Source organism: Desulfobaculum xiamenense (assembly GCF_011927665.1).
GTDB lineage: Bacteria > Desulfobacterota > Desulfovibrionia > Desulfovibrionales > Desulfovibrionaceae > Desulfobaculum > Desulfobaculum xiamenense.
This window is the reverse complement of sequence record NZ_JAATJA010000001.1, coordinates 1,364,972-1,477,386: the sequence shown is the minus strand read 5'-3', so window position 1 is coordinate 1,477,386 and position 112,415 is coordinate 1,364,972. Positions and strand designations below refer to the sequence as shown.

The 112,415-nt window shown below is 63.9% G+C and carries 104 protein-coding genes (2 of these 104 running past the window's edge); 44 read left to right on the top strand and 60 right to left on the bottom strand.

Annotated elements, in window-relative coordinates:
- The 7 genes from GGQ74_RS06760 to GGQ74_RS06730 form a co-directional block, all read right to left on the bottom strand.
- A protein-coding gene (locus tag GGQ74_RS06760) for a motility protein A (protein ID WP_167940732.1) crosses the window boundary here: on the bottom strand, positions 1 to 303 show its start. It extends 702 nt beyond the left edge of the window; 303 of the gene's 1,005 nt are visible here — the first part of the coding sequence; its start codon is at positions 301 to 303; its stop codon lies beyond the left edge, outside the window.
- A complete protein-coding gene (locus tag GGQ74_RS06755) occupies positions 300 to 1,169 on the bottom strand; it encodes an OmpA/MotB family protein (RefSeq protein WP_167940731.1) in 870 nt (289 codons plus the stop codon). Before GGQ74_RS06755 ends, GGQ74_RS06760 begins: the two co-directional genes overlap by 4 nt.
- Before the next feature lie 144 nt (positions 1,170 to 1,313).
- Positions 1,314 to 3,563 carry a GGDEF/EAL domain-containing response regulator gene (locus tag GGQ74_RS06750; protein WP_167940730.1) on the bottom strand — a complete coding sequence of 750 codons (2,250 nt, stop codon included), beginning with the start codon at positions 3,561 to 3,563 and terminating at the stop codon, positions 1,314 to 1,316.
- 116 nt (positions 3,564 to 3,679) lie between these two features.
- Positions 3,680 to 4,483: a DUF3108 domain-containing protein gene (locus GGQ74_RS06745; RefSeq protein WP_167940729.1), complete on the bottom strand. Its 804-nt coding sequence runs from the start codon at positions 4,481 to 4,483 to the stop codon at positions 3,680 to 3,682.
- Positions 4,484 to 4,630: 147 nt separating this feature from the next.
- Positions 4,631 to 6,718, bottom strand: coding sequence for a molybdopterin-containing oxidoreductase family protein (locus GGQ74_RS06740; protein ID WP_167940728.1), 2,088 nt, complete (start codon positions 6,716 to 6,718; stop codon positions 4,631 to 4,633).
- A gap of 282 nt (positions 6,719 to 7,000) precedes the next feature.
- Positions 7,001 to 7,519 carry a DinB family protein gene (locus GGQ74_RS06735; protein ID WP_167940727.1) on the bottom strand — a complete coding sequence of 173 codons (519 nt, stop codon included), beginning with the start codon at positions 7,517 to 7,519 and terminating at the stop codon, positions 7,001 to 7,003.
- Positions 7,520 to 7,640: 121 nt separating this feature from the next.
- Positions 7,641 to 8,936 carry a (Fe-S)-binding protein gene (locus GGQ74_RS06730; protein WP_167940726.1) on the bottom strand — a complete coding sequence of 432 codons (1,296 nt, stop codon included), beginning with the start codon at positions 8,934 to 8,936 and terminating at the stop codon, positions 7,641 to 7,643.
- Positions 8,937 to 9,463: 527 nt separating this feature from the next.
- Here GGQ74_RS06730 and GGQ74_RS06725 point away from each other — a divergent pair.
- The 17 genes from GGQ74_RS06725 to GGQ74_RS06645 all read left to right on the top strand — a co-directional run bounded on the left by GGQ74_RS06725 (position 9,464) and on the right by GGQ74_RS06645 (position 25,060).
- Positions 9,464 to 9,847, top strand: coding sequence for an NADH-quinone oxidoreductase subunit A (locus tag GGQ74_RS06725; RefSeq protein WP_167940725.1), 384 nt, complete (start codon positions 9,464 to 9,466; stop codon positions 9,845 to 9,847).
- Positions 9,823 to 10,356 carry an NADH-quinone oxidoreductase subunit B gene (locus GGQ74_RS06720; protein ID WP_167940724.1) on the top strand — a complete coding sequence of 178 codons (534 nt, stop codon included), beginning with the start codon at positions 9,823 to 9,825 and terminating at the stop codon, positions 10,354 to 10,356. Before GGQ74_RS06725 ends, GGQ74_RS06720 begins: the two co-directional genes overlap by 25 nt.
- A 2-nt stretch (positions 10,357 to 10,358) precedes the next feature.
- Entirely contained in the window at positions 10,359 to 10,955 is a 597-nt protein-coding gene (locus GGQ74_RS06715) for an NADH-quinone oxidoreductase subunit C (RefSeq protein WP_167940723.1), read from the top strand.
- Between the two features lie 71 nt (positions 10,956 to 11,026).
- Positions 11,027 to 12,193, top strand: a complete 1,167-nt coding sequence (locus tag GGQ74_RS06710) for an NADH-quinone oxidoreductase subunit D (protein WP_167940722.1) — start codon at positions 11,027 to 11,029, stop codon at positions 12,191 to 12,193.
- A complete protein-coding gene (gene nuoH / locus GGQ74_RS06705; protein WP_245168135.1) occupies positions 12,190 to 13,197 on the top strand; it encodes an NADH-quinone oxidoreductase subunit NuoH in 1,008 nt (335 codons plus the stop codon). Before GGQ74_RS06710 ends, nuoH begins: the two co-directional genes overlap by 4 nt.
- A 55-nt stretch (positions 13,198 to 13,252) precedes the next feature.
- A complete protein-coding gene (locus GGQ74_RS06700; protein WP_167940721.1) occupies positions 13,253 to 13,810 on the top strand; it encodes a 4Fe-4S dicluster domain-containing protein in 558 nt (185 codons plus the stop codon).
- 78 nt (positions 13,811 to 13,888) lie between these two features.
- Positions 13,889 to 14,404 carry an NADH-quinone oxidoreductase subunit J family protein gene (locus GGQ74_RS06695; RefSeq protein WP_167940720.1) on the top strand — a complete coding sequence of 172 codons (516 nt, stop codon included), beginning with the start codon at positions 13,889 to 13,891 and terminating at the stop codon, positions 14,402 to 14,404.
- Positions 14,401 to 14,709, top strand: a complete 309-nt coding sequence (locus GGQ74_RS06690; RefSeq protein WP_167940719.1) for an NADH-quinone oxidoreductase subunit NuoK — start codon at positions 14,401 to 14,403, stop codon at positions 14,707 to 14,709. The genes GGQ74_RS06695 and GGQ74_RS06690 overlap by 4 nt, the downstream gene beginning before the upstream one ends.
- A gap of 4 nt (positions 14,710 to 14,713) precedes the next feature.
- Positions 14,714 to 16,207 (top strand): monovalent cation/H+ antiporter subunit D family protein, encoded by a 1,494-nt coding sequence (locus GGQ74_RS06685; protein ID WP_167940718.1) that lies wholly within the window; start codon positions 14,714 to 14,716, stop codon positions 16,205 to 16,207.
- 3 nt (positions 16,208 to 16,210) lie between these two features.
- A complete protein-coding gene (locus GGQ74_RS06680; RefSeq protein WP_167940717.1) occupies positions 16,211 to 16,477 on the top strand; it encodes a PIN domain-containing protein in 267 nt (88 codons plus the stop codon).
- Positions 16,461 to 18,305: a Na(+)/H(+) antiporter subunit D gene (locus tag GGQ74_RS06675; protein ID WP_167940716.1), complete on the top strand. Its 1,845-nt coding sequence runs from the start codon at positions 16,461 to 16,463 to the stop codon at positions 18,303 to 18,305. Before GGQ74_RS06680 ends, GGQ74_RS06675 begins: the two co-directional genes overlap by 17 nt.
- A 25-nt stretch (positions 18,306 to 18,330) precedes the next feature.
- Positions 18,331 to 19,872, top strand: coding sequence for a complex I subunit 4 family protein (locus GGQ74_RS06670; protein ID WP_167940715.1), 1,542 nt, complete (start codon positions 18,331 to 18,333; stop codon positions 19,870 to 19,872).
- Positions 19,873 to 19,946: 74 nt separating this feature from the next.
- Positions 19,947 to 21,377: an NADH-quinone oxidoreductase subunit NuoN gene (locus GGQ74_RS06665; RefSeq protein WP_167940714.1), complete on the top strand. Its 1,431-nt coding sequence runs from the start codon at positions 19,947 to 19,949 to the stop codon at positions 21,375 to 21,377.
- A 549-nt stretch (positions 21,378 to 21,926) separates the two neighbouring features.
- The gene (locus tag GGQ74_RS06660) at positions 21,927 to 22,436 is read left to right on the top strand and encodes a 4Fe-4S dicluster domain-containing protein (RefSeq protein ID WP_167940713.1); all 510 of its coding nucleotides are present in this window, start codon (positions 21,927 to 21,929) and stop codon (positions 22,434 to 22,436) included.
- A 51-nt stretch (positions 22,437 to 22,487) separates the two neighbouring features.
- Positions 22,488 to 23,612, top strand: a complete 1,125-nt coding sequence (locus tag GGQ74_RS06655; protein ID WP_167941026.1) for a sulfite exporter TauE/SafE family protein — start codon at positions 22,488 to 22,490, stop codon at positions 23,610 to 23,612.
- 158 nt (positions 23,613 to 23,770) lie between these two features.
- Entirely contained in the window at positions 23,771 to 24,436 is a 666-nt protein-coding gene (locus GGQ74_RS06650; RefSeq protein WP_209280079.1) for a hypothetical protein, read from the top strand.
- 36 nt (positions 24,437 to 24,472) lie between these two features.
- The gene (locus GGQ74_RS06645; RefSeq protein WP_167940712.1) at positions 24,473 to 25,060 is read left to right on the top strand and encodes a type I restriction enzyme HsdR N-terminal domain-containing protein; all 588 of its coding nucleotides are present in this window, start codon (positions 24,473 to 24,475) and stop codon (positions 25,058 to 25,060) included.
- Between the two features lie 87 nt (positions 25,061 to 25,147).
- Here GGQ74_RS06645 and GGQ74_RS06640 read toward each other — a convergent pair whose 3' ends face one another.
- Both GGQ74_RS06640 and GGQ74_RS06635 read right to left on the bottom strand, forming a co-directional pair.
- Entirely contained in the window at positions 25,148 to 25,390 is a 243-nt protein-coding gene (locus GGQ74_RS06640) for a ferredoxin (RefSeq protein ID WP_167940711.1), read from the bottom strand.
- A gap of 54 nt (positions 25,391 to 25,444) precedes the next feature.
- Positions 25,445 to 25,816, bottom strand: coding sequence for an Hpt domain-containing protein (locus GGQ74_RS06635; protein ID WP_167940710.1), 372 nt, complete (start codon positions 25,814 to 25,816; stop codon positions 25,445 to 25,447).
- Between the two features lie 407 nt (positions 25,817 to 26,223).
- On the opposite strand from GGQ74_RS06635, the gene GGQ74_RS06630 reads away from it, so the two are divergent.
- The 3 genes from GGQ74_RS06630 to GGQ74_RS06620 all read left to right on the top strand — a co-directional run bounded on the left by GGQ74_RS06630 (position 26,224) and on the right by GGQ74_RS06620 (position 28,099).
- Positions 26,224 to 26,982, top strand: coding sequence for an MBL fold metallo-hydrolase (locus tag GGQ74_RS06630; protein WP_245168134.1), 759 nt, complete (start codon positions 26,224 to 26,226; stop codon positions 26,980 to 26,982).
- Positions 26,983 to 27,176: 194 nt separating this feature from the next.
- Positions 27,177 to 27,917 carry a hypothetical protein gene (locus GGQ74_RS06625; RefSeq protein ID WP_209280078.1) on the top strand — a complete coding sequence of 247 codons (741 nt, stop codon included), beginning with the start codon at positions 27,177 to 27,179 and terminating at the stop codon, positions 27,915 to 27,917.
- 5 nt (positions 27,918 to 27,922) lie between these two features.
- Positions 27,923 to 28,099 carry a hypothetical protein gene (locus GGQ74_RS06620; RefSeq protein WP_167940707.1) on the top strand — a complete coding sequence of 59 codons (177 nt, stop codon included), beginning with the start codon at positions 27,923 to 27,925 and terminating at the stop codon, positions 28,097 to 28,099.
- Positions 28,100 to 28,143: 44 nt separating this feature from the next.
- Here GGQ74_RS06620 and GGQ74_RS06615 read toward each other — a convergent pair whose 3' ends face one another.
- Positions 28,144 to 28,884: a tetratricopeptide repeat protein gene (locus GGQ74_RS06615; RefSeq protein ID WP_167940706.1), complete on the bottom strand. Its 741-nt coding sequence runs from the start codon at positions 28,882 to 28,884 to the stop codon at positions 28,144 to 28,146.
- Between the two features lie 80 nt (positions 28,885 to 28,964).
- A complete protein-coding gene (locus GGQ74_RS06610) occupies positions 28,965 to 30,407 on the bottom strand; it encodes a response regulator (protein WP_167940705.1) in 1,443 nt (480 codons plus the stop codon).
- A gap of 108 nt (positions 30,408 to 30,515) precedes the next feature.
- Here GGQ74_RS06610 and GGQ74_RS06605 point away from each other — a divergent pair, with 108 nt between their 5' ends.
- Together GGQ74_RS06605 and GGQ74_RS06600 are read left to right on the top strand one after the other, a co-directional pair.
- Complete coding sequence (locus GGQ74_RS06605; RefSeq protein ID WP_167940704.1) at positions 30,516 to 31,451, top strand: NAD(P)-dependent oxidoreductase; 936 nt, start codon at positions 30,516 to 30,518, stop codon at positions 31,449 to 31,451.
- Between the two features lie 28 nt (positions 31,452 to 31,479).
- Positions 31,480 to 32,424, top strand: a complete 945-nt coding sequence (locus tag GGQ74_RS06600) for a hypothetical protein (protein ID WP_167940703.1) — start codon at positions 31,480 to 31,482, stop codon at positions 32,422 to 32,424.
- A gap of 25 nt (positions 32,425 to 32,449) precedes the next feature.
- Here GGQ74_RS06600 and GGQ74_RS06595 read toward each other — a convergent pair whose 3' ends face one another.
- The 3 genes from GGQ74_RS06595 to GGQ74_RS06585 form a co-directional block, all read right to left on the bottom strand.
- A complete protein-coding gene (locus GGQ74_RS06595) occupies positions 32,450 to 33,451 on the bottom strand; it encodes a diguanylate cyclase (protein ID WP_167940702.1) in 1,002 nt (333 codons plus the stop codon).
- Between the two features lie 94 nt (positions 33,452 to 33,545).
- A complete protein-coding gene (locus GGQ74_RS06590) occupies positions 33,546 to 34,826 on the bottom strand; it encodes a TRAP transporter large permease (protein ID WP_167940701.1) in 1,281 nt (426 codons plus the stop codon).
- Positions 34,823 to 35,317: a TRAP transporter small permease gene (locus GGQ74_RS06585; protein WP_167940700.1), complete on the bottom strand. Its 495-nt coding sequence runs from the start codon at positions 35,315 to 35,317 to the stop codon at positions 34,823 to 34,825. The genes GGQ74_RS06590 and GGQ74_RS06585 overlap by 4 nt, the downstream gene beginning before the upstream one ends.
- A 436-nt stretch (positions 35,318 to 35,753) precedes the next feature.
- Between GGQ74_RS06585 and GGQ74_RS06580 the strand changes: the two genes are divergently transcribed.
- The 3 genes from GGQ74_RS06580 (at position 35,754) to GGQ74_RS06570 (ending at position 37,738) form a co-directional block, all read left to right on the top strand.
- On the top strand, positions 35,754 to 36,815 hold the full coding sequence (locus tag GGQ74_RS06580; RefSeq protein WP_167940699.1) for an FAD-dependent oxidoreductase: 1,062 nt from the start codon (positions 35,754 to 35,756) through the stop codon (positions 36,813 to 36,815).
- Positions 36,816 to 36,848: 33 nt separating this feature from the next.
- Positions 36,849 to 37,364: a 4Fe-4S dicluster domain-containing protein gene (locus tag GGQ74_RS06575; protein ID WP_167940698.1), complete on the top strand. Its 516-nt coding sequence runs from the start codon at positions 36,849 to 36,851 to the stop codon at positions 37,362 to 37,364.
- Between the two features lie 74 nt (positions 37,365 to 37,438).
- The gene (locus tag GGQ74_RS06570) at positions 37,439 to 37,738 is read left to right on the top strand and encodes an MTH1187 family thiamine-binding protein (protein WP_167940697.1); all 300 of its coding nucleotides are present in this window, start codon (positions 37,439 to 37,441) and stop codon (positions 37,736 to 37,738) included.
- Here the strand turns inward: GGQ74_RS06570 and GGQ74_RS06565 are convergent.
- The gene (locus tag GGQ74_RS06565) at positions 37,735 to 38,118 is read right to left on the bottom strand and encodes a hypothetical protein (protein WP_167940696.1); all 384 of its coding nucleotides are present in this window, start codon (positions 38,116 to 38,118) and stop codon (positions 37,735 to 37,737) included. The two genes, GGQ74_RS06570 and GGQ74_RS06565, sit on opposite strands and share 4 nt — an antisense overlap.
- Positions 38,119 to 38,867: 749 nt before the next feature.
- On the opposite strand from GGQ74_RS06565, the gene GGQ74_RS06560 reads away from it, so the two are divergent.
- The 3 genes from GGQ74_RS06560 to GGQ74_RS06550 all read left to right on the top strand — a co-directional run bounded on the left by GGQ74_RS06560 (position 38,868) and on the right by GGQ74_RS06550 (position 41,634).
- On the top strand, positions 38,868 to 39,137 hold the full coding sequence (locus GGQ74_RS06560) for an RNA recognition motif domain-containing protein (protein ID WP_167940695.1): 270 nt from the start codon (positions 38,868 to 38,870) through the stop codon (positions 39,135 to 39,137).
- Positions 39,138 to 39,304: 167 nt separating this feature from the next.
- A complete protein-coding gene (locus GGQ74_RS06555) occupies positions 39,305 to 40,294 on the top strand; it encodes a TRAP transporter substrate-binding protein (protein WP_245168132.1) in 990 nt (329 codons plus the stop codon).
- Between the two features lie 152 nt (positions 40,295 to 40,446).
- Complete coding sequence (locus GGQ74_RS06550) at positions 40,447 to 41,634, top strand: MFS transporter (protein ID WP_167940693.1); 1,188 nt, start codon at positions 40,447 to 40,449, stop codon at positions 41,632 to 41,634.
- On the opposite strand, the gene GGQ74_RS06545 is transcribed toward GGQ74_RS06550, so the two are convergent.
- Both GGQ74_RS06545 and GGQ74_RS06540 read right to left on the bottom strand, forming a co-directional pair.
- Positions 41,535 to 43,421: a sensor histidine kinase gene (locus GGQ74_RS06545; protein ID WP_167940692.1), complete on the bottom strand. Its 1,887-nt coding sequence runs from the start codon at positions 43,419 to 43,421 to the stop codon at positions 41,535 to 41,537. The genes GGQ74_RS06550 and GGQ74_RS06545 overlap by 100 nt on opposite strands.
- 155 nt (positions 43,422 to 43,576) lie before the next feature.
- Positions 43,577 to 44,365, bottom strand: coding sequence for a hypothetical protein (locus GGQ74_RS06540; RefSeq protein WP_167940691.1), 789 nt, complete (start codon positions 44,363 to 44,365; stop codon positions 43,577 to 43,579).
- Positions 44,366 to 44,526: 161 nt separating this feature from the next.
- On the opposite strand from GGQ74_RS06540, the gene GGQ74_RS06535 reads away from it, so the two are divergent.
- Complete coding sequence (locus GGQ74_RS06535) at positions 44,527 to 44,709, top strand: hypothetical protein (RefSeq protein WP_167940690.1); 183 nt, start codon at positions 44,527 to 44,529, stop codon at positions 44,707 to 44,709.
- A 31-nt stretch (positions 44,710 to 44,740) separates the two neighbouring features.
- Here GGQ74_RS06535 and GGQ74_RS06530 read toward each other — a convergent pair whose 3' ends face one another.
- The 12 genes from GGQ74_RS06530 to GGQ74_RS06475 form a co-directional block, all read right to left on the bottom strand.
- A complete protein-coding gene (locus GGQ74_RS06530; RefSeq protein ID WP_167940689.1) occupies positions 44,741 to 45,505 on the bottom strand; it encodes an SPOR domain-containing protein in 765 nt (254 codons plus the stop codon).
- Positions 45,502 to 46,719 carry a hypothetical protein gene (locus GGQ74_RS06525; RefSeq protein ID WP_167940688.1) on the bottom strand — a complete coding sequence of 406 codons (1,218 nt, stop codon included), beginning with the start codon at positions 46,717 to 46,719 and terminating at the stop codon, positions 45,502 to 45,504. The genes GGQ74_RS06530 and GGQ74_RS06525 overlap by 4 nt, the downstream gene beginning before the upstream one ends.
- Positions 46,716 to 47,669 (bottom strand): glycosyltransferase family 2 protein, encoded by a 954-nt coding sequence (locus GGQ74_RS06520; protein ID WP_167940687.1) that lies wholly within the window; start codon positions 47,667 to 47,669, stop codon positions 46,716 to 46,718. The genes GGQ74_RS06525 and GGQ74_RS06520 overlap by 4 nt, the downstream gene beginning before the upstream one ends.
- Complete coding sequence (locus tag GGQ74_RS06515; RefSeq protein WP_167940686.1) at positions 47,666 to 48,796, bottom strand: hypothetical protein; 1,131 nt, start codon at positions 48,794 to 48,796, stop codon at positions 47,666 to 47,668. Before GGQ74_RS06515 ends, GGQ74_RS06520 begins: the two co-directional genes overlap by 4 nt.
- Positions 48,774 to 50,282 (bottom strand): lipopolysaccharide biosynthesis protein, encoded by a 1,509-nt coding sequence (locus tag GGQ74_RS06510; RefSeq protein WP_167940685.1) that lies wholly within the window; start codon positions 50,280 to 50,282, stop codon positions 48,774 to 48,776. Before GGQ74_RS06510 ends, GGQ74_RS06515 begins: the two co-directional genes overlap by 23 nt.
- Positions 50,279 to 52,768 carry a glycosyltransferase gene (locus GGQ74_RS06505; RefSeq protein ID WP_167940684.1) on the bottom strand — a complete coding sequence of 830 codons (2,490 nt, stop codon included), beginning with the start codon at positions 52,766 to 52,768 and terminating at the stop codon, positions 50,279 to 50,281. The genes GGQ74_RS06510 and GGQ74_RS06505 overlap by 4 nt, the downstream gene beginning before the upstream one ends.
- Positions 52,765 to 54,162 (bottom strand): O-antigen ligase family protein, encoded by a 1,398-nt coding sequence (locus GGQ74_RS06500; protein ID WP_167940683.1) that lies wholly within the window; start codon positions 54,160 to 54,162, stop codon positions 52,765 to 52,767. Before GGQ74_RS06500 ends, GGQ74_RS06505 begins: the two co-directional genes overlap by 4 nt.
- 20 nt (positions 54,163 to 54,182) lie before the next feature.
- Entirely contained in the window at positions 54,183 to 55,274 is a 1,092-nt protein-coding gene (locus tag GGQ74_RS06495) for a sugar transferase (RefSeq protein ID WP_167940682.1), read from the bottom strand.
- Between the two features lie 17 nt (positions 55,275 to 55,291).
- On the bottom strand, positions 55,292 to 56,683 hold the full coding sequence (locus GGQ74_RS06490) for a GumC family protein (RefSeq protein ID WP_167940681.1): 1,392 nt from the start codon (positions 56,681 to 56,683) through the stop codon (positions 55,292 to 55,294).
- A 10-nt stretch (positions 56,684 to 56,693) separates the two neighbouring features.
- A complete protein-coding gene (locus GGQ74_RS06485) occupies positions 56,694 to 57,734 on the bottom strand; it encodes a polysaccharide biosynthesis/export family protein (protein WP_167940680.1) in 1,041 nt (346 codons plus the stop codon).
- The gene (locus tag GGQ74_RS06480) at positions 57,731 to 59,203 is read right to left on the bottom strand and encodes an SPOR domain-containing protein (protein WP_167940679.1); all 1,473 of its coding nucleotides are present in this window, start codon (positions 59,201 to 59,203) and stop codon (positions 57,731 to 57,733) included. The genes GGQ74_RS06485 and GGQ74_RS06480 overlap by 4 nt, the downstream gene beginning before the upstream one ends.
- 215 nt (positions 59,204 to 59,418) lie before the next feature.
- On the bottom strand, positions 59,419 to 59,901 hold the full coding sequence (locus tag GGQ74_RS06475) for a hypothetical protein (protein ID WP_167940678.1): 483 nt from the start codon (positions 59,899 to 59,901) through the stop codon (positions 59,419 to 59,421).
- A 536-nt stretch (positions 59,902 to 60,437) separates the two neighbouring features.
- On the opposite strand from GGQ74_RS06475, the gene GGQ74_RS06470 reads away from it, so the two are divergent.
- Positions 60,438 to 61,073, top strand: a complete 636-nt coding sequence (locus tag GGQ74_RS06470; protein ID WP_167940677.1) for a hypothetical protein — start codon at positions 60,438 to 60,440, stop codon at positions 61,071 to 61,073.
- Between the two features lie 85 nt (positions 61,074 to 61,158).
- On the opposite strand, the gene GGQ74_RS06465 is transcribed toward GGQ74_RS06470, so the two are convergent.
- Together GGQ74_RS06465 and GGQ74_RS06460 are read right to left on the bottom strand one after the other, a co-directional pair.
- The gene (locus GGQ74_RS06465; RefSeq protein WP_167940676.1) at positions 61,159 to 61,698 is read right to left on the bottom strand and encodes a rhodanese-like domain-containing protein; all 540 of its coding nucleotides are present in this window, start codon (positions 61,696 to 61,698) and stop codon (positions 61,159 to 61,161) included.
- Complete coding sequence (locus tag GGQ74_RS06460) at positions 61,698 to 62,222, bottom strand: MauE/DoxX family redox-associated membrane protein (RefSeq protein ID WP_167940675.1); 525 nt, start codon at positions 62,220 to 62,222, stop codon at positions 61,698 to 61,700. The genes GGQ74_RS06465 and GGQ74_RS06460 overlap by 1 nt, the downstream gene beginning before the upstream one ends.
- 411 nt (positions 62,223 to 62,633) lie before the next feature.
- On the opposite strand from GGQ74_RS06460, the gene GGQ74_RS06455 reads away from it, so the two are divergent.
- The gene (locus GGQ74_RS06455; RefSeq protein WP_167940674.1) at positions 62,634 to 63,011 is read left to right on the top strand and encodes a hypothetical protein; all 378 of its coding nucleotides are present in this window, start codon (positions 62,634 to 62,636) and stop codon (positions 63,009 to 63,011) included.
- Between the two features lie 101 nt (positions 63,012 to 63,112).
- Here the strand turns inward: GGQ74_RS06455 and GGQ74_RS06450 are convergent, their stop codons facing one another.
- Positions 63,113 to 63,955, bottom strand: a complete 843-nt coding sequence (locus GGQ74_RS06450; RefSeq protein WP_167940673.1) for a hypothetical protein — start codon at positions 63,953 to 63,955, stop codon at positions 63,113 to 63,115.
- Positions 63,956 to 64,284: 329 nt separating this feature from the next.
- Here GGQ74_RS06450 and GGQ74_RS06445 point away from each other — a divergent pair, with 329 nt between their 5' ends.
- Positions 64,285 to 65,160 (top strand): hypothetical protein, encoded by an 876-nt coding sequence (locus tag GGQ74_RS06445; RefSeq protein ID WP_245168131.1) that lies wholly within the window; start codon positions 64,285 to 64,287, stop codon positions 65,158 to 65,160.
- A 106-nt stretch (positions 65,161 to 65,266) separates the two neighbouring features.
- Here GGQ74_RS06445 and GGQ74_RS06440 read toward each other — a convergent pair whose 3' ends face one another.
- The 7 genes from GGQ74_RS06440 to GGQ74_RS16265 form a co-directional block, all read right to left on the bottom strand.
- Positions 65,267 to 66,757, bottom strand: a complete 1,491-nt coding sequence (locus GGQ74_RS06440) for an alkaline phosphatase (RefSeq protein ID WP_167940672.1) — start codon at positions 66,755 to 66,757, stop codon at positions 65,267 to 65,269.
- 24 nt (positions 66,758 to 66,781) lie between these two features.
- The gene (locus GGQ74_RS06435) at positions 66,782 to 67,687 is read right to left on the bottom strand and encodes an AEC family transporter (protein WP_167940671.1); all 906 of its coding nucleotides are present in this window, start codon (positions 67,685 to 67,687) and stop codon (positions 66,782 to 66,784) included.
- A gap of 114 nt (positions 67,688 to 67,801) precedes the next feature.
- On the bottom strand, positions 67,802 to 70,966 hold the full coding sequence (locus GGQ74_RS06430) for an EAL domain-containing protein (RefSeq protein WP_167940670.1): 3,165 nt from the start codon (positions 70,964 to 70,966) through the stop codon (positions 67,802 to 67,804).
- 48 nt (positions 70,967 to 71,014) lie between these two features.
- Positions 71,015 to 71,611, bottom strand: coding sequence for a tetratricopeptide repeat protein (locus GGQ74_RS06425; protein WP_342448584.1), 597 nt, complete (start codon positions 71,609 to 71,611; stop codon positions 71,015 to 71,017).
- Between the two features lie 51 nt (positions 71,612 to 71,662).
- A complete protein-coding gene (locus GGQ74_RS06420) occupies positions 71,663 to 74,743 on the bottom strand; it encodes an EAL domain-containing protein (protein ID WP_167940669.1) in 3,081 nt (1,026 codons plus the stop codon).
- Complete coding sequence (locus GGQ74_RS06415) at positions 74,740 to 76,659, bottom strand: diguanylate cyclase domain-containing protein (RefSeq protein WP_167940668.1); 1,920 nt, start codon at positions 76,657 to 76,659, stop codon at positions 74,740 to 74,742. The genes GGQ74_RS06420 and GGQ74_RS06415 overlap by 4 nt, the downstream gene beginning before the upstream one ends.
- On the bottom strand, positions 76,656 to 77,078 hold the full coding sequence (locus GGQ74_RS16265) for a GNAT family N-acetyltransferase (RefSeq protein ID WP_342448583.1): 423 nt from the start codon (positions 77,076 to 77,078) through the stop codon (positions 76,656 to 76,658). The genes GGQ74_RS06415 and GGQ74_RS16265 overlap by 4 nt, the downstream gene beginning before the upstream one ends.
- A gap of 147 nt (positions 77,079 to 77,225) precedes the next feature.
- Between GGQ74_RS16265 and GGQ74_RS16260 the strand changes: the two genes are divergently transcribed.
- A complete protein-coding gene (locus tag GGQ74_RS16260; protein ID WP_245168217.1) occupies positions 77,226 to 77,444 on the top strand; it encodes a hypothetical protein in 219 nt (72 codons plus the stop codon).
- 205 nt (positions 77,445 to 77,649) lie between these two features.
- Positions 77,650 to 79,368: an FAD-dependent oxidoreductase gene (locus tag GGQ74_RS06405; protein WP_167940666.1), complete on the top strand. Its 1,719-nt coding sequence runs from the start codon at positions 77,650 to 77,652 to the stop codon at positions 79,366 to 79,368.
- 90 nt (positions 79,369 to 79,458) lie between these two features.
- Here the strand turns inward: GGQ74_RS06405 and GGQ74_RS06400 are convergent, their stop codons facing one another.
- Together GGQ74_RS06400 and GGQ74_RS06395 are read right to left on the bottom strand one after the other, a co-directional pair.
- Positions 79,459 to 80,424 (bottom strand): rhomboid family intramembrane serine protease, encoded by a 966-nt coding sequence (locus GGQ74_RS06400; RefSeq protein ID WP_167940665.1) that lies wholly within the window; start codon positions 80,422 to 80,424, stop codon positions 79,459 to 79,461.
- A 10-nt stretch (positions 80,425 to 80,434) separates the two neighbouring features.
- The gene (locus tag GGQ74_RS06395; RefSeq protein WP_167940664.1) at positions 80,435 to 80,830 is read right to left on the bottom strand and encodes an FxsA family protein; all 396 of its coding nucleotides are present in this window, start codon (positions 80,828 to 80,830) and stop codon (positions 80,435 to 80,437) included.
- A gap of 170 nt (positions 80,831 to 81,000) precedes the next feature.
- Here GGQ74_RS06395 and GGQ74_RS06390 point away from each other — a divergent pair, with 170 nt between their 5' ends.
- Positions 81,001 to 81,732 (top strand): LexA family transcriptional regulator, encoded by a 732-nt coding sequence (locus tag GGQ74_RS06390; protein ID WP_167940663.1) that lies wholly within the window; start codon positions 81,001 to 81,003, stop codon positions 81,730 to 81,732.
- Positions 81,733 to 81,855: 123 nt separating this feature from the next.
- On the opposite strand, the gene GGQ74_RS06385 is transcribed toward GGQ74_RS06390, so the two are convergent.
- From GGQ74_RS06385 to GGQ74_RS06375, 3 genes are all read right to left on the bottom strand, one after another.
- Entirely contained in the window at positions 81,856 to 82,239 is a 384-nt protein-coding gene (locus GGQ74_RS06385) for a hypothetical protein (RefSeq protein ID WP_167940662.1), read from the bottom strand.
- Positions 82,240 to 82,453: 214 nt separating this feature from the next.
- A complete protein-coding gene (locus GGQ74_RS06380; protein WP_167940661.1) occupies positions 82,454 to 83,974 on the bottom strand; it encodes a carboxypeptidase M32 in 1,521 nt (506 codons plus the stop codon).
- Positions 83,975 to 84,096: 122 nt separating this feature from the next.
- Positions 84,097 to 84,705: a MarC family protein gene (locus GGQ74_RS06375; protein WP_167940660.1), complete on the bottom strand. Its 609-nt coding sequence runs from the start codon at positions 84,703 to 84,705 to the stop codon at positions 84,097 to 84,099.
- A gap of 233 nt (positions 84,706 to 84,938) precedes the next feature.
- Between GGQ74_RS06375 and GGQ74_RS06370 the strand changes: the two genes are divergently transcribed.
- Both GGQ74_RS06370 and GGQ74_RS06365 read left to right on the top strand, forming a co-directional pair.
- A complete protein-coding gene (locus GGQ74_RS06370; protein WP_167940659.1) occupies positions 84,939 to 89,825 on the top strand; it encodes a nidogen-like domain-containing protein in 4,887 nt (1,628 codons plus the stop codon).
- Between the two features lie 104 nt (positions 89,826 to 89,929).
- A complete protein-coding gene (locus tag GGQ74_RS06365) occupies positions 89,930 to 91,324 on the top strand; it encodes a tetratricopeptide repeat protein (RefSeq protein ID WP_167940658.1) in 1,395 nt (464 codons plus the stop codon).
- On the opposite strand, the gene GGQ74_RS06360 is transcribed toward GGQ74_RS06365, so the two are convergent.
- On the bottom strand, positions 91,316 to 95,251 hold the full coding sequence (locus GGQ74_RS06360) for a PAS domain S-box protein (RefSeq protein WP_167940657.1): 3,936 nt from the start codon (positions 95,249 to 95,251) through the stop codon (positions 91,316 to 91,318). The genes GGQ74_RS06365 and GGQ74_RS06360 overlap by 9 nt on opposite strands.
- A 157-nt stretch (positions 95,252 to 95,408) precedes the next feature.
- On the opposite strand from GGQ74_RS06360, the gene GGQ74_RS06355 reads away from it, so the two are divergent.
- The 7 genes from GGQ74_RS06355 to GGQ74_RS06330 all read left to right on the top strand — a co-directional run bounded on the left by GGQ74_RS06355 (position 95,409) and on the right by GGQ74_RS06330 (position 98,382).
- Positions 95,409 to 95,660, top strand: a complete 252-nt coding sequence (locus GGQ74_RS06355; protein WP_167940656.1) for a hypothetical protein — start codon at positions 95,409 to 95,411, stop codon at positions 95,658 to 95,660.
- Positions 95,661 to 95,684: 24 nt separating this feature from the next.
- Positions 95,685 to 96,314: a LysE family translocator gene (locus GGQ74_RS06350; RefSeq protein WP_167940655.1), complete on the top strand. Its 630-nt coding sequence runs from the start codon at positions 95,685 to 95,687 to the stop codon at positions 96,312 to 96,314.
- Positions 96,315 to 96,332: 18 nt separating this feature from the next.
- A complete protein-coding gene (locus tag GGQ74_RS06345) occupies positions 96,333 to 97,145 on the top strand; it encodes a hypothetical protein (RefSeq protein WP_167940654.1) in 813 nt (270 codons plus the stop codon).
- 79 nt (positions 97,146 to 97,224) lie between these two features.
- Positions 97,225 to 97,356: a hypothetical protein gene (locus GGQ74_RS16400; RefSeq protein WP_280712728.1), complete on the top strand. Its 132-nt coding sequence runs from the start codon at positions 97,225 to 97,227 to the stop codon at positions 97,354 to 97,356.
- Between the two features lie 121 nt (positions 97,357 to 97,477).
- A complete protein-coding gene (locus GGQ74_RS06340; protein ID WP_167940653.1) occupies positions 97,478 to 97,699 on the top strand; it encodes a hypothetical protein in 222 nt (73 codons plus the stop codon).
- Positions 97,696 to 97,920 carry a hypothetical protein gene (locus GGQ74_RS06335; protein ID WP_167940652.1) on the top strand — a complete coding sequence of 75 codons (225 nt, stop codon included), beginning with the start codon at positions 97,696 to 97,698 and terminating at the stop codon, positions 97,918 to 97,920. The genes GGQ74_RS06340 and GGQ74_RS06335 overlap by 4 nt, the downstream gene beginning before the upstream one ends.
- A 75-nt stretch (positions 97,921 to 97,995) precedes the next feature.
- Positions 97,996 to 98,382 carry a PilZ domain-containing protein gene (locus tag GGQ74_RS06330; protein WP_167940651.1) on the top strand — a complete coding sequence of 129 codons (387 nt, stop codon included), beginning with the start codon at positions 97,996 to 97,998 and terminating at the stop codon, positions 98,380 to 98,382.
- 158 nt (positions 98,383 to 98,540) lie between these two features.
- On the opposite strand, the gene rpe is transcribed toward GGQ74_RS06330, so the two are convergent.
- The 15 genes from rpe to GGQ74_RS06255 form a co-directional block, all read right to left on the bottom strand.
- The gene (gene rpe / locus GGQ74_RS06325; RefSeq protein ID WP_167940650.1) at positions 98,541 to 99,209 is read right to left on the bottom strand and encodes a ribulose-phosphate 3-epimerase; all 669 of its coding nucleotides are present in this window, start codon (positions 99,207 to 99,209) and stop codon (positions 98,541 to 98,543) included.
- A gap of 17 nt (positions 99,210 to 99,226) precedes the next feature.
- A complete protein-coding gene (gene ahbA / locus GGQ74_RS06320; protein WP_167940649.1) occupies positions 99,227 to 99,691 on the bottom strand; it encodes a siroheme decarboxylase subunit alpha in 465 nt (154 codons plus the stop codon).
- Positions 99,691 to 100,875 carry a heme b synthase gene (ahbD, locus tag GGQ74_RS06315; protein WP_167940648.1) on the bottom strand — a complete coding sequence of 395 codons (1,185 nt, stop codon included), beginning with the start codon at positions 100,873 to 100,875 and terminating at the stop codon, positions 99,691 to 99,693. Before ahbD ends, ahbA begins: the two co-directional genes overlap by 1 nt.
- 1 nt (position 100,876) lies before the next feature.
- The gene (gene hemB, locus GGQ74_RS06310) at positions 100,877 to 101,866 is read right to left on the bottom strand and encodes a porphobilinogen synthase (RefSeq protein ID WP_167941023.1); all 990 of its coding nucleotides are present in this window, start codon (positions 101,864 to 101,866) and stop codon (positions 100,877 to 100,879) included.
- Positions 101,867 to 101,933: 67 nt separating this feature from the next.
- Positions 101,934 to 102,185 carry a hypothetical protein gene (locus tag GGQ74_RS06305; protein ID WP_167940647.1) on the bottom strand — a complete coding sequence of 84 codons (252 nt, stop codon included), beginning with the start codon at positions 102,183 to 102,185 and terminating at the stop codon, positions 101,934 to 101,936.
- Positions 102,152 to 103,333: a 12,18-didecarboxysiroheme deacetylase gene (gene ahbC, locus GGQ74_RS06300; protein WP_167940646.1), complete on the bottom strand. Its 1,182-nt coding sequence runs from the start codon at positions 103,331 to 103,333 to the stop codon at positions 102,152 to 102,154. Before ahbC ends, GGQ74_RS06305 begins: the two co-directional genes overlap by 34 nt.
- Before the next feature lie 261 nt (positions 103,334 to 103,594).
- Positions 103,595 to 104,308 (bottom strand): 4Fe-4S binding protein, encoded by a 714-nt coding sequence (locus tag GGQ74_RS06295; protein WP_167940645.1) that lies wholly within the window; start codon positions 104,306 to 104,308, stop codon positions 103,595 to 103,597.
- A 157-nt stretch (positions 104,309 to 104,465) separates the two neighbouring features.
- Positions 104,466 to 105,152: a hypothetical protein gene (locus GGQ74_RS06290; protein ID WP_167940644.1), complete on the bottom strand. Its 687-nt coding sequence runs from the start codon at positions 105,150 to 105,152 to the stop codon at positions 104,466 to 104,468.
- A 94-nt stretch (positions 105,153 to 105,246) separates the two neighbouring features.
- Positions 105,247 to 105,582, bottom strand: a complete 336-nt coding sequence (locus tag GGQ74_RS06285) for an HAD-IG family 5'-nucleotidase (RefSeq protein WP_167940643.1) — start codon at positions 105,580 to 105,582, stop codon at positions 105,247 to 105,249.
- 20 nt (positions 105,583 to 105,602) lie between these two features.
- Positions 105,603 to 106,799: a YIP1 family protein gene (locus GGQ74_RS06280; protein ID WP_167941022.1), complete on the bottom strand. Its 1,197-nt coding sequence runs from the start codon at positions 106,797 to 106,799 to the stop codon at positions 105,603 to 105,605.
- A gap of 73 nt (positions 106,800 to 106,872) precedes the next feature.
- Positions 106,873 to 108,102 carry a glycosyltransferase family protein gene (locus tag GGQ74_RS06275; RefSeq protein ID WP_167940642.1) on the bottom strand — a complete coding sequence of 410 codons (1,230 nt, stop codon included), beginning with the start codon at positions 108,100 to 108,102 and terminating at the stop codon, positions 106,873 to 106,875.
- On the bottom strand, positions 108,050 to 109,162 hold the full coding sequence (locus GGQ74_RS06270) for a glycosyltransferase family 4 protein (protein WP_167940641.1): 1,113 nt from the start codon (positions 109,160 to 109,162) through the stop codon (positions 108,050 to 108,052). The genes GGQ74_RS06275 and GGQ74_RS06270 overlap by 53 nt, the downstream gene beginning before the upstream one ends.
- Before the next feature lie 12 nt (positions 109,163 to 109,174).
- Positions 109,175 to 109,978 carry a flagellar export chaperone FliS gene (fliS, locus tag GGQ74_RS16165; RefSeq protein WP_209280077.1) on the bottom strand — a complete coding sequence of 268 codons (804 nt, stop codon included), beginning with the start codon at positions 109,976 to 109,978 and terminating at the stop codon, positions 109,175 to 109,177.
- A 21-nt stretch (positions 109,979 to 109,999) separates the two neighbouring features.
- Positions 110,000 to 111,694 (bottom strand): flagellar filament capping protein FliD, encoded by a 1,695-nt coding sequence (gene fliD / locus GGQ74_RS06260; protein WP_167940640.1) that lies wholly within the window; start codon positions 111,692 to 111,694, stop codon positions 110,000 to 110,002.
- 153 nt (positions 111,695 to 111,847) lie between these two features.
- Positions 111,848 to 112,415: the 3' portion of a flagellin N-terminal helical domain-containing protein gene (locus GGQ74_RS06255; protein ID WP_167940639.1), read on the bottom strand. The gene runs 323 nt beyond the window's last position; 568 of the gene's 891 nt are visible here — the last part of the coding sequence; its start codon lies beyond the right edge, outside the window; its stop codon occupies positions 111,848 to 111,850.

Sequence of the window (112,415 nt, the reverse complement as noted above, 5' to 3'; positions counted from 1 at the left end):
TTCGCCCTCCATCTTTTCGAGGCTGGTCAGGCCGTCCATGCGGGACTTGATGGCCATGTCGAGCAGCATGCGGATGACCTCGTCGGGGTCTGCACCGCCAGAGCGGTACGCCCCGCGTGCAACGAACCACGCATTGCGGATTTCGACGAAGGGGAAGGAAAGCATGGTCGCGCCGAAGGTGCCGGAGAGCACCACGAGCAGCGCCTCGATGTTCAGGTAGGCGCTGACGTTGCCGGTGATGAAGAACGCGCCGAGGAAAATGATCACGCACAGCGTGACGCCGATGACGTTGGTTCGGTTCATCTGGTCTCCTGCTCTTCCGGCTTCGGGCGGGTGAGGGCTATTTCGACCCGGCGGTTTCTGGATTTGCCTTCCGGCGACAGGTTCGGGGCGGAAGGACGGTACATGGAATGCCCGCAGACGGTGACGCTCTCCGGCGGGACGCCGTGGCGCTCGATGAGATAGCGTGCCACGTTGGTGGCGCGGGCCGTGGAGAGTTCCCAGTTGGTGTCGTAGCGTTCGGTATGCACGGGGAAGTTGTCGGTGTGTCCGTGGACGCCAACATCATAACGCGCCTTGGCGATGACGCGGGCGACCATGTCGAGGAAGCGCAGGCCATCGGGCTTGATGTCGGCCTGCGTGCGTTCGAAGAGCAGCGGACCATGCATGCTGAGGCGGATGGTCTCGCCCTCCAGTTCCACGCTGACGTCCCTGAGGCCCGATTCCTCCACCGTTGCCTTGCACATCTCGAAGAGCTGATGCGGACCGGGGCTTGGGCTGATGCCCGTCTTCGGAAATTCGTAGACCGGGACCTCGCCCTCGTGGCGGCCCACCTGCGAGGCTTCCTCCACGCGCTCCTGCTGGACGTGGCCACGGAAGGCGAGCAGGAAGTCGCGCTTGGCGCTGGCGTACACGAAGAGGACCGTGAACATGACGAACATGGTCATCATCAGGTCTGCCCATGGCACGGACCAGTGGAAGGTGGGCATGTCGTCCTCGAAGGCGAAGACGTCCTCTGCGCGGGGCGCGGTGGTGCGCGGCGGACCTTTGCGCATTGATACGGAAGTCCCGTTGCCGTCGGTTCCGGGCGCGTCGAGGACGTCCCGTGCCGCGTCGGCGGGGCGGGGTTGGCTGGGGGCGGGGTGATCCGTGTCGCGCTGGTTGGGCATGGGGCCGCCTTGCCGGAGGTTGACCGAAGGGCGAGCGTGCTCTGCGCGCCATTCGGCGGGAATCACTCCATTATCTTTGGCAAAGGCGCAATGATGTCAAGACGACAGAAGGCGGCAAAGGAGGTGGAATGCGGCGAAAAGGGGCTAACGTCCGAACTTCTCGAACGGAACCGGCTGCGAGAAGAAATAGCCCTGCCCGTATTCGCATTGCAGGTCGTCGAGCATGCTGATCTGTTCGGCGGCCTCGACACCCTCGGCGATGATGTTCAGCCCGAGGACGTGCCCGAGGGTGACCACCGTGCGCACGATTTCGATGTTGTCGTTGCCGGAGGCCATGCGGCTCACGAAGGAGCGGTCGATCTTCAGCGTGTCGATGGGGAAGCGGTGGAGTTGTGAGAGTGAGGAGTAGCCCGTGCCGAAGTCGTCGATGGCGATGGTGACGCCGAGCTTGCGCAGGCGTTCGAGCATTTCGATGGCGGCCTCGGGGTTCTGCATGGCCGCCGTCTCAGTGATTTCGAGCTTCAGGCTGCCTGCGGGCACGCCGGTTTCGGCGAGAATCTGTTCGACCTCATTGACGAAGTTCGGACGCCCGAGCTGCGCGCCTGCAAGGTTGACGCTCATGGTGAAGGGCTTGCCGTTGGTGGTTCTGGCCTTGAGCGCGTGAAACTGCTCGCAGGCCCTGCGCAGGACGAAGCGCCCAAGCGGCACGATGATGCCGGTGTCCTCGGCGATGGGGATGAACTCCTGCGGGGCGATGAGGCCGCGGGTGGGGTGGTTCCAGCGTACCAGCGCCTCCGCGCCGCGGATGGTGCCGGTGCGCAGTTCGACCATGGGCTGATAGTGGACCACCAGCTCGTCGCGTTCCAGCGCGCGGCGCAGGGCGGCGGCGGTGCGCATGAAATTTTTGGCGCTGTCGTGCATGGCGGAGGAGAAGACGGCCCGCTGTCCCGGGCCCTTGCGCTTGGCCATGTGCAGGGCCGTGTCCGCATCGCGGATGAGGGTTTCGCCAGTGTGGGTGCCGTCGCCAAGGGCGATGCCCGTGCTGCACGCGAGGTAGATGTCCTGCCCGGCAGTGACGAAGGGGCGCGACAGCACGCGCTGGATGACGCGGGCGAAGGCCAGCGCCTGGGTCGAGTCGTTGGCGTCGGGCACAAGCGCGGCGAAGACGTCGCCACCCACGCGGGCCATGAAGCATTTTCCGTCCGCGCATTCGCGTAGGCGCGCGGCGGCCACGCGCAGGACCGCATCGCCCACGGAGTGGCCCATGCTCTCGTTTATAATTTTGAAGCGGACGAGGTCGAACATGCACAGCGCGGGGCGGGATGCGCCCTGCGCGTCGGCGGCGAGGGCGGCGTCGATTTCCTCGACCAGCCGCGTCCTGTTCGGCAGGCCGGTGAGCGTGTCGTAGTAGGCCTGAAAATGGAGCTGGGCCTCGGCCTGCTTGTGGCGGATGATGCTACCGAGTGTTGCGGCCGTGGCCATGAGGAACGCGCAGTCGCGTTCGGTGAGGCTGCGCGGCGTCTGCGTCACGAAGTTCAGGGTGCCGAGAAGCTCGTCCTCCTGCATGAGTGGAACGCAGACCTGACTGTAGATGCGCTCCGGCTTCAGGCCATCTTCGGGCATGCCGGGGACGATGTGCAGGATGTCCGCGGCGCGTTGGCAGGGGAGGTTCGGCGCGATGGCGTGCCCTCGGTGGGGGCAGTCGAGAATTGACGGATCAGTCACGCCGCGTGAGGCGGCGAGCCGGAATCCGGCGTCCGGCGTGGCGAGGAAGACCCCCGCTCCGTCGCCCTCGCGTGCGACGGACAGCGAAAGCAGCTGGGCCAGCGCCATGTCGAGGGTGTCGTCGAGGGGGAGGGTGCGTAGGGACAACTCCAGCAGCCCCTTGAGCGCGCCCTGAAATTCGTAGTCCCGCCGGAGTTGGGCTTCTGCGTCCGAGAGCTTTCTGGTGCGCTGGTCCACCATCTCTTCGAGGTGGTCGGCATAGAGGCTGATGAGCCGTGCCTGATTCTGGACGGTCAGATGCATCCGGATGCGGGCCAGCAGTTCCAGCGGCTGGAAGGGCGTGGTGATATAGTCCACTGCTCCGCATTCCAGCGCCTGGGCCTTGAATGCCGCGTCATTCGCGGGGGAAACGAAGATCACCGGGATGGCGCTCGTTTCCCGATCGGCCTTCAGGCGGTTGCAGACGTCGATGCTGTCGGCGTCGGTACCGTTCGTGTCGAGGATGATGAGGTCCGGGCAGGTTGCGGCGGTGGCGCGCGGGATGTCCTCGCCGAGGGTGGCCGTCTCGACGGCGTAGCCCTCGCGGTCGAGGTGACTCCCGAGGTGGGAGGATTCGGCTCCGTGGCTGTGGAGGATGAGAATTGTTTCGTTAGGGGCGTTCATGTCCATGCTACGTCATTGCGCGTGCGTCAGTGCCGACTGTCGGGGCGATCCCGAACGGGTGAGAACGCCTACCGGTAGGATGAATTATTTCGTGACGGAAAGCAATGATTGCGCTGGTGAGATCAGCCGTCGGTCCGGGGGCGGGAATTGTCGACGGTGACGGGCGCACCATGGTCGATGTCGTTCAGCACGGCGAAGAATCGGCCGACCACGACTTTGCTGGAAATCATGACGGGAATTTTCTTCTCATCGGCGGTGACCCATATCCGCAGGCTCGCATCGGGGCTTTTCTTGAACACGCCGCCGATGTGGCGCAGCTCCGGTTCCACGACCCACGTGTCGAACTCGCCTGCGGGGACGCGGATCGTTTCGCGGCCGACCACGCGGGCCTGACCGATGACGCACTTCACGCCGTCGGTGACCGGGGCGTCGATGCTTGCGCCTTCGTCGAGTTCCATGGAGCGGAAGGCGTAGAAGACCGAGAGCGGATCGTAGGTTCCGGGCAGGATGAGGATGGGGTCCTTGGGGCCGTTCTTGGTGTTCTCGTAGCGGGCCTGCCCACGATCCCACAGGAAGTTGACGGTGATGTCACGCTTGTAGCTGCCCTCGCGCTGCTTCTGGCGGTAGTGCGTGGAGCGTGAGAGGTCCATATCAGCATAGGAATCCACCTGATCGCGGACTTTGTAGAAGACGTCGGCGAAGGAGTTGGTGCGGGCCGTCATCCTGAAGTGGTGCATGGGCTTGCCGTCGATGACGGCCTCGGGCAGCACTTCTATGCTGGCCGTTCCTGCTGGAATCGCTTCCCATTTGAGAGCGTAGGTGAGCTTTTCTCCTGCATTGAACGGAAGGCTGGATGCGAATGTTGTCGAGATGAAAATGAACTGGATGCAGAAGAGGAGTGTGGCGATGCGTGCAAGTGCTGTCACTGCATTCCTCCGAAAAAGAATTGATGCCGTGTAATGTCAGACTTGCGACGTTTTGTCAAACAGTGCAAAAAGATGAGCCGCTACGCCCTGTTGCGGGCGTGCGGCTCATCGTCGATTGTGTAACTCTCGGCGGAGTGCGTGGAAGCGTTAGGCCGAGGGCTTGGCGATGGTGATGAAGTGCTCCTGCATGGCCACGCCGCCGCCCGCCGGATCGACCTTGGACAGGCCGCCCTCCATCAGTTCCTGATCGGCGATGCCCCGGCGCGAGCGGGTCTCCGGCGGGAGCTTGTGGCCGAAGCCGTGGACCAGGAAGGCCGCGTCGGGGTGGATGAAGTTGGTGACGAAGGCCGTGGTCCGCGCGCTGTAGGAGCCGTTGGACAGTTCAACCTCGTCGCCGTCGGCGATGCCGAGCGCCTTGGCGCGTTCGGTGTTGATCCACACGGGGTTGATGGGCATCTGCTCGTTGAGCACCGGATTGTTCACGGTGTGCCCCTGCGTGTGCAGGGCGCAACGGCCGAAGGCTATGCGGAAGCGGCCGTCCGGCGGCGAGGCCGGGCTTTCGTACGGCTTGAGCGAGGGGAGGCCCATCTCTTCCAGCTTGTCGCAGATCATTTCCAGCTTGCCCGATGGCGTAGTGAAGGAGAGTTCCTCCACGCTGCGGTACTTGGGCTTGTCCGTCAGCCAGACCTGCCCGGTGGCGTCGAAGTCCTCGACGCTCACGCCGGTGTCCTGCAACTGGTAGTTCCACATGTCCTCGGCGGTCTCGAAGGCCAGTGCCGGGAAGCCGAGGCGCTTGGCGAGTCCGCCCAGAATCTCCCAGTCCGCGCGGGTGTCGTAGCGCGGGGATACCGAGCGGGAGCGCCGGAAGAAGAAGGACTTCAGCCCGTTCTTGGTGGCGATGGGCGATTCGCGTTCGAGATAGGTGGACATGGGCAGCACCACGTCCGCGTGCCACGAGGAGTCGGACCAGCTGAAGGTGGTGGCCACGATGAGGTCCAGATTCTCCCAGATCTTCTTGACGCGGGCCTGATCGGGCAGGGCGTGCAGCGGATCGTGGCGATGGATGAAGTAGGCCTTCACGGGGTAGGGATCGCCGGATTCGATGGCCTCGTATGCCTTGTTGATGAGGCCCGGACCGGCGTCGATGTGCTTGAGCTTCCAGCCAGCGCCGTCGGCGCGCTTGTCTTCCGGCTTGGGGAACAGGTCCGCGAAGGCCTTGAGGCCCTTGCGGCCGAAGTCCTTGGGCTTATTGACGATGGGCAGCCCGCCCTTGGCCCCGATGGAGCCGAGCAGGGCGTTGATGATGTACGCCGTGCGCGAGACGTAGAAGGAATTCATGTAGCGGGAGACCATCCAGCCCGGATGCCAGATGACGGCGGGGGCGGCCTTGGCCAGCTCCTTGACGAACTTTTCGATGTCGGCAGCCTTGACCCCGGTTTCCGCTTCGGCCCATTCGAGGGTGTACGGCTCGACGAACTGCTCAAGCCGGTCGAGATCCTTGATGTGACGCTCGGCGTAGGCCTTGTCGTACAGGCCGTTCGCCAGCAGGCAGCGGATGACGGCGAGGTTGAAGCCGTAGTCCGTACCCGGACGGATCATGAAGAAATTGTCGGCCTTGGAGGCCGAAACCGTGGCGCGGATGTCGATGACGGTGAGCTTGCCACCATTGGCGAGGCTGTCCAGCGCGCCGTTGACTTCCTTGACGTTGATGGCCTCGAAGAGGTTGCGCGTCTGCAGGACGATGTGCTTGGCGTTCTTGAGGTCGTAGGCGACGCCCTTGCGCCCGAGACCCATCACGGATTTTGCGGCGTGGAGCACGTTGCGCGCACAGGATGCGTCATGGTTGCAGTAGTTCGGGGAGCCGATGCCGCGCATGAAGGCCTTGTGCAGGTCCGCGAACGGTCCGCCACGGTCCGACCACAGCACGGAACGTCCGCCGTGTTCGGCGATGATGCCTTTGAGTTTGTCGGCCACGTAGTCCAGCGCCTCGTCCCACGTTGCGCGTCGCCATTTGCCCTCGCCACGCGCCCCTTCGCGGATCATGGGGTACTGTGGGCGCTCGTGGTCCTCCAGCAGGGCATAGCCAGCGCCGCCGCGCGGACACAGCCCCCCGGCCATGCCGGGATCGTGCGGGTTGCCTTGGATGAAGCGGACCTTGTCGTCCTCGACCTCGACCATGATGGGGCAGCGCACGCTGCACATGCCGCAGACGCTGTACACCGTTTTTGTGGGCATTGTTCGTTCTCCTGACGCTGTGCGGGCGGTATGCGACGCGCCGCGGGTCGGTGTCCGGAAGCGGAAGGCCTGCATGACGTTCTGCAATTATCGCCTATCCCTTTCTTCTACCTGTGCAGAGTGAAACTCCGCAAGTGGTCCATCAGTTTTTGTGAAAACATTCACGATTAGTATGCGCAACATGCCGGAAAAAAACCATTTCCACGCCTCGCCGAGCGTATTTGCGGCGGGAATGCGGTCGGAGTCGTGACGTTGGCCTGCGGGACAGGCTCTCCGACCTGATCACGTGGGGTGGTGGGGCGCCTTCTCCAGTTCGAGGTGCGAATCCGCATCGAGCAGGGCATCCACCTTGATTTGAATGCAACCGAGGTGGAACGCGGTGTGCGCCAGCGCACCTAGAGCGCCCCACAAGGCCTTTGCGTCCGCTGGCGCGTGGGCGGCGATGGCCGCTTCAAGTTGACTGGCCTGTATGGCGATGCGGGAGCGCAGGGTTTTCCACTCTTCCTCTGTGACGGCGGATTGCGCCCAACTCGCCGTCCAGTCGGGGGTGATGGCGTTGTTGCCGCGAATCCATGCGAGGAACACGTCGAGGCTGAAGGCGACATGCAGTGCATGTGTGGCGACGGATGCTCCAGCGGACGGACGGGATGCCTGTTCGGCGTCGATGGCGTCGAGAACATGCAGAAGGCCGTGCGGACCGGGTTCGAGGAACGCTCCGGATTCTTCAGCGCCGCCAATGCACTCGTGCAGTACGGAGATGATCGACGAGCAGGCATCATGGATGGAGAGTTCGTTTTGCATGGTGCGCCTCCATCGTGCAGGCATAGCATGCGCGCAAAGCGGGAGCAAGGCCGCAACGTATCGGGATGCAATGAAAACGGGGCGGAAGGTTGTCCTTCCGCCCCGTGGATGGCGTGCTCGATCAGTCGTTCGATCGCCAATCGGCAAGTTCGTCGAGGTCGGGACCAAGGTAGTTCCGTTCGTCCTCGCCGAGGATGCCAAGCGAGAGGCAGATGAGGGTCCAGAGATGGACGGTCTTGTACCCACCCTTGAAGTGGTGGGAAAGGTCCTCGATCTGCGAGTGGCAGTTGTGGCAGGGGGTGATGCAGTACTTCGCCCCCGTGGCCATGATCTGGTCGAACTTCTTTCTGCCGTAGGCGTGTCGCGCCTCGGTGTAGCCTGACTGGAGGAATCCTCCGCCGCCGCCGCAGCAATAGTTGTTGGCCCTGTTGGGCCACATCTCGATGAGATTCTCCTCACCCACCACGGACTTGACCACGAAGCGCAGGTCGTCGGCGAGCGGGTCGCCGAGGGTCTTGCGCACCATCTGGCAGGGGTCCTGAAGGGTGAAGGTGACCTTCGCGTCCTTGTTCCATTCCGAGCTGACGGGCAGCTTACCCTCGCGGATCCACCGCGCATACCAGGGGATGATGCTGCTCAGCTCGAAGTTGGCTTTGATGCCGAATTTTTTCAGTCCAGACCGGACTGCATAGTATTCGTGTCCTCACTCCGTGTTGAGCCAGACCTTGCAGCCCAGCCCATGTACGGCGTCCACCTTGGTGCGGACGTTCTGTTCCCACGCGGCGTCGTTGGCGGCGAACATGCAGTAGTTCTCGGCCGCCCAGCCGGTGTCGGAGTAGGTCCAGTCCGCGCCGACGAGGTTGAGGATCTTCCACAGGGGAACCATCTCCTCGGGCTCGGTGACGGGCTCGCGCGAATTCTGGTTGACGAAGAAGTAGGCACCCTTGCGATTGATCGGGGCTTCGAGCTTCTCCTGCCCAGGCTGGCTTTCGCGGACTTCCTCCAGCACATCCTCGACCACGAAGCGGAAGTCCTCGGGCGTGGTGCCCATGGCGCTCATGGTGGGGGTGGAGAGCGCCATCTGGCAGGAACGGACGATGCCCTTGGGGCGCTTGTCCACGGGCCAGGCGGCGCGGGCGTGATACACCAGCTGCGGGATGTCGATCTGCATGGGGCAGACGCTCATGCAACGCTGGCACATGGTGCACATCCACACCCACGCAGTGGATGTGACTTCCTCGTCCAGACCAAGGGAGGCCATGCGCAGGAACTTGCGCGGGTCCATTCCTTCGAGTCCGGAGGCCGGACAGCCCGCAGAACACAGCCCGCAGGTGAGGCACATGTTCAGATGCCCACCTTCGGGAAGCAGTTCTGCGACCTTGTCTTTCAGTGAAATGCTGTTTTGCGATTCATTCATGGCGTTTTGGTTGGTTATGCTGCGTGCGGCTGTCAGCGCAGGAATAGGTATAGGCTCCTGCGGTCGGATGCAAGGATTTCCTGACCGTGTGGGGTTGGCGGGCTCGCTGGAAAAAAAGTGATGAAAAAATCCAGAAATTTTCAAAAGTCCGGATTTCTGCGGACGGGGCCAGCCACATCGAACCGGGCAGGCGCTGCGCTGATTGGCCGTGCGAATTGCGATGACTGCGGTGGAATGCCAAAAAACGATGAATTCATATGGATGTGCTATGAGGTAATGCAGTAGGTATCATAAGATGGCGCAAACCATGAAACGTAGGTTACCGGAATCGTGTTGTAAAGGGGTTTGTTTGTTTGTGAAGGGAGTGTCAATGTTCGGGAACTTGACAGTTGGAGTGCAATTGTGGTTTCGACATATCAACCTGGAGAAAAAATATTCGATTTCGGAGTGTTCCGGGTGAGACGCGCGTGGTGCGTGTGCGTCGAGTTCCTTTCCAGAGAGGTTACAGCCACAAGGAGTAGCGGCCTATGGTCTTTACATGGTTGAACCTGGCAATTCTTCTGGCCATTCTTTTCGGCCTCGTCTTCGCAGCCGGTCCGGTGCTCGGCTCGCTCATCCTCGCCCCAAAGGTGAAGGAGGGCGCCATCGGACTGCCGTACGAATGCGGCATGCAGCCGTACGGCTCGCCCAACTGGATACGCTTCGGCATCAACTACTACGTCTACGCGCTGCTCTTCCTCGCCTTTGACGTGGACGTCCTCTACCTGTTCCCCGTCGCCGCTCACTATCCATTCAGCTTCGGATGGTGGCCCTTCATCAAGGTCACCATATTCATCGTCGTTCTGGCGCTTGGCTGCGTCTACTTCTGGAAGAAAGGGGTGTTCGAATGGCCGCGGAAGATTTCGTTCTGACGAAGGCGCAGACGGCAGTGGAGCCGCCACTGGTCAATCTGCAGCTTTCCAACAAGATTCTGGACGTCTGTCGGGCCATGTCGTTGTGGCCCATGACCTTCGGACTGGCCTGCTGCGCCATCGAGATGATGGCCGTGGGCATGGCGCGATTCGACATCTCGCGCTTCGGCGCGGAGGTCTTCCGGCCATCGCCGCGCCAGTCGGATTTGATGATCGTGGCGGGCACGGTGTCCCTGAAGATGGCCCCGGCAGTGGTCCGGCTCTACGAGCAGATGCCCGCGCCCAAGTACGTCATCGCCATGGGCAACTGCGCCATTTCCGGCGGTCCGTTCAAGTTCAAGGGGCAGTACGGCATCGTCGAGGGCGTGGACAAGCTCATTCCCGTGGATGTGTACGTCCCGGGTTGTCCGCCGCGGCCCGAGGGCCTGCTGGAAGGGCTCTTCGAGTTGCAGGAGAAGATTACCGGTCGCCGCTGGTGGCCTGAACCGCAGTCCGGCAAGGGGGTCTAGGCATGCAGTGGCTCAACGACCTCACGAGCGTGTGCAACGCGGCGTGTGACCCCGTGCGCACCGGTCAGCACTGGCGCATCCTGCTGGAGCCGACCATGCTGCGCCCGGCGGTGCGTCGCATCCTCGCCGAAGGGTACTTCCTCGAAGACGTGACCTGTATGGACATGCAGGAAGGTTACGTCGTCCTCTATCATTTCGATCACTACGAGCGCCACGGGCGCATCACGCTCAAGCTCGTCGTCCCGCACGACGCGCCGGAGCTGCCCTCCATCGCGGGTATCTATCAGGGCGCGGAGTGGCACGAGCGCGAATGCATGGATTTCTACCCGGTGGTTTTCCGGGGCAATCCCAATCCGAGCCGTCTGCTGCTGCCCGACGACATGCAGGAGAAGCCGCTGGTCAAGGACGCTACCAAGCGGGTGTCCATGCTCGACGTGTTCAGCTTCACGGACCTCGTGCACTGCGCGGCGGATCATCCCGTGGTGCGGGCCATGGAGGAGCACCGCGAGGCCGCCCGGCTCGCCGCTGAACAGGCTGCGGAAAAGGCCGCCGAGTCCGACGCCGAAGGGGCCGCCGGAGAGGACGGCGAGGAGGCCTAGGGCCGGACCTGCGAAGGAGCGTTCCGAAACCTTGGCGGGCCGCACGGCGCGCCGAAAGAGGATGACGCCATATGCTCAAGCTTGACGAAAGACTTCAGGGGGATTCCTACTGCCGGCACTTCGAGCAGGGGCCGGACAGCGGGACCATGATCATCAACATGGGACCGCAGCATCCCTCCACCCACGGCGTTTTGCGCATCATCTGCGAACTGGAGGGCGAGTACATCCGCAGGGCGGAGCCGGTACTCGGCTACATCCATCGCATGCACGAGAAGATGGGCGAAACAAAGAGCTGGTGGCAGTTCCTGCCCAACATGGGCCGGACGGACTACCTGCACGCCATGGGCTGGGGGCACACCTACGTGCTCGCCGTGGAGCGGCTGGCGGAGATCGAGGTGCCCGAGCGCGCCGAGTATCTGCGCGTCATCGCCACGGAACTCAACCGCATTTCCTCGCATCTCTTGTGGTGGGGGGCCTATCTCCTCGACCTCGGCGCGTTTACCCCCATCATGTACGCCTTCGCGGATCGTGAGATCATCCTGGACCTGCTTCAGGAACCCACCGGCTCGCGGCTGACCTACTGCTATCACCGTTTCGGCGGGGTGAAGGCGGACGTGAGCGAAGCCTTCGTACAGGGCGTGCGGGACTTCATTCGCTACGAGCGCGAGCGTTTCCCCATGTACCGCGATCTCGTCACCGAAAACATCATCCTGCGCAAGCGCGTCGAGGGCATCGGCATCATCGACAAGGACATGTGCAGGCGCTACGGCGCGACCGGTCCTGTGTGCCGTGGGTCCGGCATCGACTACGACTGCCGCCGCGACGAGCCGTACTCTATCTACGACCGCTTCGATTTCCGCATTCCCGTGGAGCACGGTTGCGACGCCATGGCCCGCTATCTGGTGCGCATGGAGGAGATGGAGCAGAGCATGCGCATCATCGAGCAGGCTCTGGATCAACTGCCCGGCGCGGACGGCAAGCATATCTCCAAGAAGGCCCCAAAGCCCAACTTCAAGGCCCCCGCTGGCGAATGCTACGCCGCCACCGAGGGCGCACGCGGAAAGATCGGCATCTACGTCGCGAGCGATGGCAGCAAGACGCCCTACCGCATCAAGCTGCGCGCCCCCGGCTACTGCAATCTGAGCCTGTTCGCGGAGTTGGCTACGGGCACGATGCTCGCGGACGCCGTGTCCATTCTCGGAAGTCTTGACCTCGTCATCCCGGAGATCGACAGATGAGTACCGCCAACATGATCTACGGCGTGCCCCTCCAGCTTTTCCAGATCGTGGTGGGGTTGGTGTGTCTGGCCGCATTCGTCGGCGTGAACGCCGTCCTGCTGGTGTGGATGGAGCGCAAGGTGGCGGGCCATTTCCAGCGGCGTCCCGGCCCGTTCGAGGTCGGCCCGTACGGACTGCTCCAGACCGTGGCCGACGCGGTGAAGCTCATCGCCAAGCAGATCTTCGTGCCCGAGGGCGCGGACAAGATGCTCTACTGGACCGCGCCGTTTCTGGCCTTCCTGCCCGTGTTCGTGACGCTTCTGCCCATTCCGTGGGGCGACATCCTTGTGGTGCAGAAGCTGGACCTCGGCATCCTGCTTATCCTCGCCTTCTCCGGCATCGGCGTGCTGTCGCTGTGTCTGGCTGGATGGGCATCCAACAACAAGTGGTCGATCCTCGGCGCGGCGCGTGCCGTGTCCCAGAGCGTGGCCTATGAGATTCCGCTCCTGATTTCGGTGCTTACCGTGGTGTTTATGACCGGCACCCTGAACCTGTCCACCGTGGTGGAAGCGCAGGGCAGCTGGCCGTGGGAGTGGCTCGGCGCATCGCAGCCGCTGGCGTTCATCATCTACTTCACCTGCGCCGTGGCGGAAACCAACCGCGCACCCTTCGACCTGCCCGAGGCGGAGTCGGAACTGACGGCTGGCTTCCACACGGAATACTCGGGTATGGGCTTCGGCCTGTTCTTCCTCGCCGAGTACGCGAACATGATCGTGGTGTGCGGCGTGGCCGCCGCCTTGTTCCTCGGCGGTTGGCGGGGACCGGTGGCGGACGGCTGGTGGTGGTTCCTCCTCAAGGTCTACGCCCTCATCTTCGTGATGATGTGGTTCCGGTGGACCTACCCCCGCGTGCGCTTCGACCAGCTTCTGAACATCGCGTGGAAGTGGCTCATTCCGTTGGCCATCCTGAACCTGCTGGTCACGGCCGCGTTGGTGAAGCTCTTTTCCATCAATTACTACGTCTAGTCGCAACACCCGCCGCCCCTTCGGACGGCGAAGACAGAGCGAGGGTGCCTAGCCAATGAACGCGTGCAAGACCGTGAAGGCCGTAAGCGACACCGTGAAGGGACTGTGGAGTCTGGTGGTCGGTCTGAAGGTGACGGGGAAGAACTACGTCAGCCCGCAGCTGACTATCCACTACCCCCGTAAGACCGTGGACAACATTGAGACCTATCACGGACACATCGAACTGGTGGGCAAGCCCAAGGAGCCTGCGGTTCCGCGCTGCATCTGCTGCATGCTGTGCGTGACGAGCTGCCCCTCGGGCTGCATCACGGTGGTCAAGCAGAAGGAACCCAAGGAGCCCGCCCGCGCGAGCGCGGACGCACCCAAGGAGATGCTCGGCGAGGTGGGGGAAAAGAAGGCCCCGCCCATGGCCAAACCGGCCAAGACGCCGTCGCGCTGGAAGCTGAACTACAACCTGTGCAGCCTGTGCGGCACCTGCGTCGAGGTCTGTCCCGTCAAGTCCATCCGTTTTTCGAATGACGTGTACATCGCAGGATACAGTCAGGACGACTTCGTCTACGACCTGCTGGCGCGCCTGCGCGAGCAGGCCGGAGAGGGCGAGGGCGACAGATAGGTCCGGATGCCCGGCGTTCCGGCAACGAGTCAACCAACGCGCGCGCCGCGCGCACAACAGAGGAAGGCCTGACACTCGATGGAAACGGTTATCTTAGCCAAGCTTCTCTTCGCCCTGTACGTACTGGTCATTCTGGCCGGGGCCTTCATGGCGGTCCTGGCGCGGAATCTGGTTCGGGCCATGGTTGGGCTGGTGCTGACCATGTTCGGCGTGGCCGGCCTCTATTTGGTCCTCAACGCGCCATTCATCGCGCTTATGCAGTTGCTCATCTATGTGGGCGCGGTGGTCATCCTTATCTTCTTCGCCATCATGCTCACCCGCGCACCGGTCGGGGGCGAGGAATACGAGAGCCGCGGGCCACGGCAGGCCGGTCTGGCCTTCCTTGCCGGAATAGCCCCGGCGGCGATTCTCGCCTTCATCTGCGTAAAGGCGCCGCAGGTCTCCATCGGCATGCCGAAGGAAGTGGGCATTCAGGAACTGGGGCGGGCGCTCATGGAGGACTACGTTCTGGCGTTCGAACTCATCTCGGCGGTGCTGCTGGTTGCCATGGCCGGCGCGGTGCTGCTGGCGTGGGAGAGGAGGAGAGGCAGATGACCCCGCTCGTTCTGTATCAGTTGGTGGCACTCGCGCTTCTGGGCATCGGCCTTTTCGGCATCATCCATCGCAGGAGCCTCGTCGGGATGCTCATCTGCGTGGAACTCATGCTCAATGGCGCGGGGCTGTCCATCGTCGCCGCGGGGCAGCTGACCCCCGCGTCCGCGACGCTGGCGCAGCTGTCCACACTGCTCGTCATGGGACTGGCCGCCGCGGAGGCGACCCTCGTGCTGGCCATCATCCTGGTGGTGGCCAAGCGCTTCGGCACCGAAGGCAGCCAGGAAATCTCCGATCTGAAGGGGTAGTCACATGCCAGAGTACATTGAAAGCTATCGCCTTCTGATACCGCTCGCGGCCACGTTCGTCGCGCCGTTCCTGATCTGGTTCATGCGTAGCGACGAGAACGCGCGCGAGGGCGTGAGTTTCGTCGCGGCGATCGTGGCCTTCGTCAGCATGTTGAGCTTCATCCCGGCTGTCATGGCGGGCAAGATATGGACGCTCACCATGTTCACGCTGCTCGACGGCATCTACGTGAAGTTCTGCGTGGACGGGCTGACGCTCATCTTCGGACTCGTCGCCACATTCCTGTGGTTCTGGGTCACGAGCTACAACATCGGCTACATGCGCTCGCTCAACGAGCACGCGCAGACGCGCTACTACTTCTGCTTCGCCATCGCCATCTTCGGCGCGGTGGGCGTGGCCATGAGCGCCAACGTATTCACCCTGTATCTCTTTTACGAGATCATCTCGGTGTTCACCTACCCGCTGGTCGCCCATCATCAGGATGACGAGGCCTTCGAGGGCGCGCGCAAGTACTTCGTGTACCTCATCGGCACTTCGAAGCTCTTCTTCCTGCCCGCCATGGTCATGACCTACGTGCTGTGTGGAACGCTGGACTTCCACCTCGGCGACGTGGTGCAGGGCATGTTCCCGGCGCAGGTGGTGGCCGAGCATCCGGTGGCGGTCACCGTGACCTATGTCCTCTACATAGCCGGTCTGGCCAAGGCGGCGCTCATGCCGTTCCACAACTGGCTGCCCTCGGCGATGGTCGCACCCACACCGGTCTCGGCATTGCTGCACGCGGTGGCGGTGGTCAAGGCGGGCGTGTTCTCCGTGTCGCGCGTGGTGCTCTCGGGCTTCGGCGTGGATGTCATGGACAAGCTGTTCCTCGGCATCCCCACGGCCTACCTCGCGGCGTTCACCATCGTGGCCGCCTCGCTCATCGCGCTGACCAAGGACGACATCAAGGCCCGGCTGGCCTACTCCACGGTGAGCCAGTTGTCCTACATCGTCATCGGCGTGTGCATGCTGACTCCGCTGGCCGTGCAGGGCGGATTGGCCCACATCGCCCACCACGCCTTTTCCAAGATCACGCTCTTCATGGGGGCTGGCGCTATCTACGTGGTCAGCCACACCAAGAAGATCAGCGAGATGGGCGGCTTCGGACGGCGCATGCCGTGGACCTACGGAGCGTTTGCAGTCGCCTCGCTGTCCATGATCGGCGTGCCGCCGGTCTGCGGATTCGTGAGCAAGTGGTACATGATCAACGGTGCCGTGGACATCAACCGCATGGTGCTGCTGTGTGCGCTGCTCGCCTCGACGCTGCTGAACGCGGGCTACTTCGCGCCCATCACCTTCAAGGCCTTCTTCGGCAAGCCGAAGGATGCCGCAGCGGTGGCGCAACTGACCGAGGCCCCGCCGACGATGGTCGTGCCTCTGTGCCTGACCGCCGCCATCAGCGTGTTTCTCGGCCTGTATCCCGAGACGTTTCTGAACTTCATCATGGTCTTCGGAGGGTATTAGCCCATGCTCGGGGAACGCATAGGCAACTGGCTGTCCTGGCAGAGGCTGCGCGCTGCGGCGTGGAAGAAGGCACTGTTCGTGGTGCTCGGCATTCTCGTCGCCCTCAACGTGTTCATCCACCCGCACGAGCCGCATTTCGGCCTGGACGCCTATCCCGGCTTCTGGGCGGCGTTCGGCTGCGGCTTCGCGGTGGTGATGACCGTTATCCTCAAGAAGATCGTCTTCCCAATCTTAGGCAAGCCCGAGGACTACTATGACAGAGACGAGTAGCTTCCTGCATCCGGCGATCTGGTTCTTCGGCGTTGCGGCGCTACTCCCGGTGTGGCCCCGCAAGGGCTGGAAGTGGATGCTTATCGCCGCGCCCGTGCTGGCTATCGCCAGCGTGCTGATGATGACGCCGGGCGAGTTCATGCCCATCCACTACCTGTGGGGCGACGAGCCGCTGGTGCTTGGGCGCGTGGACAAGCTCTCGGTGGTGTTTGCGCACGTGTTCGCGGTGCAGGCGCTTCTGGGCTTCACCTTCGCTTTGCACCTGAAGGAGAAGTACCAGCACATCGCGGCGGCCTCGTACGTGGGCGGCGCGTTCGGCTGCGTGTTCGCGGGCGACTATCTGACCCTGTTCCTGTTCTGGGAAATCATGTCCGTGGCCTCGACCTTCCTCGTCTGGCTCAACAATACGGACACCTCCACCCGGGCGGGTTTCCGGTACTTCCTGTTCCACACGCTGGGCGGGCTGTTCCTGCTGGCGGGGCTGCTTTTGCGCTACGGCGACATCGGCACCTTCGCCTTCACGCACATCGATCCGTCCGCGGCCAAGTATTATGACTGGCTGATCCTGCTCGGATTCTGCGTCAACGCCGCCGTGGTGCCTCTGCACGCATGGCTGCCCGACGCCTATCCCGAAGGCACGGTGACCGGCTCCGTGTTCATGAGCGCCTACACCACGAAGACGGCGGTGTACGTGCTGGCGCGGGCCTTCGCCTCGTGGGAGATCCTCGCGGTGATGGGCGTGGTGATGACGCTCTACGGCGTCTTCTACGCGACCATCGAGAACAACGCCCGGCGCATCCTGTCCTACCACATCGTCTCGCAGGTGGGGTACATGGTCGCGGGCATCGGCATCGGCACCGCCATGACCATGAACGGCGCGTGCGCCCACGCCTATGCCCACATCCTGTACAAGGGCCTGCTGTTCATGAGTGCGGGCACCATTCTCTACGCCACGGGCACGGCCAAGCTCTCCGAACTGGGCGGGCTGGCCTCGCGCATGCCGCTGGTCATGATCTGCTACGTGGTGGCGGGGCTGTCGATCTCGGGCATGCCGTTCTTCAACGGCTTCGTGTCCAAGACCATGACCATCGCCGGAGCGGCCGAGGCGCACCACACATGGCTGGCGCTGGGCATGGAGGTGGCCGCCGTGGGTACGTTCCTCTCGGTGGGCATCAAGCTGCCGTACTTCGCCTTCTGGGGCGGCAAGCCCGAGGACAAGACCCGCGTGCTCAAGCCCATTCCGATCAACATGTACATCGCCATGTTCGGCGGCGGCACGCTGTGCTTCCTCATGGGCGTGTACCCTGAGATGCTCTACAGGCTGCTTCCCTTCCCGCTGACCGGCGGGCACGGGCACGGCATTCCCGAGGTGGCGCATACGCTGGCCGCCTTCGACGTGGGCTATGTGCCCTACACCGCGTGGAACCTGTTGCAGGCCTTCATGCTGCTCGGCTTCACCGGTCTTGGCTTCTACCTCATGCGCAACATCATCAAGCCTCACCCCTCGCGCAATCTCGATTTCGACTGGGTGTACCGCCTTGCCGGGAAGCTCGTGATGTGGGTGATCTGCATTCCGCTGGCCGCCATTGACGGCCTGTGGACCAATGTCTACCGGGCGATCGGCCTGCGCGGACTGATGGCCTTCGCCGCGAGCGCTGGCTGGTTCGACGTGAAGGCCATCGACGGCGTGGTGGACGGCACCGCCTACACCGTGCGCGGCATAGGGCGCACCACGGCCAAGGCGCAGACGGGACGATTGCAGGACTATCTGGCCCTTGCTGCACTGTTGGGCCTCGGCATCTTCGCCGTGGTCTGGTTCTGGGCCTAGGCCCCAAGAAACGGAGCGGACACGTATGATCGAAGCAGGCTATCCGGTTCTCACGTATCTGATCTTCTTTCCGCTGGCGGCGGCGTTGCTTCTGGCGTTCTTCCGCACGGAGAGCATGGTCCGCTGGTTCACGCTGGTGGTGGGCCTGTGCGAGATGATGCTCGCCACGCCGCTTCTGGGCTTTCGCCTCGGCCTGCCCGGAATGCAGTTCGAGGAGCTTTCGCCGTGGGTTGCCCACTGGAACCTCAACTACCATCTGGGCGTGGACGGCATAAGCCTGTTCATGGTCCTTCTGACCATCCTGCTTCTGCCGCTGTGCACACTGTGCTCGTGGACCTACATCTCGAAGCGGGTGAAGGAATTCCACGTGTGCCTGCTCATGATGACGGCGGCATGCGTGGGCGTGTTCGTGGCGCTGGACTTCGTGCTCTTCTACCTCTTCTGGGAGGCGATGCTCGTTCCCATGTACCTGCTCATCGCGGTGTGGGGCGGACCTCGCAGGCGCTATGCGTCCATCAAGTTCTTCCTGTACACGCTGGCGGGGTCCACGCTGCTTCTGGTGGCCATCGTGGCCTTCTACTACCAGACCGGCACCTTCTCCATCCCCGAGCTGATGAACGGCCAGTACTCGTTCACCTTCCAGTTCTGGGCCTTCCTCGCCATGGCGCTGGCCTTCGCGATCAAGTGCCCCATGTTCCCGTTCCACACCTGGCTTCCTGCCGCGCACGTCGAGGCTCCGGCCGCCGGGTCCGTGTATCTGGCCTCGGTGCTGCTGAAGATGGGCACCTACGGCTTCCTGCGCTTCTGCCTGCCGCTGACCCCGGCGGCGAGCGAGTACTTCGCGCCCATGATGATCGCCATTTCGCTGGCGAGCATCCTCTACGGCGGTCTGGCGGCGCTGGGCCAGCACGACATGAAGAAGCTGATCGCCTATTCGTCCGTGGGCCACATGGGCTTCGTGACGCTCGGCATCTTCCTGTTCAACGCGCGGGGCATCGAGGGCGCGCTGATGCAGATGCTCAATCACGGCATCACCACCGGCGCACTCTTCATGCTCGTCGGCGCGGTGTATGAGCGCAGCCACAGCCGCGAGATTTCCGACAACCTCGGCCTTGGCAAGTACCTGCCCATCTACATGGGTTTCTTCGGCCTCTTCACGCTGTCGAGCTTCGGATTCCCGGGGACCAACAGTTTCGTGGGCGAGGCGCTGGTGCTGTTCGGGGCCTTCGAGGCCAACTACTGGGTGGGCGGCATCGCCATCCCCGGCGCGCTTATCGCCGCGGCGTACATGCTGCGCCTCGGCCTCAAGCTGGCGTGGGGACGGCCCACGTCCGTTCCGGGCGGGCACTTCTGGGATCTCGGAGTGCGCGAGTGGGTGTACCTCGCTCCGCTGGCGGTGCTGGTGCTGTACATCGGCCTCGCTCCCGGGCTGTGCATGAAGGTTATCGACCCGTCCATCGACAAGCTGCTTTCGGACTTCCGCGTCCGCGCGGCGGCCATACCGGCCGAGGCGAGGACGCTTGCGGACCACGCGCCGGAACTGCCGGTCACGCTGGCCGAACGTTAGACGACAGGCGTTTGCCATGACGCGGCCCTGCCAGCAGGGTGGGGCCGCAGTATCCGCAAACAGGAGAAAAGCCAGTGCCCATCCGCCCCGATCTGTTTCTGCCGGAACTGTATCAGATAGTGCTGCTCGTCGTGCTGTTCGCCCTGAGCATCAGCCGTCATCCGACACTGCGCAACGACGCCTCGTGGGTGCCGTGGGGCGCGGCCGTCGGCATCGCGGTGTCCCTCGCCAGCATGGGGGCCGAGGGGATGCTCTTCCATGGCGCGTATCGAGTGGACATGATGTCCCAGTTCTTCAAGCTCGCCGTGGCGGTGGGCTTCTTCATCGGCACGCTCAACGCCACACGGCAGGTTACGCTGGAGCAGGACAAGCAGAGTGACTACTTCATGTTCCTTGCCTTCTCCGCCCTCGGACTCATGTTCCTCGCCTCGGCAGCCGAGTTGATCACCATTTACGTGGCTCTCGAAATCTCGTCCTATGCGCTGTACGCCATCATCCCCGTGCGGGCCTCGGAGCGCTCGGCGGCGGAGGCGGGCATCAAGTACATCCTGTTCGGCGCGGTGGCTACGGCCATTTCGCTCTACGGTTTGTCCTACATCCTCGCCGGGCAGCATTCGAGCTACCTCGCCGACCTCGCGCAGGCCGACTGGTCGTGGGCCGGAAATCCCATGGGCGTCGTCGGGTTGTCCATGTTCCTCGCGGGCATGTTCTACAAGCTGGCGCTGTTCCCGTTCCACTTCTGGTGTCCGGACGTGTACGAGGGCGCAAGCAACGAGACGGCGGCCTACGTGGCCACGCTGCCCAAGCTCGGTGCCGTGGTGGTGTTGGTGCGGCTGGCAGCGCTGCTCAAGCCCGGCATGGAGGTGACCATGATCTTCGCCGTGCTCGGTGCGGCGTCCATGACCATCGGCAACCTCGCGGCACTGGCCCAGCGTGACGTGAAGCGCATGCTGGGCTACTCCAGCGTGTCGCACGCGGGCTACGTGATGCTTGGCCTTGTCGCCGGGACGGCGGACGGCCTCGCGGCTGCGGCGTTCTACAGCCTCGTCTACATCCTGATGAACCTCACCTGCTTCTGGGTGATCTGCAAGACCGCCGAGAACGGGCGAAACGTCTCTCTGGACGACCTGAACGGCCTGTATCGGCGTTCGCCCTACATGGCGCTGGTCCTCGCCGTGGCGGCCTTCGCTCTTGTTGGCCTGCCGCCCACCGCCGGATTCATCGGCAAGTTCTTCCTGCTGACCAGCGCGTGGAATCACGGCTACAACTGGTTCGTCATCGTGGCCGCAGTCAATACGGCCATCGCCATCTACTACTATCTCGGTCTGGTGCGTCACGCCTACACGGTGGAGCCGGAGGATGCCTCGCGGCTGCGGCCCGTGGATGTCGGCATCATGAACCGGGTGTGGGGAACGGTGCTTGCGGCGGCGATTCTGCTGCTGGGCGCCGTGCCGGGTCCCGTTTTCGAGATGGCGGCCGCAGCAGGCCGTCAGCTTATGCGCTAGGGGGTGACGGGCTGGACACCCGTCGAGGGCCGGTCCTGTGGGCCGGCCCTTTCTTTGTGAGAGCGGCATGGGACGGCATCGGTGTGCTGTGGACCGATGCGGAGCACCTCAATGGTGCGTGAAAATTCACGAAGGTCGGTGCCTTTCGAAGGGCGTGGAGGCGTGTCGGAACGCTCCGGTCTGTCGCGGACGTGGGGAGGAGCGGGGAGCGGGATGCTTCGCCGTGCCCCGCAAGGTGTACCTTTTTCGGGGTTCCGAGCGAAAAGTGCTGAATGTTGGTCAGGGAAATAGTATAGAATGGGGTTGTCGGCCTTCTGTCGTCGGCAGGCGGACGGCAGGGAGGGGGAGGCAAAAGCCGTAAAGCCTTTTGTATTTCATGTGAAAGAAATCACATATTGTGCGGGGTCGATTGACGGTGTCTTCTCCAACTGATTTAAACGGATAAAGTCATGCGAACGCCAAAACGTCGGCGCGGGGACGCTCGGGACGACGTCGCGGATCGCACATGATTGTCTTCGGTTCTTTTACCAGAGACGGGAGGAATGCGCAGTGAGCAAGTACATGATCAAGACCAACCAGGATCGGTGCATCAGCTGCAACGCGTGCGAAGTGCACTGCAAGCAGAAGAATCTGGTGCCACCGGGGGCACGCCTGGGGCAGATGGTGACGGTCGGCCCGCTTGAAAGGGCGGGGCGTCCGAAGATCATGAATCTGTTCATGCCATGCTTCCACTGCGAACAGCCATGGTGTGTGGCGGCATGCCCCACCGAGGCCATGAAGCGGCGGGAGGACGGCATCGTGTATGTCGATCAGGAGCTGTGCGTCGGCTGCAAGGCGTGCATCATCGCCTGTCCCTGGAACATCCCCCAGTGGGACGAGACGGCGGGCAAGGTCATGAAGTGCGATCTCTGCATGGACAGGATCGACCGGGGCCTCAAGCCCGCCTGTGTGACGGCATGCACGACGCATGCGCTGGAGTTCGTGTCGCCCAACGAGACGTCCCGCACGACGCGGGAGCGGCACGGACAAAAGATGCTACTCAAGCGCGCATTGCGCTAGGTGGCTGTTATTTCGTAAACCTTCAAGGAGGGTGGCACTGTGAAATTTAAGATGAACCCTGCACTGCTGGCGCTCTTTGCGGTGGCCGTGGTGCTCTGCACGCAGGAGGCGGCGTGGGCCGATAGGCTCTCCGACGCCGTTGCCCAGGCCATCGAGGCCCAGAAAATCGATCCCACTGCCCCGGCCGGATACCTCGGCATTCCCGGCGCGCCGGATCTGAACGTTCTGGTCGGTCTGGTATGGGCGATCTGGGTGGGCTGGATCTTCTCCACCGTCGGCGCGTTCGGCGGCATCATGGCCGGTGTGGGCCATATCACCATCTACGGCCTCGGCGACTACGCCAAGGGCCTTGGCAAGCAGATGGCCCTCAACAAGGTCGTGACCGACTCCATCCGCGTGTCCAACCAGTGGCTTGTGGGCTGCTCCGCCGCGCTGTCGACCTTCAACTACTACCGCGCCGGACGTCTGGTGGCTCCGCTGGGCCTCGCCCTGGCCATCGGTTCCGTGGCCGGTTCCTGGCTGGTGCCGTGGCTGACCGCGGGTAAGATCAGCCTGAAGGCCTACCTCGGCTACTTCGGCCTGTTCGTGCTCTTCCTTGGCTGCTACCTCTTCTACGAGACCACGCCCAAGGCGCAGAACAAGAAGAAGGAAGCCAAGGCTGCCGCCAAGGCCTTCGAGGCCAGCGTGAAGTCCGGCAACGTGGACATGGAAGCGCAGGGCGTCAAGGTGAAGACCTTCACCCCCACCCGCTGCGAGTTCACCTTCTTCGGCGTGGAGTTCCACTTCAATCCGCTGGTTCCGATCTGCGGTGGCTTCGTCATCGCGGCGCTGGCGTCCTTCCTCGGCGTTGGCGGCGGCTTCCTGCTCGTGCCCTTCCTGACCTCCGTGGCCGGTCTGCCCATGTACCTCGTGGCAGGCACCTCCGCCATGGCCGTCTTCGTGGGCATGGTCAACTCCATCGCTTCCTACATGCTCCTCAAGGGCACCTCCGTGGAATGGGGCCTCATCGGCGCCGAGCTTGTCGGCATCGTCATCGGCTCCACCATCGGACCGCGTACCTCCAAGTACATCCCCGACATCTGGCTGAAGCGCCTCTTCATCGTGCTGGCCGTGTACGTGGGCGTGCGCTACAGCTCGCAGGGCTTCCTCGGCTACAGCCTGCTGCCCCCGTTCTAAGGAACGCGCAGGCATAATGACGTAATGCAGGGCCGGCCGGACCTCCCCGGCTGGCCCTTTTCAACAGCGGCAGGGACTGCCTGCGCAGAACACTGCCCGCATGGTGTCGAATTCCGCCCCTCGCGGCGCGGACGTCGCGGCACCGCAGAGGAAATGACGTGATAGAATCCTTCCAGAGGCTGAACTACCTTTTCGACCCGGTGCTCATCGTGCTGTTCCGGTTGCCCGTTGATCCGCTGGTGGCCTATTTCATGGGCATGGTCCTGCTGGTGATCGGATGTACGGTCGTGGGCGAGTTGTCGCTCGCCGGAGCCTATCACCTCAACCGCCGGCACTTCGCGGCCATCAACATGGAGATGGTCCATCAGCACAACCTGTCCGTTCAGGCCATCGGCATGAAGGACAAGGCGAGCTACAAGGCTTGCAACTCGCTGGCGAACGAGGCCTTCGGTCGGAATTTCTTTTCGCATATCGCGCTGTTCGCCTCTAGCCTGTGGCCCGTGCCCTTTGTGCTCGGGTGGATGAGCTTCCGCTTTTCGGAGGTGGAATTCCCGCTGCCCTTCACGGTGCCCGCGGTGGGCGATACCGTCGGCAATAGCTTCTTTTTCATCCCGCTCTACATAGTGGCGCGCGTGGCCTTCGCCAAGGCTCGTCCGCATTTGCCGCTGTTCTCCCGCCTGCACAAGGCCATGAAGGACAACGAAAATCAGGAGCGGCTTATCTCGTGGGCGGAACTTGGCAAGCCCGGTGCCATGCCCGGCGTCGCGTCCGACGTGACGTGTGGCGTCATGCCCGGCGACGCCGCGCGCATACAGCGTTCGTAGTTTCGCGGACACGGGGGCGCGCTATCGGAGGCTGGCATGCATGAGACGAGCCTCGGACGGGTGGTGAGGGACTATCTCTCGGGCGAGAATGTCGAGGAAACCTCGTACGAGGAATTCCGGCAGGCCATGGCCCGCATGCTCGTCGAGGAACTCGGCTACCCGCGTGAGCGTCTCGGGGCCAAGGTCGGCATCGAGTTTTCCGTGGATGGCACTCCCTATTGCCGAGTCGTGGACATCGTGGTCCATGACGAGGCAGATCGTCCGCTCATGCTCGTGTTTTTCGTGCCCGGCCAGCCCGGCAGTTACGAGCGCGAGGTCGTTGCCGCGGCGCGGCTGTATCCGGGGGGCGCGGTCCCCCTCGCAGTCGTGACCGACACCCGCGAAGCACTGCTGATCGAGTCCCATGGCGGCACGGTCATCGAGACGGGCGTCCGTGCCATTGCGCGGTACGATGCGTTGCCCGCACTGGTGCGCGAGCATCCCGCGCGGGAACTCGACGAAGCCCATCTGGAGCGCGAGCGCCGTATCCTCTACGCCTATAGTGAATTCATCTACGGCAGTTGTTGTCACACCTGCACGCCGAAGCCGACTCCGCCGCGCGGAGGCGATGGCGACGCCACGTAGCGGACGACGGTGCGACGAGTGGAGCGCAACGCGAAAGCCCCCGATCATCATGTGATGGTCGGGGGCTTTCGCGTTGGTGGAGCCGGATCAGTCGTTGGTCGGGTCGGGCAGGAGGCAGGGCGAGTCGGCCGAGGGGTCCGAGAGCTCGATGCAGTCGCGCGGGCACAGGGCCATGGCTTCCGAAACCTCGTTCTGCGTGACGCACTGCCTGCGCAGGACGATTTCCTCATCGTGCTCGTTCCATGCGAAGATTTCCGGGCACATTTCCACGCAGCCCATGCATTTGGAGCATGCGACCCGGTTGATGGAGAGTTCCTTGATGTCGTTCATGGCGGAATCCGTTTGCGTTGCGTGTTGTGCGGCGCTTTTCGCCGTGGGGGACGTCTAGCGCAGGGCAAGCGCCTTTGCAATGGATTCGAGGGTGGTGTCGCTCATGGCGAGGACGTCGTGCACCAGGGGGAGCGCCGCATCGATGCCGCCTTCGCGCAGTGAACGTTCGAGATTCTCGGCATGCTGGCGCAGGGCGAGTGCGCCCACCGTGGCTGCGGCTCCGCGCAGGGAGTGGGCGGAGCGGCTCATGCCAGAGAAGTCGCGTGTGCGGGTGGCTTCGCGGAGTTCTCGTGCGCGGCGCGGCATGTCTTCGAGGAAGATTTCATAGAGCGAAGCGAGAAACTCGCGGTCGCCCCGCAGACGCCGGAGTGTTGCCTCTCGTTCGAGAATCGGTGGCGCGTCAATGGATGCATCGAGCTTGTGCATGGCGTGTGCTCCGCTTTGCGGAAGATTGGTGGCCATCTGTGGTGTATTAAACCAATGATAATGAAGGACGTGAGATGCGCAAGAGATTTTGCGTATGCAGTATCCAGTGCGTTTTGTTGATTTCGGATATTTTCTGGTGCTGGCGGCCTTTTTGCGGATTGCCATGAAATGATGAGGGGCGGTTGCCACCTGAAATGCGCAAACGCATTGTAATGCCCGTGTATTTCGTCTAGAGTCAAGCGAGGCAGGTTGTGTTTGGTTTCGGCCGACAGCCATGAATGTTCGTTCATCCGTGCCGCGGCGTGAATCCGGGGTGGAGGGCGATGTACATACGATGCTGGGGATCCAGAGGGTCGATACCCGTCTCCGGTCCGGAGTACGTCCGGTATGGCGGAGATACGACCTGCATGGAGGTTCGCTCGTCCCGGGATGACATCATCATTGTCGATGCCGGTTCCGGGATGCGCCGTCTCGGCAATCGCATGCTCGCCGAAGGACGCTTCGAGTATACGCTGCTGTTCACGCACCTGCACTGGGATCACGTGCAGGGGCTGCCATTCTTTAAGCCTGTCTATTCCCCGAAGACGAAGATGGCTATCTACGGATGTCCGTTTGGCATGGGCACCATGGCCAGCCTGCTGGAAGGTGTCATGTGCGCGCCGTATTTTCCGGTGCCGTACAAGGCGCTTTTGTCTTCGCTTACGCATGTGGACGCGTGCGATTTGGACATCCGCATCTCGGACATGCGCATCACCTCTATTCCCGTTAATCATCCGAACAAGGGGCTTGGGTACCGCTTCGAGGAAAAGGGGCGGTCCTTTGTCTTCCTGACGGACAACGAGCTGGATTTCGCTCATGACGGCGGCCTCGCGTTCGACGACTATGTGGAGTTCGCGCGTGGTGCGGACCTGCTCGTGCATGATGCGGAGTATTCCCTTGAGCAGTACGAGGCCCTGACCCGCGGGTGGGGGCATTCCGTGTATCACCACGCCCTGGACCTCGCCATTCGCGCCGGGGTCAAGCGCTTCGGATTGTTCCACATCAATCAGGAACGATCGGACGACGCAGTCGATGAGCTTGTCGCCGATTGCCGACGCATTCTTGATGAGAAAGGTGTGGATATGGAATGCTTCGCCATGGCGCAGGATATGGAAATCACGCTGTGAGCCGTCGTGCTATTCGTGTTGGTTCCGGACCGTGTCTTGCATGCCGTACTGGCATGAATCACCACAAGCGTACAGAATGGCTGAAATGGATTGGTATGCATTGCGTATTGCTCGTGATGTTTGCATTCGTGTCGCCATGTTTCGGCGCTGGGACCGTGGGGCCGGAGCTACTGGAAGCGGAGCATATTTACGTGATGGGCGACAACGACACCCGCGCGGAGGCGCTCCGCATCGCTTTTCTGGAGGCCAAGCGCAAGGTGGCGGAGCGGGTGGGCACGCATGTTGAGGTGATGACGGGCATGAGCGAATTTGCCCTGACCCGCGACGAGGTGCGTACCTATGCCGCGGCGACCATGCGCGTGGAGATTGTGGAGGAAGAATTCCTGCTGCGCGACGGAGCGTTTGCCGTGCGGGTGAAGGTACGGGCCGAGGTGAATCCGGAAGACCTTTCGCGCGGATTGGAACGTGCCGCGCGCGAGCGCAGCGCCCTTGAGGAGGTGACCCGCCGGGCCGACGCCGCACGGGCTCTCGAAGACCGGGCCATCGACCTTCAGCGCCGCATTGGCGAGGCTCAGCCCGAGGAACTCCCCGAGTTTCGGCGGGAACAGGCGCAGGTGCTGCGCAGTCTTGAGGAGGTGCAGGCCGAACATGACCGTCGCGTGGAGGATGCCGCACTCCTCGGCGAGCAGGCCATGCGCTTCGTCGAGGCGGGGATGACGCGCGACGACGTGGTTTCCCTGCTTGGCACGGCCCGCGCGAGCCGTCAGAACCGTGCGGGCGGGAGCCTGTATGAATGCTGGTATTACGGCGGCATCTGGATCGTGTTGCGCGATGGGGTGGTGACCTGCAAGCGCACGCGGCTTGGCTACAGTCAGCGTTACGGCGGGGATTGCAACTGCGCAGGCATTGTCGGGACGGGCGAGGTGTTTCGGTAGGGCGGATGGAATTGAAATCAGGGCGAACCTGCGAAGATGCCGGAGCGTTCATCGGACGCTCCGGCATCTTCGCGTGGGCGGCTGGTTTGCGAATTGAAGAGGCGGCCTGGTTGGGGGACCGGGCCGCCTGCATCAAGGAGGAAAAAGCTGCCACATTGCAAACAGCTTTTGGGGAATACTAGCATTATATGTGCCACGGTGGAAGCAGTAATGGCGTAGATGGTGTCTATTTGTTTGTAATGCCGCGTTTTTCGACGTAGCGCAGGAATTTTGCGGCTGGTTCCATGTCTGGGGCGATGGTTAGGGCTGCCTTGATATGGGTGATGCACTCATCCTTGCGTCCTGTATCGAAATAGGCGCGTGCGATGTTGAAGTGTAAGTTCTCATCCTTATCGTTGTATTCCAGTGCCTTGCTGTAGTAGCGCAACGCCTCTTCGTGCATGCCCTGTTTGCGCAGGCTCATGCCGAAGCGGTTGAAGCGCACGCGCTGTTCCTCCACGAAGCTGGCGTCCTGATTGAGCAGGATGTCCAGAACCTTGCTGACCTTCTGGAATTCTCCCTTGTCTGCATACACCGAGCCGATGCCCATGTTCGCCTCGACGTTGAGCTCGTCGATCATGAGCGCCTTGAGGAATTCGCGTTCGGCGTCGTCGAGCTTGCCCTGCGCGTAGTGCTCCTCGCCCTTTTGGATTTTGTCCCGCAAGGATTTGAGGGCCGGGATGGTGCGCTGCTCGTAGAAGCGTGGCTCCGGCGCGTAGACGGTGATGAAGTCACCTTTGGACAGGGCGTTGCGAAGCCCGGACGGGACGTGTCGGGCGTTGAGCGGCTGCACCTCGTAGGTGTCGTCGTCGAGCCTGCGGACGTACCAGTAGGTGGTCTGGGTGTGATGGCCTTGCGTGGTTCCGTGGCCGACATCCGTTGACTTGGTCATGGAGTACACGCCAAGTATCTGCGGATAGAGTGTCATGGGACGCTCCGTCGTTGCGGTGGAATGCTGATTTTCCCTGATGGTACAGTGGAAGGGGCGGGTTTGTCACCCGGTACGGTTCAGACGGCGGGTGGGAGGCGGTTGAGGTTGATGGTGAAGGCCGCGCTACCGTTTTCCCGCGTCATGGTCATGAGTCCGCCCATCTGTTTGACGAGGCGGTAGCACAGCGGCAGGCCCAGACCGCCATCCTCGAAGGGCAGGTCCAGTCGCTCGGGGTTCATGTCGCGCTGGTCGGCGAGGGCGTAGCTGACTCTGATGAACACGGATTTTGGCGTGTAGAGGGCGCGGATGGTCAGCTCCCGACCGTGCGCGAGCGTCTTGGCCGCATCGCCGAGCAGGATGCCGAGCACGCGGCACAGGGCATCCGGATCGGCCAGCGCCTGTGGCAGAACCTCCGCGATATCGACCACCACCTCGACGCCGGACTGTTCGAGTACGGGTAGATGTGTGCCAATGCAGCCCGTCAGGATATCGTGGATGTTGGCGGGTTGCGTCGTGATCGGCATGGGGTCGAGGTAGCCTCGGATGCGGTCGAGGAGTTTTTCGAGGCGCAGGGATTCGCGCAGAATGATTTCCGTCTCTGGCATATCGGGGGCCTTGGCGTGCAGCCTGCGGGCGAATCCGCCAATGGCCATCAGCGGGTTTCTGATTTCGTGGGCCACCTCGTCGGAGATCGCGCCAATGGTCGAGAGCCGCGCGTCCTGTGCGGTGAGGCGTTCGAGATGCACGCGTTCGGTGATGTCCATGAAGATGCCGTCGAGATGCCGGGTGCCCGCTTCGTCAGTGGCGGATTGCGTGGCGGGCATGGTTTTCACGTAGCCGTGCACGTCGAAACCCTGGCGGTGGGTCAGCCGACATTCCACGGAAAGGGGTTCGTGGCTGGCAAAGGCGTGTCGGAGCGTCTCGCTCACGCGGGGGCGGTCCTGCTGGCTGACGCGTTCGATAAACCAGTTCGGAGTGCTCATGGCCTCTTCCGGGGTGAAGCCGAGAACGAGCCGTGCCGCGTGGTTGATGAAGCTTAGCGAGAGATCCTCGCGCAGGCTGTAGATGACGAGGGGGATGCTGTGCAGCAGCGTGGTGTGGCGCTGTTCTGCAAGTTCAAGACGGCGCTTGAGGGCGCGACGTTCGCGATAGCGTTCGAGGGTGAGGCGCAGACTGTCGGGCGTGAAGGGCTTGAGGATGTAGTCGAAGGCCCCGGTTTGCATGGCGCGGATGAGGTCGTTGGTGGTTCCTGCCGCACTGATGAACACGAGTTCGAGGGCGGGGAGCAGCTCGCGAAGCTTTACCGCCAGCTCCATGCCGCTCATGCCCGGAAGGCGCACGTCCACAAAGGCGAGGGCGAAGTCCGCCCCCCGCGCGGCGGTCAGCGCTTCCTGCACGCCGAAGCGGGGCGTGGCGTCGAAGCCCTCATCCGTGAGGGCCATGGCCAGCGCCTCGCAGATCACGGGATTGTCGTCCACCACGAGGACGCGTTCTGCCGTCTTGCCGATTGCCGTATCCACCGTGTACCTCTCCCTGCCGGTTGTGGTATCCCCGATGAAACCCCAACTCGTTACAAAAGGCAATGCCCGGGATGCGCTCCGGGCTGGTCAAGGGGGCGGCGGCAGGGTATGCACACCGGGTACGCCGCCGGAAAATGGCAATATCGAGAGGATGACATGAAGAAGCGAATCGGGTTCATGGGCCTTGGCACGATGGGCCGTCCCATGGCCGAGAACATATTGAGGAATGGCTATCCGCTGACGGTCTACAACCGGACGCGGGAGAAGTGCGCCATGCTGCGCGAACTGGGGGCATTCGTTGCCGCCACGCCGCGCGAGCTCGCCGAGCGCTCCGACGTGGTGGTGACCATGGTGCCGGGACCGGAGGCCGTGCTGGCGTTGCTGACGGGTGAGGACGGCTGCGCGCGCGGCATGGGACCGCACTCGGTCTTCGTGAATATGGGCACCATGGCCCCGGCCTACGCTCGTGAGATCGCGGCGAGCCTGCGCCCACTTGGCGTGGCCTGTGTGGATGCGCCGGTGTCCGGCTCGCGGAGACCCGCCGAGGAGGGGCGGCTGGTGGTGCTGGCGGGCGGTCCTGCCGAAGTGGTCGACGCCCTGCGGCCGCTTTTCCTGACCATGGGGCGCAAGGTCATCCACTGCGGAGCACAAGGGCAGGGAGCCATGGCCAAGATGGTCGTGAATCTGCTTCTGGGCGTGATGATGGAGGGTGTGGGCGAGATGCTGAACTTTGGGCGACGCGGCGGGCTGGATGACGCCACGCTCTTCGACGTGCTCGATTCCGGGCCGCTGGCTTGCGACCTCTTCGCCGCGAAGCAGGACATGCTGCGCACCGGGGCCTATCCGGCGCAGTTCGCCCTGCGCAACATGGACCGCGACATGCGGGCCATCCTCGACACCGCCGCAGCAGCGGGCGCGGCAACACCCGCTGCCAACGCCGTGTCGCAACTCTACCGTGCCGCATGCGCGCGCGGTCGGTCGGACATGGACGTCGCCGCCGTCATGGGCGTGCTGGAGGCACTGTCCGGGGATGGGACGCGATGAGCCGCGTGGAAGCGATGGAGGGCCGGGCATGAACCTGTCGAGAAACGCCGTGGCCGTCGTCGTGCTGGCGATCTCGCTGGCGGTATTCTGCTCTGCCGCCGCAGGCATGAGTTTTCGCATGGAGCCGTTCCATACGCATTTCTTCCTGTTCGCGTGGTGGCCCTATATCTTCGGGATGGAATCGCTGTTGACGCTTATGGGCGGGTTCTCCACGCTCTATGAGCGCCCGCGCAGCTTCTGGCTGTCCCTGCCGCTGTCGCTGACGCTGTGGCTGGCCTTCGAGGCCGTGAATTTCCGGCTGGGCAACTGGCACTACATCGGCGTTCCCGCATCGCTTCCCGTGCGCTGGACGGGGTACGTTCTCGCCTATGCCACGGTGCTTCCCGCATTGTCCGTCACCGGGCGTTTTCTGGAGTACTTCGGGCTGTGGGAGGATGTGACGTGGAAGGAGCTTGGCAACGCTTCGCGCCTGCGTTGGCCGATGGTCGCCCTTGGGGTGGCGTGTCTGGTCCTGCCGCTTGCGTGGCCGAGGTACTTCTTTCCCCTCGTGTGGGGTGCGCCGATATTCCTGCTGGAACCGTGGCTGTACGCGTGCGGGGCGCGCTCGCACCTGCGGCTTCTGGCCACGGGGCGTCCGCGCAGGCTGCTCTTGGCGCTCGCTGCGGGGCTGATCTGCGGCGGGCTGTGGGAATGCTGGAATTTCCGGGCCGGGGCCAAGTGGTACTACACCGTGCCCTTCGTGGACGTGCTGCATGTCTTCGAGATGCCCATTCTGGGCTTTCTCGGTTTTCCGCCTTTTGCCGTGGCGTGCGACGTGGTCGCGGCGGCCTTTCGCCATCTGCGTCGTCACATGGCCTTTCGGCCGGAGCGTGTGCGGCGCGTCGGCTGGGGCGTCATTGCGCTTGCCGCCGTCCTTTTCGATGTCGCCGTCATGATCGGCATCGACACCTTCACTGTGGATCTGTTTCGTTAGCGGGGTTCCCCGCCTCGTCGTGCGTTCAGCGCGAGAGGGGCGGGGAGTCTACGCCGAAGACGAGGTTGCGGCCCGATTTCTTGGCGCGTGCGAGGGCCTGCCTGCATGCGGCGATCAGGTCGTCCAGCTCGTGCCCGTGGTCCGGGAATGTGGCCACCCCTGCCGAAATGCCCATTGCGCCGATTTTCCGCCCCAGATGTGTGATGTCCAGCCGTTCCACGGCGTGGCGTAGTTCCTCGGCCCTGTTCAGTGTGTCGTTGTGGGAACTGTCGATGACCAAGAGCAGGAACGCGCCGCCCTCGTCGCGGCAGGGGAGGTCCGACCCGCGCACCGAAGCGCCGAGCAGCACCCCCACCTCGCGCACGACTGTGTCCCCCGCAGACGGGCCGAAGCGTTCGTTGATTTCGCCCAGCCGGTCGATGTCCGTGAGCACGACACCGATGCAGCGTTGCGCTCGTTGCGCGCGGCTGCGCTCGCGGGAGAAGGTTTCTTCGAGGTAGCGGCGGGTGAAGAGGCCGGTGAGTGGATCGGTCATGGCTTCCGTACGCAGGCGGCCGCGCAGGGTGTGGATCGTCAGTCCCATGGCGAGCAGTCCCGATGCTGTGAGGCTGCGGTGGTGCATGATGTCCTTATCGGGCAGTGCATCGCCGATACGTAGGAGTCCGTGGATGTCTGTCCCGCAGACGAGGGGCACGCAGTAGTGGGCTTGCGTCGCGTCCGGGCAGATGTGCGCGCAGGCCGGGGTGCTGCGGCTGTCGCACCCGACGGGGTGGGCCACGGTCAGCGCGGGGCAGCCCGTCGGCGGGATGTGCCATTCGGCCGGAGCTTGTCCCCAGCGGCATGCCGTCTGCAATGGGCCGCCCGGTTCGGCGTTCAGGTGGAGGTCTCCGTGGGAGTCGGCGAGAAGCCTCGGTAGAACCCACGTTGCGGAGTCGACGAGGTCCTGACGCGATGCGCTGGTCTGCGTCATGCGTGCGAGGTCGGCCAGCAGCTTCAGCTCCTGAACGTCCGCGGTGGTGGTGTGCATGTCCGGACCTCCGTTTTGCGGGCGGGGATTCTCGGACGATTGAACTGCACGCGGGCTGTCATGTCAACCGTCGTGCGTCTGATGTTTCGATATCTCAACCTATCAGGCGCGGAAGCAGTGTCGTGAGCGGCGACCAGAACGTGACCAGCGCGAGGTCCGCCAACAGAACCAGCAGGAAGGGCATTACGCGCAGGCTGATGTCCGCCAGACGCGTCCCCGCGATGCCGCATGAGACGATGAGACAGATGCCGAGCGGCGGGGTGAGCATGCCGATGGCGAGGTTGACCACCACGATGGTGCCGAGGTGCACGAGGTCGATGCCCAGCGCCGGGAGCATGGGCACGATGACCGGCACGAGCAGGATGAGCGCGGCGGTGGTTTCCACGAAGGTGCCAGCCACCAGCAGGACGAGGTTCACCAGCAGAAGCAGCGCCACCGGGTTGTTCGTGACGGAGAGAATGGCCGCCGACAGCGTCTGGGGTATCTGCTCAATGGTCAACAGCCATGAGAAGGCAGTGGCCTGCGCGATGATGAACATGGTCACGCCAGCGGTGATGGAGGCGTGGATGAACAGGCGCGGCAGCGCGGATGGGCGCAGTTCTCGGTAAACGAACATGCCCACGAGCAGCGCGTAGATCACTGCGATGGCCGCCGATTCCGTGGCCGTGAACACGCCGCCGAGAATGCCGCCAAGGATGATGGTTGGCGCGCCGAGCGCCCACAGCGCGGAGCGTGCGCTGCGCAGCATGTTTCTGATGGAGAAGCTCCTGCGCTCGCGAAGCCCGATGCCCTCGCGTCGCGACAGATAGACGGCCATGCCCACCAGCGATACGCCCATGAGCAGGCCCGGCAGAATGCCCGCCGCGAAGAGCTTGCCGATGCTCGCCCCGGTCAGGAAGCCGAAGACGATCATCGGGATGCTCGGGGGGATGATGACGCCGATGGAGCCGCCAGCCGCCTGCACTGCACCGGCGAATCCGCGCGGGTAGCCGTTTCGGGCCATGGCCGGGATGAGCATGCCGCCCACGGCGGCGGTGTCCGCCGCAGCGGAGCCGGAGATGCCGCCAAAGAACATGGCGGAAACGATGGACACGGCGGCCAGTCCGCCAGGCAGCCAGCCCACCAGCGACTCGGCGAAGGCGACGATGCGCCGCGAGATGCCGCCAGCTTCCATGATCTGACCGGCGATCATGAATAGCGGCACGGCCATGAGCGGAAAGGAGTCCGCCCCGGCATACATGCGGCTGACGGCCACCATGAGGCTCGCGTCGCCGCGCAGGGCGAAGACGCCCACCGTCGCTGCGCCGATGGCCATGGCGATGGGTACGTTGAGCAGGAAGAGGACCAGCAGGATGGCGAACAGTGCGAGGCTCATCGGTCATCACCGCCGATCAGGTCTTCAAGCAGGAAGGCCAGCCCGTGCAGGAACATGAGCGCCGCCCCCACTGGGACCATGATGAACGGCACCTGCCTGCTTACGCCGAGGCTCGTAGTGCTCTGGAATTTCAGCAGATCGAGGAATCTGAATCCGTGGTAGGCGACCAGCGCGAAGAAGGCGAGGCACACCAGATGCGAGATGACGCCCACCACGCGCCGTGGCGTGCGGGGCAGGCTGGCGGAGAGGATGTCCACGCCGATGTGCGCGCCGCGCCTGTAGGCAACGCTGGCACCGAGAAAGGTCAGCCATACGAGGAGCATCCGGCCCAATTCCTCGGACCAGAACAGGGAATCGTTCAGGACGTAGCGGAAGAAGACCTGAAGGCCGATGACGGCGACCATGCCCATGCCGCAAAGCATGAGCGCCCATTGCGCAAGTGCGTTGAGCGCATGGCTCAGGCGGGAGACGAGGCGGAGAAGTGTGTGCATGATTCGGTCGGCTTGGCGCTGCTGCGAATGATTGGGCAGATGTTGCGTGCGCCGCGTCCTGCGGCGCATGACCAGTGTAGCAGTCCCGCAAGCAGGGCGGCAAGCCCATGGCTTCGGGGCGAACACCCGTACAGGCTCAATAGTGAAAAGGCAAGCCCGGCGGGCATATTGGAGCCGATTCGGTGTCCACCTTCCCGGCGGGCCGAACGGGTGGACGTCCGGGCGCGGCAGCGTGGTCCGTTTCCCGAGTCGTCAGGACTGGCGGCCAGTTGCGGGGAAAAACGCGGTGGACAGGCCCTGCGAAATATGTGAATCACAATCCCCCCTGCGGCGCCATTCATTGTGCGTGCGCAGCAAATCCGGTAATCTGTACGACGAACTCCCTTGCAGAGTGGACTCCCACGGCGGTACCGTGGAAATCGAAAAGGGGAACCTCATGAGTAAAGGCATGAATTACGGCCTGTTCCGCGATACTCCCGGCGAGCCCAACGGCCGCAGTGTTGCCGTGGTCGGTGCCGGGCCATCCGGGATGGCCGCGTCGGGATATTTGGCCTGCCAAGGCTACCGCGTGGAAATGTTCGACAAGATGCCCAAGCCGGGCGGCTTGCTGTATTTCGGCATTCCGGACGTCCGGCTACCCATGGATCGCATCGAGGCCGCGGCCCGGCGGCTGGTCGAGCACTACGGCGTGGTGTTTCACCCTCGGGTCAAGGTTGTTGGCGAGGGCGAGGATGTCCACGACGAGGGTGACGAGCTGGTGCAGGAAACCGTCGTTCTTGAGGACCTTCGCCGCCGCTTCGATGCCGTTCTGCTGTGCACCGGGTCGTGGCGCTCGCGGCGCATGGGCATTCCCGGCGAAGACCTGCCCGGCGTACTCTCCGGCCTCGAATATCTCTTTCCGCTACGCGGTGCGGCGTGCACCAAGGACATTTGCGTTGCCGACGCGGCGGGCAAGCGCGTGGCCATCGTCGGCGGCGGCCTCTCCGCCGTGGACGCGGCGGACTGCGCCCTGCGCAGTAACGCCGAGAAGGTCTACATGCTTTATCGCCGCACCAGCAACGAGGCACCGGCCGGTCCCTATGAGGTCGCGCTCCTGCACGACCGTGGCATGGTCTGGAAGGAACTGACGCTGCCTGTGCGCATTCTCGGACAGGACAGGGTGGAGGCGCTGGAGTACATCCAGTGCTCCCTTGGTGAGCCGGACGAGAGCGGCAGACGCTGCCCCATCCCCGAGTCCGGTTCCAACAAGGTGATTGAGGTGGACATGGTTATCACCGCCGTCGGCGAGATGCCCACCGTGCCCGCCGCGGATCGGGTGGAACTGGCCAAGGTGCGCAAGCAGGCTACCGGCTGGCCGCGCATGACGCCCATGGAAGGCGTGTTTCTCGCTGGCGACGCGCTGAACGGTCCCAGCAAGATCGGCTGGGCCGTGACCAGCGGCCTTGAAGCCGCACGGTCCATGGAAGAGTGGCTCGACTGGTCGGCCAATCGCGTCTAGCCCCGAAAACGAAAGCGTTCATCGGAGAAGAACATGCCCGAGGACAAGGACGTTTGTCTGAAAACGAAATTCGTTGACTATTCCAAGTGCATCGGTTGCGAGTCGTGCGAGGCGATCTGTAAGTTCCTGCATGGCATCCCGCGCATCCAGATGACCCAGACCGACGAGGGAATGGCCTTTCCGCTCTATTGCCACCACTGCGAAAGCCCGCAGTGCATCAAGGCCTGCCCCGTTGGAGCCATCAGCAAGGACGCCAAGGGCGTCGTGCTGCACAACCCCTCGCTGTGTCGTGGCTGTAGGGCCATGAAGTGCAAGGAGGCCTGCCCGTTCATGGCCATCTACCATGCGGGCGGCGTGGTGCCGGTCACCAAGTGCGACCTGTGCGCGGAGCGCAGGCGGCGCGGCATGGGACCGGCCTGTGTCGAGATTTGTCCGGCGGAAGCCATCTACTACGTTGACCGCGAGGAACTCAAGGAACTGCGGACCAAGCAGGCCCTTGCCTCACAGAAGCTGGTCATGAAGCAGATACGGCAGATGCGGGGTAAGTAGCAGTCGAAATGCAAGGCCGCGGAGCGAACTCCGCGGCCTTTTTCTTTGTGGCGCGTCAGCGCCGGGAGGGCATCATGAGCGTCATCGTCGATCTGACGGTTTTTCCGGTTGGCGTGGGGGAGAGCCTCAGCCCCTACGTGGCCCGCGTGCTGCGGGTGATTCGCGACAGCGGCCTGCCGTACGAACTCGGCCCCATGAGCACCAGCATCGAGGGCGAATGGGGTGAGGTGATGGCCGTGGTCACCGCGTGCTTCGAGGAACTGCGCAGCGACTGTGGACGCATCTCCATGACCATGCGCGTGGACTGGCGCGAGGGCGAGGGGCGCATGCGGTCCAAGCCCGAATCCGTCCTCTCCAAGCTACCCGCCGTCTAGACTTTTCTGTCCAGTATGGAGCTCGGTCCGTCCTCGGACGGGCCGATGCCCGGTCCCAGTTGCGCAAGCCCCGTTTCCGGTAGCGCCAGCGTCCTGCGGTTGCGGATGCTGTCGATGCCTTTCGCGTTGGAATCCTGCGTTCCCTGCCAGACCACTATCTCATAGTCCGGTTCCCATCCTGACGATGGCGTACGCTGGCCTTCTCGCCATGCGGTGCGTTGTCGGGTGGACGTGTCGCCGCGTCCGTGCGCCACGTCGATGATGTCGCCCTCGTTGACGGAATAGGAGCCTTCCTCCGTGGTCACCAACAGCTCAAGGAGCTTGCGGCGTCCGCAGGTGCCACTACAGAGCAATCGTTTGTAGCTTATGTTGAGTCCCACGTCGTGCTCCTTCACAACGTTTCGGGGCCGTAGCCCGTCATCGCATGAATCCCGCCGTCGTGCTCCTCACAACAAGGCGGCCCATGGGCCGTGGAATGATTCCGTTCGGTCGTGTTCTCGATCAGTGCGGGGAGATGGACGGCGTGTATCCGAGCATGCGTGGAAGGCTGGCGGTGCCTGCCATGCGTTGGAATCCAGTTGGAACGCCGGAGATGTCCATACTCAAGAGAATACGGCCGAACACGTTGGCGCGTCAACGCCAAAGAGGCAAAATGCCCGTGGCGTGCGGCTTTTTGGTCGCAACCTGCCGTGATGCCACTTCATTTCATGGCGGGTTTGTATGGGTTTGTAATGGTTGCGTAAAACGCGTGAAAAGTCCGCATCTGGCAGGCATTTCAGACAGATGTCCCTTCGTGGCGTGTGAGTGCTTGGTACGTGTGGCAGCATCCGTCGGAAGGCTGAAGGTGTCGGGCGCAGAGTGGTTCCTTGATGCCGGGAGCCTGGATGCACATGGGCGGGATGCCAATGCGAAATAGATGCTGGATGGCTGAAATTCCGCCAATGGCGGTGTGAAATGCTCGGCGTTTGGCTATTGGTGGAATGCTTTCGTGACGGAAATGTGCGAAAAGACATGCAAGATTTTGCAAACCCTCTTGATTTTTGATGCATCCATGGCATATTGAGCACAGTGAATCCTTTTCAAGCGCATCAATTGGTGATGTGAGCAAAATTCATTGAGGAGCGGTTGTATGTCGACGAAGAACATCTATGTCGGAAACCTCCCATTCAGTGCCTCTGAGGAAGAGGTGCGGACCCTGTTCGAAGAGCACGGTACCGTCACGTCCGTGCGAATCATCGAGGATCGGTTCACGGGCAGACCTCGCGGTTTCGGTTTCGTGGAAATGGACCAAGGCGGAGAAGCCGCCATAGAGGCGCTGGATGGCGCCATGTTCGGCGGCAGGCCGCTTCGCGTGAATATCGCCAAGGAGCGCTCCGGTCGCGAGCGCATGCCCTGGTAGCCCACCCCTTGTCAGCGCCTTCGGGTGCGAATGGCCCCCGGACCGATTGCCGGGGGCTTTTCTTTTTGGCCCTGCACGTGTAGGCAGCGCGAGCCTCGCTTGCGCACGCACGGTTTTTGTGTTTCTCATTGCGTAAGCAACAACATTTAGCGAAAGGGATGACGCACATGATCAGAAAGACCTTCGTTCCGCTGCTGCTCGTGCTGTGCCTCGCGGTCCTGTGGCCGGGGCAGGCTTCGGCGCGGACCGTCATCAAGCTCGGCATTGTCATGCCTCCCGGTTCGGGGCAGCACGTCACGGCTGAGAAGTTCGGCCAACTGTTGGAAGAGCGCAGCGGTGGCGAATACGCGGTGGACATCTTCCACAGCGGCTCCCTCGGCACGGAGACGGCGATTCTGCAACAGGTGCAGATGGGCGCGGTGGAGATGGCCATCATCACCCTCGGTCCCTTCGATACCTTCGTGCCCGAGGTGAAGGTGGTCAGCTTCCCGTTCATGTTCCGCGACTACGAGCAGGTGGACGAGGTGCTCGATGGTCCGCTGGGGCAGGAGGTGCTGGCGAGCCTCGAACGAGCGGGTTTCAAGGGTATCGCCTTCTCGGAGAACGGCTTTCGCAATCTCACCAACAACGTGCGCCCCGTGCACTCCGTGGATGACGCCAAGGGCCTCAAGATCCGGGTCATGGAGTCCACGTTGCACAAGGAGTTGTGGCGCACGCTGGGGGCGAATCCCACGCCCATGGGCTGGCCCATCTATTCGGAGTTGCAGCAGGGCACCATCGACGGGCAGGAGAACCCCCTGTGGGTGGTGTGGACCTCGCGCCTGTTCGAGGTGCAGAAGTATCTGAGCCTGACGGGCCATGTGTATTCCGCGCATGTGGACATCGCCAATCTCGGGTGGTTCAACTCCCTGCCCGAGGAAACGCGCACCCTGATCGCAACCTGCATGCGCGACGCTGCCCGCTACCAGCGGGCGTGGAACCGCACTAATGTCGCGGACTTCCTTGCCAAGCTCAAGGACGCCGGAATGATCGTCGACGAGAATCCGGACCTCGCCTCCTTCAAGGCGCGGGCGGCATCGCTACGGAATATGGACATCTATTCCGATCCCGCGACGCGCGAATTGCTCGACAAGTTTCTCGACGCCACAAGCCGTTAGTCGCAGTCGGCCCGGTCGCATTGCGCGGCCGGGCCGTCATATCTTCGTCCACATGCGCGCAGAACCGGCGGATGGTGCGTCCGCTGTCTGACAAGCCCGTCCCGCCATGAAAAATGCAGACAATGCAGTCCCCTGTGTGTAGGGTGCTGCGCATGCACAACTCCCCTCCGGACGAGATCGGCAGGCTGTACCTGCATCGCAATCTCCAGATACTCTTCGGCGTGACGCTCATGGCCGTGATGGGCGTTTCGAGCATTGCCCCGGCCTTGCCCGTCATGCTCGACGCGCTGTCCATCACCCCCGCGCAGGCCTGGTGGCTCATATCTGCCTTCACGCTGCCGGGCGTCCTGTTCACGCCGGTGTTCGGCGTGCTGGCGGACCGCTTCGGGCGAAAGCGTGTGCTCGTGCCCGCGCTGGCCTGTTTCGGCGTGTTCGGCGGGTTGTGCGCCATGACCACGAAGCTGTGGGTGCTGCTGCTCCTGCGTTTCATGCAGGGGGTTGGTGCGTCGTCGCTCGGCGCGCTCAACGCCACCATCATAAGCGACATGTATTCGGGGCGGGAACGCTTGCAGGCCATGGGCTACAACGCGAGCGTCCTCTCCATAGGTACGACGATCTTTCCGCTTCTGGGCGGAGCGCTGGCCGCGTTCGGCTGGCGATGCCCTTTTCTGTTGCCGCTTCTGGCCCTGCCGCTGGCCGTGGTGGTCTGGCGCTGGCTTGACGCGCCGGAGCCGCGCAGCAACGGCGCGTTCATGGAATACATGCGAAGCGCCGCGCGCATGGCGGCCACCCCTCGCGTGCTGGCCCTGTTCCTGACCACGGCAGCGACCTTCATCATCCTCTACGGCGTCATCATCGCCTACCTGCCCATCCATCTGGCCCGGAATTTCCACGCCGACCCGACGTCCATAGGCATTGTCATCGCCGCGTCGAGCTTCACCTCCGCCACGGTCGCCACGCAACTCGGCACGCTATCCCGGCGCTTCCGGTCGTTTTCGCTACTCGTGGTCGCGTTCATGCTCTATGCGGCGTCCGCGCTACTCCTTCCGCTCATGCCCGATATGTGGGCCGTGATTCTGCCCGTACTGCTGTTCGGTGTCGCGCAGGCTTTGAACATCCCCAACGTGCAGGCCATGCTGGCCGGGCTTGCGCCCATGGAACAGCGCGGAGCCTTCATGGCCCTGAACGGCATGGTGCTGCGGGTGGGGCAGACGCTTGGGCCGCTGGTGATGGGCGGAGCCTACGCCCTGTGGGGGCTCGACGGCGTCTTCGCCACCGGAGCGGGATTGGCCGTCTGCGTGTGTGTCATGCTGCTGGCGCTGGTGCGCGGCGGCCGGTAGGCGTCGCTCGGTTCTTGAGCCTCGGGCTGTTCTGGCTTTGCGGGAAGCGGGAAGGCGATGCGGACGGCGGTTCCGTTTTCGGTTGTCATGTCGAGGGAGCCGCGGAGTTGGAAAGTGACGATGTTCGCCACCAGCCGCATGCCCATGCCGGATGCCCCTGCGGGAACGAAGCCCTGCGGGAGGCCCGGTCCGTCGTCGCGCACCGTCAGAATGGCGGTGCCGTCGCAGGTGTGGATGCCGACGTGGAGGGTGCCCGCTCTCTCGGCGTGGAAGGCATGCTTGAAGCTGTTGCTGACGAGTTCGTTCAGCACCATGCCGCAGGGGCTTGCCATGCCGATGGGCAGCCGTAGGGGGGCGGTGTCGAAGTCGAGACGCACGCGATGCATGCCGAAGACGTGCCGCAGGTGCGTGCAGAGGTCGTGCGCGTAGCGGACGAAATCAATGTTGTCGAGGTTTTCGCTCTGGTAAAGCTGGGTGTGGACGAGGCTGATGCTGTGTATCTTCGCGCCGATATCCTCGGCGAGTGTACGCATCTCCGGTGTCGTGGCCCGGCGTCCCGCCATGTCTACAAGCCCTGATATGACCTGAAGATTGTTCATCACACGGTGGTGGACTTCGTGCAGCAGGACTTCCTTGTCCGAAATGGACTGCTGCATCATCTTCTGTATGGCCTTGCGCTCGTTCACTTCGCGCAGGAGTCTCGTGTTTGTCCTTTCCAATTCCAGTGTGCGCTCCGCGACCAATTCCTCCAGTCTGTCCCTGTGTCGCCGCAGTTCCGCCTCCATGGCCTTGCGTTCGGTGATGTCGATGCCAACGCCGAGCACTGCGGGACGTCCTGCCGTGGTGAACGGAATCTTGCTGGCCACGAGAACCAGCCGTTTGCCGTCCGCCGTGTCGATTTCCTGTTCGAAGCCGAGCTTCGGGCGGCCAGAGCGGATGACCCGCCTGTCGTCCATCATGTAGCGCACCGTCTGCTCCGGGGTGGGCGAGGTCAGTTCGTCCTGCCGTCTGCCGATGAGTTGGGAGGGGTGCAGCCCGTGGATGGCCGCTACGGTCGTGTTGGCGAGGATGTAGCGGCTGTTTTCGTCCTTGGCGAAGATGAGGTGCGGGACGAGGTCGATGATCTGCCGGAGTTGGGCCTCGGTGCGTTTGCGGCGTTCGAGCTCCCGATGCGTCTTGCGCTGCTGGCGGTGGAGCAGCACGGCCACGAGCATGAACAGGAAGGCCGTGACGCCCGAATAGAGCCAGACCACGGATGTGTTGCTGGCGTGGGGCGTGATGAAGGTCAAGACCGCCGCAGTGCGGCCCGTGGCATCCTTGAGCGGGTGATGGATGCACAGGGCGGGAAGCCCGAGATGCAGACAGCTTCCGAATTCGCGTAGCCCCGTGCGTAGCACGCGGCTTTGGCGCTCGCTGGCAGGTCCGCCGATGGCCTTGTGATCGGTCGAGGCGACGATGGTTGGCACGCCTGTGGTGTCGGGGGCCGTGACGTTGGCTGTGAAGCCGCTGCGAATCGCCATGGCGTCGAAGGTGCGCTGGATTTGCGCCGCGGGGGCGGGGGCCTCAAGATTGCTTTCGAACAGCGGAACCATGGCCGTCAGCGTGAGGTCCATGGCCCGGCTGTGATTCTGGTCCGCATGTTCGATGGTCGTGGCGATGGTCAGGATGGTCAGCGAGATGAACAGCCCGAGATAGACGATGAGCGGAATGCCGGGGTTCTGGGGCGGCGTGTCCGCAGGCGGATCGTAGGCGTTCGGCAGTGGCTGGGGTGTTTCCTTGGCGGCCATTGGTCGGCTCCCGGACGGATGCGCACGGAAGGTGGTGCCCGCCCGGTGGGTCCGTGCATGGATGGAATTGGACGGGACGAACCATCCATAGAACAGTTCCGCGCCCGGTGCAATGGGCGCGGAGAATTTCAGCGGGTGGAGACGGATGCCGGAGGCTAGACGGCGATGTCGAGCAGTGCCCCTGTTGCCGGGGCGTTTTGCTGTGCGCTCGGCGCGGTTTCTCCGCCATCGAGGAGCGAGTTGGCAAAGTCGGAGAATTTCGCTGCCGCGCCTTTGCCGTGGTGGCGTGCGATGAGGGACACGATTCGCCCAAGCCCCTTGCGTAGCGAGGACGGGGAGAGGTTCTGATCGAGGCTGTCGCGCAGGATGGATGCGGCCCCCTCGGCGGTTTTTTCGCCAAAGGACTCCAGCACCTTGTCGACGACGGCCGGGACGGCGCGGGCAACGGGGTTCGACTGCCCAGCCGCGTAGAACTTCTCCATGAGGCCGTTGTCGAAGTGCGCGTTTACGGCGTCGTTGAGCTCGCCGTTGAACTGGCTCATGAGCCGGTCGCCCTCCGCGAAGCCGTAGTTGCGGTCCACGAGGCGCAGGACGTCGAGCAGGCCCTGACCGAGGGCGTCCTCGTTCGCGTCGCCGGAGCCGATGCGCTTGAGCACGGTGGCCATGGAGGCCTGCGCGGCCGTATCGCCATAGTTGGCGCGGATGAAGTCCATGGACTGGGCGAGGGCGGCGGCGAGGGGCGTCGCGGTGTCGGCGGTCTCGGTCGTTTCCCCGGAAGGGCTGGCGAGCAGGCGCTTGACCACGTCGTCGGCGAAGGCCTTGGTGGCGTCGGTTCCCGCCGACGTGCGGGGGACGGGCTGCACGGCGGACGGGCCGCGCCGGAAGGCCCCCTGTACGGGGGGCATTATGGCGTTCGGACCGTATGTGATGCTCGTAATGTCCATGTGTGCCTCCGACCTTTGACCGATTGAGCGCTACAAGTCTTATCGGTCGGGATGGCTTCGGACTTTAGGGCGAGTGTGTGTCGCGATGGGTTCGTGCGGGCTATGCACGGGGGGGGCGCTTTGCTATCATGCTGTCATCAATCCGGAAAAGGAGGTCTTCCATGATGCTTCCACAGGATGAGGCGAAACTCAGGACTTGCCCGTTTTTGACTAGCAGCGATGGGAAGTTCAGGTTCTGTCTGGGGGCGCAGTGCATGATGTGGCGCTTCCGGTATTCGGACAGGCAGGGCGAGGAAGACGAGGGCTACTGCGGGGTGGCCGGAAAGCCTGCCGGAGCGATGTAGCCGCGCGGGCCGTCGGAGTGGTGCCGCAGGCCTAGCGCAGTCTGTGGACGAGTAGTCCGCCCGCCATGGCCGCCCCGAAGCCGAGGAGGATGAGCAGCGGATTGCCGGGATTCCATCGGGACGACGGTGCGCTCTGTGTGGCGGGCCGTACCGTTCGGGGCGTTTCGATTCGTTCCGGCCGGGAGGCTGTGTCCTGCTCTGGCGCTTGCGGCGCGACGGCGGCGGGCGGTTGCCTCTGTGCGGCGGGCCGTGCGGCGTGGGGTTGATCGATGAGCTTTCGCGTCTTGGGGGCTGGCGCTGATGGGGTTGTACCGTTCGTTGGGCGGTCTGTCGGCGTGGCCGCCGACGTTGCGGGTTTCGGTTCGGCTCGGGCGGCGCGGCCCTGACCGGCGTTGGGAGCGGCATCGGGCTTCGGGAGGATGATCCCTGCAGGGTTCACCGTGGTGTGGATGACATAGGCACCCGGCAACGCCCCTGCGAGGCGCTTGAGCGTGTCTGTCGCCTCGGCGCGTGTGGCGAAGCTGCCGAGGCGGAGCATGTGCAGGTTGCCGGACGTCTCGATGCGCAATTGTGCGAAGGCTGTGGCGTCGAGGGTCCGCGAAAGGATGGCGTATTGCTTCAGCGCGTTCTCGCGGGATTTGTACCCGGCGATCTGGATGGAATAGACCGCCTCGTTGGCGTGCGCGGCGGTCGGCGCGACGAGCGTCCACGCCGCGACGGCCAGCGCGAAGCCTAGCAGCGCCCAAATCGCGCAGCGACGCGTTGTCCTCGTGTTCAGGATTTGCCTTCCGGTCATGGCGCGTCGGCCCCTTCGCCGACGATCACCCGCACGCGGCGCGAGGTGCGGCTTGCGCCGTTGTGGCTCATGGCCTGCACGACATAGGCGTATTTCAGGCCGTGGTGCACCGTGGAATCCGTGTAGCTCGTATTCGTGACCCATTCGTCGAGCGGTGTGTAGTCCCTATCGCCCGGCGCGCGGCGCAGGATGCGATAGCGCGTGGCGGAGACCGACGAATCCCACGTCAGGCTGACGCTGGTCGCGTCGGTTGTTGCGGCGAGATTCGTGGGCGGGGGCGGGGACGACGGTGCGGAAAGCTTGAGCACCCTGAAGGCCGAGTAGGGGATGGCGCGGACGGTGTCCTTGTGGACGAGGCCGTTCCAGTGCGCAGTTCCCTCGTATTCGGCGTAGAGCTTGGGGTGCCCGCTGGAGTCGATGACGATCATCCCGAATTCCTGCAATGCGCGCGCGATGATTTTTCCCGGTTCGTCCAGTCCCCAGCGCTCGAAGTCCGCGTCCGTGAGTGTGGGATCGAGTTGCAGGCGCGCCCCCGAGGGCAACGAGGGCGGCAGGCCCTTTCCATCGCTCTTGGTGGCGGGGTAGACGTACAGGCGGCTTGGGTAGTTCACCCCGAGGGCGATGGCGTGGGCGATGCGCCCGCGTTCGATTTCAAAGCGTCGCACCAGTCCCACCAGATAGGGCGTGCCCGCGCCTCGGCTCAGGAAGCCAAAGGGGCACACGCCGTTCCAGTTCGTGTTGTAACTGTAGCCGTTGACGGCTTCGTAGTCCTCGCCATTGCGCTTCACCCGCCAAAATCCCCATTCCTCGCCCGTGTCCGGGTTCCAGACGATGATCTGCGCGTCGCTTCCGGCGGCGGGTTCTGCATCGGACGGCAGCGGTACGCTGACCGGTTCCCCCTTGCGCTTAATGAGCATGCGTCCGTCGCGCGAGACCTCCGAATAGACGCCGGACAGGCGGATGCTGCGCCGTGGCGTGTCTGCGGAGACGACATATACCGGCATGGTGAAGCGCGTGGGGTCGATGCCGAACACGCCGCTCAACGCTTGTGTGAAGACCTCGCTGTTCGGGTCGTATTCGGGGGTGGGACCTATGGGCAGGTTCCATGGGCTGTCGGCCGAGTAGGGCACTACCTCGTCGCGTTCCTGCGCGATGGCGGGCATGGCGCAGGCGAGGGCGAGCGCGATGGTCATGACGATGCGCGGGATGCTCATGCTCCGTCCTCCCTGTTGTCGGCTTTGGAAAGGCTGATGCGCCCGAGCGCGATGTCACGCGCTGCGCCGAGTATTCCGGCCACGCGGCGGAATTCATCGCGCCGCAGGGACAGCGCCGCGATGATGGTCCGCGCCAGCAGGTATCCGGCGAGGGCCCATGCGAAGGCGAGCCAGCTCCACCATTTCGTCCTAACATGATCGCGGAAGAAGAGGTACCGCCCCAGAACGAATTTGCGGCCCCACAGCCGCTTGTCCGGGCGCATCTTCGGCGATTCGTGATGCAGCAGGCGGGCGTTGGGCGTCACGGCGAGGCCGTACCGGCGAGCCACGCGGATGGAGAAGTCCTTGTCCTCGCCGAGGCCGAACTCGCGGTAGCGCTCGGTGAAGCGCATGTCCGCGAATATTTCGCGCCGGAAGGAACTGACCCCGCCGTCTACGAAATCCGCCTCGCGCGTTTCGCGCACGGGAAACCATGTGGTGCCGAAGTCCGTGCAGAACCCGGACGGCAGCACGCGCCCCTCGCGTAGGCCCCGGTTGAGGAAGACGAGGTCGTAGAGGTAGCGGATGTGGTGCGGCAGGCGCATCGGTTTGGGATTGTCGATGATGCCGCCCACGCCGCCGACGTCGCGGTGCTCGTACACGGCGAGGAGCTGCTCCACGTAATCCGCGAAGAGCACGGTGTCGTCGTCGAGGTAGAGGATCACATCGCCCCGCGCCAGCGTCGCGCCGACATTGCGGGACTCCGTGAGGCCGGGCCGGTCCTTGCGGTGCAGGACGAGCCGGATGCCCCGCGTTTCAAAATCGGGCGCGAGGGGAACCTGCGCAAGATTGCCGTCGTCCACCACGATGACTTCGAGCGGAGCGACGCTCTGCCCGAGGATGGAGCGCAGGCATGCCTCCAGTTCCGCCGGGCGGTTGTAGGTGGGGATGACGATGCTCGCGCTCTTCATGGCGTGGTGGCCTCCGGTGCGGGATGCGCGTGTAGGACGGTGGCGATGTCGTTTCCGATGCGGGCGTGGAGTTCGCGAATGGGGACGTTTCGCGGCAACTCGGCCAAGCGGAATTCCCCGGTGAGATTGGCGGGAAGCACAGGGGCGCACCCGGCCTCGCGTCGTCTGCCGAGTAGCCCGAGCTGATGGGTCAGCGCCTCGCGGTCGGGATGGGTCAGCGCCTGTATGGCCTCCATGCGGACGATGGCTTCCTCCCGGTCGAGCGGCCTGAAGGCGTAGTGGTCCGCGTGGGAGAGGATGACCCACAGCGAGGGGCGGGCGCGTTGGTGTATCTTGCAGTCTGGAAAGAGCTGATGCGGTTCTGCCGTGAGGTAGGGGTCCGTGACGCGTCGGACCTTGTGGCTGCGGGTGATGGCGGGCGGCATGCACCGCAGGAGCAGGCCGTGCAGCAGCGAGCGCAGGCGGCGTAGCGGCACGTTCACCGCCTGCGCAGCCGCGTGCTCGAAGACCCACGGCATGTGGGTGAGGTGGTGGATGTTGTACACCGCGTAGCTGCGGAAAAGATGCGCCACGCCGTCATGCAGGATGAAGGTGTTGTCCGAGAGGTAATCCCAGCCGTCGCGCAGAAGCCCGAGGAGGAGCGACGTCTTGCCCGCGCCGGAGACGCCGGTGAGTACGGCGCATTGTCCGTCGCGAAGCGTTGCCGCGCCCTTGAACAGCGTCCCGCCCCGGGGCAGGAGCGCAAGCTGGATGGTCATGTACAGCGCGTCTAGCACGCGGGAGGCGCAGCCCGGCCGGTTTGCATGAAGGATTTCCATGGGGTCCGAAAGGCGGATGACGACATCGGGGCGTCCGTAGCGCGGGAAGACCACCAGCGCGTCGCTGCCGTGGGTGATTGCGAAGAAATGGTCCTGTGCCTTGGGAATGGCGAAGGCCGACGGCGGAAGCTCCTGCGAGACGAAGGGACGGATGCGGATGGACTCCGCGCACTGGAGCGGTTCGCGCAGGAATGGGGCGTATGCGCGTTTGAGCGCCTTGCGGACGTCGGGCGTGCTGCCAGCCGCGCGGACGGTGACGATGCCGTGGAAGTCGAGGCAGAGGTCGTCAGCGCAGGCGTTGATGATCATGCCGCACCTTTTCCTTTTCGCCTCGCCCGAGAAGGGCGCGGATGGTGAAGTCCGAGAGTTCGGGATACAGGCGACGTGCGACCATGACTGTGCCCACGTTGACGGCCCCGTATACGCACAGGCCAAGGACCGGGGCGACGAGGGCGGGAAGTCCGCTCGCGTCCATGAGCGCGATGACGCAGGCAGCGCTGGCGACCATCACCACGAAGGGGATGGTCGTGGCGATCATGGTCCGTGTCCAGCCACGGATGTGCCCGTTGCTTCGCGTGTGCATGAGGCGGCAGATGCCCCAGAAGAACAGGACGTAGCCCACCGATGCGCCGACGGCCACGCCTTCGATGCCGAACCCTGCGCGGACGAGTCCAGCGCTGAGGGCGATGTTCAGCGCCACGGCGCAGCCTCCAACAATGGCGGCGGAGGTCTGCCAGCCACGGGCCACCACGATGCCCCGCGTGATGTAGATGAGCCCGAGGAAGAAGCTCCCCGCAGCGAGGATGTGGACACTAGGAATTCCTGGCACGTACTGGGGCAAAAGCAGGCGCACCGCCGTCGGTGCCAGCGTGAACACGGGCGCGAGGATGAGCGGCATGGCGTAGGCTGTGGTGAACAGCGGGCGGAAGAGGTAGTCGCGCAGGGCTGTGTCCTCGTCGGCGACGTGCAGGTCGCGCATGAGTTGCGGCTCCATGACCTCGCGCGTGGCCGTGGGGATGTTCATGATGAAGGTCAGGATCATGGTGGCGATGCCGTAGTATCCCAGCTCCCGCGTGCCGATGAGCGAGGCGATGAGGAAGCGGTCGCAGGTGCGGGCGGCGAGCACCGTGAGCGTGAAGAGCATGATGGGCAGGCCGTGGCGTACGAGGTCCGCGTACAGCCGAAAGTCGAACCGGGGCCGCTGCGAGCGCCGCAGGTCCCGTCGCAGGATGAGCGTGCCCGCCGCTGTGGCCAGCAGCATGGACGCGTAGAGTCCGTAGATGGACATGACGAGGATGAGCGGCAGCAGGCAGAACATGGCCAGCGAGATGACGTAGTTGGCCGCGGAGATGGCTCGAAATCCCTGATGCGCCTTCTGGAGGGTCAGCAGGTGCTCGTGGTACCAGTTGAGCAGTATCCATGCGGCCACGGTCAGCATGCCCCAGCGGGCTTCGGGGGTCGATTCGCCGATGAAGGCCCATGCCGACGCGCCGATGACGATGGGCAGGTTCGTCAGGAGCGAGCCGACGAAGATGGTGTCCTCTATGCGGGTATTTTCCGCGTCGGCACCGCCGCCCGCATTGTAAGGAATGCGGTAGCGTGCGGCCGGGCGTGCGCCCAGATGCGCGAAGGACGCATACGGCGGGATGGTCTTGAGCAGGTTCCACAGGCCGTAGAGTTCCGGCGAGAGCAGCATGGGGCGCACCACGGCGCTTACGATGCCGAGACCCTGCCGGAATACGTTGCTCAACGCGTATTCGGCGATGGTTCGTCCGGCGTGCGGTGTGGCGCTCATTCCGGCACTTCCCGTGCTGTCTGCGAGATGTCGGTGGCGGGGAATACGAGCCTATCCGCATGTGCGGTGAGCAGCTGCGCGAGGCGGCCCGTGTTGCGTGCGAGGTCGTAGTCCCGCAGCACCTTTGTTCGACCGGCCATGCCCATTCGGATGCGCTCCGAGGAGGCCCGTGAGAGTTCCGCCAGTGCCCATGCGAGGGCGATGGGATCGGCGGGGGGGACCAGCAGGCCCGTCTCGCCGTGCTCGACGAGTTCCGGAATGCCCGACAGGCGCGTCGAGACGACGGGCAGCGCGCAGGCCATGGCTTCCATGAGGAAGACGGGAATGCCCTCCATGTCGCCGCGCGCCCCGCGTACGCTGGCCAGCACCGCGATGTCCGCCTCGCGCATGAGCTGCGCCACGCGTGGGCGGGGCAGCGGGCCGAGCATGAGCACCTCGCGTTCGAGATCCGCCTGCCGGATGCGCCGCGCTACGTCCGTGCGTAGCGGGCCGTCTCCCACCAGCCTGCATACGAAGGGGACGCCCCGTACGGCAAGGAGGCGGCAGGCCTCCACGAGGTGGGCGTGTCCCTTCATATCCTTGTATGATGCCACGCACAGGAGGTTCACTGGGGCGTCCTTCGCGGCGTCCGGGGAAACGTCCGGATGCTCGCGGGGGATGAAGGTCTGCGGATCGATGCCGCATCGTATCACGTGGATGCGTGATGTCGCCTCCGGGCCGACGATGTTCGCGAGCAGCGAGCGGTTGAAATCCGAGATGGTTACGGCAAAGGCCGCTTCCTCGAATTTGCGATCGAGCATGCGGGTGGTGATCTGAATGTCGTGGGCGTGGGCGGTGATGGAGTACCCGATGCCCGCAAGGCGCTTGATGACGAGGGCCGCAAGCGCCGGGTGCGTGGCGAAGTGGGCATGCACGTGGCGGATGCCGCACAGCGCCATGTCCCGCGCCATCCAGACGATTTTCGGAAACAGGATGAGGGTGCGCAGGAAATGGTTGGCGTTGCCCATGGTGCCGCCGAGGGCCTCGGCCGCTGCCCGTAGGTAGCGCAGCGGGTGCTCCGTGAGCAGTGCCACGTTGGCGGCGATGACGCGACCGGAGAGAAACGGTTCCGTGCGCACGCGGGGCATGATCGTGTCGACCTCGGGGTGACGTTTCGGCTCCTCGTGCAGGATGAGCGGGTAGACGAGCACGCGCATGCCGCGTCGTTCCAGTTCCAGTAGTTCGTACAGGATGAAGGTCTCGGTGATCTTGGGGAAGCGCGACATGACGTAGGCGATGGTCGGCGATGATGATTCCGCCGTGTCCGCGCAGAGTGCATCGTCCTTTTCCGGTTCCCAGCGCCCGGCGCTGCGTCCGCATAGGAAATCCCATGCGCCAAGCGTCATCCCCAGATTTCCGAGCATGACGTAGAAGCAGGTCTGGCTGAGCCGGTTGAGGGCATGCGCAATACCTTGCGCCCTGCGCAGGAATGGCCACAGCGCGCCGAGCAGATAGCAGGCCGTCTGCGCGGCCAGCAGTACCGCGACCCATGCCGATTCGGCGGCAAGGGGAATGCTCGACGCGAACAGCCCTGCCAGCAGGAAGGGCATCATCCGGCGAAGAATCTTGTTGATGAATAGGCCCATCGCGAACATGCCGTAGTGCGTCGGCAGAAGCAGATGCGGCCGCAGGAGCACGCCGCGCAGACTCTGGCCGACGATGCGCCGCCTGCGTCGCAATTCGTGGGGAGCCGTGCGCGAGGGGACGCGAACCGTGGCGATGGCTGCAGGTTCGTAGACGAAGCGGCGACCTGCCTCCACCACGCTGAGCGCGACGTAGAGGTCGTCGGTGACGGCCTCGGGGATGGGGGTGAAGAGTTCGCGGCGGACGGCGTAAAGCTTGCCGTCGTTGGAGGTCAGGCTCCCTGTCCGGCTTTCCAGCCGCTTTATGAGGCTGTCGAGGTGGAAGTAGCGTTCCTGCGCGAGGACGAGGCGCACGTCGTCGCGGCCGATGACGCGCCGTCCGCACACGCCGCCGATTGCGTCGTCCGCGAGTGGGGCGACCAGCCACAGCAGCGCGTCACGCTCCAGTATGGCGTCCACGTCGCTGAACACGAGCACGTCGCTTCGGGCCTCGCGAACGGCGAGGTTGAGCGCGTGAATCTTGCCCCGATGCTCGGGAACCTCGATGACTGTGGTCCGCTCGTCCGCGGCGGCCCGCGCTACGGCGAACGTGCCGTCCAGCGATCCGTCCGAGACGATGATGAGCGAGAGCCGGTCCGCCGGGTAGTCCAGCCCGAGCGTGTTGGCAATCTTGTCCCCCACGAGGGGCGCGGCGTTTCGCGCGGCGACGATGACCGTCACCGTCGGAGGCTGCGTCTGCTGTTCCTGCTGTGGCTGGCCGCGCCTGACGAAGGAAATCCGCAGGGTCAGCAGGACGGGATACAGGACGAAGAGGGCCGCAAGTCCCATAACGCATAGCGCGAAGACGATCCATGCGAGGGTCATGGCGATTCCTCCCTTTCCTGTGCGAAGCGTTTCGCCACCTGCGAGAGGGCCAGCGCGAGCAGCAGATATTTGTGGTATTCGTCGCTGAACATGAGCAGGAAGAGCAGCAGTGCGCCGAAGGACACGATGTAGGTGCTGGTGATTCTGGCGGCTTGCGTGTCGCCCGATGCGGCGAAGAGGCGTCTGGCGCGTCGCAGGTCGAGCATGGTGCGGGCGAGGATGTGCAGGTAGACGGCCATGCCGATGAGTCCCGTCCCCACGAGCATCTCCACATAGGTGTTGTGGGCCGGGCGGAGCTTCGACCTGCCGGGGCGGACGTATTGCTGCGCCTGTGGCGATTCTGCGTAGAGTTGGCGGAAGGTGCCCGGCCCCCAACCGGTGAGGGGGCGCTGGCGAAAGGCGTCCCACGCGACGATGAGGTACGACGCGCGGCGCTTGATGGACAGGTCCTCCGCGGTCACGAGGGACTGTTGGCGTTCCCAGTACGAGGCCGGAACAATGGTCAGCGTTGTTGCTGTGGCGATGGCGAGCCCCGCCAGCGCCAGCCCCACATGGCGGGGCGCGAAGTTCTCGCGGTGCTGTATGGCGATGGCGACGATGGTCAGCGCCATGAGGAGCGCCCCACCTCGGGAATAGGTGGTCACCATGCCAAGGGCGTTCACGCCCATGAGGCCAGGCACCAGCACACGCACGAGCTTCCTGCGCGTGGTGAAGAACCAGTGCGCCAGAAAGGGCATGGTGAAAATGATCATGAGCGCCATGTTATTGGGGTCCGGAGCGGTGCCCAGCCCGCGCTTGAAGTCTCCGCCCACCTTCTCCGCGAAGAGCGGGATGTCGAAGAAGAAGCCCAGCGCCGCAAGGCAGGAGCCGACCGTGACGCTCCACAGGAGCACCTGCGGTAGGACGCGCACGTATCCCGTCCGGTCCACGTGGACCATGGTCAGTCCCATGTACATGGCTGCCACGACGAATAGCGCCACGTTGCGCCACGAGAGGTGCGGGTAGGGCGAGAGCGCCGCCGAAATGGCGCTTATGACCATGAGCAGGGTGAATGGGCCCCACAGTCGCGCGTGCGTCGCATCCGGAAGACGGCGCTGCGCCAGTGCCCGTAGGATGACGAAGGCGATGAGGCAGAATGCCAGCAGCCAGTGGATTTTTACGAATCCGAGCGGTCCCGGAAGCTCGCGATAGGCACCGAAGGGGATGAGCCAGATGATGGCGTAATAGCCCCAGTGCGGGCGCTTCGCCAGTGCGAGGAGCATGAGCACGGCCAGCCCCGGCAGCAGGGCCAGCGCCGGGGTCGGGGAGGCGAGCGCTGCTATGGTCGCCGCGACGACGCCCCCCGCCGTAATGGCGAAGACCGGATTGATCGGCGTGGGCTGTGCTCGCGTCATGGCGGTGTTCCTGCCGATGATCAGACCATGCTCTTGCCCAGAAAGTACTGGTCGAGCAGGTAGGCGTTGAGGGGCGTCGCGGCCTCGTAGCGGATGACGTAGGCATGCCTTGCGCCGCCTGTCGGGGCTGGGCGCGACTGGACCGTCCCGGTTACGAGGGCGCGCTTGTAGCGCTTCCTGCGTCCGCGCTGGATGTGGCGCTCGATGCGGAAGACGAAGGGACCGTCGCCGTCGAGTTCGTCGCTGGAATGCATGCGGAAGCAGACCTCGTTAATGTCGCGGAGTTCGCCTGTGAAGCCCGGTCCATGCACATGCGGATTCGCGACCACCCGCACCCGTGCCGCGCTTGGGTGTGCGCGTTCGAGCGCGCGCGATTCGCGGTACAGGCGCAGCAGGCGGCGGGCGAACACCTCGCGCCAGACGAGCCGCCCGCCCTTGAGCGCCACGTCCCGCGCGACCACCGAAATGGTGTAGAGGATGACGAAGATGTCCCAGATGCGGCTGCGTCTGCGCAGAACGAACTTGTTGTCGATGTGCGCGCGCAGGCGCTTGGGCGTTGAATGCGGGGTGAAGAGCTGCGCGTAGCCGATGAGGCCCGGACGCACGGCGAAGCGCATGTCGAAGTCGCGGATGTCGCGGGCCTGCTGCTCGTAGACCTCTGGGCGTATGGGGCGCGGGCCGATGAAGTCCATGTCGCCGCGCAGGATGTTGAAGAGCTGGGGCAGCTCGTCGAGCCGCGTGTCGCGCAGGAAGCGCGAGAAGGGGGGCAGGGTCATGTGCTTGTGCGAGAGCACTTCGCCGCCGATGCGCTTTTGCGAGCCCACGGGCAGTGTGCGGAATTTGTACATGTAGAACGGGTTCTTGGACAGGCCGAGACGGACGCCCTTGTAGAGCACGGGGCCGCCGTCGCGCAGCTTCACCGCCGCGCCGAGGATCAGGAACAGCGGCAGGCCGATGATGATGAGCGCGAAGGACACCACGGCGTTGAACAGGGTGATGGTCACGAAGGACCACGGGGTGTAGCCGAAGTATCCGCCCTGGAAGATGCCGTACTTCGGGCAGGTGACCTGCGATTCGTCGCATGTTGGCGTTGTGTCTTCGATCCAGCTCATGGGTGCTTCTCCGAAGGTCAGCCCTTCCAGCGGGGAATGGTGAAGAGCGTGGTCAGGCCCGCGAACTTCGGACCGTCCTCGGGTTTCTTGAAGGTGTGGTCGAAGTACTCGCGGAGGAAGCCGAGGCTCAGCCCCGTCAGCATGGCCACGAACAGCCCCAGCGGGATGATGAGGCGCGGCTGCGGAAACACCGGCTCCCACGAGACGAACGGCCAGCTGATGATGCTGATGGAGAACAGGGCGTTGGCGTCGGACGAGGTCTGTATGCGCGCTTCCTCAAGGCGTTTGGAGAAGGTCTCGTAGGAGTGGCGGATGAGGTCTATCTCGCGATGGATGCGCTGCGACTCCACGAGGTAGGTGTGCAGTTCCACGTTGCGGGCCGAAAGATCGCGCAGGCGGGTTTCCATGGCGGCGATGGTGTCGCCGAGGATGTCCGCCTCGTTGCGCATGGTTTCCGCGTAGGCGGCCACCTCGGAGCGCAGCGTCTCGTAGGTCTTGGCGATCTGTTCGTCCACGCCGCGGACCCTGTCGCTCGATTCGTGGTAGACGCGCAGGATGTTGCCGCGCTCGATGACGAGGCTTTGGAGCTTCTCGCCGAGCAGGGTGATGGACTGGTTGTCGATGGAGGAGAACAGGCGCATGTCCGGCGAGTCGAGGGCATCCTCCAGAAAGTCCACGTAGAGTTCCTTCTTGGTCCATTCCGTGCGTTCGCGGTCGAGGCTCTGCTCCAAATCCTTCTTGATGGCGAGGTTGTTGTCGATCTCCTTGGCGGGATCGGGGGACATGTACTGTTCAGCAAGGGCGATGAGCGCGTCTTCGTTTTTACGTAGGGCCTGCGAGAAGCGCTCCACCTGCGTTTCGTAGAAGGTGACGGCCTGTCCGGGGTTGAATACGCTGTTGCGCCAGTTCACATATTCGATGAGCAGGTGCCGGAGTACCACGTGGGCCTCGTTCGGATCGCGGGAGGTGAATGTCGTCTCGATGATGTGCGAGTCCTGCTTGATGGACGCTTCGAGGCGCGAGCGGATGTTCTTGACCAGAGCGGGCATGGTGTCCGCTGTGAGGTCCACATCTGTGTACAGGAGCTGCTTTTCCCGTAGCAGGCGGATGGTGTTTTCGATGACGTCGTTGGACTCGACGATCTCGATTTCGGATGCGAGATCCTGCCGCGTCAGCTCGAACATGCGTATCTGGGTGTTTTCGAGCGTTTCCGGGCTTTTCTCCAGCTTTTTGCCCTTGATGAGTATTTCGCCGCGCACGGCGTAGGTCGGCGGCCAGAACAGCGCCACGGCCACGGCAAAGACCGCGATGATCAGAAACGTCCGCTGGATGATCCTCTTCTGGGCGAAGAAGATGGTGACTACCTCGCGAATGTAGTCTTCGGTTTTGATGGCTGTCTGTCGCGTCATGCCCTGTGCCCTACTTGATGATCGGGTTGACGAAGAGGGGGCCGTCGAGTCCCGAGCTCCAGCCGCGGAAGAAGATGATTTCCGAGACCTCGCGCATGACCTCCGCCCACTGCGCCCTGCCGCGCCGGGGGATGTACACGATGTCGTCGGGCTGGAGGTAGAAGAGTGTGCCGTCCTCGTCGAGGCCGAGTGTCTTCTCCAGATCGAGCCGCCGCGCGCCGAATTGCTGGCCCTGCCGTCGGAAGACGAGGACGCTCGTCAGGTCCGCCTCGTTGTTGTGCCCTCCGGCCAGCGCCAGCGCCTGCGTCAGCGTCACTGGCTTGGCGATGCTGAATGCCCCGCCCGTGCGCACCTGTCCCATCACGTAGACCATGGCACCGGAGTGGCGTTCGAGGAATAGGTCCACGTGTAGGCCGGGCAGGTAGTCCTCGTAGATGGCGTCCAGTTCTTCGTTGATCTGTGGAATGGTGCGCCCGGCAACGAATATGTCGCCAGCCAGGGGGAAGGTGCAGAAGCCGTCCGGGCGGACGGTGACCAGCCGGGAGAGGCCGCGCGAGGCGGTGTGCAGGTCGTTCTTCAGTTCCTTGATGCGTGAGCGGTATTCCGGAACCACCACGTAGATTTCCGGGGCGCGCAGGATGGATGCGTAGCGCTCCCGAAGCATCGAGGTGACCTCGCCGACGGACATCCCCGCGATGCGCACCTCGCCGAGGTAGGGCAGTGAGATGCGTCCGTCGGGCTGGATGTTCTGCGTCTCGTTGAGCTCCGGCGCATGGACGAACTTTACGGTTACCGTGTCGTCCACGGCGAGGCGGAACTCTTCCTTGCTTTGCCATGTGCGGATTTGGAACAGCACGTCCAGCACGTCACCGGGCACGAGGCGGTAGTCCGGAAACAGTCCGAGCGCGGAGGGATAGTCCTTGGCGTCCGCGGCGAAGGTCGTGGCCGACATGGTGCGCTCCTCGTCCGGTGCGATGGGCAGGTCGCCACGCGTGCATCCGACCGTGACAAGCGTGAGGGCAAGGAAAATGAGTAGTGACGTGCGCATCATATCTTTCCGTACAGGATTTTGGGGATGTAGAATCTGCGCTGGTTCAGGACCATGCCGATGATGCTGCCGCCCATATTGCGGATTTTTTCGGAGGAATCTTGGACGACTTCCCACTTGGTCCGTTCCGCCTCCACGGCGAGCAGCACGCCGTCGAAGCGGTCCGCGAGGATGGCGGTGGACGTGCCGATCAGCGAGTGGCCGTCGAAGACGACGTAGTCGAAGCTCTCGCGCATAGTGGCGATGTGCTGCGAAATGACGTCGCGTCGAAACGTTTCGCAGCGTTCGCACGCCTGCGTGCCGTAGGGCATGAGCCACAGGCCCGGATAGGCTGTTTCGCGAAGGCATTCATGCAGGCTTTGTCGATCGCTCAGGAACTGGAGCAGGCCGGGAGCCTCGTCGATGCTGAACATGGTGTGCAGGATGGGCGCACCGGTGTTCCAGTCAACCAGCAGAACGCGGTTGCCGCCCTCGCTGGCGAGGCCCCAGGCAGTGTGAATGGCCGTGGTCGTCTTGCCCTCGCCACGGAAGCAGCTGGTCACGTAGATGGTGGCGGCGCTGCGGTTCGCCGCGAGCAGGTTGGCTTCGACCATGGAGAGCTCGCGTTCGTGCGCGCGCAGACGCCGTTCGAGATCGGGAGGTAGTCGAGGCAAGCCCGATGGGGCGTCGGCGTTGTCCGTTTGTGCCAGAGGCTCCGAGTCCTGCGGCTGGGGCTGTGGCTGTGGGGGCACCCGACGCGAGCGCATGCGTCTACGGAGTGTCACGACGATGGCTATGGCGACGAGAACGGCGGCGATGCCGATGTTTTTGTATTGCGAGGTCGCCCGGCCGGGGGGCGAGGTCACCTCAGCGAGCGCTGGAATGGGGAAGGCGTGGAGTACGGCCGCTTGCTTGGCTGGTGGTGCGGTGGACGATGCATTGGCATCGGAAAGCGTCTGTGTGACGTCAGCAGCTTGTGTTTCATTTGCTGTCGCGGTGGATGTCGCCACGTCGGTCGGTGGCGGATCGTCCTGTGCGGCGGTCGCTACGGCAGGTGGCGCTTCTTCGGCATGGGAAGGTGCCGCGATGACGCCGGAGCCGGGTGCTGCGACTTCGTCGATGCGCGCGTTCGGTGCCGTTTGTGGCGGAACCGTGCCTCGGATGCGTAGGACGTATGCGTCGGGATGGCGTGCGGCCAGTGTGTCTCGCATGGCCTTGGCCGAGGCCCTGTCCGCGAAGTTGCCGATGCGGAACAGGTGCATGGAGCCTCGCTTGTCCACACGCAGAAGCCCTGCGGTCTGGGCGTCGAGTTCCCTGCGCAGAGCGGCTTCGAAGCTGCGTGCATTGTCTGGATTGTCGAGCCCGGCTATCTGAATGCAGTAGACGAGGCCGGATGGTGCCGGGGCGGCGTCAGCCTGTGCGGTCGAAGTCGAAAGGGGCGAGAGCAGAAAGACGGCGAGAACCATCCCCACGGTGTGGAACGCCATCGACATGGAGCACGGAAAATGACGGAATGACGCACGAAACATAACGCCCCCGTGTACTTATGCATGCAGTGGGGCATCCGTTAGGTCGCGCGCGGCGTCGTGCAGGGCGGATGCGACAGGCCTTGAATGCCAAAAAAGCCGCAAGGCCCATCATACATGAAAATAGGAATTTCGGTCGAGTTGTTTCCGTGTGGGGATGTGAACTGTGCAGCCGCGTGGGCTCAAGGTATCCCGGCGCTCCACGTGCGGGTGAATATCCATTCGCCGCAGGTGAGGTCGCAGGGTGGGACGAGGGACGTGTCGATGCGTTGCGCGGCGGGGAGCGCTGCTACCTGCTCGCGGGTGAGCACCTCGGCGTAAGCCGCGCAGCCAAGGCCGAAAGGCGGGAGAAAGTGCAAAAGCTCCGGATGGCCCACGGGCAGGAAACGTCCGTTGAGAGCTTCGCAGAAGGGGCAGACGTGACCGGTGTCGCGCAGGCGGATCATGATGCCGCCTGTGTTGTCGTCCGCTGTGGGGGCGACGATGCGCGAAACGGCCGATAGCGCTCGGGCGCGCTCTGCGTCGTAGAGATCGAGAAAGGCCTGAATGTCTTCGGGCGCTGCGTCGTATTCCTCGAACATGCACCAGATGATCTGGCCGCTCAGGCGGCGGACGAGGGGATGGCTTTCGATGATGGCGGGCGGAAAGGCGTAGGGTGCGTGCATGGGGATCATGTAGCCGGAATGACTGGGCTGGGCAAGGCACTTTCCGGCCGGGCATCGAAGTCTGTTGACAATGCGTGGCAAAGTGGACATTGTATAGGTGATGGAAAAGGATTTTTGAGCGCATCGTGACCATGCATGGCAGACGTTCACCACGCTTGGGGCATCGAACGACACGATCGTGAAGCGTATTGACGCCTTGCCCGAAGCGACATCTTTCGGTCGGCTCGTTGGTTGGCAACCTTCAAGCGAACCTCAGAACGGTGTCAAGGACATGGATTTGGGAAACGACGATAATCCTTCAGGCCCCCCCGCGAGCTGACGAAAACAGCAAGCGGGGGGTTTCTTCGTTTTGAGCCACAGGATGCGCGCAGTGCCCTGCGTGCAGTCCTCGGGTTCAACATATTTGCTGATGTTTGGCTTGAATGCCTGTGTCGAATATGTTCAATGGAATGAAGCGCTCGCGATTCGTGATGCAAACCCATGGAGAATTGTGCCCGATGTTCGGAGGATTGGCTCGCCTGTTTGGATATGGCCGTATGGCCGAATCGTATCTTTCCCGTGATACGCAGCTCGAAAGGATCGTCGACTGCGTGCTGGATGGATGCGAGTATGCTCTCGTCATTGGGGACGAGGCTCCTGCGGCCGCCCATCGGGTTGCCGCGCGGCATTCGGCCTGCGAGTGCATCGCGTCCGAGCACGATAGCGACGTCTACCACACAGCGCTCAACCGTGCGGCGGACTGCAAGAATCTCTATCTGCACAATGTCACGCCCCGCGAACTTCTGTGCCGGGTCGAGGAGGAGAAGCCCTATCTCTTTTCGCGTGATGTGCTGGTGGTCCTCAATGCCGCCGGGGGCGGGCCGGAACGCCGGTTCGCGGACGAGGTCTCCTTCGTGTTCGACAGGTTCCGTGCGGCGTTCGTGCTGTTCGTCGGGTGTCGCGTTCCGGGGCGGGATGATTTCTTGGTCCATTCGCAACGGGGCAGGCAGTGCTCCGCTGCCAATCTGAAGCCCATCTTCGCGCGCACTGAGCATGCGCTGTATTATCCGCGCTACTCCGTGCCAGCCATGCGCCGGGGCCGTCTGCCCGGATGGGGGCTTGCCGCGCTGCGGTCCAACGCCATGTACGAATTCCCGGACGGCATGCGCGAAGCCGTGGCCCGCGTGGGCTAGACGGCCTTTCGCTTCGATTTCGCAATGAAAAAAAGGCGCTCGCCCGAAAGGGGAGCGCCTTTTGTGTCATCAGATGAGGCGTGTGCTACTTCACGCTTTCTTCGGGGAAGCCAGCACCCTTCCATGCGAAGATGCCACCGGGGTAGCGGTAGACGTTGGTGTAGCCGAGCTTCTTGGCCCACGCGGCGCCGTTGTGGCTGCGGGTGCACTTCACGAAGCCGCAGTAGACCACGATGGTGCGGTTCTTGTCGGGGCCGAGCAGGGCCTCGTAGTCAGCCATGGTCTTGCCGTCGGTGGCCTCGGCGTTCCATTCGTTCATGTCCTCGATGGGGAACAGGAACTGGGCCGCGCCGGGCACGTGACCCTTCGCGTAGCTGTCCTTGTAGGGCATGGTGTCGATGACGAGGATGTTCTTGTCGGCTTCGAGCGCCGCCTTGAGTTCGGTGGTGGTCATCACGTCGTAGCCGCCGCGCTGGACTTCGCGCAGCAGTTTCACCGCGCCCTGTTCCTTTTCGACTTCAGCTTCGAACTTGTCGCTGCCGAAGAAGGCGAACGCGTTGGCCGACAGGCCGAGGACGAGGGCGGCGATCATGCCCGCGACGGCGAGGGTCTTGAATTTCAGCATCAGGCTTTCTCCCTTGGATGGATAAGAATGTGAATGGCGGCAGGGATGGACAGGGGACGCACGCCCCGAACCCTGCGCCACCAGTACGCATGGATGACAAGGGCCATGAGGCCCATGTCGCGGATGAAGGCTTCCTTGAGCCCGTGATAGGCCTCGCCTTCGGGGTCTCCCGGTCCGTAGCAGCCGCAATCGACGTCCAGACCGAGGTGCATCCCGTAGGCGAGCACGAATAGGAAAACGAGATTCATGCCACCGATGGAGGCGAGGCTACCGCGCAGGTCGAAGACAAGGCCCGCGCCCGCCGCGACCTCAAGGGCGGGCAGGAGCAGTGCGACAATTGGCACCAGTGGCCCGGGCAGAAGCCCGTATCCGGCTATGACCTGCGCAAAGGCCGCCGGGTCGGCCAGTTTTCCGATGCCCGCATAGACGAAGATGGCCGCGAGCGTGTAGCGCGCAGCCCTGTACAGCAGCGGGGAAAGAATGACGCGGGCAAATCCCGTCGGGTGTGTCGTGTTGGTACGCATGGCGGACTCCGGGCGCGATGGCCTGCCTCCTCTTATCCGTTTCGCGAGGTGTGAAACAAATAGTTTGTTCTTATGACTTGGGCGTTCGTCCATAGGCGGGACCGATATTCGACGGCGCGCATCGCCGCGAGTGGTGGGCAACCGTTTGGAATTTCGCCAGTGGTGGGAAATGTCGGCTGTGCGTCACATTGTGCTTGACAAGAGAGGGGGGATTGGCTGAGTGTCCAGTCAGTTCAAGAAATCACATGGTCCGACAGCGACTGCAAGGTCTGCAAATGGTGATTCATTTCGCAGGGCTTGCAATTTTTTGTCTTCTCCCGGGCCTGTTGCGTCCGCCGCTTTCGTGCGGGCAACTGTTGATGCATCGGGTGAGGACGTCGGTCGTCGGATACGTTTTTGGAGATTGGGATCATGACTTTGTTGTATGATAGGGAACGCGGCAGAATTTGTTGCCGCTGGAAAGAGCCTGCCACCATGCGCTTTCAGGGGCGCGAGGTGGTCATCAACAGGCAGCGGACCGGCTCGGTCCGCGTTTCCGAACTTGGAACCATGAACAAGCGCGACTTCGCGACTATCCGCAAGGGTGGCCGGGGCAAGGCCGTGTCGCAGTTCGTCAAGGCCTTACAGCGCAGCGGCGTGTTCACGAAGGACTACGCTCCCGAAGTCTGCGAGATTTGCGGTGGTAGCCGTGGCGTGCGCGCCTGCTTCCATCCGGAGACGCACCGCCTTGCATGGCTGTGCCCGGAGCACGACACCGTGCTGTCCGGTCAGCAGACCGTGGCCGCCTAGCGCGAGCGCTGTCATGGACCGCTGCTGCGGTCCGTGAACGTGAGAAAAATGGGCCTTCCGCCAATGGTGGGAGGCCCTTCTTCTGTCCTGCTCTCAGGGGATCAGCCGCGGGTTTCGCGATGGATTTGCTGTGTGGTGCGGATGGCCCGGTCGAGGTCGAGGGACGGACGGGCGGCGAGTGTCTGCGCCGAAGGGCGCGTTCGGTGCTCGATGTTGCGATTGCGGGCGATGGCCCCGCGATGCGCCGTGGCCGCGCAGAGCAGTGTCATCGGCGCGAGGATGTAGAGGGTTTGCAGTTCGCCGAGGAGAATTCCAGCGACGCAGCCTGCCGTCACGAGCATGAGTCCCATGCCGGTGCCGATGGCACCGATGTAGACGTGCCCAAGCCCCGCCCACAGAAACGACAGCGCAAAGGCTGTGGACGGATTGCGGGTGCGTCGGGTCTTGCGCAGTGTGGCCGAGGCGAGGCGGGCGAGATGCTCGCGTTTGAGCAGTGCGGCGTCGTCGCGGGCGGCTGGCGCTTGCGCGCGGGGTTGGCCGTGGGCGGCGATGGGGGGCGTGTTCGGATGTCCATCCCATGGCGTCTTGCCCTTCACTAGCACCCTGCCGAAGTCCGGATGGCGTTCGCCGCCGGTGGGAATCTGGTCGACGGGATGTGCGGGGCGTTTCGCCCCATGCTCTTCTTGCGGGCTTGTGCCATGCAGGTGCGGCGTTTCGTCGTAGTGCGGCCCTTCATCGCTTTGGCGGGATGGTGCCGCGTGGGCCACGAGGTCCGCTAGCTCCGGCGGCAGTTGGCGCTGCGCGCCGTGGGCCGTGGGTATCTGCATCTCGAAGGTGTCGAGCATGTCGTGCAGTCTGCGCACGAAGTCGCGACCGTCGATCAGACCCTGTTCGTGGAGGTCTTCAAGGTGGCGGATGCCGTTTGAGATTGTTCGCGTCTTCACGTGTCGCTCCGGCGTCGGATTCCCATGCGTAAGGCGAAAGGTGGCTTGTATCGTTATGCCCCAGTTGTGCGGGGGGCGCAAGACGCGGCGAACGTAAGTGATGGAAATAACGTGGCAGGCGGGTTGAAATGCCTGACTACAGCGGGTATTCTGCATTCTACGATACCGGTCCGCTCCGACGGGCCATCATGTGGAGCTTCAATGATGCACATCACCATGCGGGCCGCTGGCCCCGTTGTCCTTTTCCGGGAAAATCGCCGCGCGGCGGCCTGTTTCGATAGTCTGGCCCATGCCTTTGCGGTCCTCGGGATATGTTTCGCGGGGAGGGCATGATGCAGGCGATTACGGCCTTCCTCGAATATTTCGCCCATGTCTTCGACACAGTGGACTGCCGCTGGGAGCGCGACAGGACCGCACGCGGTCTTGCCACGCTTCTCGTCATCGTCTTCGGCCTTTCCCTCGTGGCGATAGGGCTGAACCGGGCCGGACTGCTGCCCGCGCCGTTGTCGGGCATAATACCGCTCAATCCTTTCCACGCCGTGAACATGGCCTTCACGCTCCTGCTGTTGCAGGAAGTGATGGTGCTCATCCTCGTGCTGCCCAAGTCCTTTTCCCGCTCGGTGGTCAAGCAGTTCGAGATTCTCGCGCTGATCCTTCTGCGGAGCTGCTTCAAGGAGCTGGCCAACATCCACGAACCGCTGGTCTTCCCGGACGACATGGCCGCGCTTTTGCGCATCGGTTCCGACGGAGCCGGGGCCGTGGTCGTCTTCGTGCTACTGGCCTTCCTCTTGCGGGCGGGAAAATCACGCAGTCGGGGCGGCAACGGCGTGAACCTCTACTATTTCGTGCTCACCAAGAAGATTCTCGCCCTGATGCTGTTGTGCGTCTTTACGGGACTTGGCGTCTACAACCTGTGGCTCGGCATGACCGGGCGCGCCATGTTCGATTTCTTCACGGTGTTCTATACCGTGCTCATCTTCAGCGATATTTTCATCGTGCTTGTCGCCCAGCGCTATCGGCCTTGTTTTGTCGAGGTCTTCCGCAACTCTGGGCTTGCGCTGTCCACGGTGTTCATCCGCCTCGCCCTGTCCGCTCCGGCGTACTACAACGCCGCCATGGGCGTGGCCGCCGCCGCGTTTGCCCTGTGTATCGCCATGGCCTACAACTATTTCGACTCGGGGCATCTTGTGGCTCGGCGCGAGTAGCGCCGCCGCGACATATGGTTCGAATGCGAAGCGGCCCGCACGGTGCCGGTCGGGAATATCCCGACCGGGCCGTGCGGGCCGCTTTTCGTTTGCGGAGGTGCGGACGTCAGTTGACGACGTTTGCGACCGGGTGCGCCGCGTCGATGGTCCGCCGGATCACCTTGGCGATGTCCGTGTTGTCGTGGAAGCCATCGAAGGCCTCGGAGCCAGCGCCCATGGCCGTGGTCACCACTGGGGCGGCCGTGTGCGCGAAGGTGGTCCAGCCCATGCCCGCCTTATTGGCAAGGATGCGCGTGAGGGTGACGGTGAGCGGATCGTCCTTGCCGTAGAGGAGTGAGACCTGCGCGTTACGGTTTTTCTTTGGCAGGCCGCGCATGCTCAGGGCGAAGGCGTCGCGCAGCGCGGCTTCCTCCTGTGGGGCGAGCCGCAGCGGCGTTGCCTCGCCGTCGGAGAAGGTCAGCCCGAAATGCTCGGTGACGATGGGCCTGAACGAGTCGAAATCCTTCGGCCCGTCGCCGTCGCGAAAGCGGGCGAGGACGTCGTCCGTGAAGACGCGAAACGAGACCTTCTGTGCGGCGAGAAGCTGCGGGGCGCTCTCGTAGTCCGTGCCCGCGAAGCCCAGCGCGAGGCCGCCGGTCTCGTGGTCCGCCGTGACGACGACGAGGGTGTCGTCCGGATGCGAGCGGGCGAAGCGCACGGCCTCGGCCACGGCGTCGTCGAAGGCCAGTACCTCGCGCACGGTGGTTGCCACGTCGTTGCCGTGGCAGGCCCAGTCGATCATGCCGCCTTCGATCATTATGAAGAAGCCGTTCGGATTGTCGAGCAGCTCGATGCCCTTGGCGGTGAATTCGGCCAGTGTCGTGTCTCCGGGGCGGGCGTCGATGGCCAGCGGAAGCGAACCGGAGCGGTGCGTGCGCGGGGCCGTGACGATGACCTTGCCGTCCGCCGCCGACAGCGCGAGGAATCCGGCCCGATCATCCACGAAGCGGTATCCAGCGGAGCGCAGGGTGTCGCGCGCGTCGCCCTTGGGGTGCTTTGATTTGCGACCTTCGGGGTCCTTGAGTCCGCCGCCCGCGAAATACTCGAAGCCGCTTTCTGCGAGCTGGTGGGCGATTTCGTGGTACATGGAGCGGTTCTCCACGTGGGCGTAGAAGGCCGCTGGTGTGGCGTGATCGACGGAAACGGTGGTCACGATGCCGACCTTCATGCCCCGCGCGTGCGCAAACTCGGCCACGGATTGCAGGCGTTCGCCGTCGGGGCCGATGCCGATGCGCGAGATGCGCGTCTTGCTGCCCGTTGCCAGTGCCGTTCCCGCAGCGGCGGAGTCGGTGATGGCTCGGTCGAAGGCCTGTGTCGCCGTGAGGCCCGTCGCGGGCAGGGTGTCCATGACCAGCTTGTGCCCGGCGAAGGCTGCTGCGGCCGCGCGCTGGGCCAGCCCCATGCCGTCGCCGATGAGCAGGAAGACGTATTTCGGGTGGAGGTTCCGGCCAGTCGCGTCGTCGGCGAATGCGGGATTCGTGCCGTGCAGCGCGGCGAGAACGAGAAGCGGAATAAGGAGCAGACGGAGCCGGAGCGCGAAGCGGTGAGGGGTATCCATGGCCTGTCCTCGAATGGTTTGGGACTAGCCGATAAGCGCGAGCATGACCGGAAGCGTTGCTGCGCTGATGATGGTCTGTCCCGTGATGATAGCCGCCATGAGCGGAGCGTCGCCGCCCAGTTGCCGCGCGAGGATGTACGACGAGCTGGCCGTGGGCAGGGCGGTGAAGATGATGGCGGTGGCCCGTGCAGTGCCTGTCACGTCGAGCAGGGCGCATGCAGTGGCGGTGATGATGGGGAATATCACGAGTTTGGCTGCGGATGAAGTGGCAAGTGCGAGGAGGTTTCGGCGCAGTTCGCCGAACTCCAGCCCCGCGCCGACGGCCAGAAGGCCCAGCGGAAGCGCTGCCCGGCCGAGAACCGTGAGGCTGTCCAGCGCGCCAGCGGGCAGCGGCGGGTTCAGAACGTTCATGGCGAAGCCCGCAATGCAGCCGAGGATGAGTGGATTCTTGCCCAGTTCGAGGAGCACGCCAAGCCCGCGTCCGTTAGTGGCACCGCCGAAGCGTGAGACCACGGGCACGCAGAACAGGTTGTTGACGGGAATCATGGCGACCATGGCCACGGCGCACAGCGGCAGTGCGGCATCGCCGAACAGGGCGGCCGCTCCAGCCAGACCGACGTACGTGTTCATACGCACGCCGCCTTGGAAGACCGAGGAATAGGCCGGGCCGTCGAAGGGCAGCTTGCGGCGGATGATCAGCAGCAGGACCGAAATGGCCGCCACCGACGCCGCAAGGGCGAGGCCCATGCGCATCGCGCCAAGGCCCGAGAAGTCCGCCGTGGCGAGCTTGTCCATCAGCAGCGCGGGGAAGAACAGATAGTAGGTCAGGCGTTCGGCCTGCATCCAGAACGTGTCGCCGGGAAATCCGAAACGGCGCAGCGCGTGGCCGAGGAGGATGACGAGAAAGACGGGCAGCAGTGCGGCGGACATGTAGTCTCCGACGGCGGATATTGTCGTGTTTCCGGTTGAAGGGGCGTTGTCGTCGAAATTCCTACGCCTGTCGGGCGCGATGGGCAACAGGCGAGGCTTGGCAGGCAGGAGCGGTCAGTGATCGCAGGTGTTCGGAGATGGCTGCGTGGGCGCGGGGTGCGCATCGAGCCAGCGGAGGAACTGATCCTCGGGCAGCGGGCGGGAGTAGTAGTAGCCCTGCACGGTGACGCAGCCGAGATTGCGCAGGAAGTCGATTTGCGCGTCGTTCTCGACGCCTTCGGCCACCACGTGCAGGCCCATGGTGTGGGCCATGGACTGGACCATGGTGGTGATGGCCGCGCTCTTGCGGTCGTGCTCGACGTCGACGATGAAGGCCCGGTCGATCTTCAGTGTATCCAGCGGGAATTCTGCGAGGTAGCGGAGCGACGAATAGCCAGTGCCGAAGTCGTCCACGGCGAGGGTGACGCCGAGCTTCTTGAGTTGGGCGAGAATGCCAGCGACGCGTTCCACGTCCTGCACCAAGAGCGCCTCGGTGATTTCGAGTTCGAGGAACGCTGGGGGCAGGCCCGTCTCGTCGAGCGTGTCGCGCACGAGGGTGACGACGTCGCGTTCGAGAAATTGCTTGGGCGAGATGTTCACGGCGATGCGCATGTCAGCGTGTCCATGGGCGTGGATGCGCACGCACGCGGCGCAGGCCTCGCGCAGGACCCATTCGCCCACGGGGTGGATGAGGTCGCCCTCTTCGAGGGCGGGGATGAATCGGTCCGGCGGCACGATGCCCCATTCCGGATGCATCCAGCGGATGAGCGCCTCCGCGCCTTCGACGCGGCCGGTGTCCGCCTCGACCTTGGGCTGATAGAAGAGCACGAATTCGCCCCTGTCCACGGCGTGGCGCAGGGCCGTTTCGAGCCGCAGCCGCTCCGACGCGCGAAGCGTCATCTCCGTGGAGAAGAATGCATAGCTCTTGGGGCTTGTCTGACGGGCGTGGTGCAGGGCGTTTTCTGCGTTGCGCATCAACTCCTCCGCACTGGACGCGTCCGTGGGGTACAGGGAAATGCCCATGGAGCAACTCATGAAGGCCTCGCCGTGGGGCAACTGGTAGGGCGGGGTAATGGCGTCCTGAAGGCGCGGGATGAGCGGAGCGATGGATTCGGTGGTCTTCACGCCGGGCACGAGGAGCGCGAATTCGTCGCTGCCGAGGCGCGCGGCGGTGAAGACGCCGCCGAAGGCGGCAGTCAGACGCTGGCCTGTCTGCAGGAGCAGTTCGTCACCGCTGGCTATACCCATGGATTCATTGACAGTCTTGAAGTTGTCCAGATCGAAGAGGATGACGCCCACGCCGCTGTCGTTGGTCTTTGCGTGGGCCAGTTCCTGTTCGAGCAGGTTCAGGAACAGCGCCCGGTTGGGCAGCTCGGTGAGCACGTCGTAGTTGTTGAGACGGTAGATGCTCTCGTCGCTCTTCTTTTCCCGCGTGAGGTCCGAGAAGGTGCCGATGAAGTTCACCACGCGTCCCTCGGCGTCGCGCAGGGTGGTGATGCGCAGCCATGCGGGGAAGAGTTCGCCGTCCTTCTTACGGTTCCATATCTCGCCGCTCCAGTGTCCGTCGTCCATGATCGCGCGCCACATGGCGGTGTAGAATTCCGACGAGTGCCGTCCGCTCTTCAGTACGTTCGGCTTCTTTCCAAGCGCCTCCGCCGGGGTGTACCCGGTGAGCAGGGTGAAGGTCCGGTTGACGTCGACGATGGTGTTGGAGCTGTCGGTGATGATGATGGATTCGTTGCTTTGCTCGAAAACCTGCGCCGCGAGGCGGTTGCTCTCCTCGTTGCGCTTGCGTTCGGTGATGTCCATCAGTGCGGCGATGTAGCCCCGGTCCGGATTGTCGAAATCGAGATGGCGCATGACGAGATGCACGTCCACGGGCGTTTCGTCGCCGCGCAGCATGATCGTGTCCACCGCGGCTATTCCGGTATTTTCGAGGGATTCGACGAGAAGGGAGCCCGCCCTGCGGTATTCCGCGCCGTTCGGATAGAGCTGGCGGGAGTCCATTCCCGCGAAGGACGTTTCCTCGCGATCGAGCATGCGGGCCATGGCGGCGTTGGCCCATTCGACGACTCTGCCCCGCCCGAGGATGAGGCCGAAGGGCGAGACCTGCAGGATCGTTTCGAGGGTTTGGCGCTGTTCGTCAAGCTCCACGGTGCGCGCGGCAACGGCGTTTCTCAGCCTGCGGTTGAACAGATAGAGCGCAAGCACGGCGGCCAGCGCCACGGCGGCCAGGGCAGTGCCTGCGCTCAAAACGAGACGTAGCGTCTCCGAATGGAGCATGACCTCCGGCTCGTATATGAAATCGTCGATGTTGGCGGCTGGCGGGGCCATGCCGAGCGAGGCGAATTTGTCCGCGATGTGCCGCCAGCGCAGCGGGTTCATGGTGCCGAGGGGGACGAGTTCCGGCAGGATGAATCCGCGCAGGATTTCGGCTTCCAGCAGGAGCTGGGCGCGCGTCTTGTTCGGAGCGTAGCGCGAGCGGATGAGGTCGGCCATTTCCTCGGGATGCTCCAGCGCGTATTCCCAGCCGCGAAGCGATGCGCGCAGGAAGGCCTGCACGCGTTGCGGATGGTTGGATATCTCCTGTCGCGTGGTGAATAGGCAGTCACCATAGAAGTCTATGCCGTAGGCCTTGGGGTCGAACAGGATGAATCGCTCGTTGCGGTCCATGAGTTCGAGCGGTTCGTTGGTGGCGTAGCCGGACATGGCGTCGATTCCGGCGGTGGACAATGCGTCGCTGCTCCAGCTGTGGGGGATGATGGTCGCGTTGTCGTAGCCGACGCCAGCGGCCATGAGCATGGCGAGGATTTCCGCGTCGTGCCCCTTGTAGAGCATGATGCGCTTGCCGACGAGGTCCGCCGGGCGGGTGACTCCGGAGTTCGGATTGACAAGGAGCACCGCCGGGGAATGTTGGATGATGGCGGCGAGAGCCACGATGGGCCTGCCGTCGAGAAAGTCGAGTAGCGCCTCGGTATTGTGGACGGCAAACTGCGCGTCGTCCGACAGGAGCGCAGTGATGGGGGACGTGCCGGATGATCCTTCCCGCAGATCGACCTGGAGTCCTTCCTCCCTGTAGAAGCCTTTTTCGACGGCGGCGTAGTAGCCCGCAAACTGGAACTGATGCCGGAATTTGAGTTGCAGGGTGACGGGCTCTAGACCCTGCGCGCCAAGTGGCTGCGCAGGGACGCAGAGCAGTGCGGACACCGCAAGAAGAACGATCAGCACAGAGCGGAGCATACTACAGGATTATCCGTTTTGCGTGGGCGCTGGCAAGCTTTGTCACGATCAGCCTTCACCGGCGAGCAGTTCTTCCTTGCGCGCGGCGATGGCTTCCTCGACACACTCGACGGCGTCTTCCAGCGGGTAGTCCTCGGAGGATTCGATGAGTGCGGTCTGCACGTTGAGTTCGCGCATGATGCGGACCTCCTCGGGGTTGAAGTAGCCGCGCCAGGCTTCGGCGGCCTTGTCGCGCTTGCCCATTTGCGCAAGCGTCAGCCCGAGGTAGAGGGAGGAGAAGTTGTCACGGCCGCCGCGTTCGCGCAGGACGCGTTCGAATTCGATTTTCGCCTGCAGGTGCTGTCCCGCGCGGTAGAGGCAATAGCCCAGCCGTTGCCGCGCTTCGGAGTGGCGGGGCAGGATGCGCAGGCATTCGCGATATTCGGGGATGGCTGTTTCGTAGTCGGAGCGGGCGTATGCCGCGTTGCCGCTGACGAAGGCGTCGCGCCCGAGCATGGCGTCCTGCGGGGTGATGTCGCCATTGGCCTCAGGCGCGTCATCGGTTTTTTCGTCGAGTACCGTGCTGGTGCGCTCGCGCAGTTTGCGCAGTCCGCCGAACATGAAATCGCGGCGGGAGAGACCTGAATTGTCCCTTGATGCTGCCACGTTGTCCTCCTTGGTCGTGTTGCGGACAAGATACTCGAATGCGTTTCGGGGTCAACCTGTGGCGGAGGTCCGGAGCGTGGATGAGGTGGAGGCCATCCTCACGATGAGCGCCTCGGCCTGAACGGAGGTCAGCGGACGCGCGTAGAGATAGCCCTGCGCAAGGTCGCAGCCCAGAGTCCCAAGCAGTTCCGCCTGCGCGGGCAGCTCCACGCCCTCGGCGATGACGTTCATGTTGAGGGCGTGCGCCATCTGGATGATGGCGTGGACGATCTTGGACTTTTCGTCTCCCGCGCCGATGCGAGTGACGAAGGAGCGGTCCACCTTGATGGTGTCCACGGGGAAGTCGTAGAGGTACGACAGCGAGGAGTAGCCCGTGCCGAAGTCGTCCACGGAGAGGCTGACGCCGAGGCGTTTGAGCCGGGCGAGCTGGCGGGCGGCGGAGAGGGCGTTCTCCATGACGACGCTTTCGGTGATTTCGAGCTTGACCGCTCCCAGTGGCGCGTTTGCGGCTTCCGCCGTGGCGCGGATGCGTTCGTCGAGGTCGTGCAGTGTGAACTGGCGCGCGGAAAGGTTGATGCTCATGAACATGTCATCGTGCGCGGGGAAGCGCTTGCGCCAGTCGGCGAGTCTACGCAGCGACATTTCGAGAACCTGCTGACCAATGGGGATGATGAGCCCCGTCTCCTCGGCGGTCTGGATGAAGTCTCCGGGGGAGATGAGGCCTCGCGTGGGATGCTCCCAGCGGATCAGCGCCTCGAACCCGGCAAGATGCTTGGTGTCGAGGTCGATGATGGGCTGGTAGTGCATGACGAATTCGCGCTGTTCCACGGCCCGGCGCAAGTCAGCTTCCATTTCGAGGACATGCATGGCCTGCGTGTGCATCTGCGGGGTGAAGGTCTCAAGGCCGCCCAGTCCGCGTTCCTTGGCCCTATAGAGGGCTATTTCCGCGTCGCGGAGCATGAATTCCGCGCTGGCGTGGGGCTGCGGTCCCATGACGACGCCAACGCCCGCCGAGGTCTGGATGACATGCCCGCCCACGGTCAGCGGTCTGCGCAGGGCGAGCTGGATGCCGCGTGCCGCCTGCGCGGCCACATCGGCAGTGATGGAGCCGGTCAGCAACACGGCGAATTCGTCCCCCGCGACACGGCTAATCGTGTCCACGTTGGGCAGGGTGTCGCGCAGGCGTCCGGCCGTGGCCTCGATGACGAGGTCGCCGGTGGAGTGCCCGAGGCTGTCGTTTATGACCTTGAAGCGGTCGAGGTCGAGGTAGAGCAGGGCGAAGGCGTAGTGCGGGTCCGCCGTGGCGTGCGATATGGCCTGTGTAAGGCGGTCCAGCAGCATCGAGCGGTTGGGCAGTCCGGTCAGCCTGTCGTAGAAGGCCATGTGCGTGAGTTGGCGCTCGGCGATCTTGCGGTCGGTGATGTCCGCGTAGATGCAGTACGAGCCGATGTAGTTGCCCTCGAACATGATGGGTGACGCGGCGATGGCGACGTGGACGTCCGCGCCGTCGCGCCGTCGGCGCATGGTTTCGTGCTGCACGGTTCCGCCGGTGCGGATGGACGCGTTGAAGCTCGATGCCTCGCCCATGAGTTCCGGGGATACGATGAGGCTGTCGAGGTGTTGCCCCTGCACATCGCTTCGCGAAAACTGGAAGAGTTCCTCGAAGGCTCCGTTGGCGTCGAGGACGTTGACGTCCGTATCCACCATGACCACGGCCAGTGGGGAATTCTCGAACAACTGGCGCAGTAGCGCGCGCTGCTTGCGCAGTTCGCGTTCCGCCCTCTTGCGCGAAGTGATGTCGCGCATCTGCGCCACCACAAAGCTGCCTTCGTCCGTATGGAAGCTGTGGAGGTCTATTTCGAGGTCGAGAGGCTTTTCGTCCGGACGATTGAGCCGCCATTCGAAAGATTGCGGATGTCCCGCCGCTGCGCGCCGGTAGTGGTCCTGCGCGACCTGGCGGGAGTAGGGACCGGCTTCGGGAATGCCCGGAATGACGGACGTCATACGTTGGCCTTCAAGCTCCTTGCGCGACATGTCGAGCAGGCGCTGGGTGGTCGGGTTCGCGTCCACCACCAGCATGTTGCGCAGGATGAGGATGGCGTCGTGTGAGTTGGCGTAGATGGCCGTAAAGCGTGCCTCGTTGGACTTCGCGTCCGCGATGCGGCGGCGTATGCCGATTTGCAGGAACAGGTTCCACAGGGCGATGCCCGCCACGGCCGCTGCGGCCAGCGCGAGCCATGCCGCATGCGTTTGCAGCAGGTGGCGGATGGAATCCGTGTGCGTGATGGCTCCCACCCACTTGCGCTCGATGCTGAGCTTTTGCTCCTCGCGAATGGACAGGATGCCTTTGTCGAGAATGGAGAGGAGCACCGAGTTGTTGCGTGTCACGGCGAGGCAGCCGTCCTCGCGCGTTACGGGCTGGCCGACCTCCTTGAAGCCTTGCGTTTCCGTTTTGAACAGGGTGTGCCGGAACGCGAAGGTGTAGTCCACCACGGCGTCGAAGTCTCCGTTCGTGAGACCGGAGAGGCCCTGAGCCGCGCCCCGGTAGGGGATGACGGCAAAGCCGCCATGGCGCGAGACGACGTCCGCCAGCGCCGTGCCTGCGGGAACGCCGACCTTGCGCCCGGCCAGATCGTCGAGATTCTCCACTTCTACGATATGTGTGGGGACATAGATGTGCGTGGTGTGACTGCTGACCGGTTCCGTGAAGGCGAAGCGCTTTTGGCGTTCCGGGGTGGGCGTCATGTCGGCGATGAGGTCGATTTCTCCGCGTTCGAGCCTGCCGGGGAGGTTCTCCCATGTGTCGCCCACGAATTCGAAGTTCGCGCCGATGTTGACGCCGAGCAGGTTCAGATAGTCGACACTGAAGCCGCGGGCCTTGCCGTTGGCGTCGGTGAATTGCAGCGGGACGAATTCTCGGTCGATGCCCACGCGCAGGTAGGGGTGCTCATGCAGGAAGTGTCGCTCCGCGTTGTTGAGCACGACGTTCGTGGAGTGTTGCGGGCGGAGGATGACCGCTAGCGCCGCGAGGGCAAGTAGCGCTCCGGCGGCGGAGAGAACGGTCAGAAGCCACGAGCCCGGTCCAGTGTGTCTGCGGGAATCGTTCGGGGATGACGGGACGGATGCGGTCATTCTTTCCTGCTGCCTGATGTTGGACCTGATGCGTTTCGGGCGTTGCGTTTGGCGCGGTACATCGCCGCGTCGGCCTGTTCGAGAAGCCCCTGTGCCGTATCGGCGTCCTGCGGGTAGAGGCTTGCCCCGATGCTTGCATGGATGTCGATGCGCCCGCAGTCGAGGTCGAAGGGGCGGTCAAGGGTGGCGAGGATGTCGTGAGCGACGGCCTCGGCCTGCTCGCGGGTTGTCGTGTCTGGAAGCAGGATGGCGAATTCGTCGCCGCCGATGCGCGCCATGAGGTCCGACTTGCGCAGGCGGGAGCGCATGCGTGCGACAGCCTCCACGAGCACGGCATCTCCCGCGTTGTGCCCGTAGGTGTCGTTGACGTGCTTGAAGTTGTCCATGTCGATGTAGAGCAGGCCCAGCCCCGTCCCGTTGCGTTGCGCGAGGGTCAGCATGCGGGCGAATGCCTCGTGGAACAGAGAACGATTGGCAATGCCGGTCAGTTCGTCGTGTGTGGCGCGGCGGGCAAGGGCTTGCTGCGAGCGCTTCTGATCCGTGATGTCGCGCACGATGCCGTTCATGCCCGTGACGCGCCCTGCACTGTCGAGCGCCGCACGGACGCTCATGGACAGCCATGCATGGCCGCCGTCGGCCTTGCGTGCTAGAAATTCAAAGGTCTCCGCCGCGCCTTTGGCGCTGATGAGCGCGTGGAAGCGTGGTGCGTCGTCCTCCGAGGCGAGCATGATGGCGTGGGGAAGCGTGTTCACCTCGCGCAGGAGGTCATTTGCGTCGTCGTAGCCGAGGATGTGCGCCAGAGACGCGTTGGCGTGGGTCACGCGGCCCTCGGCGTCGGTCTGGAAGATGCCGTCCACGGCGTGGGTGAAGATGTTGCGGTAGATTTCTCCTGCGGTGCGCAGGTCGGCAAGGGCCGTGGTGAGTTCTGCCGTGCGTTCGGCCACGCGCTCTTCGAGCCGGTCGTTCAACTGCTGCAATTCGTCGCGGCTGGCGCGCAGGGCGGTTTCGGCCTGCGCGCGTTCGTGGAGGATGGCGTGGATGATCAGCGAGGTCGAGGCGATGCCGGAGACGAAGAGTTGCAGCAGGTGGATGGAATGCGGGTGCTCGATGATGGCGAAGGGACCATATCCTTCCATGGTTGGCATCAGGGCGTATCCGGCGAGGAGCAGATGCACCAGCGTGAGGGAACGCGTGTCCAGCCGGAATGTCGCCCATGCGAGGAAGGGAAACAGGCCGAAGCTGAGCGGGTATTCCAGCACGTCGCTGCCAGCGCCGACGCCGAAGATGAGCCATGACATGAAGGCCAGACTGGCGCACAGCGCTAGTCCTTCCACGGAAACGAGCCGCGGGGGGACGCTTGGGCGCTCGCTTAGCCAGCCGAGCACCAGAGGCGTGAGCACGACGATGCCGCTGAAGTCGGACAAAAACCACGCCCAGATCAGGTGCGGAAAGCCGGACGGGATGGGGCGCGAGGTGAATTCGGCCCCGAGCCAGCCTGTGGAGGCGCTCAAAAGGCTGGCGACGAGGGGGCCGAAGGCGATGAACAGCACCATGCCCCGGGCGCTTTTCTGAAAGGCACATCCGGGGACGAATCGGCGTAACAGCAGGGAGGAGACGCCAAGCGCGGCGGTATTGCCGCCGGACCAGACGAAGGCCGTGTCGAGGGGCTGGCCAGCCATGACGGCCGAGGCCATGTCCGCGAGGAGGATTGCGGGCCAGATGCGCAGGCCGCACAGGTGCATCGCCGCAAGGCCGATGCCAGCCGCGGGCCAGATGTGGGCGAAGCCGTCGGTCTGGGTGAAGACGATGGCCCCGCGCGCTGCCCCGAGATAGACGGCGGCGAGGGCGAGGCAGATGTAAGGCCGCATACGCTGGATGTGCTGCGGCATGTCTTCGGGGCGCTCGGGCAGGGTCATTCGATGTATCCGTTATCGAGTGCGGTGGTCACGTCGCTGAATAGGCCCATGCCGGTGCGTAGCCGGCGGAAGCCGAGTTTTGCGTAGAAGGGTTCCTTGCCGGGAGCGGAGAAGAGTAGCACGGTACGCACGTCGAGGCGCGAGAGGATGTTGTCCACGATGCCGTGGCCGATTCCGCGGCCCTGATATTCGGGAAGAACGCAGATGTCGTAGATTGCCGCCTGAAAGATTCCGTCCGTCAGGGCGCGGCCCAAACCCACCAGTTGCCCGTCGGCAAAGGCGAAACAGACGATTTGGCTTGATTCGAAGGCTTGGCGGAGCGGTTGCGGTTCGCGTTCCCCGAGTGGGGCGCGTCGAAAGACCGATGCCGCTTCTTCCCAATTGATACCAGCGCAGTCGGAATGAAATGCGATGTCCACGTTTCCTCCCTGCAGGCAACGTACTTCAGGGTGCGGCTTTTTGCAATTCCGGTCCGTGCGGCGGGGTTGAGAACACGGGCGCTGCGGTGTATGAAGGCCGGACGCCGCAACCGTTTGCGGAACTGGGACAATTACAGGGAGAATATTATGGAATACGTCATCCCCGCCGTTCTGATCCTGCTTGGACTGGTGAATGTGAATCTCATCCGGGTCGGGATCGACGTGGGCGAGGTCCAGTCCCGATTCTTCAGAATCAGACGCAGCAACTCGGCCTTCGGGTTCTGGTCCGCCATAGGCTTTCAGGTCTTCGTGTCTGCGGTCTGCTTTTCCGTGGCGCTCTTGCGTATCACGCATCCCGAGTTCTGAACCGCGCAGGGCGGGGCCGTTTCCCCCTGCTCATGCGGGGCGTGCGGTTGTGCGGATTGGCGTGCCATGACAGCGCGACGGTCCGGATGGCGCGCCAGTGAGATTGCGGCTCCATATCTATAAGATCATTCGCGCGAACACTCCGCCGGACGCAGACGAAGGGATGTGTGCGGCAGTGGCGCGTCACCACGCAAAGGAGAAATCAATGGGCAGAAGGATAGTCATCATCGGTGCCGTGGCGCTCGGGCCCAAGGCCGCCTGCCGCGCCCGCCGTCTCGACCCCGAAGCGGAGATAACCCTCATCGACAGGGACACCATCATCTCCTACGGCGGATGCGGCATTCCCTATTACGTTAGTGGCGACATCGCCAACGTTGACGAGCTGTTCTCCACGGTCTTCCACGCCGTGCGCGATCCGGAATTCTTCGACGTGTACAAGCGCGTGAACGTGCGCACCGCCACCGAGGCCCTGTCCATCGACCGCAAGGCGAAGTCCGTGCGCGTGCGTGACCTGAAGACCGGCGAGGAAAGCGACATTGCCTACGACACGCTGGTGCTGGCCACCGGTTCCACGCCCTTCGTCCCGCCGGTCGAGGGGGTCGATCTGCCGGGCGTGGTGAGCATTTCCAATCTGCACAAGGCCATCATGCTCAAGGATCAGATCGCCGCGGGCAAGATCGGCTCCGCAGTGGTCGTCGGCGGCGGTGCCATCGGTCTTGAAATGGCCGAGGCGCTTACCGCGCTGTGGGGCGTGGAGACCACTCTCGTCGAGATGTGCGACCACGTGCTGCCGCAGGCCATCGGACCGGATCTCGCCGGGCTTCTGACCCGCCACCTCGAAGACAATGGCGTGAGTGTCATGGCCTCCACCCGCGTGCAGCGCATCGTGGGCGACGAGGACGGCGTCACCGCCGTGGAGACGGACAAGGGCACCATCCCCTGCGATCTGGTCATCTTCGGCGCGGGAGCGCGGCCCAACACCGCCATCGCCCGCGAGGCAGGGCTGGCCGTCGGTCCCTTCGGCGGATTGCTGGTGGACGCCCGCATGCGCACCTCGGACCCCAACATCTATGCGGGTGGCGACTGCGTGGAGGTGCGTAACCTTATCACCGGCGGCAGCATGTATCTGCCCCTCGGTTCGCTGGCCAACAGGCAGGGACGCGTCATCGGCACCAACATCGCTGGCGGCAACGAGCGCTTCGATGGCGCGGTGGGCACCTTCTGCCTCAAGGCCTTCGACATGGCTGTGGCCACCGCCGGTCTGACCCTCGCGCAGGCGAAGGCCGCTGGCTTCGACGCGGTGGAGGGCCTTGCCGTGCAGGCCGACCGTGCGCATTTCTATCCCGGCCACAAGTGGATGTTCCTGAAGCTCGTCGCCGACCGCAAGACCCGCCGCGTGCTCGGCGTGGAGGCCGTAGGCGAGGCTGGGGACGCGGTGAAGGCACGCGTGGATGCCGTGGCCGCGCTTCTGGGACATCATCCGGACCTCGACGACGTGTCGAACCTCGAAGTGGGCTACGCTCCGCCGTTCGCCTCGGCCATGGACATCGTCAACGCCGCTGGCAACGCCCTGAAGAACGTCCTCGACGGTTTCAGCCATCCCGTGGAGCCGAGCGTGTTCCTGCGCGATATCCTGCCCGATGAGTCGAAGATCATCCTCGACGTGCGCTCGGCCAAGCAGGGCGAACCCATGACCCGCAAGTACGGCAAGCGCTGGATCAACATCCCGCAGGACGAGCTGCCGCGTCGCTATGACGAACTGCCGCGCGATGTCACGCTGCACGTCATCTGCAACACGGGCCTGCGTTCCTACGAGAGTCAGGTTCTGCTGCGCGCCAAGGGATTCACCGACCTCGTGAACGTGCATGGCGGCTATCTTTTCGCCCGCATGCTCGATCCGACCATCGTGCCCGACGAAGCCTAGCGGCGCGATTCGAAGGCCGTGATTTCAGCGCCCCGCTCCGGTTCGTCCGGGGCGGGGCGTTTTCGTTTTCAAAAGTGGGATGGGAAGAGGCTAGGGCGCGAAGGCCAAGGCCCACGCGCTGGCCATGGCGGTGAACGCCGTGAGGCCGAGGAGGCGGTCCGCTCCGGTGGGTGTCGCGGCGGGGCGGGGAAGGGCGTATGCGGTAAGCGCGCCGAGCGGTAGCCCCGCGAGGAATCCGAAGGCGTGTGCGCCGAGGTCCGTGCGTTCTCCGCCGGTGCCGAGCATGGCCAGAATTCCCAGACACGCCACCACCGGGGCCACGGTGCGCCGCAGGTCGATGCTTCTGTCGCGCACGGCGCGTAGCGTGCCGAGTGCTCCCACGGCGGCGAATACGGCCGTGGATGCGCCGATGCTCAAGTGCCCCGGTCCGTGGAATGCGGCGTTGGCGAGGTTGCCGAACGCGCCGCCGAGCACGAAGACGAGCCAGCCCGCGCCAGAGCCTGCCTCGGCGCAGAAGATGGTCATGATCACCCCGCCGAGCGCCGCGTTGGCGAGCATGTGCCCGGCGTCGGCGTGCAGGGTCAGGGCCGTGAGTGTCCGCCACCACTGCCCGGCGAGTATGGCGGCGGAATCGGCGCGCCCATTGTCGAGCCACAGATCAGGATACAGTCCGTACTTCGGCCATGGGCGGGTGATGAGCGTGTGGAACAGCGCGCCGAGGGTCATGACCGTCGCCGCGGTCCATGCCGCTGCGGAGCGGAAGGGGCGGGGCGCTGCCCGTCTGGTGCGTGGGTGCGGATTTTCGTTGGCGAAGGCGGAAATTTCCTCGCGGGCGCGTTCGGCCCAGTCGCCACGGATGACGATGCGCCAGCCGCGTGCCAGCGGCATGAGCCGATGCGGAATCTCCGCCGCGCCGAGGGCGAGGGACCAGTCCCGCGCGGTGTCGCCATCGAGGGGGCGCCGCGCCATGCCGTCGGGCAGCACGTCCAGCAGATCGACCCACGCTGCGCGGTCTTTCGTGGGGGTGCCTGCGTCGGGGTGGTCCGTGGTGGGCATGGCGGTGGGATCAGTAGCGATGGATGATGGTCACGCTGCCGCTTCTGGCCCAGAGTTCCAGCTTGCGGCGCAGGGCTTCCTTGAGCTGCGCGCGCACCGGGGGCACCAGCAGAAGCATGCCCGCGATGTCCGTGGCGAAGCCGGGCGTGAGCAGCATGACGCCCGCCACGAGGATGAGCATGGCGTCCACGAGCTGGCCGGTGGGCGGAATGCCGCGCGACATGTCTTCCCGGATGCGCATGAGCACAGACGTACCCTGCTGCCTGGCGAGCCATGCCCCGACGAAGCCCGTGAGCAGCACGATGGCGATGGTCGTCTCCGCGCCGAGCCACGAGCCGACCTTCATGAGCAGGTAGATTTCCACGAGCGGTATGACGGCGAAGGCCGCGAAAAGCTTGAAGAGCATGGTTCGTTTTTCTCCCGTTCGGATTTCCGTTGGCGGAGCATGAATCATTTCGGAGCGTTTGGGAAGGCTGTTCTGGATGTTGAAATGTTAATGCCATGCTTGACGAGTGTTTAGCACAGCTTTATTCTCTATGTCGTTTACATGACTGGCAATGACGAAGGAGGATCGACATGCCTGTGGAGAGAAACGGTGTGGCGGCGCTTGGAGCGCACGCGGCGGGGGTCGGGGCCACGCAGGTGGTGGAGCGTATGATCGACGCGCTGGGCCTTGCCACCCAGAGCGCCCTTGCCCGCGAGCTTGGCGTGAGCCGTGGGGCCATATCCGATGCCAAGGCCAAGAACAAGGTTCCGGCCGAATGGCTGCTCAAGCTTTTTCGTGCGCATTCCATCAACCCCTTCTGGCTGGAGACGGGGCGCGGGGCCAAGTTTCTGCGCGAGGACGTGGTGCGCGAGAACGTCGCCGATACGCCGGAACAGGGACGACAGGGCGAGTACGAATTCATTCCGCTGGTGGCGGCGCGCCTTGCCGGGGGCGGCGGTAGCGCGGAGACCAGCGACCGTGTGGTGGGATATTACGCCTTTCGTCGCTCGTGGCTGCGCGGCAAGGGCAGCATCGACGACATGCGCCTCATGCGCGTGACGGGCGAGAGCATGGAGCCGACGCTGGAGGATGAGGACGTGGTCCTCGTGGACCTGTCGCAGTGCGACATTCTGGTCGGTAAGATATACGCCGTGCGCATGGACGACGAGATCGTGGTCAAGCGGCTGGAGCGCAAGCCGGGCAAGCTTGTTCTGGTCAGCGACAACCGTCGCTTCTATGAGCCGCTGGAGGTGCCGGTGGGCGATCAGATCAATGTCGAAGTGCTGGGGCGCGTCATCTGGATGGCCCGCGAGTTGATGTAGCGGTTTCGAATGGTTCGGCACACCGACGTGCCGAGGATGCGTGACGAGGCAGTCGCCGGAAGGCGGCTGCCTCGTCGTGCGTTCAGGGGGATGCCACCGGCCGCGAGGGGGGCCGGGGTTGTGCTACTGCGCGCAGAGCGTCTTGTGCGGGACCTTGAGGCGCACCGTGCAGAACGTCGTGCACAGGGTGAAGGCCTCGTCCTCCAGCGATGCCTGCCGGAGGAGTTCGAGAGACAGCGGCGACAGGGGCCGCGTGCCGATTTCGAGGTAGTCCAGCAGGTCCTGCGCGCAGGAAAATACGAGGGCGGAGGTCATGTCGCGTTTGCCGCAGCTCGTGATGTGGAAGATCGAGGACAGGACATACTGCCCGAAGGCCGTGCGGTAGAGGCAGGTGTCCATCCAGTCTTCCTTGAAGCCGACGAACTCGCGTTCATCCACCTGCGCGAGCTGGGCGCCGTTGAAGACGAGGTCCGGTTTGCCGTTTCTCTTCAACGTGAACTGTTCCATGTTGCTCCCCCCTTTACATGTCCGTGACGATTGAAAGTCCTTCATGCATGCCGGAGTCGGGATAACGAGACTTAGACCAAGTCTAAAGCAGAAATGCGAAGGAATGTAAAGGGGGGAGCGTCAATTTTGTTTGGTTGGTCCTTTCTGTTCGGCCTCGCTGTTGTGGTGCTTTGGAAAATATCATGCATCACGGGGTGATGCGTTGTGGAGCCTGCTAGGCCGATGGGCGCAGGCCGTACAGGGTTTCGTACTTGCGGGCGAGGTGTGCCGCCAGTGGTGCCGGTGTGGGGTCCTGCCCGGTGACGGCGCGGACGATCTCACGCGGGGTCTGGCGGGCCGCGCGGGAGTGGATGTTTGTCCGCAGCCAGTCGAGAAGCGGGGCGAATTCTCCGCGCGCGAACATGGCGTCCGGATTGCCGATGCCCGCGCGGATGGTTTCCATGAACTGCGCGGCGTAGATGTTGCCGAGGGCATAGGTCGGGAAGTAGCCGATAAGCCCCGAGGCCCAGTGGACGTCCTGCATGGCTCCGGAAGCGTGATCCGGCGGGGTGAGGCCCAGCAGTTCGCGCATGCCTTCGTTCCACGCGTCGGGGATGTCGGCGGCGCGCAGGTCGCCGCGCAGGAGCGCCAACTCCAGATCGAAGCGCAACAGGATGTGCAGATTGTAGGTCACCTCGTCGGCGTCGGTTCTGATGAGGCCGGGCTGCACGGTGTTGACCGCGAAGTGGAAGGCGTCCGTGCCGATGCCGCGCAGGGAGTCCAGCGCGTAGGAGGCGAGGGGGAGGAAATGGACCCAGAATCCCCGCGAGCGCGCCACCATGTTCTCCCACATCCGCGACTGCGACTCGTGGATGCCGAGCGACGCCGAACGTCCGCAGGGCGTGCCGAAGTGCGCGCCGGGCAGGCCCTGGCTGTAGAGCGCATGCCCGCATTCGTGGATCGCCCCGAAGAAGGATTCGGCGAAGTCGTCCTCGCGATAGCGGGTGGTGATGCGGATGTCGCCGGGACCGATGCGTGTGCAGAAGGGGTGGACAGTGGTGTCCATGCGCCCGCCGGTGAAGTCGAAGCCGAGGGTGCGGATGACGTGGCGCACGAGGCGTTCCTGATCGGCCAGCGGATAGCGGCGGCCCACGAGCGCTATCTTCGGTTCCTTGCCGGAGCCGAGGATGCGGTCGAGCAGGGAGACGGTGGTGCGCTTGAGTTCGGCGAACAGGGGGGTGATGGACGCCGTTGTCTCGCCGGGTTCGTACTCGTCGAGGAGCGCGTCGTAGGGTTCGCTTTCGTAACCCACGGCTTCGGCCTCCTCGCGGCGCAGCTTCACCAGTTCGTCGAGGTAGGGCAGGAAGGCGGCCCAGTTGTTTTCCGGGCGCAGGCGTTCCCATGCGCTTTCGCCTTCGGACGCGGTGCGCGCGATGGCCACGGCGAGGTTCGCCGGAATGCGCGACGCGCGGGTGAACTCGCGCCGCCAGCCGCGCAGGTTGGCGGCGAGGTCGGACTCCGGGCCGTCCGCCAGTTCGAGGGGAACGCAGGATTCCAGCGCCTCGCCGATGCGTTCGTCGGTTCTGCGCGCGTGGACCACGCGGGTGAGCGCGGCGATCTGTTCGGCGCGGTGGTTGTGCCCTGCGGCGGGGATGTTGGTGCCCTGATCCCAGTGCAGGAGCGATATGGTCGATTCGAGACGGGCCGTTTCCATGCAGTGGTTGCGCAGCCAGTCGTAAGCTTCTCTTGGTGGCATTGGTCCTCCGGGACGTTTGGGGGGATCGATCATGCCATCCTAGGAGATTTGCAGGAAAAGGGGAATCGGGAAGGCGGGAGCGGGGTGGCGCTTTCCGTCGAAAGCGCCACCCCGTGTGAAAATTACAGGGACTGGATGAATAGGCGCACACCGTCTTCGAGCATCTGGAACGACATGAGGATGAGGATGAGCCCCATCAGGCGTTCCGCAGCGCGAAGCCCCCGTCTGCCCAGAAGCCGTGTGAGCACCGGGATGAGCAGCATGATCACGACCGTTGCCGTCCACGAGACCACAATGGCCGGAAGCAGTATGGCGCTACTTTCCGGGCGGTGGGCATAGAGCATCACGGCGGCCAGAAGCGACGGCCCGGCGATGAGTGGGACGGCAATGGGCACGATGAAGGGGTCCGTCGCGGAGCTTTCGGGCGTTTCGCCTTCCGAGGGAGGGAAGACCATCTTCATGGAGATGACGAAGAGAATGACGCCGCCAGCCATGCGCAAGGTGGACTGGCCGATGTCGAGCATTCCGAGCAGTCCCTCACCCAGATACTGGAAGAGCATCACGACCATGAGCGCGAAGACGCATTCGCGCACGATGATGGCCCGCTGGCGTCCGGGCGTGTAGTTGCGCAGAAGCGAGAGCGATACCGCACCGTTGCCGATGGGGTCCATGATGAGAAACAGCGGGAAGGCCAGTTCGAATATGGATCTGATAAGCTCGTAATTGTTCATGAAGAGGCTCCGGAAGTGTGTTGGCGTCCGCGCGGTGTTGAAGATGCGGACGCTACGGGAGGACGCGGTATACCCATTTGCCGCCGAATGGCAAGCGTTTCAGCGTGATAGACTGAAAATGCGCCTGTGACGGGTTAAAATGCGGAATTCCCCTTTTGCGTAGGGCGTTCGGTGCTTATACTCGGGGTAGGCGTGGCGAAGCATTTTCATCCATCCGAACCCCGGAGCTGATCATGCAGCAGATCGGCGAAGTGGCCGCCCTGAGCGGGCAGGCCAACGCGGAATCGGCTGAGGGAATGCGCTCCCTTTCGGTGGGAAGTCCCATCTACGCCGACGATGTCCTCGTGACGTCCGGCGGAGCGCATATGGAAATCAGATTCGCGGACGACTCTGTGCTGTCGCAGGGACCGGACGCGCGGCTCACCGTGGACGAATTCGTCTACGAAGCGGGCAATCCCGCGGCTTCGACGCTGCTGGTCAACATGGCCAAAGGCACCTTCCGCATGGTGACCGGAAAGATCGTCGAAGACAACCCCGAAGGGATCTCGGTGCAATCGCCTCTGGCCACCATAGGCATTCGCGGCACGGGCGCGGACTTTCTCATAGGCTCGGACGGCAGCGAGAAGTACGGCATCTTCGATTATCACGACATGGATCTCGTCATCACCACCGAGCAGGGGACGAGGTTCATCACCGGGGCGGGCGTCATTGTGGACGTTTTCATGGACGGAAGCATGGGCATGCCGCGTCCCTACACTCCCACGGAAAAGCAGTTCCTGCGCAGCATCGCGCCGATCACCATCGTTCCCGGCTTGTATCAGGCTCCGGACGCTCCGCCCGAGGATGCAGGCCCAGAGGGTGAAGGCGGCGAGGAGGGGCAGGGTGAGGGCGAAGGCGAGGAGGCCGCGCCCGAAGGTGATGGTGAAGGTGAAGGAGGCGAGGGAGAGGGCGATGGTGAGGGCGAAGGAGAAGGCGAACCCGGCGAAGGCGATGAGCTAGCCGAGGGAGAGGAACTCGGCGAGGAACTGCCCGGCGAGGGCGAGGGGGACCTCGTGGACGAGGCTCCCGAGCTTGGGGACGAACTGGCCGCGGACGACTTCGAGGGCGAAGAACTTCCCGGCGAGGGGGAGGGCGACGAGTTCGGGGACGAACTGACGGCCCTTGGCGACGAGGGGGACCTTGGCCCCGACGAGGGGCCGGAAGGACCGGAAGGCCCCGCCCTTGGGGATGAATTGGGCGATGCGGGCGATTTCGGCGATGAATTCGGTCTTGACGGATTCACGGGGGATTTGGGGCAGGGCGATTTTGGAATCCCGGACGGGGACCAAGGCTTCGGCGAAGGTGACGCGTTCGGCACGCAACCCTTTGTTTCTACGGTCCCTGGCACAAGCACCGTGCCCGGCACCCTTGCCGACACCATACTTTTCGTACCGACACTGCCAACGACCACCTTCGACGACGATGACGACATCATCCCCATACTGGCCGACGACACACTTCCGTCGGTGGATACGACTCCCGCAAGTGACACGCAGGTGTCCGGCGATTTCGATGATGATCACGATTTCGATTTCAGCCAGCTGAACAAGATTGTGGGCACCTCCGGAAGCGACTGCCTGCCCGGAACTTCGGGCGGCGACGCCATCTTCGGCGGCGACGGCAACGATACCCTCGATGGCGGCGCGGGGAGCGACTACCTTGAGGGCGGCGCGGGCGATGACGTGGTCCACGGCGGCGACGGCTCGGACTTCATCATGAGCGGCGCGGGCAACGACCTCTACTACGGCGACAGCCCCTACGACAATTTCGACTGGATCGAGTACGACCGCGACATGGAGGGCGATTATACCTACGGTCGTAACGGCGACGGTACAGGCGTCTACGTCCAGCTTGGCGACGGAACCGTGGTCGGCTCCGGGCACGGTTACGCCATCGACGAGTGGGGAGACACCGATACGCTCATCGGCATCGAAGGCGTGATCGGCGGCTTCTTCCGCGACACGATCATCGGCAACTCCGCCGACAACGAGTTGATCGGCCTTGAGCTTGAGGACAGCATCAACGGCGCGGGCGGTTCGGACTACATCGATGGTGGCGAGGGTAACGACACACTCATCGGCGGAACCGGAACCGAAAGCGGATTCGATCAGATTTCCGGCGGCTCCGGCAACGACCTCATCTACGGCGGCAACGAGACCGCCGATCCCGGCGATCCTACGTCCGGCTTCCTGGGTACGATGTTCGACCCGCATAATGCGCTTGAAAGCGGCCTTGGCGGAGCTGCCGGATTCGGCGAGAATAGCCTCGCCCGAGGCACGACCGCTTCGCAGTATGTGGACCTTACTTCCGCCTTTGCGACGGGGCTTTCCTTCGGCGGGCAGACGTACACCGGGCTGTACGTCAACACCAACGGCACGCTGAGCTTCGGCTCCGCCTTCACGCAGACGCAGACCAGCCCGCTTTCGCTCGTTACCGTTCCGGTCATCGCGCCGTTCTGGGCATACATCGACACCAGCGGCGGACCGTCTCCCTATGCGGACCTCATGGACGGCAATTCCGAGGGCACCAACCTCGTGTGGTACGACGTGGATTCCACGCACGGCACGCTGACCGTGACCTGGGACGACGTGGGCTACGCTCCGGGGCGCATCGACAAACTCAACGCCTTCCAGATTCAGATTATCAACCGCAGTGATCGCGGCGCTGGCGACTATGACGTCATCATCCGCTACGAGGACATCGGCTGGGTGGACAACCTCGACCCCCTTGGCGACACAGCCGCCGAGGAGAATCCCGCCCGCATCGGCTGGACCGACGGGCAGGGCGGATTCGACGAACCCAAGGAGTCCGGCACCGCCGACGACCTCTTCGATCTCGCCATGCAGGGCGGCAACGTGGGGTCGCCCGGGTTCTGGTACTTCCAGATCATCAATGGCGAATTCGTCGAGATGGCCAAGCATAGCGACGCGCTCTTCGGCGGCGACGGCGACGACACCATCTACGGCGAGGGCGGCAACGACGAGATTGGCGGCGACTTCGGTAACGACAAGATCTACGGCGGCACTGGCGATGACCAGCTCCACGGCGGCGACGGGCTCGACACCATCGAGGGCGGCCTCGGCAACGACTATATAAGCGGCGATCTCGATAACGACCTGCTCTACGGCGACGACTCCCTGTCGACCCTCGGCGGCAACGACACCGTGGAAGGCTGGGACGGCAACGACACCATCTATGGCAACGCCGGGCTGGATTCCCTGAATGGCGGCTTCGGTGACGACTCCGTCAGCGGCGGAGCCGGGGCTGACAGCATCTACGGCGACGACGGTAACGACACCCTGCGCGGCGACGCGGGCAACGACACCATAGTCGGCGGCTTCGGCGCGGATTCCATGGAGGGTGGGGCCGGGAACGACACCGTCCTCGGCGGCGACGACAACGATATCCTCTACGGCGACGATTCATTGAACACCACCACGGGTGACGACTCCATGGTCGGTGGCTTCGGCAACGACACCATGTACGGCGGGCAGGGGCTGGACATGATGTACGGCGACGATGGCAACGATTCCATGATCGGCGGCACTGGCAATGACACCATGGATGGCGGGCTGCACGACGACTACATGGACGGCGACGGCCTGACCTACAGCCTGAGCGGCGGCGGAAACGATTCCATCTACGGCGGCTTCGGCAACGACACCATCTTCGGACGCTCCGGGGCGGATATGCTCTACGGGGCCGATGACAACGACTCCATCGACGGTGGTGAGGGCAACGATACCGTTTCCGGCGATTCCGGCGACGACACGCTCTCCGGAGGCGCGGGCAACGACTACGTCTATGGTGGCATCGGCTACGACGAGATTCTCTACGTCGGCGGTACCGATACCCTCGACGGCGGCGACCACACCGACATCCTGTCCTTCGTCTACGGAACCACCGCCCTGAATATGACCCTCGGCTTCAGCTATGACACCCTCTCCTACGCGGGCTACACCATCACCTACCAGAATTTCGAAGGGGTGGCTGGTACCAACTACGCCGATAGCATTGCTGGAAACATGTACGCCAACGAGCTTGGGGGCGGCGGAGGAGACGACACGCTCTTCGGGTATGACGGTACGGATACCCTCGACGGCGGCGCGGGGAATGACATCCTCGATGGCGGCAGTGGAGTGGACGTCCTCTACGGCGATGCCGATGATGACAAGCTTGTGGTGAGCGACGGCAACGACACCTACGACGGCGGCACGGGCATCGATCATCTCGATTTCGTCAATGGAGCGTCCGGGGCGTCCGTTACGCTTGGCACGGGCGGTTCCGGCACCTTTTCCTACAATACCTACACGGGGACCTATACAGGCATCGAGGGGCTCTACGGTTCCCTGCAGAATGACACCTTTACCGGCAATGCCGACGCCAACGTGCTGATGGGCATGGACGGCAACGACCTGCTCTTCGGCGGCGCGGGCGATGACACCCTCTCTGGCGGAAACGGCGTGGATAACCTTGCCGGGCAGGCGGGTAACGACCTGCTGCTCTACGCTCCCGGCGGCGATTCCTACGACGGCGGAACGGAATTCGACATCTTCAGCTTCGAGGAAGGGACCATCGCGTTGAACATCACGCTTGGCGCGGGCGGCTCCGGCAGCGTGACCTACAACAGTGAAACCAACAGCTATGCGGGCATCGAGGGCGTGATCGGAACATCCCTCGCCGATACCATGGTGGGCAACACCTCGGACAACCTCCTCGAAGGCGCAGGCGGCGCGGACACCCTGACCGGCGGCACGGGCAACGACACCTTCTACTATGCCTCTCCGTCGGATGGCGGGGACTACGTGAGCGACTTCAGCAACACTGGGCAGGACGACGTCTTCCAGTTCGACGGCGCATCGTTCTCGCAGAGCGCCGGATTCCAGAGCGCGGCCATTGGCGGCTACGACGGTACCAACGGCTCCATCGGAAGCAGCTCCGCAACCTTCGTGTGGGATTCGTCGAGCGGGCAACTCTGGTACGACTCCAACGGCGACAGCGCGGGCGGACAGACCATGATCGCCACCGTGGCGGGTGATGCCGTCACAGCGGGGGATATCGACGTGCTTGCCCCGACCTAGGGCATCTGTCGGGGAGGGCCGACCGTCCGCCTTCGCGGGGAAGCCCGGACGGTCGGCCTCGCATGCCGCCAAGAGCGGTCACGGAAGAAGGATGGGAGCGCATCATGTCGGCCAAGCAGAACATAGGCATTCTTGTTGGTGAACCGTGCGTCCCCGTGGCCAATATCATCGCGAAGATACTCGCGGATAACGGCTACCGGAAGATCGCCTACTCCACCGATCGCGACGAGATATTCGTCATCCTCAAGAAGCGCGAGACGGACATCGCGCTTCTCGACTTCGACCTCGCCGTGGCGGACCGCTTTGAACTCATCGACCGCATCGCCACGGACCGCGAGCTCTATCACCTGCCGCTCCTGCTCATGGGGCGGGGGGCGTCCGCCGCCATGGTGGCCGAGGCCCTGCGCCTTGGCGGGCGCGACTACATCAACAAGCCGTTTACGCCCTATCTGCTCATGGTCCGTATCGAGAAGATTCTCTTCGGCCCGCGTGAGCCCATCCGCAGGACCATCTTCAAGGAAAAGGGCGTCAATGGTCCGGATGCCACACATCCGGAACTTACGCCGCGTTCCGAGCATGTGACATTGCAGATAGAGCAGGCCCGCAAGCTGTACGAGGAGGGCCTGAACCTTCTGGAGTTGCGCAAGTACGACCGGGCCATTGCCAAGTTCGCCGCGGCCGTGCGCGTGCACATGCTCTATCCGGAGGCGTACGTTGGGCTGGCCGAGGCCTTTCGCGGGCAGGGCAATCTGGAGCGCTGGGGGCAGTTCATGAGCAAGGCTGCGGAGACCTGTGCGTGGCTCGATAGGGACGCCGCCGCTTCGGACATCTTCGCCAAAACGCGCAAGCTCGACGCCACGGCGCCGAATCCCTTCAAAACCGTGGCCGACCATATGGCAGGGCAGCGCAATGCGAGCGAGCTGGAGCGCCTCTACACCCGCGCGCTGGAGTTGGACCCGCACAACGATGCCGTGCGCCTCGCCCTTGCCCGTGTGCACATGGAGGCCGGACGGCGCGACGAGGCGGCCGGGGTGCTTTCCCAGTTGTCGTCACGCGGCGATGTGCCCGAGGAGTTGCGGGAACTGGTGCTTTCCGTGACGAGGGCCGATGCGCGGGCCACGGCATCAACGGGCGCACGGGTGGACTTCATCGAGACGGCAGCGGCCTTCGACGGGCCGGAGAAGCGCCGGGTGAAGCGGATCCCGCTGGCGGAATATGCCGCGCGACTCCCCCAGCGCGAGCAGAATTTCCACATGATCGATGCCAGTGCGCTGGGCGTGAGCTTCAAGCACGGGGGCGAGTCCTTTGAAATCGGCGAGGAATTGGTTTTCGATCTTGTGTCGATGAGCGGCGTGAAGGTTCGCAAGATGGGGGCCGTGGTCCGGCGCGTCACACCCCTTGTGGTGGGGTGCGAATTGCAGGGGCTGTCGCAGGATCAGAAGGAACAGTATGCGGGTGTCATTCCCTGCGACGAATCCGGAGAGGGCGCGTCAGGGTGATAGGGGCAGGCGGATGGTGAACGTGGTGCCCCTGCCCGGTTCCGATTCGACGGAAATCGTCCCGCCGTGCTTTTCCACGATGACCGAGTGGGCGATGTTCAGCCCTTGGCCTGTGCCCTTGCCGACCTCCTTGGTGGTGAAGAACGGGTCGAAGATGTAGGGCTGGATTTCGGGCGGGATGCCGCAGCCCGTGTCGGTGATGGCGATGACGGCATGGCCGTCTTCCGCGCGCACGCGCAGGGTGATGAGTCCCTTCGCCTCTGAGCCCTTGCCTACCACGGACTCGATGGCGTGGGCCGCGTTGATGATCATGTTCAGGATGACCTGATTGAACTCGTCCGGCAGGCAGACCACGGGCGGCATGCCCGGCGCGATGTCCAGTTCCAGATCAGCCACGTATTTCCATTCGTTTCGTGAGATGGTCACGGTGCTTTCGATGGCCTGCCCGAGGTCCACCGGAACCTTTTCGCGCGCGCCGGGGTGGGAGAAGGTTTTCATGGATTGCACGATTTTCGTGACGCGTTCGATGCCTTCCATTGTTTGCGCAAAGGCCGAGGGAATTTCCTCGTGCAGGTAGTCGAGGTCTACCTCGTCCTTGATGGCGTCGAGTTCTGTCAGTTCGCGCACGGCGGCCTGCGCCTCGCGAGCGGCCTCGGCCACGGCGTCGTAACGCTCGATGAGTCTGGCGTAGTCGTCGAAGGCGTCGCGCAGAAAGCGCGTGTTGTCCCCCACGTACTGCGTGGGGGTGTTGATTTCGTGGGCGATGCCCGCCGCGAGCTGGCCGATGGATTCGAGCTTCTGCGCTTGCAGGGATTGGTGCTGCATGAGCACGAGGTCCGTGATGTCGCTGCCGAGCAGCAGGCAGCCGTGGCGCTGCTCGCCGATGTCCCGGATGGGATGCAGGGAGAGGCCGAGGATGCGTTTGCGCCCGTCGGCGCGGGTGAAATGGACTTCGTCCAGCCGGGAGGATTCGCCCTGCGTCTGGCAGAGGGTGACGGCTGCGCCGACCATCTGCTGATTCCATGCGAGTTGCAGTTCGTCGAGCGTTTTCCCCGATGCGTCGGTGGGGGTGATGCCGAAGGTTTCCACGGCCTTCTGGTTCCAGTGGCGTATGTGCTCCTTCTGGTCCACGCTTATGAGGATGGACGAGATGGACGACAGCAGCAGTTCGAGTTCCGCATTGGCCGTGCGCAGTTCGCGCTCTGTCTCCTTGAGGGCCGTTATGTCGATGAAGTTGTGGACGATGGAGCGCTTGCCGCCAAGCAGGGCAACGATCTCGTTGCCGAGGATGGGCACGTTTTCCCCCGTGGCGGTAACGAGCGTGCCTTGCCCGGACAATCCCCTGATGGCCGCCCCCTCGCTGATGCATAGCGTGTGCTGCCCCGGAACGATGAAGGCCGAGAAGTCGCGGCCGATCAGTTCCTCCCGCGCGAGGCCGATGAGCGCTGAGGCCACGGGGTTTACGTCCAGGATGTCGAAGGTGTCGATGTCTGCGACGATGATCCCCGCCTGCATGCTGTTGAAGATGGTTCGCAGCCATTTTTCGCTTTCGCTTAGGCTACGCTCCACCATGCGCTGTCGCGTCACGTCCAGCGCGAGGCCCACCACCCGGCTGGCCCGGCCGTATTCGTCGAAATCAACGGCCTTGGCGTAAATTTCCAGATGCATCCAGTGCCCATCCTCGTGTCGGAGCCGGAAGCGGGTATGAATATCCTGATCCGTTCCGGAGACGAAATCCCGGTATTCCTGTTGCAGGCTTGGGCGGTCCTCCGGGGCGATGCGCTCCATCCACCAGCCCGCGTCGAAGGCTTCGACCGGAAGTCCGCCAAGGGGAAGGCCCATGAGCGGGGCGATGCGCGGATCGAGATAGCCGGTATCCCGCCGTGGGGGAATCGTGTGCTCGTAGACGACGGCTCCGCTGGTCTCCAGCGCCAGCGCCATGCGTTGCTCATTCAAGCGTAGGATGTGTTCCATGCGTTTGCGCTCGGTGATGTCCTGCCCGTAGACGTTGACGTACCCCTGATCGGGAACTGGGGCGAAGATGAAGGCGAAAGCCCTGTCACCGATGACCATTTCCTCCTGCACCACGTCATTGTGGTGCAGGCAGGCGCCAATGGCGCTGGCGAACGCTTCGGGAAGCGCGTCGAGTTGCATGTCTGGTTGCATGTCGGGTGACATGTTGGGCCAGATCGCGTCGCGGGCGGGAGCGTTGGCGTAGAGCACCGTTCCGGTGGTGGACATGCGCATGATCGGGGCGGGGTTCTCGTCCGGAAAGCGGGCGAGGGCACGGCGTTCGCGCTCAATGCGGCGCTCTTCCGTGACGTCGCGCAACATGAGGAGAAGGTGGTGACGCCCGCCGTAGTCGAGGCTGGTCGCCCGCAGGTCCGATTCGAAGAAGGTGTCGTCCGTGCGCCTGCATCGCGGGGATGCGGAGCGTTCGTCGTATGCCGCGATGCTCTTGAGGATTCGTGATGCTGTTTCGCAGTCCTCGGGGTGGATGATCTCCGCGAGCGGGCGCCCGGCGAGGTCGCCTTCCCCAGCCCGGAAGAGTTTCTGCGCCGCGCTGTTCGCCTCGCGCACGGTGCCCGAGTCGTCGAGGATGAGCAGCCCGTCGGAGACCGCCTCGAAGATGATTCTGTAGAGGCGTTCGCGCTGTTCGATCTCGTGTGTGCGTTGCTCCACGCGTTCTTCGAGCAGGCGGTGGGCGCGGGTGTTTTCGCTTGCTGCGTCGCGCAGTCTGGTCATCAGCACGTTGAAGTGTCGGGCGATGGTCCCGAGCTCGTCGGTACGGATTTTCGGCGTATTCTCGGCGGCATGGGCGGTATAGTCGCCCATGGCCGCACGCTGCATGGTGGCGAGCAGGCGTCCCATGCGGGCCTGGGTGCGTGTCGCGATCAGAAGGGCCATGAGCAGCCCGGTAGCCAGTCCTGCGCCGGTGACGCCGAATACGGCAGTGCGCAGTGGTCCGAGGTTTGCCCCGAGGGCGTCCGGCGCACCGCAGGTGAGCACGACCCATCCGGATTCCGGCATGTGCAGGTGGTGTAGCCGCAGGTGCCGAGGCGCTGGGGATGATGGCAGTATGGCCATGATGTCCTGAAATCCGGCGGGGGAATCGAGGGCGTTATGTATGTAGGGTACGCCGTTCACGTCGCGCAGGTGCTTCATGTTGGCCTTGAGCCACGGGTGGATGACGACGGAACCCGAGGTCGTGATGATGGCCGAGAAACCGATGGGACTGATGGTGTTGGCCATGACGCCAGCGCGCATGTCCTCCGGGTTCACGAGGTTCTGCATGGCGGAGCGCTCGACGCTGACGGAGACGATCCAGTCCCACGGCAGGAAGTGGACCATGTATAGCATCTTGGGCACCGGTTTCGGGTGGAATTCGTCGAGCAGTTCGTATTCGAGGTATCCGGTCTTGCGCCGGAGCTGTTCACGGATGAACGGGAGGGCGCTTGCGTCCCGCCCTTCGATTTCCTTGCGGGGGTGCAGGACGACCTTTCCGCGTCCGGTCAGGATGTGGATGTAGCCGGTGGGGCCGATCCTGTGGTTGCGCAGGATGTCGTGGGCGCGTTTCTGCGCCTCGGCCTCGGTCAGTTCGCCCTGGGCCGCTCGATTGAAGAGAATGTTCAGGATACGGAGTTGCTCTTCGGCCACGGTGCGCAGATTCTCCTTGACGGCCGTGGACGAGGTGGTCCGGACCAGCGTGACGATGGAGGAGGCGCAGTGCTCCAGTTCTGCGTCGAGCCGCAGTCTGTCCGTATGGCGCAGGGACAGTTCGAGCGTGGCCGCCACGGAGCCGAGGGCGACGATGAAGATGGCCGCGAATGCGACGAAGAAGCGGAAGGCAATGCTGGTGCGCAGATTGGCACCCGGCACTGCCGTCCCTTCGGTGCGGCGCGTTTCCGGAGGTGTGGAGGTGGCCATCTTCCAACACTATGTCACGCGGGGGTTCTGCACAACACGCATCCGCGCTTGCGTGGGCCGTTGGCATTTTCTCCATGCGGGGGCGCTGGCGGGGGCTGGCGAGTTCTGGTACAGATTGTCTTTCGCGTAGCGCGGTTGCGTGCGCATGGAGGTCGTCATGGGATTGAGGACTCAGTTGCTTGGAAGCCTGATCCGTAAGCAGTTCGAGGAGCATTCCGACGAGCTGCGGGCCGAGGTGGACCGGGTGAAGTCCATTCGCAGTGTTGCGGATGCCAAGACCTACGCCGCGGAAAAGGGCGGGGAAGCGAAGGAAATGTGGCGCGAGCACGGCCCGGCCGTGAAGTCCGCCGTGCGTCGGGAATGGGAACGCCTCCGGAAACGGTGGCAGGACGATGACGGAAGCCGTTAGGGCTTCGATGGCAGGAATGCGGGCATGCTGTTCGGTATCGAGAATTTTTTTGTGTTCATGGCTGCGGGGATTCTGCTCAATGTGACGCCGGGGCCGGACATGTTCTATGTGGCCACGCGTAGCGCCGGGCAGGGGCGCGCGGCCGGAGTGGCCTCCGCGCTGGCCATCGCCTGCGGCGGTGTGGTGCACACCATGGCTGCGTCGCTCGGGCTTTCCGCCGTGCTGGCGCATTCCGCGCTGGCCTTCGACATCGTGCGCTGGGCCGGCGCGGTGTATCTGGTCTGGATGGGGCTTCGGCTCATCCTCTCCCGTCCGGAGGCCGACGCGCACAAGCGCCTGCCCGATGCCCCCGTGGGGAAGATTTTCCGGCAGGGGCTGGTGGTCGCCATTTTCAATCCCAAGGTCGCCCTGTTCTTCCTGTCGTTTTTGCCGCAGTTTGCCAATCCGGCCTCGGCGGACTTCGCCGTGCAGGTGCTGGTTCTGGGGCTCACGTTCTGTGCCACGGGCCTCGCGGTGATGACGACCATCGCCCTGTGCTTCGGGTGTGTGAATGCGTGGGCCTCGGGCCGTCCGGGCCTGCGTCGTTTCCAGACCCGCGCCACGGGCGGCGTGTTCGTGACCATGGGGCTGTGCCTCGGTCTCGCGGAGCGCTAGCGCGTTTGGGAGGTTCGCATGGGCAGGGAATTCGATGAACTGGCCGATGGCCTGGTGCAGGAAACGCTCGTCGAGGCGGCGAACACCTTCTTCGGTGCGCGCAAGAACCTCGACGAGGAGATCGAGGCCTACCGCAAGGCCGCCGACGATTTTGCGGCGGTGGAGGCCGTGGTCCTGCGCAAGGCTGGCGCGCTCAACTATCTTTTGCTCGAAGGGCGGGCCGTGGCGGACTTCTACACCGCCATCGGCGTGTCGGCTCCGCATCTCGTGGATATGCCGGACCCGGCCGTGCGTGACACGGACGATCTCGAACCGCTGCTGGTTCTGACCACACGCGGACGCTACGTAGGGCTGGTGCTAAACGCCTATTCCGCCCTCGCCTCGGAGGTGGAGGCCTATCTGCACGGGCGTTATTACAACGCCTCGGACGGCTCGGGGCGCAAGTTGATCACGCCCAACTATTCGCACCTGCATAAGTGGTGCGGGCGGCTGAACGAGAAAATCCGCGACGTGAACGAGAACCATTCGCCCTCGGGCACGCTGTGCTTCGTCAAGGGGCTCGACGCGTCGCTTCTGGAACGCCAGCGCCTGTCCGGGGCGACATTTGACAACTACTGCCAGGAACTCGACGAGGAACTGAAGTTCAAGCCCGTGGAGTGCCTTGGCATGAACTACATCCATCCGCCGGACCTGCCCGAGCTACGAGCCGTGAAGCGTGCCGTCACCGCCTTCGCCCGCTCGCTGTACGCGGCGCACCGCGACGAAGTGAAGCGGCTGCTGACCGGTTTCGCCACGCCTTCCGCAACCCGGCATGACGGTCGCATGGACTGACGTCCGACTGTTGCGGGATGGGATGGCATCGCCCGCAGGGGGCTGCGCCTTTCCTGCCACGCCGAAAGGAGAGAATCACATGTGGGAATCGCTGCCGCGAGGCATGCAGATCATCGTCATCACGGCCCTGTTTTCGGTTATCGCCCTTGTGGGCGGGGCGCTCATCGTCCGCCGTCACAACCGGGACCACTCCGAGCGCGACGGCGAGTAGGCCCGCCGTCTTTACTCCCGCCGCGTGTTGGTGCATAAGACCGCGTGACGGCAGGGGATTGGCAAGGCGGGCACTGTCGGCCCGCCAGACAAACAGGAGAGAGACGGAGTAGCTGATGCGGATGATGAAGCTTCTTATCAAGGTGCTCGGCTTCGTGCTGGCCGTGCCTTTCATTACCTATGGATTTCTGGGACTGATTCGCTTCCTGCGGCTCGAGAACGTCATCGACTCCTATCTCGGCCTCGTCGGTTCGTATAAGAACCCTGTGACCGCGTTCATTCTCGTGGTGATCGGCGTGTGTCTGGTCTACGGGTTGAACGCGCTGTCGGACAAGCTGCGTTGAAACCGTCCTCGCAATCCGTCGTACGCTCCACGGGCGCAGGCCGCCTTGGCCTGAAAATCGCCTATTTCGCGGCGGGCATCGTATTTATTCCCTTGAGCCGTTTTTTTGTGCCGTTCTGGGTGCGTTTCCCCATCCTCGCCCTGTGGGCGGTGGGGCTGGCCGTCATGCTGGCGCGGCACCTGTCCCGCCCCGACGAGGATCGGTCCCGACCTCGGGGCTGACAGACGGGGCCTTTCGTCGTAGGTTGAAGCATCCCCCTTTCCACTTCAGGTGCGTTCGCACGAAGGGAGAAGCACATGGACGATAGGCGCAAGCGGAGCCGGGTCCGCACGAGATTTCCCGGAGTTGTCTTCTGCGGTGGGGATGATTTTTCCATCGCCACCGAGAATCTGAGCCTCAAGGGCGCGTTGTGCGAGGTCCTCGATGAGAGCGTGGATGGCCTCGTTGGCGAGCCGTGCATCATGCGCATCACTCTGTCGGAGTCGGCGGTCATCGAGGTGTCCGGAATCATCGCCCGCGCCGAGGGACAGGTGCTGGCCGTGGATTTCGAGAATATGGACCCGGATTCCTACGCCCATCTGCGCAATGTGGTGCGCCTCATGGCCGAGGACGCCGACCTTATCGACGAGGAGCAGTTGACCGGCGGCTTCGGCGACGAGGACGACGCGGATTTCGAACGCTGAACGCACCGGTTGCTGTTTGTTGCGAGGTTCTGGCGGCTCGTCGGGTCGCGCGCGGCCTGCGGTCCGATTCACCTCCCCCCGCCCATTTCAAAGTAAAAAACGCCCCCGCGCATAGGCGCAGGGGCGTTTCGTCGTTCATAGACCGTGGAGCGTTTCGGCTAGATGGCCCCGGCGGCGCGCAGGAAGGTCTCGTGGCGCTCGCGGTAGGGCGGGAAGCCGAAGAAGGCGGAGCCGGAGACCAGAACGTCCGCGCCAGCCTCGACGAGGTCGGGGGTGTTCTCGGGCGCGCAGCCGCCGTCCACCTGAATGAGCATCTCGGGATTCCAGTCGTCGCGCAGGAGCGCCAGCTCGTGGATCTTGTCGAGGGTGAAGGGAATGAACTTCTGTCCGCCGAAGCCGGGGTTCACGCTCATGATGAGCGCCATGTCCAGCTGGGGGATGAGGTATTCGATGTCGAAGAGCGAGGTGGCCGGGTTGAGGGCCACGGCGCACTTGGCACCCATGCGGCGGATTTCGCTGACGGTGCGCTCCAGATGGCGGGTCGCCTCCGCATGGACGCAGATGAGGTCCGCGCCTGCGTCGATGAAGTCCGCGATGTAGCGCTCGGGTTCCTCGATCATGAGATGCACGTCGAAGAAGAGCTTGGAGCGCTTGCGCAGCGCCTTGATGATGGGAGCGCCGAGGGTGATGTTGGGCACGAAGCGGCCGTCCATCACATCCCAGTGCACCCACTTGAGTCCTGCCTCCTCCAGCGCGGCCAGCTCGTCGGCGAGGCGGCCGAAGTCGCAGGACAGAAGCGACGGGGACAGGATGAATTCTCTTTCCATGGTTCCTCCGGCGTCGGCTATTCGTCGCCGCCGTTAGCGTTCATTTTGAAGTCCACCTTGATCTTGTACATCATGTCGGCGGGCAGGTTGAGGATGTCGATGCCCGTCTTGCGCGTGATGGCGGCGAGGGTGTCCGCGACGATCTGCTCGGACTCGCCGATAAAGGTGAACCAGATGTTGTAGTGGTGCTTGCGCAGGTAGTTGTGGGTCACTCCGGGATGCGCGTTCACCTCGGCCACGAACTCGTCCAGCTTGTCCTGCGGCACGCAGGCCGCGCACAGGGTGGAATGCCAGCCCAGCTCGCGGGATTGGAAGTTGCCGCCAATGCGCCGGATGACGCCCTGCTCCTTGAGCGCGCGCACGCGGGCCAGCACCTCGGACTCGGTGAGTCCAATGTTCTCGCCGACCACGGCGTAGGGGCGCGGCTCGATGGGAAAGCCGGACTGGATGATGTCGAGGATCTGCTTGTCGAAGTGGTCCATCAGCTCTTCCCGGTGGCCCTGCGCGGGGTATGGGAGCACAAGGGTTCCTCGGCGAGGTGGCTCCCGTTCATGGTGTACGCACGGGCGCGGCAACCGGCGCAGACCTTGTGGTACTCGCACACGCCGCACTTGCCCTCGAAGCAGTCCTGATTGCGGAATTCGAGGAAGTGCTTGGACTTGGCCCATATTTCCGGGAAGGGCGTGGTGCGGATGTTGCCGCAGTCCAGTTCGAGGTAGCCGCAGGGCTGGACCTGACCGGTGTGCGAGATGAAACAGAAGCCCACGCCGCCGAGGCAGCCTCGGGACACGGCGTCGAGCCCGAAGTTCTCGAAGGTCACCGGGATGCCGTCCTCCTTGGCCCGCTGGCGCAGGATGCGGTGGTAGTGCGGCGCGCAGGTGGCCTTGAGCTGCATGTCGGTGGTCTTGCGGAAGTCGTAGAACCAGTTGAGCACGGCCTCGTATTCCTCGGCGGAGATGATCTCCTCGCCGAGTTCCGCGCCGCGCCCGGTGGGCACCAGCAGGAAGATGTGCCACGCCGCCGCGCCGATCTTCTCGCACAGGTGGAAGATGTCGCGGAACATGCCGAGGTTGCCCTTGGTCACCGTGGTGTTGATCTGGAATTCCAGACCGGCCTGCTTGAGGTACTCGATGCCGCGCATGCTGGCCGCGAAGGCACCTTCCACGCCGCGGAAGGCGTCGTGGCTGGTGGCGTCGGGTCCGTCGATGGAGATGGACACGCGCTCGATGCCCGCGTCCTTCATCTCCCGTGCGGTTTCGGGGGTGATGAGCGTGCCGTTGGGGGCCATGACGCAGCGCAGGTCCTTGCCCTTGGCATAGCGCACCAGCTCCGGCCAGTCCTTGCGCATCATCGGTTCGCCACCGGTGAAGATGATGATGGGGCTGCCGGTCTCGGGGAAGGTGTCGATGAGCGCCTTGGCCTCGTCGGTGGAAAGCTCGCCGGGGTAGGGCTCGGTGTGCGCCTCGGCGCGGCAGTGCTTGCAGGCGAGGTTGCAGGAGCGGGTGATCTCCCACGCGATGAGCCGCAGCGGCGGCACGCCGTCCTTTCCGGAGGTCTGACCGTGGGGGCAGCCGCCGGGGTGGCCGCCCGTGCCGTTGGGATGGCCGCCGGGATGCCCGGTGGGGGCGGCGGCGGGGTGCTCGAAGCTGTGTTTCGCGTCGCTCATGCTACTTCCCCTGCAGTTTCAGGAAGTCCTCGGCGAAGTAGGTCATGATCAGCTCGGCACCTGCGCGCTTGATGGCGGTGAGGGATTCGAGCATCACGGCCTTTTCGTCGATCCAGCCGTTTATGGCGGCGGCCTTGATCATGGAGTATTCGCCGCTGACCTGATAGGCGGCCACGGGCACGTCGAAGCTGTCGCGCACCGCGCGCACGAGGTCGAGATAGGGCATGGCGGGTTTGACCATGATGATGTCCGCGCCTTCCTCAATGTCGGCGGCGGCTTCGCGCATGGCCTCACGGGCGTTGGCCGGGTCCATCTGGTAGGTGCGGCGGTCGCCGTGCGAGGGGGCGGACTCCGCTGCGTCGCGGAAGGGACCGTAGAAGGAGGATGCGAACTTCACCGCGTAGGACATGATGGGCACGTCGATGAATCCGGCCTCGTCAAGGGCGGTGCGGATGGCGAGCACGCGGCCGTCCATCATGTCGGACGGGGCCACCATGTCGGCTCCGGCACGAGCGTGGGACACGGCGGTCTTCGCCAAAAGGTCGAGGGTGGCGTCGTTCTGGACGAGGCCCTTGGTGTCGCCCTGCGTCAGCAGGCCGCAGTGGCCGTGGGAGGTGTACTCGCACAGGCACACGTCGGTGACGACGACCAGCTCGGGGAAGCGGTCCTTGAGGCGACGGACGGCCTTCTGGACGATGCCGTTGTCGTCGTAGGCGGCGGAGGCCACGGGGTCCTTCGTGGCGGGAATGCCGAAGAGCATGCAGGAACGCAGACCGTTGGCCACGGCGGCGGCCACCTGTTTCTCAAGCTCGTCGAGAGACAGCTGGAACTGGCCGGGCATGGAGTCGATGGGTTTCCTGAAGGTCACATCGTCGGTTTCGACGACGAAGTAGAGCATCATCAGGTCTTCGGGGCGCACGATGGTCTCGCGCACGATGTCGCGCATGGCGGCGCTGCGGCGCAGCCGGCGGCCCCGGTAGAATGCAGGCAGGTCCATGGACTGGTTCCTCCTCATGCGGGAATGCCGGGGTGCGCGCGGGCGCACCCCGGCGGGAGTGTTAAGCGGGGATGTTGTGTCTGTTCTTGGCGGCTTCGGCCATCTTGGCGACGTTTCGCCGCTTCGAGGCTTCGACCTCACGGGCGGCGAACATTTCGCGCAGTTCCTGATCCTCGCGCTGCTCCATGACGTTGGTGCAGCGGCGCTGATGGATCTCCACCGCCTGCTCCAGAACCGCCTTGGCGCGGAAGCCCTGAAGCGCGTGGTAGAACAGGCGCGTTACCGCCTGATCTCGTCGTCTGTTAAATAGCACGCCGGGTCGGGCGCCCAGACGTCCCCGTAGTAGGCTTCGGCCCGAGCCCTGAAATTGCCTGCGCAGATGCCGAGGTACTTGCATTCGGCACACCTTCCTTTCACGTGGCTCTTCTTGTCCTTGAGCTGGTGAAGAAGTTCGATGTTGGGGTCGTCCCAGATTTCGGAGAACGGCCGTTCGAGAACGTTGCCGAAGGTATGGTTGCGCCAGAACTGGTCGGCGTGGACCTGACCGTCCCAGGAGATGCAGCCGATGCCTCGGCCGGAGTTGTTGCCTTCGTTGAACTGCAGGAGCTGTTCGACTTCCTTGGCGCGCTCGGGGTCTTCCTTGAGCAGGCGCAGGTAGACCAGCGGTCCGTCGGCGTGGTTGTCAACGGTGAGGACTTCCTTCTCCAGCCCGTCGTTGAAGCAGGCGCGGGTCTCGTCCATGATCAGGTTGACCGCTTCGCGGGTTTCCTGATGGTCGAGGTCTTCCTTGATGAGTTCGGAGCCGCGGCCCGAGTACACAAGGTGGTAGAAGCAGATGCGGGGGACTTCGAGTTCGCGCAGGAGCTTGAACAGGGTGGGAATCTCGGCCTGATTGCGCTTGTTGATGGTGAAGCGCAGGCCGACCTTCAGGCCCTCGGCCTTACAGTTCTCGATGCCGCGGATGGCGCGCTTGAACGCACCGGGCACCTGACGGAATTTGTCGTGGATTTCCTCACCGCCATCGAGGGAGATGCCCACGTAGGACAGGCCGATCTTCTTGAGTTCGGCGGCCTTTTCCTTGGTGATGAGGGTGCCGTTGGTGGAGATGACGGCACGCATGCCTTGTTCGGTGGCGAACTTTGCGAGGTCGGGCAGGTCTTCGCGGACCAGCGGCTCGCCGCCGGAGAAGAGCATGACCGGTGCGCCGTAATTGGCGAGGTCCTTGATGATGACCTTGGCCTGTTCGGTGCTGATTTCGTCCTTGCCTTCGGGATCGACGGCCTGGGCGTAGCAGTGAACGCACTTGAGGTTGCAGCGGCGGGTCATGTTCCAGACCACGACCGGCTTCTTATCCTTGGAGAACTGCAGCAGGTGCGAGGGCAGCTTGCCGGATTCGCGGCCGTAGCGCAGGGCGTCCGACGCTTCCACAGCGCCGCAGTACAGTTTCGAGATGCCAATCATGAACGACCTCCGTATGGATTCACCGGGCTTTGCGCCGAGAGGAGCGTACCGGCGGATGATTCGGGCCAAACGCCGACACGTCCGGCGCGGGCGACACGCAACATAGTCTTTACGGCCCCGGGAGTCAAAGCGCGAGGCGCATTCTGCACATTTATACCAAGTAAGTATGAATTGGGCCTTGTGAAGGGGGGCGTCCGCTGGGCGACGGTTCATGCGTTGCGCGGGATGTCGGACGCTTGCAGGCCACGACGCGTGCGGCAATCAGCGGCACGGGGCGTCTACGGCCGCGCTGTGCGCCGCCTGCGCGAAGGGGGCGATGCCAAGCCGGGTGACGGTGTCGCCCAGCCGTTCGCCGCGTGCCATATGTGCAAGATAGGTGTCGATGAGGGCCGTGGCGACGCGGGGAATGGTCTGCACATCGAAGATGCCGGGCAGTTGCTCGCCAAGGCGCGGGTGCCGCCCGAGCTTGCCGCCGACGAGGACACGCAGTCCCGTTCGTTCGATGGTGAGCGCGTCGCTGGGGCAGGCCGTGGCGCATTCGCCGCAAGACAGGCAGCGCTCCCTGTCGATGGCGGTGACGCGTCCGTCGTGGATGACAAGGGCGTTCTCGCGGCAGGTTTCCACGCATGCGCCGCAGCCGGAACACGCGTCGGCGTCGAGGGCGGGAACCGCCGCGCCGATCAGGCCGAGGTCGACGATCTGCGGCTGCGAGCAGCCGTTGGGACAGTGGGATATGGCGATGCGCAGGGTGTGGTGCGGCTTTGGCGTTTCGCCGAGGCGTTCGGCAAGGCGGGCCGCGATGTGCGCGGGGTCGAGGGCTTCGCGAAGCGCGTCGGCGAGGTGCGGGGCCTGAACCGCGCAGTGCGGGCAATGTTCGGCACCGCGACAGACGGTGATGCGCAGGCCCGCGCAGGGGCCGTGGCCCGATGCATGTGACGAGTGGGGAGAATCGGGGGTGTGTGATGAGGTGTGCATGCCCGCAGCGTATCGGCAAGGCGGGCGCTTGTCATTGACCTGTGTCAAGGAACCCCCGCCGGGGAGCCTGCGTCGGGGGCCCTGCGTCGGGGTGCCTGCGTCGGGGCACCAGTCTCGGGGCTGTGCCACCAGTGCATCGAAAGATTCATGCAGTTCGCTACAGGGCGGATTCCTCTGGTTTGCCGGATTCCTTGTCCGTCTCGTCCGTCTCCTCGACGTTGTTCCAGTGGCGTACGGGCTTGCCCATGTCCGCGGCCAGCGCGTTCATGATGGCCTGAACGGGAGCGATGGGCAGACGGTCGTGCTGGGTGAAGAAGACGAAGTCGCGCGTGCGTCCCGGCGCGATCTGCCCTGTCTGGGCCATGGACCACACGAGTGTGCCCGTGGCGGCGTCGTGGATTTCGAGGCGCAGGGAAATAATCGTCTCGCCCTGCGTGCCGCCGAACATGATGTTCGTGATCTCGCCGCCCACGATGAGGTCCGTGTTTGCGACCATGGCGAGGGGCTGGGCGTCCTCGGCCGTATACCACTGGGCGTCCTCGGCGAAGATGAGCGCCGGGAAGACCTTGTCCTGCAACCAGCGCTGCCAGAGGACGCGGGTCAGCTCGCGTCCGAGGTGCTGCGGCTCGTCCACGCGCTGCATCACGCGAAACGGAACGAGCACCGCCGTCAACGGTCGCATGGGGCGGTTTTCGGGGCGGATCATGATCTGCACGTCGCTACGGCTTCCGGCCTCGTCGATGTAGACGTCGCCCGGACCGGACAGGTCAAAGTCCGCAGCGCAGGCGGAAAGGAGCAGCAGCGAAGCCGCGAGGGCGGCGAGAAGGGCGGGACGCGCGTTCATGCGGAGGGGTCTCCTTGCTGGTGGTTTCTGCGCCGGAGGGCTGGACGCTCCTCCGGCACAGAAGGGAAAGCAAGATGCGTACCGCGATGGCGGCCTACTGGATGGTCGTCGTCGGGGACGGGGCGGAGTGCATGGACTCCAGAAGCTGATCGCGCGAGGAGATGAGGCTTTCGCGCAGTTCGAGGCGTTTTTGGGGGGACAGGCGTTTGAACTCGGGCTTGGACGCCAGCGATTCCAGTTGCTCCATCTCTTCGCGCAGGCGACGGATGCGCTCCTGAAATCGCGGCTCGTTATGCCAGAGTTTTGACGCCGCATCCACGAGATCAAGCAACTCCGCCGAGAGCTCGAGGAACGAGCGCGGATCGATGTCGCGGGCCATGCGGCGGGCGTTGAGGATATTTCTCCAGCGCCTCTTCAGGGCCTTGAACATGCCTTCCCCCTGTGTCGGTACTAGAACATCTGCTGCGCCGTCTCCGGTGAGAAGAATACCGTGGCGGCGACGAGGGCCAGCAGCAGGAACAGCGGCAGCGACAGCGCGAGCGACACGCGGGCGTAGCTGGTGCGGTGCGCTTCCTTGAGCCCTATGCACATGAGTACCATGTACCACAGGGAGCCCGCCAGAGGTCCGAGCACGGGAAATACCGCAAGAAGCGACGGCGATGACGCGTAGCAGTTGACCCGGAACGTCGCCTCGAAGCCGGACTTCGACGCGCCGAAGGCCATGAGCAGGAGATGAATGATGCCCGTGGTCGCGATGATGGCCAGCGTCATGAAGATCGGCAGGACGAGAAGCACCGCGAAGGCGCTGGCTCCTGCCACGGCGTGTTCCGTGCTGTCGGTCTGCCCGCCGCCGATGTACATCATGATGTCGAGGCCGAGCACCTGCCAGATGGTCTGGAACAGGGCCGAGACTTCGCTGACGAGCAGGTAGAAGACCATGGGCCGCGCAAGGCCCATCTTCACCGGCATGGTCGAGAAGAACAGCTTGGGGCTCAGGCACGCGCGTTTGACCGTCTCCTTGAGACCGCCGAAAAAGCCGTGCTCGTCGAGGCGTTCGAAGGGCACGTCCACCGTGGGGTGCTCGTCCTCGCGGGGGGCGTGCCCGCGCCATGGCGTCTCGTCGCGGTTGTCGTTTTTGTCGCCCATATCCTCAAGGCTGACCCAGATGTCCCGGCGGGGCTTTTCGGCGGTCGGGGATTCGGCCTGCGCGGGCTGCTCCTCGGGCGTGGGGGTCTGCGGCGTTGACGCGGCGTTGGGCGTGACGTCCGCTACCGGGGCGACAGGCGTGGCGTCCGTTGTCGGGATGGGACCATCGGCGGGCGTTTCGCTGGCCGAAGTTGCCGGTTCGTCAATGTCCTGTGTGGGCGCGTCGGCCTGTGGGGCTTCCGGCGCATCGGGGGCGGCGTCGGGTGTGACATCGGGAGTAACATCGGGCGCGACATGAGGCTCTGTTGGCTCGATGGTGGCGGCCTGCGCCGTCTGGGCGGCGGGTTCCTCCTCCAGCGTGAAGTCCTGCGCTTCGGAATCCAGCTCACGGAAGCGGAACTTGGTCCCGCACTTGGGGCAGGTGGCCATTACGGAACGGGCGGGCACCTTGTCGTCGGGCACCTCGCGCGAAAATTGGCAGTTGGGGCAGAGTATGTTCATGTAACACCCTTTCGGATTTGCATATCGAAAAACAGTAACCGCAAGGCATGGGATAATCAACCAGCCGGGCGTGTCAAGCCGGGGGATGCGCAAGCGTCAGCACGCGGACGTCCCTCGCCTGCGCTGCATCGGGCAGAAGGGGGCACGGCACGCGGGGATAGTCGTCGTTGAGCATGTGGCGAACGCTGCCGTTGCCTGCTGCGTCGAATACGTCGAGCTTGCGGCGTAGCTGGGCGTCGTCCTTGAGGATGCGCGAAAGGTGCAGGATTGGCGCGTCGAGCACGATGCCGAGTTTTCCCTCGATGCAGGTGAGCCGCTCGTGGATGGGGCGCTCGTAGGACAAATCTTCCGTTCGCCGATACAGGCGCAACTGGAGATCCGGCCACAGTCCGTAGCCCGCCAGAAAGGCCGAGGTGTCCGGGTACAGGGTGCGCCGGGTGAAGAAATAGCCGCCGATGTCGTTGGTCTGTCCCGCTGCGGCCAGCAGGCGGACGGCGTCCCAACCCGTGGCGGTCAGGCGTTCGTCGGCGTCGAGGGAAAGCACCCAATCCGTCGTGCACGCGGCGAGCATGGCATTGCGCTGGGCTGCGAAATCGTTGCCCAGCCTGCGCGCCACGTGGCGTACCGGCACGTCGCAGGGATAGTCGCGAGCGGGCGGTTCGTCAGCGTCCCAGACGGCCACCACCTCCGAGAGCCACGGCGGCAGGTGGCGGAAGAATCCGCGTAGCCCGGAGTCCTCGGGCGAGAGAATGGCCGCGAGGCCGATGCTCGGTGCTTCTGCCACGCCCGCGCCGAGGGACAGGGACGAGGCGGAGTGGAACAGGCGCGAAAGTTCGTTTCGCCGGTCGTCCGAGCGATCTTCGGGGTTGATGCGCAGGGCGGTGTTGTCCGGCGTCAGGCCGCACAGCGCCCATAGGACGAGATGCGCCCATGGCGAGGTGTCCGCGAGGATGTGCGTGCGCCCTCGGGCGGCGAGGCTGTCGAGCCGCCCCGTGGCGCGGACCGCTCGCAGGCGCTCCGGGCTTGTCTCGCTGACCACGATGGCGATGCCCTGCGGCAACGCAGCGTCGAGTTCCGTGACCAGCCGTCCCGACCCGATGCCGAGAACGAGAAGCGTCGAATGCCGTTGCGGGCGAATGGCGCGCAGGCAGGCGAGGATGTTTCGCGCTGCGGTGTCGTCGTCCGGAGCTTCGGGAAGCTCGGCGCAAGGGGACTGCATGCGGAAGGAAAGAATTTCCGCGGTGTAGGCGTCAAACGGATGGGCCGCCGGATGCGTCGGCGAAAGCGGGGATGTGTCTGTCATTGGGCCTTCGGCTGTCGAGCAGTTCCTGATAGATGATCTCCAGCCTGCGGACCACGGTCTGCACGCGGAAGAGCCGCGTTGCCTTGTCGCGTCCGGCCTCGCCCATGGCGCGGGCTTCCTCCGGATTGGTCAGCAGGCGTATGACGGCGGCGGCGTAGTCGTCATCCGTGGCGGCGACGAAGCCCGTGACGCCATGCTCCACGAGTTCGAGCTGGGCGTTGTCGCGCAGGCCTTCGGCTGGATGCGTGACCACGGGCAGGCCGGATGCCATGGCCTCGGCGATGGTCAGGCCGAAGCTCTCGCCCGTGTCGTTGGCGTGGGCCATCACGCTCAGCGTGTCGAGGAAGGCCGCAAGTTCGCCATCGGTGTGGACAGCGTCGCAGAATTCCACATGCTTCTCAAGCCCCCGGCTGGCAATCCACTCGCGGGCGTCTTGCGTCGCGCCGATGATGCGGTAGCGGAAATCGGGTAGGGCGGCGGCCACGCGCGGGATGAAGCGCAGGGCGAACATGGACCACTTGCCGGGATCGGGGCGGGAGATGCGCCCCACGGTGTGCGCAGCGAAGTCGCGCTGCGTGGGGGAGGCCACGAAGGCGTCGGTGTCCACGGGGTTGTAGAGCACCTGATGGCGCGGTGCCTCGGCCGGGACGCCGTTGATCGCGCGGTAGCGCTCAAGGCAGAAGCGCGACACGAAGAGGTGGCGGTCGATGCTGGCGGCGCGGGGGCTTGGGTCGAAGCGCCCGAAGACATTGGTCTCGACGACGAAGGGCACCTCGGCGAGGGCGAGGGTGCGCAGGAGCTTCGGTTCTGGCCAGCCTGCCCGGTGCAGATGGACGATGTCCGGGCGCAGGCGCTCAAGGAGCCCGAGCAGATCCCCGCCGACGAGGACCTCAATGCCCGCGTTGGTCAGGGCGCGGCGACGTTCGCCGTCAACAGGGCTGTATACACTGGCGTGGAAGCGCGCGCGGTCGAGGTGCGTGACGAAGAGTTGCATGGTCTTCTCCGTGCCGCCGAGGCCGAGACCTGCGGCGACATGGAGAATGCGTGCGGGGCGGGGCATGGTTTCTCCGCGCTATTTGACGAGGCCCGAGGGGCCGTAGGTTCCGGGCATGCCCGCGCGGCCCGGCCGCAGGGGGCGGGGCTGCATGGTGCCGGTGCCGGGGCGGCCGATGGGCTGCGTGGGGAACAGGCCGGGTGCCGGGGCCGGAGCCGAGGGCTGCGCGGGTTCCGGCTGCTGCGCCGCATGCTGTTCCTGCGCCGGTTGCGAAGCCGGTTCGGGAGGTGTCGCGGGGGCTACGGGGGCCGGAGCGACAGCCGGGCGCGGAGGAACGGACGACGCGCCGATGGGGCGCGAAAAGCCGAAGAGCGGCGTCGCGGCGGGCGGCGTCGTTGCCTGCGTGGCGCTCTGCTGGGGGGCGGATGGTGCTACGTGCGGCTGCGCTTCGGCATGCTGCGGCGCTTCGGGGGCCGACGCGGTGGGTGTGGTCTCCGAAGCCGTGGCCGGAGCGGACGGCTTGCCCTGAATCTCGCGGAAGGCGTCCTTCAAGCCGTCGAGAATGCGGATGACTTCGTCGATGATCTCCGTGTTCATGTCCATGTTTGCCCGCAGCAACCGGGTGTTGCAGAAGAAGTAGAGCTGGTGGAGGTTCTGGGCGACTTCGCCGCCCTTTTCCGCGTTGAGGCTCTGATCCAGCTCGGCGATGACGTCCATGGCCCGCGAGATGAGCATGCCCTTCTGGGCGTAGTCCCGCTCGGCGATCTTCTCCTTGGCCTGCCGCAGGTATTTGATGGCACCATCGTAGAGCAGGATGAGGATATCACCCTGCGAGGTGGTGCCGATCTGTGTCTTGAGATATGCCTTCGCGCCTTTCTGCATGGAATGCTCCTGTTGAACCGGCTACTTCGTGGAGAGCTGCTTGACCTGATTCTCAAGCGAGGTCTTCAACTGGTCATAGTAGCCGAGCGTTGACTCCAGACGCGCGAACTTGAGGCGCAGCGTCCGTTCGAGAGTCGTGAGGCGTTTCGCTTCGTACTCGATCTTTTTGTCGAGGTTGTCGACGATGTCCTGATAGTTGCGTTCGAGAATGGCCAGCGGGCCGCTGGTGGAGCTGGTCAGCTCGTCGAGGGTGGAGACCATTTCAGCGGCCTTGCCCTGCTTGAGCCTGATCTCGCCGCTGTAGTTGCCCGCCGCAAGGTTGTTCACGGTGATGGCCAGACCGGCCTCGGGAAAGCCCGACTTGCCGGTGATGCTGGTGCCGCTGATGGAGGCCTCGTGTCCGTCGATGGTGGCGGAGGTGATGTTGCCCGCTCCGTCCACGGTGTATTCGATGTTGTAGGTCCCCGGATCGGTGTAGTTTTTGATGTGCGAGGAGTAGGAGAAATCGGGCGAGTTCGATTCGCCGAGGTAGTCCGCGCCGAAGAGCTTGGCCACGGCGTCGGAGTCCGCGGTGATGGCCTCGCGGAAGATGGATTCGTCGAAGAGGAGCATGCCGCGCGTGGGGGAGCCTTCCGTCGCGTCGGTGGTGATGCCGAGCTGGGACAGGGTGGAGACGGTGTCGTCGTCGTAGTCGAAGCCGACGCCCTTCTGCGCGGTGACGTTCTTGAGCTTGGACGAGATGATCTGGAGGCCGTAGTTGCCCTGCAGCAGTGCGCCCTGCTTCTTCACGTCGTCGAACTTGGTCATCTGGAGGATGGTGTTTCGCACCTCGTTGACCTTGTCCACAAAGGTGCGGACCTGTTCGATGATGGCTTCATCGTCGTTGGCGACGCCGATCTCGGTCGTTCCCGTGTCGAGGAAGTTCAGCGTCACGCCCTCGATGGCGTCGGAGGACGAGTTGGAGGCGATGGAAATCCACGTTGCCGCAGGCCAGCCGTCCACGCGGAACTCGGCGTTCTGCGCGGCCTGAATCTCACTGAAGTCTGCGGATTCGAAGCCGGTGAGCGTGGTCGTGGAGAGGATGGTGACCTTGTTGTCCTGCCCGAGGTCGAGCCCCTTGAGTTGGAGGTAGTAGCTCGATCCGTCGTGGAGGATGCTCGCGCGCACGCCGGGGTTGTTGGCGTCCTTGTTGATGAGGTCGCGCAGGCCCTCAAGCGTCGTGCCGTTGGGCACGTTGAGGGTCATGGTGTCGGTGGTGGCCGCGTCGATGGGTTCGGTGGTGTCCGGACCGTAGGCGAAGGAGAAGACCAGCGCGCCGCCCGAGGAGTTCACGGCGTCCGTCTTGGCGGCGAAGGCGGTGGTTCCCGCCTCCACCTCGACCTTGGCGAGCTGGTTGACCTCGATGGTGTGCGTGCCTTCCGTGGCCTCGCTATTGGCGGTGGCCGACAGGACGGCGCTGTTGCCCACGGTGACGCTCTTTTTCAGGAATTCGTCCATGGTGTCCATGGAACTCATGTGCGACTTGAGCGTCAAGAGGTCGGTGTTGAGCACCTGGAAGTATTCCTGCTTCTTGACCCAATCGGCCTTCCAGACTTCAAGGCGGTTCTTGTGGAAGCTCTCTGCCTTGACGGTGGCCTGAATGATGGAGTCGAAGTCGGTGCCGTTGCCAAGCCCGGTGAAGTGAATCGCTCCGGATGATGTGAAGTCCTCTGCCATCGGATTGCCTCGCGGGAAAAAATTGCCGGAAATGGTCCTCTCCGCCGTGGATGATGCAATCGCGATGCCATTTTGGCAAGCATGTCGGGCCGTGCGCCTCGCGCACGGCCCGATCCGTTTTGTTCTCGATGCGACTCCCGGAGCCGGTCAGGATTAGCCGCCGAGGAGCTGCATGGCCAGTCTGGGCAGGGAGTTGGCCTGCGCGAGCATGGCCACCGCCGCCTGCGACAGAATCTGCTGCCGCACGAATTCGGTCATTTCGAGGGCGACGTCCACGTCCGAGATGCGGGACTCGGAGGCCTGCAGGTTCTCCGCCTGAATCTGGAGGTTGGAGATGGTGTTCTGCAACCTGTTCTGCAGTGCGCCGAGCTTTGCGCGGATGTTGTCCTTGGACACGATGGCTTCGTTGATGCCCACGAGGGCGTTCTGCGCCGCGGACTGTGTGGAGATGCTGTAGCCCTTGTCCGTGGTGTCCGCCTGATTGCCGAGACCGAGTGCGGATGCCGTAGCCGTGTCGATCTTGATGTAGTAGTAGTCTTCCGCGCTGTCGTTTTCAGTACCGAAGTGGACCTTCATCTGGCCGGTGCTCGTCAGGCCTGTGCCGTCGTGCGTTCCGGACAGGTTGCCGTTGAGCAGATGGATGCCGTTGAAGTCCGTTGCGTTTGCGATACGGGTGATTTCCGACGCCATGGCCTGATATTCGGAGTCGATGATCAGGCGC

Coding starts and splice junctions, on each gene's coding strand:
- GGQ74_RS06685 (WP_167940718.1), top strand. CDS start 14,714: ATGCCAGAGTACATTGAAAGCTATCGCCTTCTGATACCGCTCGCGGCC.
- GGQ74_RS06680 (WP_167940717.1), top strand. CDS start 16,211: ATGCTCGGGGAACGCATAGGCAACTGGCTGTCCTGGCAGAGGCTGCGC.
- GGQ74_RS06360 (WP_167940657.1), bottom strand. CDS start 95,251: ATGGCCACCTCCACACCTCCGGAAACGCGCCGCACCGAAGGGACGGCA.
- GGQ74_RS06515 (WP_167940686.1), bottom strand. CDS start 48,796: ATGATCATCAACGCCTGCGCTGACGACCTCTGCCTCGACTTCCACGGC.
- GGQ74_RS06405 (WP_167940666.1), top strand. CDS start 77,650: ATGGGCAGAAGGATAGTCATCATCGGTGCCGTGGCGCTCGGGCCCAAG.
- GGQ74_RS06595 (WP_167940702.1), bottom strand. CDS start 33,451: ATGCACACCACCACCGCGGACGTTCAGGAGCTGAAGCTGCTGGCCGAC.
- GGQ74_RS06295 (WP_167940645.1), bottom strand. CDS start 104,308: ATGCACACCTCATCACACACCCCCGATTCTCCCCACTCGTCACATGCA.
- GGQ74_RS06395 (WP_167940664.1), bottom strand. CDS start 80,830: ATGCTCTTCAAGCTTTTCGCGGCCTTCGCCGTCATACCGCTCGTGGAA.
- GGQ74_RS06675 (WP_167940716.1), top strand. CDS start 16,461: ATGACAGAGACGAGTAGCTTCCTGCATCCGGCGATCTGGTTCTTCGGC.
- GGQ74_RS06465 (WP_167940676.1), bottom strand. CDS start 61,698: ATGCTGAAATTCAAGACCCTCGCCGTCGCGGGCATGATCGCCGCCCTC.
- GGQ74_RS06635 (WP_167940710.1), bottom strand. CDS start 25,816: ATGCACAAGCTCGATGCATCCATTGACGCGCCACCGATTCTCGAACGA.
- GGQ74_RS06575 (WP_167940698.1), top strand. CDS start 36,849: ATGCCCGAGGACAAGGACGTTTGTCTGAAAACGAAATTCGTTGACTAT.
- GGQ74_RS06620 (WP_167940707.1), top strand. CDS start 27,923: ATGGAATTGAAATCAGGGCGAACCTGCGAAGATGCCGGAGCGTTCATC.
- GGQ74_RS06440 (WP_167940672.1), bottom strand. CDS start 66,757: ATGGATACCCCTCACCGCTTCGCGCTCCGGCTCCGTCTGCTCCTTATT.
- GGQ74_RS06670 (WP_167940715.1), top strand. CDS start 18,331: ATGATCGAAGCAGGCTATCCGGTTCTCACGTATCTGATCTTCTTTCCG.
- GGQ74_RS06560 (WP_167940695.1), top strand. CDS start 38,868: ATGTCGACGAAGAACATCTATGTCGGAAACCTCCCATTCAGTGCCTCT.
- GGQ74_RS06555 (WP_245168132.1), top strand. CDS start 39,305: ATGATCAGAAAGACCTTCGTTCCGCTGCTGCTCGTGCTGTGCCTCGCG.
- GGQ74_RS06535 (WP_167940690.1), top strand. CDS start 44,527: ATGATGCTTCCACAGGATGAGGCGAAACTCAGGACTTGCCCGTTTTTG.
- GGQ74_RS06590 (WP_167940701.1), bottom strand. CDS start 34,826: ATGAGCCTCGCACTGTTCGCCATCCTGCTGGTCCTCTTCCTGCTCAAC.
- GGQ74_RS06695 (WP_167940720.1), top strand. CDS start 13,889: ATGGAAACGGTTATCTTAGCCAAGCTTCTCTTCGCCCTGTACGTACTG.
- GGQ74_RS06380 (WP_167940661.1), bottom strand. CDS start 83,974: ATGCCACCAAGAGAAGCTTACGACTGGCTGCGCAACCACTGCATGGAA.
- GGQ74_RS06470 (WP_167940677.1), top strand. CDS start 60,438: ATGGCCGAATCGTATCTTTCCCGTGATACGCAGCTCGAAAGGATCGTC.
- nuoH (WP_245168135.1), top strand. CDS start 12,190: ATGAGTACCGCCAACATGATCTACGGCGTGCCCCTCCAGCTTTTCCAG.
- GGQ74_RS06385 (WP_167940662.1), bottom strand. CDS start 82,239: ATGGAACAGTTCACGTTGAAGAGAAACGGCAAACCGGACCTCGTCTTC.
- GGQ74_RS06505 (WP_167940684.1), bottom strand. CDS start 52,768: ATGACCCTCGCATGGATCGTCTTCGCGCTATGCGTTATGGGACTTGCG.
- GGQ74_RS06525 (WP_167940688.1), bottom strand. CDS start 46,719: ATGAGCATCCCGCGCATCGTCATGACCATCGCGCTCGCCCTCGCCTGC.
- rpe (WP_167940650.1), bottom strand. CDS start 99,209: ATGGAAAGAGAATTCATCCTGTCCCCGTCGCTTCTGTCCTGCGACTTC.
- GGQ74_RS06640 (WP_167940711.1), bottom strand. CDS start 25,390: ATGAACGACATCAAGGAACTCTCCATCAACCGGGTCGCATGCTCCAAA.
- GGQ74_RS06420 (WP_167940669.1), bottom strand. CDS start 74,743: ATGACCGCATCCGTCCCGTCATCCCCGAACGATTCCCGCAGACACACT.
- GGQ74_RS06690 (WP_167940719.1), top strand. CDS start 14,401: ATGACCCCGCTCGTTCTGTATCAGTTGGTGGCACTCGCGCTTCTGGGC.
- GGQ74_RS06600 (WP_167940703.1), top strand. CDS start 31,480: ATGAACCTGTCGAGAAACGCCGTGGCCGTCGTCGTGCTGGCGATCTCG.
- GGQ74_RS06720 (WP_167940724.1), top strand. CDS start 9,823: ATGGCCGCGGAAGATTTCGTTCTGACGAAGGCGCAGACGGCAGTGGAG.
- GGQ74_RS16400 (WP_280712728.1), top strand. CDS start 97,225: ATGTGGGAATCGCTGCCGCGAGGCATGCAGATCATCGTCATCACGGCC.
- GGQ74_RS06480 (WP_167940679.1), bottom strand. CDS start 59,203: ATGTCGATGGCGTTCCACACCGTGGGGATGGTTCTCGCCGTCTTTCTG.
- fliD (WP_167940640.1), bottom strand. CDS start 111,694: ATGGCAGAGGACTTCACATCATCCGGAGCGATTCACTTCACCGGGCTT.
- ahbD (WP_167940648.1), bottom strand. CDS start 100,875: ATGAGCGACGCGAAACACAGCTTCGAGCACCCCGCCGCCGCCCCCACC.
- GGQ74_RS06540 (WP_167940691.1), bottom strand. CDS start 44,365: ATGGACATTACGAGCATCACATACGGTCCGAACGCCATAATGCCCCCC.
- GGQ74_RS06330 (WP_167940651.1), top strand. CDS start 97,996: ATGGACGATAGGCGCAAGCGGAGCCGGGTCCGCACGAGATTTCCCGGA.
- GGQ74_RS06285 (WP_167940643.1), bottom strand. CDS start 105,582: ATGTTCAAGGCCCTGAAGAGGCGCTGGAGAAATATCCTCAACGCCCGC.
- GGQ74_RS06495 (WP_167940682.1), bottom strand. CDS start 55,274: ATGAGCTGGATCGAAGACACAACGCCAACATGCGACGAATCGCAGGTC.
- GGQ74_RS06710 (WP_167940722.1), top strand. CDS start 11,027: ATGCTCAAGCTTGACGAAAGACTTCAGGGGGATTCCTACTGCCGGCAC.
- GGQ74_RS06615 (WP_167940706.1), bottom strand. CDS start 28,884: ATGACACTCTATCCGCAGATACTTGGCGTGTACTCCATGACCAAGTCA.
- GGQ74_RS16260 (WP_245168217.1), top strand. CDS start 77,226: ATGGAATACGTCATCCCCGCCGTTCTGATCCTGCTTGGACTGGTGAAT.
- GGQ74_RS06580 (WP_167940699.1), top strand. CDS start 35,754: ATGAGTAAAGGCATGAATTACGGCCTGTTCCGCGATACTCCCGGCGAG.
- fliS (WP_209280077.1), bottom strand. CDS start 109,978: ATGCAGAAAGGCGCGAAGGCATATCTCAAGACACAGATCGGCACCACC.
- GGQ74_RS06430 (WP_167940670.1), bottom strand. CDS start 70,966: ATGCTCCGCTCTGTGCTGATCGTTCTTCTTGCGGTGTCCGCACTGCTC.
- GGQ74_RS06460 (WP_167940675.1), bottom strand. CDS start 62,222: ATGCGTACCAACACGACACACCCGACGGGATTTGCCCGCGTCATTCTT.
- GGQ74_RS06520 (WP_167940687.1), bottom strand. CDS start 47,669: ATGAAGAGCGCGAGCATCGTCATCCCCACCTACAACCGCCCGGCGGAA.
- GGQ74_RS06445 (WP_245168131.1), top strand. CDS start 64,285: ATGATGCAGGCGATTACGGCCTTCCTCGAATATTTCGCCCATGTCTTC.
- GGQ74_RS06400 (WP_167940665.1), bottom strand. CDS start 80,424: ATGCCCACCACGGACCACCCCGACGCAGGCACCCCCACGAAAGACCGC.
- GGQ74_RS06700 (WP_167940721.1), top strand. CDS start 13,253: ATGAACGCGTGCAAGACCGTGAAGGCCGTAAGCGACACCGTGAAGGGA.
- GGQ74_RS06570 (WP_167940697.1), top strand. CDS start 37,439: ATGAGCGTCATCGTCGATCTGACGGTTTTTCCGGTTGGCGTGGGGGAG.
- GGQ74_RS06390 (WP_167940663.1), top strand. CDS start 81,001: ATGCCTGTGGAGAGAAACGGTGTGGCGGCGCTTGGAGCGCACGCGGCG.
- GGQ74_RS06485 (WP_167940680.1), bottom strand. CDS start 57,734: ATGATGCGCACGTCACTACTCATTTTCCTTGCCCTCACGCTTGTCACG.
- GGQ74_RS06755 (WP_167940731.1), bottom strand. CDS start 1,169: ATGCCCAACCAGCGCGACACGGATCACCCCGCCCCCAGCCAACCCCGC.
- GGQ74_RS06585 (WP_167940700.1), bottom strand. CDS start 35,317: ATGCACACACTTCTCCGCCTCGTCTCCCGCCTGAGCCATGCGCTCAAC.
- GGQ74_RS06550 (WP_167940693.1), top strand. CDS start 40,447: ATGCACAACTCCCCTCCGGACGAGATCGGCAGGCTGTACCTGCATCGC.
- GGQ74_RS06530 (WP_167940689.1), bottom strand. CDS start 45,505: ATGACCGGAAGGCAAATCCTGAACACGAGGACAACGCGTCGCTGCGCG.
- GGQ74_RS06290 (WP_167940644.1), bottom strand. CDS start 105,152: ATGAACGCGCGTCCCGCCCTTCTCGCCGCCCTCGCGGCTTCGCTGCTG.
- ahbC (WP_167940646.1), bottom strand. CDS start 103,333: ATGATTGGCATCTCGAAACTGTACTGCGGCGCTGTGGAAGCGTCGGAC.
- ahbA (WP_167940649.1), bottom strand. CDS start 99,691: ATGGACCACTTCGACAAGCAGATCCTCGACATCATCCAGTCCGGCTTT.
- GGQ74_RS06625 (WP_209280078.1), top strand. CDS start 27,177: ATGGGCGACAACGACACCCGCGCGGAGGCGCTCCGCATCGCTTTTCTG.
- GGQ74_RS06280 (WP_167941022.1), bottom strand. CDS start 106,799: ATGAACATACTCTGCCCCAACTGCCAATTTTCGCGCGAGGTGCCCGAC.
- GGQ74_RS06655 (WP_167941026.1), top strand. CDS start 22,488: ATGAACCCTGCACTGCTGGCGCTCTTTGCGGTGGCCGTGGTGCTCTGC.
- GGQ74_RS06375 (WP_167940660.1), bottom strand. CDS start 84,705: ATGAACAATTACGAGCTTATCAGATCCATATTCGAACTGGCCTTCCCG.
- GGQ74_RS06605 (WP_167940704.1), top strand. CDS start 30,516: ATGCACACCGGGTACGCCGCCGGAAAATGGCAATATCGAGAGGATGAC.
- GGQ74_RS06370 (WP_167940659.1), top strand. CDS start 84,939: ATGCAGCAGATCGGCGAAGTGGCCGCCCTGAGCGGGCAGGCCAACGCG.
- GGQ74_RS06490 (WP_167940681.1), bottom strand. CDS start 56,683: ATGACGCGACAGACAGCCATCAAAACCGAAGACTACATTCGCGAGGTA.
- GGQ74_RS06725 (WP_167940725.1), top strand. CDS start 9,464: ATGGTCTTTACATGGTTGAACCTGGCAATTCTTCTGGCCATTCTTTTC.
- GGQ74_RS06500 (WP_167940683.1), bottom strand. CDS start 54,162: ATGACGCGAGCACAGCCCACGCCGATCAATCCGGTCTTCGCCATTACG.
- GGQ74_RS06455 (WP_167940674.1), top strand. CDS start 62,634: ATGACTTTGTTGTATGATAGGGAACGCGGCAGAATTTGTTGCCGCTGG.
- GGQ74_RS06355 (WP_167940656.1), top strand. CDS start 95,409: ATGGGATTGAGGACTCAGTTGCTTGGAAGCCTGATCCGTAAGCAGTTC.
- GGQ74_RS06645 (WP_167940712.1), top strand. CDS start 24,473: ATGCATGAGACGAGCCTCGGACGGGTGGTGAGGGACTATCTCTCGGGC.
- GGQ74_RS06345 (WP_167940654.1), top strand. CDS start 96,333: ATGGGCAGGGAATTCGATGAACTGGCCGATGGCCTGGTGCAGGAAACG.
- GGQ74_RS06270 (WP_167940641.1), bottom strand. CDS start 109,162: ATGCCCCGCCCCGCACGCATTCTCCATGTCGCCGCAGGTCTCGGCCTC.
- GGQ74_RS06365 (WP_167940658.1), top strand. CDS start 89,930: ATGTCGGCCAAGCAGAACATAGGCATTCTTGTTGGTGAACCGTGCGTC.
- GGQ74_RS06750 (WP_167940730.1), bottom strand. CDS start 3,563: ATGGACATGAACGCCCCTAACGAAACAATTCTCATCCTCCACAGCCAC.
- GGQ74_RS06275 (WP_167940642.1), bottom strand. CDS start 108,102: ATGACAGACACATCCCCGCTTTCGCCGACGCATCCGGCGGCCCATCCG.
- GGQ74_RS06415 (WP_167940668.1), bottom strand. CDS start 76,659: ATGACCCTGCCCGAGCGCCCCGAAGACATGCCGCAGCACATCCAGCGT.
- GGQ74_RS06350 (WP_167940655.1), top strand. CDS start 95,685: ATGCTGTTCGGTATCGAGAATTTTTTTGTGTTCATGGCTGCGGGGATT.
- GGQ74_RS06340 (WP_167940653.1), top strand. CDS start 97,478: ATGATGAAGCTTCTTATCAAGGTGCTCGGCTTCGTGCTGGCCGTGCCT.
- GGQ74_RS06545 (WP_167940692.1), bottom strand. CDS start 43,421: ATGGCCGCCAAGGAAACACCCCAGCCACTGCCGAACGCCTACGATCCG.
- GGQ74_RS06475 (WP_167940678.1), bottom strand. CDS start 59,901: ATGCACGCACCCTACGCCTTTCCGCCCGCCATCATCGAAAGCCATCCC.
- GGQ74_RS06510 (WP_167940685.1), bottom strand. CDS start 50,282: ATGAGCGCCACACCGCACGCCGGACGAACCATCGCCGAATACGCGTTG.
- GGQ74_RS06735 (WP_167940727.1), bottom strand. CDS start 7,519: ATGCAAAACGAACTCTCCATCCATGATGCCTGCTCGTCGATCATCTCC.
- GGQ74_RS06715 (WP_167940723.1), top strand. CDS start 10,359: ATGCAGTGGCTCAACGACCTCACGAGCGTGTGCAACGCGGCGTGTGAC.
- GGQ74_RS06435 (WP_167940671.1), bottom strand. CDS start 67,687: ATGTCCGCCGCACTGCTGCCCGTCTTTCTCGTCATCCTCCTCGGCCAC.
- GGQ74_RS06630 (WP_245168134.1), top strand. CDS start 26,224: ATGGAGGTTCGCTCGTCCCGGGATGACATCATCATTGTCGATGCCGGT.
- GGQ74_RS06740 (WP_167940728.1), bottom strand. CDS start 6,718: ATGCCCACAAAAACGGTGTACAGCGTCTGCGGCATGTGCAGCGTGCGC.